Here is a 115343-nt window from a genome sequence, read left to right on the forward strand (position 1 = left end):
CTGCGGAAAGATCGGGGCGTTCGGACGAGGCTGTTTCGTTTCGCTGCGTACCGATGCTGTAGGACATACGAGCACCGCACGCCAGGCAGCAAGCTGCTCTTCCGGCGTGGCGGGCTGCCGGGCGAAGATACTCTTGTCGTTTCGTTCGACAATCAGCCCAGGCGCGACGTGACGCGATGCACCACAATTGATGCACGCTGTGTCGATGTACCACTCCCCTGGGACGGAGTCGGTATTGCGTGTGGGCTTCATTTGATGCTCCAGGTCCGAGATAACGCCGTATTGATGTCCTATCGGCCGCGACCCGCGATACGGCTAACGGTCCGACCCGCATGCGCACGTCGCCGGTGCTGACGTGCGCGTCCGCCGTCTCGACGATCGTTGGCGTCTCGCGGTCCCAGCAGCGATTGTCACGCAACCATTAAAGTACAGTTGCTCGCATGGTCTAGCTCGTGTTCCGCGGGTCTTTCAGTAAATATAGCGCTAACAAAGTGAGTCGAGGGGCTATTAATGCGTGGGACGGGTTGCGCTTCTGCTGATCATGCAAAGCCGGCGTCGATTGCTCAAGTGCATAACTCACCAAGGCCACCCGGGGAACAATCAAATGCCTCAAGTCCTTACCACCGGTCGGCACAAGCTTGACCGGTCGTGTCTCTGACATGAGCGTGCGATGACCTGTTCGGCGGTGAATCGACTCTTACGCTTCGTCCGCCCTGGGTAAGGTGACGAACTTATCGGCTGGAATGGCTTTGTGAGGGGTTTGTCATCGCTTTGTCCAGTTTCTCCAAAAGAAACTCGGCGAAGACCGCTACTGCGGGCGGCACCGGTGGGCGGCTCGTGTAGACGAGCTGCAGGCCTAGGCCGGTGCTGGCGCGTCGATAGGTCGGCAGCACGCGTACCAGTTTCCCCTGCGCGATGATTGACTCAACTATTAACTGCGGCAGCAGCGCAATACCGAGTCCAGCTATGCAAGCCTGCGCCAGCACTCGCATGTCGTTGACGGCGAACCGGCTGTTGATCGACACTTCCTGACTACCGCGTGGCCCCTGCAGACGCCACGTGTTGCGACCCTGGCGATTGGAAATCGTCAGACAGTCGTGTTCGGCCAGTTCACGCAGCGTGCGTGGTGCAGCGCGCCGTTCCAGATAGGCCGGACTCGCCGCGAGAATCATTGCACCCGGCGCCAGCCGACGCACCGTGAGGCCGCTACGGGTCTCGATGCCCATACGCAAGGCCAGATCGATGCGCTCGGCGATCAGATCGGTAGGCGTATCGTCCAGCAGGAAGTCGACGCTGATGTGTGGATAGCGCGCGTAGAACTCGACCAACCATTCCATGCGGAAGAATTCGAACAGGCCGGCCATGGCGGTCACGCGAACCGAGCCGGACGGTGCCTGCTCATCTGCATGAAATCGCCCGATCTCGAGGATCTGGTCAAGCGCCGGCGCATAGCGCTCGAACAGCGCCTGACCTTCCGTGCTCGTCGCCAGTTTGCGAGTCGAGCGATGCAACAGACGTGTGCCGAGTTGCCCTTCGAGTTGATCGATGCGTCGGCTCAGCGTATTTGCCGGCATGTGCAGACGCCGCGCCGCCTCGGAGAAGCTGCCGGCGCGGACGACCTGGACGAACATCGCCAGATCATTCAGATCAAGCATGATATTTCTCCATAAATGGATTAATCAAATCCTATTTTACCGTCTAGTGTGAAGCAACCTTAGTCCCCATACTTGAGGTGTCACATAGGAGGCGGCCGTAAAAAGTCATTTTCCCGCTCCAGGGTGGCGTTGCGTCACCTGATACCGCACGCTGGCGCGGCCACTTAACGATCCAAGGAAATTGATTTGAAGAAGCATCTGATGATTGCGGCTGGTGCACTCGCCGCCTCACTGTCGTTTTCGGCATTCGCGGACGTGCCGACGTACCAGCTTGATCCGGCCCACACGTACCCGAGTTTCGAGGCGGACCACATCGGCGGCCTGTCGGTCTGGCGTGGCAAGTTCGACAAGTCGCAGGGCACGGTGACGCTCGATCGCGCCGCAAAGACCGGCACCGTTGAAGTGACGACCGACATTGCGTCGGTCCACACGGGTAGCACGAAACTCGACCAGAACCTGCAGTCGGATCAGTTCTTCGACGCGTCGAAGTTCCCGGAAGCGACCTACAAGGGCACGATCAAGTTCAAGGGCGACAAGCCGGCCTCTATCGTCGGCAATCTGACGATGCACGGCGTGACCAAGCCGCTGACCCTGAAAATCGACTCGTTCAAGTGCATGCCGCATCCGATGTTCAAGCGCGAAGTGTGCGGCGTCGACGCGGTGGGCGAATTCGATCGCAGCGACTTCGGCGTCGATTTTGGCAAGGCGTACGGCTTCAGTATGAAGACCAGGCTGCTCATCTCGGCCGAAGCACTGAAGCAATAATCCCGTTTGGAGGTAAGTCTCATGAAACTGTTACACGTAGATTCCAGCATCCTCGGGCAAGGCTCCGTCAGCCGTGATCTGTCAGCGGATGTCGTTGCGACCTTCCGGGGCCGCCATCCCGACCTTGCGGTCACTCGTCTCGACCTTGCCGTCACACCGATCGGCCATCTGACGGCTGCACACTTCGCGGCCGCGCAAGGCGCTCCCGTCGACGATGCATTGAAGGCCGACGTGGCCATGGGCCAGGTTGCGCTTGAGGAGTTCCTGGCAGCCGATATCGTGGTCATCGGCGCGCCGATGTACAACCTTGGCGTGCCCTCTCAACTGAAGGCCTGGATCGACCGCATCTCCGTCGCCGGGAAGACGTTCCGCTACGGGGAGCACGGCCCGGTCGGACTGTGCGGAGGCAAGAAGCTGGTCATCGCTTCGTCGCGCGGCGGCGTTTACAGCGAAGGCTCGCCGGCCGCCGTCTTCGATCATCAGGAAACCTATCTGAAGGCGGCCTTCGGCCTTCTGGGCATCATGGATATCACCTTCATTCGCGCGGAAGGTGTGGCGATGGGTCCGGAGGCACGCAGCGAGGCCATGGCCTCGGCGAAGAAAGAGACCGCCGCGCTCGCTGCGTGAGGTAGCACCGCCCTGACAAAATACTCCCTGGAGAACAACCATGTCGAACACCCAGAAGCTCATCGCCGTCGTGGGCGCAACCGGCCAGCAAGGCGGCGCCGTTGTGCGCGCGCTGCAGGCGAGCGGTCAATTCAAAGTGCGCGCGTTGACGCGCAATCCGGCCAGGCATCCGAAGCTGGGTGACGAAGTCGTTCTGGCGGATTTCAGTCATCCGGAAACGCTTGAAGCCGCATTTGCCGGAGCACACGGAGCTTTCGTGGTGACCAATTCCTGGGAAGCGGGTACGGACGAACCCAGGCAGGCACGCGCCGCCGTCAACGCGGCGAAAGACGCCGGCGTGCAGCACTTCATCTGGTCGACGCTCCCGGATGTGGAGGCGATCAGCCGCGGCAAGATCAATGTCCCGCATTTCACCGGCAAGGCGAAGGTGGAGCGCATTGTGAGCGAAGCCGGATTTGCCCACCACACGTTTGTGATCGCTCCGTTTTACTATCAAAACCTGCTCGGCGTAATGGCCCCGCAGAAACAGGCGGATGGCACCGCGGCTTGGGCGCTGCCGCTTGATCCCGAGCGGCGGGTCATCCACATGGGCGACATCACTGAACTCGGCCGCATCGTGGCTGGTGCGTTCGCGCAGCCGGAACTCGCGGGGCACGGTGAACATTTGCCGCTTGTCGGCGATTTCTTGAGCTTCAACGAGATCATCGCCACCCTGAATCGTCAAGGAAACAAGTTCTCGTTCAAGCAAGTCCCGCGTGAGGTTTTTGCTGGCTGGTTCCCGGGCGCCGAGGGCATCGCGGCGATGCTCGCCTACTTCGAAGCGCACACGTATCTCGGCTCGGATTCGCGCAACGCGATCGCGTTCGCCAACAAAGTCGCCGGCCAGCAGCCGACGACGTTTGCCGCATGGGCCAAAACGAACTTCGCGATCCCGGCAGCCACCTGAAAGCACACCTCTCCGAACGAAAAGGCTCCTTGATGCCTTGACTCAAGGGGGCGGCCAAATACTTGCACGGCAAGTATTTGGCCGACATTGTGAGGATTCGTGGCCTCCACGGGAAATCGAAAACTCGAAGCTGTTCAGACCTTCCCCGGGGAAAGAACACGTCGAAGGAGGTCGCGTATGAAACCTGACCCTGCTCCTCCCCATTTTGCTGGCAGCGTTCGGTCTCACCGGATCGCTCGCGGCATTCGCCGGCGAAACCTGGCGCAAGGAAAATGCGCCGCTGCCGGGGATCGCCAGGAGAAGTGCGCAAAAAGTCAGGATGCTTTCCTGATCGCAGTCGCGGCCTCGAAGCTGTCCACCAGGAGCCCGTAGGGAAGATAGTGTTCGTGGAAGAGTTTCACCATCTCCTGTCCGGTCGGCAGAGTCCAGTTCCGCTGCAACTCGGCCGCAATCGTCGTCCAGTTGATGGGGACGATCCCATGGTCCCGCATCCCGATCGCGGCCGGACGCCTTGTCCGGATCCTTCCTGAAAGTCGCATGGACCAGCTTGAGGTGACGGCACTGCAGGCGCGTTCGGCGGCACCGTCGATTGCCGTCAAGGCGCTCCTGAAGCACCTTGCCCAGGGATGGCGTGAAACACCTTGGAAGCAGATGTTGCGGGCGCGTTAGGTTGCCTGGGACCCGTATTCTCCGACGCCTCGAAAAATGCGAAACGTCGGGCGAATTGCACAACTGCCTGATATCCGCTCCCACTGCAGCAAAGCTCACTCATCCGAGTTCGAATGAGGTAATCCCGAACACCCGCGCAATCGGAATCGCCGGGGGCTCTTTCGTATACATCCTTGCCGTTTCGAAGGTGCTCACCAAACCGTGTCGTTCAGCCATGGCGATGGCCGCAGCGTTGCTCTCCGGCACATCGATCGAGACCATCTCGTCCGGACAGCAGGAAAGCAGTGCGTCGAACAGTCCCTCGCCAGTGAGTTCGTCGTCGGCAAAGAGCGGGCCGATCTTGCGGCCCTGGCGACATTTGCGCAGCACACCGTAGCCACGAATCCGTCCTTCGCGCATCGCGGCGAGCGCGACAACATCAGGCTGGGCAATCCATGCAGTCAGGAAGTCTGATCGGGGCGCGGGGAACAATTGCCGGTCGTACTCGGCCAATTGATTGAATCGCTCGCCAGAGAGACTGCATGTTGCCGCGCTTCCCGCACCGCGTGCGACGCCGCGAAAGCGGATATTGCGATGTGCAAGCCGAAACCCGGACTTTCTATAATTCGCCTGCTGCGCGACGACTCCGTCAAGGCCGATGTTGCGCTCGCCCAGGTAGGCCATTGCGTGTTGCCAGATTCGAAGCCCCAGTCCTTTGCCTCGAAAATCCGGTCTGACGATGTACAGGCCGACGAAGCCGAAATGCTCGTCATAGGCGACAGCGGAGATCGAGCCGATCGGCTCGCCGTGCAATTCGCCAATGAAAAATCCGTGCGGGTCGGCGGCCTGGAAGCAGGCCGCGTCGTGGCAACCGGGATTCCAGCCTTCCTGTGCCGCCCACTCGATCGCCAGCGCGACCTCTTCGGCCTTCATGGGGCGAACGATGTATTCCCCTTCTCCATCCGTGACTCTGTTCACGACGCCTCCGTGACCGGCTTCTGCCGCGTGTCAGGTCTGCACCAATGTCGGTTCCACGGCCATCGGGCGCGCATCGCGCACCGGTGCGCAGGTGGCGACGCGCAACTTATCGCGTTAGCCGCTGGTTCGCACCGTCCGGCCAGAGAGCCATGCCGTCGACTCAGAAGTAATCCAGCTGTCAGCGGGCATTATGAACCGGACGTGCGGCCTTCAGGTGAAAGGCAGAGGTGGCGGCGATAACAACCGTCATCGTTGGCCTTCCCGGAAGGCCATTCGAAACACGGAAATGCCCTCCATAGGATCCAGTGTTTCGCGCCAGGGTGCCAGCTTCAACAAGCGCGCCGTATCTTCGTAACCTGCTAGCCAGCGTCGCTTGATGCCACTCGACGAAAAGTCGATATCCCTGTTCAGGTCGTCGTTATCAAATGCCGGCGCGTCGAGTTCCAGAACCTGCATCGTCGTGCCACATCCCCACGCGAGGAGCTCCTGAACCTCCGGATCATCTCGTTTCTCTTCAGGGACGTACCGGCCGAGTTCACGAATCACATGACGAAGTCGGTGAATCTGCTTCTGTCGATCAAGATGGCTTTCGGCACGACTCGAATACTGAATGTCGCGTTGCCGGCTCATCACCTGCAAGATTGATTCGGGTTCTGGACCGCTCGAAGGCCACAACTGCACCGAGAAAATGACCGAGTCGCGCCGCGGCCGGTCGTCGAGCACAGCTTCGAGCGGTGTATTCGAATAGATGCCGCCGTCCCAATACGATTCGCCTTCCAGTCGCACCGAAGGAAAGCCGGGTGGAAAAGCGGCGGATGCCATCACGTGCTCGACGCCCATCGGCGCGTCGCGATTGGTGAAATACCGCATACGTCCGCTTTGGACATTGACTGTGCCGACGGTCAACCGCGTTGCTTTCTCATTCAAGTAATCAAAATCGACCAGCGACGACAGGGTTTCGCGCAGTGGTCCCGTCGAATAGAACGCCGCCAGGTCGGGACGAACATGCGCCTGAATGCCGGCCCAGGACTCTAAACGTGGGGTGAAGAACGACGGCACGCCCCGAGTGACCGTGGCGAGGTCGCGCAGCCAGTTCGCGAGTCCCGGCAGCCAGCTTGCCGCCTCGACGCCATGACATGCCACACCGTTCCAGAACTGGGTCAATCGCGCGATTCGGTTTTCGGGCTTATTGCCTGCGATGATCGCGCCATTGATCGCGCCGATCGACGTGCCGATCACCCAGTGAGGTTCGACCTTGCCGTCATGGAGTGCCTGATACACACCGGCCTGGTAGGCGCCGAGCGCACCGCCTCCCTGAAAAACCAGGACGATCTGGCCGGGAATATCCGGCGCGCCGTCCGGCCGGCAGGCTCGGTTGGTGTGGCGCTCGCCGTGCGTGTTGTCGCCCATGGTGGCCCTCTCAGACTAACGCTGCAGTGGTGGTGATTTTGCCACGGGACGTTCGGCGTAACGGGAAAGCTGGATTGTGGGCAGAGACGCGGCCTTGCTTGAATGGTGCGGCTGGGCGAGAACGGCCACAGGCGACACTCGCTACCGCTCGGGTTTGAACATTCGTACGCCCGGCCCGCCCCTCAAACCTGCCATTCTGATTTCGCGGTTTGGCACGCTCGAACGAGTCTTTGCGCCACGCCTGCTCAGCTTCTGTTTCTTCCAAGGCGTGACATGGGGTAAATGAAGCTGAAGAGTCCAGTACTGCCGGGCAGGTGATCGGTATATTGAAGCAGCGTGGCTTAAGCGTTCGCTTCGAATGCTACGCGGTCGTGATGTTAGTCAGCGAGCAGGCCTACGAGGTTGCCCGCAGGCGACGAGGGAGTTTCGAATGAAAATTGAAAGAGTCCTGTACCGCGCTCATGCGCACGTCACCGGCGGGCGCGATGGACGTGCGACGGTCCCCGAGAGCAACCTTGATCTCAAGCTGACCCTGCCGAAGGAACTCGGTGGCGCTGGCGGCGATGGCACGAACCCCGAGCAACTCTTCGCCGCGGGATATAGCGGTTGCGCGAACGCTAGAACCGGTATCCAATCCCGACAAAGGTGATCCACGGATTAGCCGTGATGTGCGTCTTGTTGGTCAGCACGGGCTGACCATTGGCGGCAATGGCCGAGACCGTTGCGTTCGTCTTGAGAGGCAGATAGGTCACGGATGCGGTTGCATACCAGTTCTTGCTGATGTTGTAGGAAGCCCCTGCATTGAACGCCGGATTCCATGATGGACTCAGTGAAGCTTTCGCCTGGACACCCGGTCCCGCGACCTGCTGCAACGCTGCGCTGAAAGTCGGATTGAGCTCGCTGTGCGAATACCATGTGTAGTTGACACCGATACCGACAAAGGGACGCAGCCGCGTCTGCGCCGCGCCAAAGTAGTATTTGAGGAAGAGAATGGGTGGCCACGCTCTGGTGCCGGCGAGGGGTTGCAGACTGCCGAAGTCGAGCGGCGGCCCTTTGGGCCGAACGGAGCGGCCGTCCCCTGCGCGTACAGTTTAAGCTTGGGTGGCACACCCGTAGCCAGGTCCAGCGCGATATTGTCCGTGATGAAATACGTAAATGCGAGTTCAACGGTGAACGTATTGTGTATACGACCACCGGTTCCCGGCGACGTAAAGGTGCCTGCCGCCGAAGTACTCTGCAACGCCGTTGCAGACGACGGACCAAAGTCCATCCAGGTGCCTCCCGCACTCGTTATCAAACTCCCCGCGCTTTGCGCCATCGCGCCACTACATATCCCCCCCGCTATGAGCGCGAGACACGTAATCCGTTTCACTTTCTCCTCCACTATTTTATTAGTTATCGAAAGTGAATGGCAAAGTCGTTTAACCTGTCATAGGAGTTCCTTCCGGCACGTTCGATTCAGAACTGCTCGATCGCAATGTCGATTGCGCCGGACGCGCCACGCAGGATCGTCGCTTGAAGAGCGTGAGCCTTCGGCAAGATCTTTTCCGCATAGAATCGCGCGGTGGCGAGCTTCGTCCGGTGAAATTCCTGATCTTCACCCGCTGCATCCTGTCTCGATGCCACCAGTGCAGCGCGCGCCATCTGCCATCCACCGCAGACGTATCCCGTCATCATCAGATAGTCGACAGAGCTCGCGAGCGCTTCATCGATGTCGGTCGCCAACGCGCGCAGCATCCACTCCGTGGCGTCTTCAAGCGCCTGAATACTCGCCGCGAAGGCTGTGCAAACCGGCGCAAGCCGCGCGTCAGCGCTTTGCTCGAGATCGAGCGCGACGGCGCGCATCTGCGCAACCAGTCCGGACATCGCGGCTCCGCCGTCCGACCCAAGCTTTCGTGCCACCAGGTCGGCCGCCTGAATGCCTGTCGTGCCCTCGTAGATCGTCGCGATGCGTGAATCGCGGAGAAACTGGCACGCGCCCGTTTCTTCGATATAGCCCATCCCGCCATGCACCTGCACGCCCAGCGATGCGATCTCGACGCCCAGTTCGGTACACCATCCCTTCAGCACCGGGATCAACAGGTCGACACGCGCCTGGTGTCGTGCACGTTCGCTGTCCTCCGGGTGCCTGTGCGTGCGATCCATGTCGGCCGCCATGACGTAGGCAAACGCGCGCATCGCTTCGATCTGTGACTTCATCGTCAGCAACATGCGCCGCACATCCGGGTGATGAATGATCGCAACCGCCTGGCCCGAGCGGCTTGCCGCAAGGCGTCCCTGCACGCGCTCCTTCGCATACTCGCGGGCTTGCTGGTACGCGCGCTCCGCTATCGCAAGCCCCTGAATACCCACCTTCTGGCGCGCTTCGTTCATCATCGTGAACATATGCGCGAGGCCTTTGTTTTCGTGTCCGACGAGATAACCCATCGCGCCGTCCTTGTCGCCGAAGCTCATCACACAGGTTGGACTCGCATGGATACCTAGCTTGTGCTCAAGGGATACGCAGTGGACATCGTTGCGCTGCCCCGGCGAGCCGTCCGTGTTCAGCAGGAACTTGGGCACGAGGAACAGCGAAATCCCACGCACGCCTTCGGGCGCATCGGGCGTGCGAGCGAGGACGAGATGAATTACGTTGTCCGTCATGTCGTGGTCGCCCCACGTGATGAAGATTTTCTGACCGTAAAGGCGATAGTGATTGCCCTCCGGCACGGCCTTCGTACGCACGGCGGCGAGATCCGATCCCGCTTGCGGTTCGGTCAGATTCATCGTGCCTGTCCACGCGCCGCTGATGAGATGAGGCAGGTAGCGTTGCTTGAGATCCTCCGAACCATGCTGCCGCAATGCCTCGGTGGCGCCGGCCGTCAATAGCGGGCACAGCGCGAATGCCATATTGGAGGAATTCCACATCTCCACGGCCGCCGCGTGCAGCAGTTCGGGCAGGCCCTGCCCGCCGAACGCGGGGTCGCCACTGAGGCCGCCCCACCCTGCCGCCGAAAATTGCCTGTACGCTTGCGCGAAACCGTCCGCGGCAACGACACCGTCTCGAGTCAGACGTGCGCCCTGTTCATCGCCAGTCTTGTTGAGCGGTGCAAGGACTTCAGCCGCGAGCTTTGCGGCTTCTTCGAGCACCGCGTCAGCCAGTTCCGGCGTGACCTCCTCGAGGCCCGGCAACGAAGACAACCCGCCGAGATCCGCAAGTTCCGTCATCACGAAGCGCATGTCGCGCAGTGGTGCAATATAAGTGCTCATCGTTAGCCTCAACTCAGTTCTGTTGCAGTTTGTCCAGTTCGCCGGACAATTCCGGCAACACCTTGAAGAGGTCTCCGACGATCCAGTAATCGGCGACCTGGAAGATCGGCGCCTCTTCGTCCTTGTTGATGGCGACAATCACCTTCGAGTCCTTCATCCCGGCCAGATGCTGGATCGCGCCGGAAATGCCCACGGCGATATACAACTGCGGAGCGATCACCTTGCCGGTCTGGCCGACCTGGTAGTCATTGGGTGCGAATCCGGCGTCCACCGCCGCGCGCGACGCGCCGACGGCTGCGCCGAGCTTGTCGGCGATGTCGTCCAGCAGCGCGAAGTTCTCGCCGGAACCCATGCCCCGGCCGCCTGAAATCACCCGTTGCGCGGACGTCAGGTCCGGGCGCTCCGAGCGCGTCAATTGCTGGCTCACGAAGCGCGATCCTTGCACTTCAGGAGCGGGCTCCAACTCTTCGATCGCGGCTGCCCCACCTTCAGCCGGCGCCGCCGCAAAGGCTGTCGTTCGAACGGTGATGACCTTGATGGCGTCCGCGCTTCGCACCGTCGCGAGCACATTGCCTGCATAGATGGGACGCACGAACGTATCCGCGGACTCGACGGCAATGACGTCGGAAATCTGTGCAACGTCGAGCAGCGCGGCCACGCGCGGCATCACGTTCTTCGCGGTCGTGGTGGCCGGCGCCACGATGTGGCTGTATTGCCCGGCAACTTTCACGATGAGTGCGGCGAGATTCTCGGCCAACGCGTGGCCATAGTGCGCGGCATCCGCAGCAAGCACGCGGGTCACGCCGGCAACCCGGGCAGCCTGCTCGGACACCTTTGCGCATTGCTCTCCGGCCACGAGAACATGGATATCGTCGCCAACACGCGCGGCGGCCGTGATGGCGTTCAGCGTGGCATTCCTGAGCGTCTGATTGTCGTGCTCTGCAATAACGAGTACGGGCATTTCTCTCCCCTTCGATCAGATAACGTGTGCAACGTTTTTCAACTTGCTCACCAGTTCCGCAGCATCGGCCACGCGCACACCCGCTTCGTGCTTCGCGGGCTCCGCCAGCTTCAGCGTCGTCAGCCTCGGTGTGACGTCGACACCGAGCGCAGCCGGCGTCACGACATCTAGCGGCTTCTTCTTCGCCTTCATGATGTTGGGCAGCGTGGCGTAGCGCGGCGTGTTCAACCGCAAATCGGCGGTGACGATGGCGGGCAGATCGACTTCGATTGTTTCCAGACCGCCGTCGACCTCGCGCGTTACCGTGGCTGTTCCCGCTTCGACCGTCACTTGCGACGCGAACGTCGCCTGCGGCCAGCCGAGCAGCGCCGCCAGCATCTGGCCGACCTGGTTGGCGTCGTCGTCGATGGCCTGCTTGCCGAGCAGCACCAGCTGCGGCTGTTCCTTGTCAACCAGCGCCTTGAGCAGCCGGGCCACTGCGAGCGGCTGCAATTCGGCGTCCGTCTCGACCAGAACGCCGCGGTCGGCGCCGATCGCCATCGCCGTGCGCAGCGTTTCCTGACATGCCGGGACGCCGCAGGACACCGCGACCACCTCGTTCACGACACCCGCTTCCTTCATGCGCACAGCCTCTTCCACGCTGATTTCGTCGAACGGGTTCATCGACATCTTCACGTTCGCGATATCGACGGCGCTGCCGTCGGCCTTGACGCGAACCCTCACGTTCGCATCTGCGACGCGCTTGACAGGTACAAGTACTTTCATCGCCTACTCCGTTGGTACAAAAGCGCTGCATCCGGCCGGCCACGCGAGCGGCCGAAGAGATGCTGCATCGTTCGGTGGATTGCGTCGTGACAAGCGTCACGACCGCTCGGCAAAGACGCTGCCGGACTCGCCCTCGAACATGTCGACGAGATAGCGTTCCAGCGGCTTTTCCGACGCGGTCTTCGGTATTTCCGGCACCACCTGCACCCAGGAAATGACGGAGCTCGCTTCCAGCTTCGCGCGGCACGCGCGGAACACCTGCTGCGGGTCGAAGTCATCGGTGCGCTTGGGCACGACGGCAGCCACCACGTCTTTCTCACCTGGCGCACCGGACGCAGCCTTCACGCCATAGACATAGACGTCCTCGACTGTCCCTGACTCGGCGATCACTTTCTCGATCGGTGCCGGATTGATGAACTCGCCGTTGTGGCGAATCCCCCCGCCCTTGCGGTATTCGAAGAACAGCCAGCCGTTCTCGTCCTCACGCACGACGTCGCCCATGTGCAGCCAGCCGTTCCGGCACTTCTTCGCCGAGGCCTCCGAACTGCCGAAGTATTCGACGTTGAACGGCGACCCATCCGCCGGCCTGAAGAGTAGTTCGCCCGGCTCGCCTTGCACGCAGTCGTTGCCGTCGTCGTCGACGATTCGATGCTGGAGGATGGGCACCGGCTTGCCGATGCTGCCGACCGGACCGACGCCGCGCGGCTTCACGGTGATTCCCCCTTCCGCCGCGCCGTAGAACTCGACGATCCCAACCCCGAAGCGCTCCTCGAACGCATGCCAGATCGCGGCCGGCATGCCTGCGGAAATCACGAAGCGCACGGGGTTGTCCGCGTCATCAGGCCTCGCGGGTTCGCTGTAAATTGCCGTCGTCATGCCGCCGAGCAGCGTGAAGGTGGTGCATCGATATCGACGGGCGATGTCCCACAGCCGCGATTTCGTGAAGCGGCGCGACAGCACCGCGCGCATGCCCGCCATCAGCGATGCGCCCAGTGTCACGATCTGCGCGTTGGCATGCGTGAGCGACAGTCCGGAGTATGGGCGGTCATCGGGTGCGTAACCGAATAGCGCCGAAACCGCTGCCGACGTTGCGCAGTAGCGCTGATGTGTCATGACGATGCCCTTCGGCTCACCCGTCGTGCCGGACGTGAAGATCAGCTGCATGGCGTCTGCCGGGCCGCGAGCCATGACGGGCAAATCAGGAACGAGCACCGGCAGCAACGCGCGCAATGGCGCGACGCCGCGGCAATCCGACAACGGCTTGCCGCCCTCGTCCGTTTCGAGCGCGATGACCCAGGACAGACGCGCAAGCGAATCCCGCACGGCCATGAGGTTCTCGAGCGTATAGTCCGCAGCGATCACGCCCCGGCATTGCGAGTGTTCGAGCATGAACGTGAGCTTGTCGCCCTTCGCGCGTGGATCGATTGGCACGAAGACCGTGCCCGAAATCGACGCGGCGACCATCGCGTCGACAAATTCCGCATGATTGGCCATCAGCAACGCGAAATGATCGCCGGGCCGCAAGCCCTGATCGATCAGCACCTGCGCGAGCCGCTGGCCGTTCTCCCAGAGTTGCCGGTAGGTGCGCACCTCGTCCGGGCGGACGCCGGCTCCTTCGACGGTGAGCACGTCGAGATCCGGCATGGTCTCGACGCGATTGGCGATCAACGCCGCCAACGTGGCTTCAGGTCTCGTGCTCATGGCACCCAATCTCCTTTGTCGACCAGAGTTAGCGCTTTAGCGCTTACTCTGGTCCCATGCATCGCTGTCGACCAGAGTTGGCGCTTTAGCTGTCGGCCGGAGCTAATGCTTCAGCACCTACTCCGAGCCCATGCAAAGCTCTTACTCCGATCCCATGCACCGCTGTCGACCAGGATTAGCGCTTTAGCTGTCGGCCGGAGTTAATGCTTCAACACTTACTCCGGGCCCACGCAAAGCTCTTACTCCGATCCCATGCAACACAGTCGCTTTGATTCCTTGCTGATGCTGTCCCGCCTGAAGCCGTCACAGTCCGTACGTTGCGCGAACCTTCGAGCCTCATCGACCCAGAATCGTGATGCACGCAACGGCCTCCTCCACCCCGCACAGACCGCCGCCGTTTTCGGCGATCGCGATGCGCGCGCCTTCCACCTGGCGAGCTCCCGCGTCGCCCCGCAGCTGCGTGACGAGTTCATGAATCTGGCCCAACCCGGTGGCACCTATCGGATGTCCTTTCGATTCGAGGCCGCCGGACGGATTGATCGGAATCCGTCCTCCGATCGAGGTATCGCCCCGTTCGGCGCAGATGCCGCCCATCCCCGGCTCGCATAAGCCGAGCACCTCGGACTGGATGATTTCGCCGATCGCCGTCGCATCGTGTACCTCGGCCACCGACACGTCCCGCGGTGCCACGCCAGCCTGCTCATAGGCGCTCGATGAACCCAGCCGGACCAGATGCTGGTCGAGCGCCGCGGCCGGCCGATCGGTTCCCGTCTGAAGCACGGATGCGAGAACACGAATCGCCCGCGAGCGCCGTCCCTTGAGCATGTCGAGCCCGGCCTCGCTGCACACGATCGCCGCCGCCGCCCCGTCGCTGACAGGTGAGCACATCGGCAGCGTGAGCGGATAGGTGATCGGCGGCGCGCCGAGGATCTCGTCGATCGAGTAAGCCTGCCGATATTGCGCGAGCGGATTGTGGACCGAGTGCTGGTGGTTCTTGGCCGACACGGCGGCGAACTGCCGCTGGGTAGTGCCGAACTCGCGCATGTGCATGCGGCCCATCGATGCGTAGATATCCATGAATACGCTGTAGGGCTTCGCCGAGACGCTGCCATCGGGCGGCTCGATGCCGTAGCCCATTTCCATCAGCCTGCGCTTGCCGTTCTCCGTGTCGTGCACGTCCCACGCACCGTCGAATGCGCTGAACGTGCGCGCCTTGTCCGGTGAGAACATCTTCTCCGCGCCCACCGCCAGTACGATGTCGGCGGCACCGGCCCTGACGTAGTTCACCGCGAGGTGAAACGCGGTACTCGCACTCGCGCACGCATTCTCGACGTTGATCACCGGTATCCTGTCGATGCCCATCGCACGCAACGCGAGCTGGCCGCGGATCATCTGCTGACCCTCCATATGCCCCTGCGTGGAATTGCCGAAAAACGCTCCCTGCAGTTGCCTGCTGTCACAGCCCGCGTCCGCGAGCGCGCCGTTGACCGCCGCGCGCGTGAGCTGCTTCACGCTCGTATCCAGATGCTTGCCGAATGGCGTCATGCCGACGCCCGCGATGTACACTTCGCCGCTCATTTCATGTCTCCACCATCGAGTTCCCGGTGCCGCGAGCGCGCAGCGCCCGCCGCCGCTGTCAGACGCTTTTCACCTCGTAGGCCAGATAGCCTTCTTCCGCCAGTGCGGCGACGAGGCTGCGTGCGCCGAACGCTTGTGCCGGCGAAGCAAAGCCGGCTGCACGCAGTTGCCCTCGCAACACGCGGCGCACGGCTTCCGCGCCCAGCACACCCGTCTGCGCATACGGCGAATTGCCGCGCAGAATGACGCTGACCGAATTCGTATTGCCCCGCCCCTGACACGAGAGCGTGCAGCGGTTGACGTCGGGGTTCTCGCGCGCGGGCTCGACCTGGGTCACGGCCTTGCCCCACTCGTTGGTGACCTCTTCCTGTCTGGTGGCGTCGAGCGGGCGACACTCGGCCTCGAACTTCTTCAGCAGGCCGACCACGGCGTTAAAGCGCTCCTGGTTCCTGAACGACACGAGCGTCTGGCAATTGCGCACGCGCGGATCGTCTGCGTACCAGATCGGCTCGCCACCGCCGCCCCACGGCAAGGCATTCAGCAGCATGTGTTCTCCCGGCACGTGAACCTGATACGGTGTCGCCCACGGCCATTGCATCAGTTCGTTGTTGCGCAGGAAAAACTGCGGCTTCGTGCACATCCGCAGAAACGACATCGTCGAGGCGACGCTCACTTCGGAATCGCCGAGATAGACCAGGTCGAGCGTGTCGATGCCCGGCGTCTCCAATGCAATCTCAGCGGCCAGGTTGCCTTCGGCCCACATGTACGAGTTGCCCGGACACAGCGCCAGACCTTTCGCCGCAAATGCCTCGCCGTAGGAGTGCTTGAGCAGCGACATCCAGTCGGTTTCGCCCGTCGTGTCGAAGTAGTGGCAACCCGCCGCGAGGCTCGCTTCGACCACTGGCCGTCCCAACTGCATGAACGGCCCAACGATGTTGACGACCGCCTTTTTGCCCTTGAAAAGTTCAGTGAGTGCAGCCGTTTCATGCTGCACCCCGACGCACTTGTAGTCATGTCCGGCCAGTTCGGGCACCTTCGCCATCTCCTCTTCCAGCCGCTCCTTGCTGCGCCCCGCGGCGATGAAGGGAATGCCACGCTCGGCGAGCTTCCACGCCGTCAACTTGCCCGTGTATCCACTTGCGCCATAAAGCACCACGTCGTATGCCGTTGCCATTTCATCGTCTCCTTCCAGTTCCATTGGAATGTGCGAGCGCCGCGTCCCGTTCAAAGCAGTTCCGGGTCGATCAGGTAGTAGCCGCCCTTGATCGCAAGGACCTCGTTGCAGCCGTCTTCGATCAGCGACGCGCGGGCATCGCGCCAGATCTTCTCGATCGGGTATTCGCGTGTCAGGCCGTTGCCGCAGAAGATCTGCAGCGCATCATTGGCAACTTCGAAGGCGGTCTGGGTCGCCGTGATCTTCGCCGTCATCGCCGCATGCAGCGACGGCTTCGGCGCGGTGAAGTTGTAGTGCACGACGCGCTGCGCGAGCGCACGCGCCGCCTCCACTTTGCGGAACATGTGAAAGAGCCGCGACGCGACCGACTGATGCCGGATGATCGGCAAGCCGCCCTGCTTGCGTTCATGTGCGTAGGCGAGCGCCAGCTCGAACGCGGCGCGTGCCGTGCCCGTGAACACCGTGGCCATGATTGCGTTGGCAAACGTGTGAATGGCGTAGACGGCATCGAGGTACTGGTCGGGTCCGGCAAGGATGTGGTCCCTGGACAGCCTGACGTCTTCGAAGAAGAGTTCACCCTGGTTGAGCGAGCGCTGGCCGACCTTGTCGAGCGGCTTGCCGCGCGACACGCCTTTGGCATCGAGCGGAACGATCACCACCGCGCCGCGTTTCGTCTCGACGCCGGCGCCGCTGTCCGCGGCGCAGTAGAGAATGCACACGTCCGCGACGACGCCATTGGACACCCACGCCGCCTTTTGTCCGTTGATGATCACTTCATCGCCACGCAACGTCGCTACGCAGTTGGGTCGACCGTACGCGCCTTGCGGGTGAAGGATCATGCCGTTCGCGTCGAGCATGTCGGAACCGTGATCGGGCTCCGTAATCGCCCAGCAACCCAGCTTTTCATCCGGCGCGAGCGACCGGCAGAACGCATTGCCGTATGCGGCGGTCATCAGCGCGGGCAGCAGCCCTGCGCCGTGCGTGATCGCGAGCCCGGCATCGCCCCAGCCCAATTCTTCGAAGAGGATGCTCATCGTCTTCGCCCGCTCGGCGGGTTCGAGTTCGAGCAGCCCGTCGACGCCGAAGCCGAGCCCGATGAATTTTTCGCGAGCCTCCCAGTACGGCGAGCCCGACGCGATCACCTCGTCAGGCGTCATGCGGTCCAGCTTGATACCCACGGGACGCATCACTTCCTGCGCGTACCGATGGACCGTCCGCTGGACCATCTGGCTCATCTCGGACATCTCCGGCTCCGCGCCGAGCGGGCCGAGCTTGTGCGTCGCAACATGATTCGGTGCGGTAGACATGTCTCCTCCTTGGAGGCGGTTGGCGTATCATCGGGTGAACAGTGCGCCGCACGGGCACGCGCCCAGCCAGCTGCCATGAGCGGCGACCCGCGCACTGGACCGTTTTCCGGCTGCACTTTGATCTCCTCTATGGAATCCATGGTGACTCCGCGCGGCACTGCGCAATATCCCCCGTATAGGGGAGCGCGATCGCCCGGACGGGGGAGGGCAGCCAGAGTCGCCCCGAGTGTCCGGAGCCGCCGATGCAACTGACCGATGTGATCGCGCCATGCATACCCCCGCCGCTTCTGGCCACGAAGCTGCTTCCGCCACGCTTGCCGAGCGGGTTGATCGATCGCCCGCGGCTGATCGAGCTGGCGGCGTATGCAGAAGACAAGCGGCTCACCGTCATCAAGGCGCCCGCGGGCTTCGGAAAGACGTCGCTGGCGCTCGCGTGGCTCAAGCACTTACGGACGAGCGGCGCGCACGTTGCATGGCTCTCGCTCGACACGGACGACGACGAACCCGCCCGCTTTCTCAACCATCTCGCGCAGGCATTGCGACAGGCTTGCGGCAACGTCGGTGCGTCGGCGATCGGCCTGACCGCCGAAGCCTCCCTTGTCCCCGCGCAATGCATCGTGGCGACGCTGATCAACGAGCTGGTCGAAGTCGACGACGAGGTCTATCTCTTCCTCGACGACTATCACCTGATCAGCCTTTCCGTCATTCACGATGTCGTGGCGTACTTCATCGAGCACGCGCCGTCGCACGTGCATGTGGTGGTGTGCACCCGTGTCGATTCCACGCTTCCGCTCGCGCGCTTGCGGGCGAGGAACGAACTGCTGGAGATCGACGCAACGGCGCTGCGCTTCAACTTCGAAGAGACCCGTTGCTTCATCGAACGCGAGTGTCCGGGCAAGCTGGGTGCCGGCACGATCAAGTCGCTGTTCGCGAGCACCGAGGGCTGGGCCGCGGCGCTACGCATTTCGGCCTCGGTGCTGGTACGGGAAGAGCACAAACCGGGTTCGGAAGCAGGCACGCCATCCGGCGCGTCCCGGCCGTTCGCCGCCTACCTCGAAGACATGCTGAAACATCTGCCCGCGACAATGGTCGAGTTCATGCTGCGCACGGCGATGCTCGACCGGCTGACCGCCTCGCTGTGCGAGGCGGTGACGGGCGTCGAGCGCAGCCAGAGCATGCTGGAAGCGATCACCGCGCGCCAGCTTCTGCTGGAGCCGATGGACGTCGAAGGGCACTGGTTCCGCTATCACCATCTGATGCGCGACTACCTGTGCCAACGGTTTGAAACACAGTACCGCGACGAGGTGGCGGACGTGCACCGCCGCGCGTGTCAGTGGTACGCGCAACAGGAGCAATGGACGGACGCTGTCAGACACGCCATCGCAGCAGGCGCGACCGACGAAGCCATCTCGCTGATGGCCCGCTGCGCGATGTCGCTCGTCACGAAAGGCGATCTGCTCACGCTGCTGGGCTGGCAGCGCCAGTTCCCGGCGCACCTGATGCGACAACAGGTGCAGGTCAGGCTGGCGATCGCCTGGGGCATGGCGCTGGCATTACGCTTTGACGATGCGCTTGCGATGCTCGATGCGCTGGAGCGCGACGCCGCCGCCAGCACAGGCGCCGAAACCGAACGCATGCGCTGGGAATGTCAGGCGATCCGCGCGGTCGTGGCTGCCTTGCAAGACGATTCGCAACGTGCGCTCGCGATGGCGCAGGCTTGTCTCGACCGGCCGTCGGCCGATGTCTGGACCACCAACGTCGTGTCCAACGTCGTGCGGTTCGGACACTGGAAAGCGGGCAACCTCGAAGCGCTTTATGCGACGCCCTGGGTTCCCTATTCGATCGAGGAAGACCAACGCAATGTGTTCTCTTCGGTGTATCGGCTGTGCGTGCTCGGCCACGCGGAAATGCAGCAGATGCACTTTGTGCTCGCCGAGCGGTATTTCATGGAGTCAATGGATCTGGCCGAGCGTTACTCCGGGCCGCAGTCCATCTCCGCCGCCTTATGCGCGCCAATGATCGCGCAGCTCCGGTATGAGCAGGGCCGTCTGGATGAGGCCGAGGCACTCCTCCTCGATCTGATGCCAATTGTCGATCTGGCCGTCATGCTGGATAGCGTGCTGATCGCGTATCGTCTGCTCATCCGGATTGCGGTGGCTCGCTCGAACGCCGCGCAGGCATACACGTTGCTCGAACGCGCGCGAGCCCTCGGCCACAGGCGCGGTTGGCATCGCCTGATTGCGGCGGTGCTCGTCGAACGCACGCGGCTGCATATCACCGAAGGAAGAATGGCGGAAGCCTCGGCGTGCGTTTCCGAACTCGATGAACTCGCGGCCCGAGGCCCGCAATCGTCCCCTCCTGTCTCAGCGGAGATCGACAACTATCGCTCGCTCGCCGGGGCCTGTGTGGCGATAGCGCAGAACCGGACGCACGAAGCCGTCCAATCGTTGAGCGTTGCACGGCGCAGCGCCGAAAGCCGTCACGGCGACTACCTCGCATTACGCCTGCGCACCACGCTCGCACTCGCCTGGATGGGCGGGGGCCAAACTCGCGAGGCGATCGAGGTGTTTGGCGAGGTCGTGAAAGTGGCCGCACACGCAGGCATTTACCAGTCCATCCTCGACCAGGGTCCTGAAATCGGGACGCTATTGCAGGCGGTGCGCGACGATACACGTAACACAGCGCAGACCAAGGAGGTGGCGAATCACACCGATCGTCTGTTCGATGGCTGGCGCGCGCTCTATCAGCCCGACAGCCAACCTCAGCGCGACGCCGAACGCGAATCGCTGAGCGCGCGGGAACGCGAGATCGTCGGGTTGATCGCGCAAGGGCTGTCGAACAAGGAAATCGCACGCAGTCTCGGGATCGCACCTGAAACGGTCAAATCCCACGTGAAGAGCATTTTCGTGAAGCTGGCGGTCGACAAACGCGCGCATGCCGTGTCACGCGCGCAAGCGTTGGGGCTGCTGTGCAATAGCTAGCAGACCGCGCGTTGCGCGGCGCACGGGTTCACCTCGCTACGATAAACGCGGCAGCATGAAGCAGCACACCTGCCATGCCGCCAACCAGCGTGCCGTTGATACGGACGTATTGCAAGTCACGACCGATTTCCGCTTCGATCTTCCGGCTGACCTCCTGTGCGTTCCAGCTTTTCACGACCTCGGTGATCAGCGCCGGCAGTTGTCCCCGATAGCGCACGACCAGCGAGTGGGCGAGCTCCAGCCACCATGCATTCAGCTTGTGCTGCATCGCGGGCGCGCTCGCAATTGCCTTGCCCAGCGAGACGAGCAAAACGGTCGCGATGCCGCGCGCGGCCGGTCGTCTGGGGTCGCGGTCGTCAACGATGCATGTTCGGACGTGGTCCAGCAGCACGCGGTAATAGTCTCCATTCCTGAAATGCCGGATGCAGTCCCGCATCAGCGACTTGCCGAAGCGCCGGTATTCGCCAGAGGTCCGCAACTGCGCGACGAGATCCTGCAACGCGCCGTCGAACTGCCGACGCAGCGCATGATCCGGGTTGTCGACCACTTCATGCACGAGCGTGACGATGCCCTCGACGAATCGCTCGACGATGTAAGCATCTAATCTGGCGGGCGTGTATCGCGAAGCCTCGCTGAACTTCGCCTTCAACAAGCCCGAGTTGTCGGTGAGCCACTGCTCCAACGCATGAAGTCCACGATCGACCAGTGGCTGGTGGCGATCGCCTTCCGCGAGAATCTGCAGCACGTGGGCGGCGGCGCGAGATACATCGAGCGTTCGCAGCCGTGGTATCACGATTCGATCGAAGAGTCGCGCCCCCTCCTCGTCGTCGATTGCGTTCAGCAATCCGGGCAGGGACTCGACAATGGCATCCGCGACGGCCTCGCTATTTGCCCTCTCAGCCAGCAATTGCGACAGCGCCTTGGCGGCGTTGTGATTCTTCAGTCTTCCGGTGATCAGCTCCGGGGCCAGAAAATTCTCTTCGACGAAATGGCCAAGGCTGTCGGCGATGCGTTGCTGATTCCGCGGGATGATCGCCGTATGCGGGATCGGCAGACCAAAGGGATGCCGAAAAAGGGCAACCACCGCATACCAGTCCGCGATCGCGCCGACCGTGCCCGCCTCGGCAAACGATCGCAGCCAGGCAAGCCACGGATATTCCGACTGATAAAGGACGCACACGAGCAACAGCGCGATCGTGCCGGCGAGCAGACACGTCGCGGCCCACCGCATACGGGTCAAACGAAGTGCCTTGTGATTCTCGCCGGTGGCGGGCGAGGCGCGGCTCACGCTTCGATCGTCGCGAGTCCGGCAGTTCAATTCCCCTCCTGACGGAGAAACTTGCGGACGACGGGCGCGACATCTTTCGCTCGCGTGATGAGAAACAGATGACCGTCGTCAATCACATACAGCACCGCATTGCGGATGCGCGCCGCAAGAATTTTTGCGTTGGACAGCGGCACGATGGGATCGTCGTTGCCGTGCATGACGAGCGTCGGCTGGCGCAACGTGCAGAGCCAATGCAGACTGGTCCAACCCCACGCCGCCATCAACTGATAAAGGTATCCGCGACCGCGCGGCGGCTGAATATGGCGGCTGTGCTCCCTGAGCAAGCCGGGATCGCGCCGGTAGGCGCCGCCGTAGATCTCCGGCCCGACCCGTTGCAGGTAGGACGGATCGGTATAACGCCTCGGCCCCATCAGCTTCGACAGAACGGAGATTTTGGCCGGCATCATCAGGACACCCGGCGAAGTCGCGGCGAGGATCAGTCTGCGGCAGCGATCGGGATATTGCCGCGCGAACTGCTGCGCAAGCGCGCCGCCCCACGATACGCCGAGCACATCGACAGGTCCGTCATGTCCAAGCCGCCGCAACAGCTTGTCGGTCAGCACGGAGAGTGTCGAAAAACGATAAGGCGCGAGAGGCGCCGGTGAGCCGCCCACGCCGGGAATGTCGAAAATGATGACGCTGACATCCTCCAGTGCTTCGACGAACGGCTCGACCAGTTCCAGATTGGCGCCAATGCCATTGAAGATGACAAGCGGCGGCGAGGCGTCACTGCCATGCCGGATGCCGGCGCGCACAATCTGGCCGTCCAGATCGATCATCTGGATTTCCATGCTGCTGACAGACTCGGTACTGTTATTCATTTCTCTCATCCGGACACCCCTCCTCGCAACGCACTTCGTCATGGTATCGGCATCGGGCGACGCCGTTGCGTCACCTGGCGGGTTGCAGGAGCGCCTTCAACTCCTCGACGTTCTCGGCGACGCGCTTCGAGATCACCGCGTAGCTGTCGGCCTGGGCGCGGTACGCCGTTTCGGCGAGTTCCTGCATGTCCGCCAGCGCCTTGTGCAACGCCTGTTGCATCGCTTCGCCCGCGGCCGGCTTGCTCTGCGCTCCGCTCTGCTGCGCGACCAGCGATTGCAGCCGCGTCATCGTCGCGCTGAGAATCTCCATCTGTTTCTGTCCGAGCGACTGCATGCCTGTCAACGCCGTCGTGTTGGCGGCAGCGAGCGCCTCGATGTCCTTGCGGCGCGATTCCAGAACGGTGCTCACGTCGATGCCTGGCAGCTTGAACTGCTTGATGAGCTTGATGTATTCAGCAAAAAGGCTGTTGGGATCGGTTGATTCCATAGTTGATTCTCCAGACAAGGCAGGTTGAGTTAATGACGGCCACGATGCCGTCGGCATTTCGTGCGTCAGGCTTGCATGACGTAGGTTCCGGGCGCCCCCGCTAGCGATGGATGCCGCTCGTTGCCGAGCACTGCCGGCGCGCCGCGCCGTTCGCCAGAACGCGCGGACAGCCAGTCTCGCCAGTCGCTCCACCACGAATCCTTCTCGGCCTGTGCGCTCGCGAGCCATGCGTCGGCATGGGTGGCCAGTTCAGGATTGAGGTAGAACTTCGCCTTCGGATTGCCCGGCGGGTTGATCAGACTCTGGATGTGGCCGCTCGAACTCAGCACGAACCGCGTATCGCCGCCGAACAGCCGAGCCGTGTTGTAGACACCCTTCCAGGGCGTGATGTGATCGGTGATGCCGGCCACCACGTACTTGTCGCACGTCACCTCGGACAGGTCGATCGGCGTGCCGAGGATGCTCAGCGCGCGGGGCTTCGTGAACAGGTTGCCCGTGAAAATGTCGAGCAACTGGCCGTGCAGCCTGGCGGGCAAGCGCGTCGTGTCGTTGTTCCAGTACAGGATGTCGAACGCGGGCGGCGTCTTGCCCATCAGGTAGTTGTTGACCCAGTAGTTCCACACCAGATCGTTGGGTCTCATCCATGCGAACACGCGGCCCATCTCTTCACCGGCGAGCACGCCCCGTGACGTGCTGGCTTGCTTGGCCGCCGCGATTGCCTCGGGGGTCGCGAAAAGACCGAGTTGCGAATCCGCCGTATTGTCCAGTACGGCCACCATCAGCGTGGCAGCGTTGACGGATTTTTCGCCGCGGCTCGCCAGATGTCCAAGCAATGCCGAGATGGTCATCGCGCCGGAGCATGCGCCGTGCAGATTGACATCGTCACTGCCCGTGATGTCGCGTACCGCCGCGATCGCTTCGAGCAGTGCCGTGACATAGGTATCGAGATCCCAGTGAGATTGCGCCGCGGTGGGATTGCGCCAGCTCACCACGAAGACCTGGAACTCGCTCTTCACCAGATAGTCGACGATGCTCTTGCCCTCGGAAAGATCGAACACATAGAACTTGTTGATCTGAGGCGGCACAATCAGTTGCGGGCGACCGTAGACGTGCGTGGTCGTCGGTGCGTACTGGATCAGTTCCAGCACCTCATTGCGAAACACCACGGCACCGCGCGACGTGCCAAGATTCTTGCCCACCTCGAAGGCCGTCTTGTCGACCTGCGCCGGCATGCCCTGATTCTTTAGCAGGTCCGTCACGGCGTTCCTGATCCCGCCAAGCAGGCTCGCGCCACCGGAATCGACAATCTTCTTGATGGCCGCGGGGTTGCCGAGCAGCGTGTTGGTCGGCGACAGCGCGTCGGTGAACAGCGACAGCACGAACTGCGCACGTTCCTTGGACTTCGGGTCGAGCGCGGAGCGATCGACAAACCCGGCAAGCGCGTCGCGCCACGCGAAATAGCCTTGCAGTGTCATGCGGTACAGCGAATTGTCCTGCCAGGCCGCGTCGCCGAAGCGCTTGTCTCCTTGCGGCGGCGTGCATTGCCCATTGCCGCTCAGCACGGCGATCAACTCGCGGGCCAGCTTCGCTTCCTGCTCGACGACCAGAGCGGGTTGCCGCAAAGCCTGCGCGCCGATCTGTTGCGCGGTGGCGAGAACGTCACACGGACGCAGCCCGACAAACGGGTTGGGGCCCAACATGCCTTCCGTGGCAGACGCCGCGAGATCGTCCGACTGTTCGCTTCGCGACAGGTTTTCAGTACTTACCGCCATCTTGCTGCTCCTCAAACGTCTTATTCAGCCTGGTCAAACGCGTTCGGTTACGCGACTAGCATCGCCAGCGTCTCCGCGATCAGCGCCGGTTTATCCTCGCCGTCGATCTGCAACTCGTTCATCGTCTTGACGATGGCCTTGCCTGCGCCCTTTCTCTCCACCGCCAACAGCGTCACGCGGTTTCGCACACGCGCTCCGGCTTTCACAGGCGTCATGAAGCGCACCTTGTCCAGCCCGTAGTTGAGGCCAGCGGAAGCGTCCTTGGGAATGATGCCGATCTCGATTGCCAGCGCCGCCAGCAGCGAAAGCGTCAGATAGCCGTGTGCAATGGTCCCGCCGAATGGGCTCTGGTGTCTCGCGCGCTCGACATCCACGTGGATCCACTGCGTGTCGCCCGTGCATTGCGCGAAGGCGTCGATACGCGCCTGGTCGACGACGACCCAATTCGACACACCCAATTCACGGCCGACGAATTCCTCGATCGTGGTAATGCTGTATTCACTGATGCTCATCGTGTTTGCTCCTCGTAACCGGTCAGGCGAACTGCGCGCGCAACCACTTCTTGTTCATCTTGCCGACGCTCGTCTTCTCCAGCCCGTCGACGAACTTGACGATTTGCGGCACCGCGTACTTCGAGATCCGTCCCGACGCACTGAAGCTCAGCACATGACGCTTGATGTCGTCCTCGGTGGCCACGACGCCCTCACTGAGCACCACCAACGCCACCGGCCGTTCCCCCCATTTCTCATCGCTGATTCCGATGACGGCGACTTCGGCCACGCCTGGAAACAGCGAAATCAGACTTTCGATTTCGAGCGATGAGATCCATTCGCCTCCCGACTTGATCACGTCCTTGAGACGGTCCGTGATCTGGATGCTTCCTGTCGGGCCGATGTTCGCAATGTCCTGCGTGTGCAGGTAGCCGCCGCTCCAAAGGTGAGCGGTAGCCTCGGGATTGTTCAGGTAGCCCTGAGTCAGCCAGGGCGCGCGCACGACGACTTCTCCATACGCTTTGCCGTCGTGGATGGCCTCCTCCATGTTTTCATTAACGATGCGCAGATCGACAAGCGGTATCGGCAGGCCCGTCGTGCAGCGCAGGCGCAACTGCTCATCCTCGTCGAGCGACTCGGCGCCGGGCGGCAATTGCGCCAGACTCAGCACGGGACACGTTTCGGACATGCCGTAGCCGCCGAAGATGTCGATGCCGCGATCGAGCGCGGCACGCGCGAGCCCGTGCGTCAGCGCCCCGCCTCCAATGACGATCTTCCACTTGCTGAAGTCGGCGGACTTCGCTTCGGGACAACTGAGCATCATGTGCAAAATCGTGCTGACGCAATGCGAGAACGTCACGCGCTCGTCGCGCACGAGCTGCACCAGCCGATCCGGCAGATAGCGGCCCGGATAGACCTGCTTCACACCCAGCACGGTGGCGATGTAGGGCATGCCCCATGCGTGGACGTGGAACATGGGTGTGAGCGGCATATAGACATCGCCGCGGTGAAGGCGCTGTCCGGATTCGGGGCTCGACAACGCCGCCATGACGGTAATGGTGTGCAGGACCAGTTGACGATGCGAAAAATAGACGCCCTTGGGCAGGCCCGTTGTCCCCGTCGTGTAAAACGTCGTTGCGCGCGTATTCTCGTCAAAGTCCGGGAATTCGTAATGGTCCGAACTCGCGGCAAGCATGGCTTCATATTCGGCGGAGAACGGAATCGAGTGCTCAACGACCTCGCTGCCCTCCTCGTCGATCCAGACGAAGGTGCGCACCGTTTCGAGCTGGTCCTTGATCGCCTCGACGAGGGGCAGAAAATCGGTGTGAACGAACAGTATCTCCGCTACGGCGTGATTGATCGTGTAGGCGATCTCATCCGGTGACAGGCGCACATTGACCGTCTGCAGGACGGCACCCATCATTGGAACCGCGAAATAGCACTCAAGATAACGGTGACTGTCCCAGTCCATCACGGCGACGGTGCTGCCGTGCCGCGCGCCGAGGTGGCTCAACCCGTTAGCGAGCCGCGCGATGCGCTCGCGCAGTGTCGTATAGGTCATCCGCACCTGTCCGCGGTACACGATCTCCTGATTCGGCGCCTGAACGAATGGCGTGTGCAGCAGTTGCTTGATCAGCAATGGATAAGCGTAGGCCGTGGGCGCGGAGGCCTTGACATCGTCCCGCATCTGAATCTCCTTGAGTTCTGAACTGGATGGCGGGCAAACACGGCTTCATCGCTGCGTCGGCTTACAGTGTTGTCCCGATACGTCAATGATCGGGGCGAACGCGCTCTGGAAATATCCCCTGAACGGGGGAGCGGGAGGGGGGATGCGGGAGGGACCCGATTTTTATCTTTGCCGGCGGTCCATGACGCTTTCCGGGCCCTGAACAAGGCCCGAGCGTGGGTGCGCAGCGCTGGGGCGCGTTCATATCAGGAAAAATACACGCACGGGCGCTAATATGGACGACCGTGACTAGCCTTGAGAGCATGCTCCATGAACGCATCGGTTGTTTCCGCGCTGGCTGCACTGGTCGGCGCCGCCATCGGCGGCCTGACCTCGGTTCTTGCCTCCTGGCTGACCCAACGCACCCAGGTTCGTGCGGAGTGGCTCGCGCATGACCTCACCTGGCGGCAGGAGCTGTACAAGGCGTTCATCGAGGAAGCGACGAACTGCTACGTGCACGCGCTGCAACACACCGAGCCCGATCTCGCCGCACTCGGCGATCTCTACGCGAAAATCAGCCGCATGCGCGTCCAGTCGTCGCACGAAGTCGTGGCAGAGGCCGACATGATCGGACGCAAGATCGTGGACACCTACCTCGCGCAAGACAAGACTTTCATCCAGATTCGCGAGATGCTCGCGGATGGCTCGATCGATATTCTCGGCACGTTCGGCGACGTGTGCCGCGCGGAAATCAAATCGCTGCGTGCGCAGCAATTCTGAACGCTGTACCCGCGCCGTTCAACGCGGCTTCAGTTCGACGGGTGCGTCGGCGCGATAGCCGCCGCCGAGCGCCTTCGTCAACGCAATCTCCTGGCTGAGCACCTGACCGTTGAGCGTGAGCAGCGCCACCTGTTCGGCGATCACGGGCTGGCGTGCTTCGAGCGCCGCGAGCCGGTTCGTCAGTCCGCGTTGATAATGGGCTTCGACGCTGTCCCTCGCGAACGCAACCGATTCGATCCGTTGCTTCTGCAATGCGGTCTCCGCATCGAGGTCCTGCAAGCGGCTGCCGGTCTGCGCGACATCGCGTACCGCGTTGAGAACGGCCTGGTTGTACTGCTCGATCAGCAGGTTGCTGCCCTCGCGCGCGCCGCTCAGGTTCGCGTTGAGCCTGCCGCCGTCGAAGATCGGCAAGGTCAGACCCGGAATCAGATTGATCTGCTGGCTTGCATGCGTGAAGAGGTCCGCGAGATGCAGTGCGTTGAAGCCGAAGAACGCCTTGATGTCGAAGCTTGGGTAGAACGCCGCCTTTGCCGCGTCGATCCGGCTGAACGATGCCTCCACGTACCAACGCATCGCCTGCAGGTCGGGCCGCCGGGCAAGCAGTTCGTACGAGAGCGTCGCCGGCAGGGCCGCCTGCGAGCGCGGTAGCGCGATCGGTTCGATGGCGGGCAGGCCGTCGGGACCCGCGCCGACCAGCGCCCGTATCGACTCGCGGAGCTGCCTGATCTGCCCTTGCGCCGACACGATCTGCCGTTCGATGGCCAGTTGCTGCGCCCGTGCCTCTTCGAGCTGCGTGCGGGCTTCCAGACCGCGAGCCCCACGCGCTTCGTGTGCCTGCACCGCGAACACCGCTACCTCATGCGATTCGTTCAGCAGATCGATCAGCTGATAAGTGGTTTGAATGCCGTAGTAGAGCTGCGCGACATCCGTCGAGATTTCGAGTTCGACAGCGGACGCCTCGGCAAGCCGCGCATTGCTCACGCCGAGCGACGCGGCAATCTGCGCGCGCTGCTTGCCCCAGAGATCGACGTCCAGGCTTGCGCCGAGGCCGACGATGCCCTCGGTGTACCACGGCCCCGTCAGCCCCAATTCCGGTTGGTTCATCGCGAACGGGCCGAGAAAGCCGTTCGCGGAAACATGCTCGCGATCCAGCGACGCCAGCGCCGCCACCTGGAGATTCGACCCCGCTGCGACAAGCGCCACATCCGACTTGGCCTGCGCGACGCGCGTGCGCGCAATCACCATCGTCGGCGCGTTGGCGAGCGCCTGATCGATCAGCGCGTCTAGCTGCGCATCGCGATAGCGCGTCCACCAGTGCGCGGCGGGCCAGCCGTCGCGCGCGAGATGGATATCGTTCGCGAGGTTGATCTGCTCGGGCGCGATCTCCGAGTAGGGCGTGCCGTTATGATGGATCAGCGCACAACCCGGCAGTACGGACGACACCCACGCGACGCATAGAAAGCATCGACGCCATCGCCAGTCGCGTACGCCCGTTCGCACACTCATGTTCGTATGGCCGGTGATGCGATCGCCGCGACGGGTGTATCGACCCGCCAGTCCGGCAATCCCGCGATCTGCCGCGACAGTTCGTCCGCTGCGGCGATGAGCCCGCCGTCGACCGGTTCCACAGTTCGCGCAGTGATCCCGATACGTCGCGGCGTGCGGGCGTCGGGCGGGTTGGCCGCAAGTTCGTCCGCATACCGCTTGAGTTCGACGCAGGCCTGTTCCTGTGTCGCTAGCGCTGCATCGACCGCTTGCGGGCTCGACGACCCCGCAAGCGCCGTCAGCCTGCTGCGCAACGCATCGCCAGCGAGCATGACCTCGCGCCCCTGCGCGAGGACGGTTTGCGCGCGCAGGGTCAGCTGGGCCTGTTCCACTTCCTGCCAGTCGGGCTCGAGCGCGACGCGCGACAGCGTCGCTTCGCAATCGGCCAGCGCGGCCCACGCCTGCAACTGCCGCTGCGCGTAGGGCAATTCGTCCCGTGGGACGGCGCCCGCTTGTGGAGGACCCAACTGTGCAGCAATGGCGCGCAGCATCGTGGCAAGCTTCTGCCGCAGCACGTCGCCCTCGCCTTCGCGCCACAACGACATCTGCACGAAGGTCGCCACGCCGATGCCCAGCACAATGCCCACCATCCGGTCGCGGATTTCGGTCAGATTCGAGCTTGGGCCGAACTCTCCGAGCACCGCAAGCGAGAAAGTGAACATCACCTGAAGACCGGCGTAGCCGATCCTCTCCGAACCCGCCGATATCCACGCCCCGAGCGCGACGACAGGCACCGTCATCAGCAGCAGGCCGACGATGTCGTCTAGATGCGGAACGACGAACACGACCATGAACAGCGCCAGCACGCTGCCGACGGCGGCCCCGCCCACGCGCAACAACGCACGCTGCGTCGATGCGCCGAGGCTCGGCAGCGCGACGATCAGGCAGGTCAGCATGATCGTGTGGACGCCCTGCCAGTCAGCGGCGTTGTAGAACACGTAGCAAACCAGAACGGCAAGCAGCGTCTTGAGCGAAAAGCGCGCATACGCCGGATTGGTCCACGCGTCCGTCGCGACCATTGGCTCGCTTGCGGGCGGTTTGCCGGGTTCGGCACCGCCTGAGGCCAGGTCGGCGAATGCATGCAGCGCCCGTTGCAATTCGCCTGCAGCGGGAATCGTGTCGGCGGCAGCGCGCTCTTCAGGTGTCGCCGTGCTGGCGTAGCGATACGGCTCGCCGGACATCACCGATTCATCGAGCGCGCGGCAGTTCACGCGCAACTCGCGCAACATCGCCAGATGCGCTGACGTCGCTCCCGGCCGCGCGGGCGGCAGTTCACGCGCGGCGCGATAGAGGCGCGACACGGTCGCAATGCACGCCAGTTCCAGCGCCTGATGCTCGCGATAGAAGGCGTCGCGCATGGTGGCAAAGCGCAGCAGCTTTTGCAGCGTCAGCGCGCCTTGCTGGACGGCCGCCAGCGTGATCGGCTCGGTGTGCGTCGTGTCGTCGATCAGTTGCGTAAGACGCGTTTCCAGCGCCGTCAGTTGCCGATGGATTTCCGCCTTGAGCTGCAACTGCGGCTCAGCGGGCAGCAACAACGTATTGACCACGAGCGTCAACGCGATCGGATAGTTGACGGCAATCCACACCCACAACACCGCCCGGATCAGCAGGTCAGCCTGGTCGGTCTGGTCGACAAAGCTCTGCACGTAGATCACGACGATCGCGACGATGAAGAACACGACGCCGATCTTCAGCACCCGCATGAGGTACACGCTGCCGAAGAACAGCAGACTCGCGATCACGATGCGCAGCAACGGATAGTCGAAGGTGAATTTCAGCAGCAGGATCGACAGGCCGATGGCAAACGTCGATCCGACGATGAACAGTATGCCGACCAGGCGCGTCAACACGACGTTCGACTGCGTCACGAAAAACACCACCAGCAACGACAGCGCGAGCTCCGGCACTTCAAGCGTCATCGACGCGACGATCACGATGGCGCTCGTCAGGATGCAACGCAACATCACGTTGAGCCGCCCAGGATATGGCGCAAGCTCGCGCTTCAGGAAGTCGCCTGCATCGCGCAGCGTTTCGGGCAGGTAGTCGGCGGCGGTCATGGGCTCCTCACTGGCGCTCGCCATGGTTGCCGCGCCCGGGCTCCAGCACGGCCACCGCCGAGGTTCCGACGCGAAACAACTCCGGGTTCGGATTGTCGACCCGGATCTTCACTGGGAAGCGCTGCGATACATGAACCCAGTTAAGCGTGCGTTGAATGCGCGGCAATCCACCGGGCAATGCAAGGCCGGCTTCATCAGGCGCGACGCCATAACTGATCGAATCGACCGTGCCCTGGAAGCGCTGGCCGGTATCGCTCATCAGGTAGACCGTGGCGGGCGTGCCCGTGCGGATGCCCTTGAGTTCGGTCTCGCGAAAGTTCGCAACCACGTACCAGTGGCGTGTGTCGATCAGCGTGAAGACAGGTTTGAGCGCCGTTGCGAACTGGCCTGTCGATGTCTTCAAGGACGCAATGCGCCCGTCGAACGGCGCACGCACCGTCGCATATTCCAGGTTCAGTTCGGCAAGCGCGATCTCCGCCATGATGACGGCACGTTGCGCGACCAGCGCATCGACGCCGCTCACAGCCGCGGCCGCCTGTTGCGCCTGCAGTTGCGCGGCGCTGAGTTCGGCCTGCGTGGCGCGTTGCGCGGTGCGCGCGCGGTCGACGTCTTCCGCCGACACATAATCGTGTGACAGCAGCGGCTCCATGCGGTGCAGCGTATCGGACGCCTGGCTGGCCGCGGCTCGCGCGCGCTCGACGGCCGCGCGCACCGACTGCGCGTTGTACTGCTGCGCATTGACCGTGCGCTGGGTCAGCTCGATCTGACGGTCGAGCGCGACGAGGGACGCGTTGCCTCGCGTCAGTGCATCCTGATAGGGACGCGGATCGATGCGGAACAGCAGATCGCCCTGCTTCACCGCCTGATTGTCGCGCACGGCGAGTTCAACGATGCGTCCGTTGACCTCGGGCACGACGTCGATCGTATCCGCATAGACATAGGCATCGTCGGTACGCGGCGCGCGGTCCAACAGTCGGATGACGTAGACAAGCAGCAACAGCGTCACCACGACCAGGATGATGGCCGGCCACTTTTTCTTCGATGTTTTGCTGGCTACGCTCGCCATTCACCCACCCGATGGAGATTCAATGTTGGAAGAACATCAACCAGACAGCGAGGGCAAGGAAAGTGACCAGCGTGGGATACACCACGGCGGCAGGCCCTATCAGATGGCTGGCCTGCGACCGCCTGACAATCAGATGGATGACGACCGCGAGCACGACGCCCGCGACGATACAGAACAGCCAGTCGGGAAAGTACGCGCCAAGCACGCCAATCGACGGTGAGTTCACGCACCCCGACATCAGGGTTGCCGCAATCACGGCCATGCCGATTGCACGCTTCGAACACCTGCCTCTGGCAGGTGACATGTGTCGTTTCAAAGTCGTCCCTGTGGCTCGGATCAATGTCACACCTTGCAAATACGGCGACGTGCCTGCCTGGGGTTTCAGGCGTCGGGGGTAGCGAGGCAAACAGCTTCAGAAGCACCGTTCCTGCCTATACCAGTCAGCGGGATCAAGTGATTGTACGCATAGCAGTTTGTCACATTAATGCCAAAAGAGGCATTCCGCATCACATGAATATGCAATGTCGCCGCAAGAAACAAGGACGTAAAATTGCGTGCCAGGCTCGTGGTCGTTCCGTACACGGCTCGACGGATTGCCGGGCTGCGCAGCTGGGCAGAAGTCGTTTTCCGTATTCTCACTCGGGTCGCCTGTGACCTTGGCACTCACCAATGGCCGCATTCAGGCGCCACGCTATCGGCCATCCCTTGCAGCGTTTGAGCTCTGGATCGGAAGGCTGAAGCTGAACGTGACACCGCGGATCTCATTGCGCGCGGCCCAAATGCGACCAGCGTGTGCTTCGACGATCGTTCGGCAGATCGCCAGCCCGATGCCCATGCCTGTTTGTTTCGTGGTGAAAAATGGTTCAAATATCTTCTCGAAGTCGGCAAACCCGGTACCGCGATCCTCGACATCGATCACCACGCTTTGCCCGTCGCGACGCGAGCGGATCAATAGCAGCTTCGGCCGTTCCGTCGTTGCCGCCAATGCCTCGATGGCGTTGCGAACGAGATTGACGAGCACCTGCTGGATCTGCACCGCGTCGGCCCGGATTTTCGGCACGTCTTCGGCTAGCGTTGTTTCGAGCGAAACCGCGTTTCGCTGAATATCATCAGCCATCAGCGTGCATGCCTGAAGTATCAGTTTGTTGATATCGAGATCGATCATTTCAGGAGCCGTATGCTTGAAAAGTGCTCGAATGCGGCTTACCACGTCCGCCGCGGCATTGCCGTCGCGCACGACGTGCTCGGCGGAGAGTCTGGCTTGTTCAATGTTTGGCGGCTCCGCGGAGAGCCATCGCAGGCATGCGCGCCCATGCGCGACAACCGCCTGCAGCGGCTGATTGATCTCATGGGCGATTGAAGCGGACAATTCGGCGACCGCTGCGATCCGCGACGCCTGCGCAAGCTTCTCCTGGGCACCGCGCAACGCCTCCGCCAGTTTCGCGCCGTCGTCAATGTCGACTTCGAGGCCAAAGAACTGCATCACGCGCGCGTCGGCTGGCTCGTTGCGGCGTTGCTCGCGAGCGCGATCAATCTCGAACCTGGACAACAAGTGTCGCTCGCGCGACAACTGGTCGAGTAGCTTCAGAAGTTCGCGCCGGCCGCGTTCAGACCGACGTGCGCCTTCTTCGAGTGCGATGACGCAATCGGGCAACCGGAGCTGGCGATCGTCGTCGGCCAGATAAGTGCGGACAATGATCTGAGCAATGAGATCGAAATAGTCGAAAAGATATAGCGAGACGTCGAACAGCAGCTCTTTGGTGAGCCTTCCGTCCAGCTCACCCAGTGCGATGTAGGTGCTCCAGATTTCTCGCAGGCCGTAGCGCAACGCCTGCAGCAAGCTGCTTAGCGGTACACGCTGATGCTCGCCTCTTTGTCCGATTTCGCGGAAGACGGCCATATCCCGAGCCGACGGAGGTTCGCCCGACAAAAGCGTCTCGAACCACACTTTGGCTGACAGCGCGACCGAATCCTCGAGGTCCCGCATTGCAGAGGGAGAAAGCAGCTTGTATCCATCGAGCGACTTCAGTATCCCAAGTGCACGTTCGACCACAAGAGATAGATCGGCTGCGAGCGAAACGGTCTTTTCCCGCAGATCACTGCTAATTCTCGGTACGTTGGCTAACACGGCAATAGGTCTAAAAATATCGGGCGGACAGATTCGATGAACGAACGTGCTGGCGCTGTGACTGCGACTGCAGCTCCTGGTTGGACTCCGGCACATGCAGTGCAATGCGGGTCCATGCGGCTGTCGAGTCTCTGAGCGAGAGGGCGTATCCGGTGCCGGGGAATGTGGCGGTTCCGGAGAAGTCTCCGGTGGCCACGCCGCAGCGATGGGCCTGCGCACTGCCCGTCGTCCGGTCCGTGCTTCAATGCCCATCCGTTGTGTGCATGGTCTCCCGCGACGACGCGGCGCAACATCCCCCTTTCGGGGGAGACGCGCCTGCGGCGATGGGGGATGGGGGATGGGCAGCAGCCACACTCAAGCGGCAGTCCGCGGCATTCTCAATGTGTGTCTGAATAGTGCGTGCGATCGCTATCAGCCCGGCAGGTCGCCGCAGCATCGGGAATCGCCAGGTGCAAGGGAGCGCACGATCGTGAGCCTGATCGCTCAAGGACAGCCGAACGAGGAGATCACGCGAGACCTCGCGATCGGAGTTCCTCTTCCTGGTCAAATCCGGAAGCACTCCACATTCATGTAATGGCAGCCCGCAAACCGGTTACCTATCATCAAGCCAAGGCCGAGCGTTGGCTCGTTTGTCTAACGAAAATCGAGGAACCTCGCCATGCAAGCTCCCACTAAAGCAGACGGAACCTGGCAGTCGACGATGACGCTCCTCTCGAGCAAAGGCGAAACGCGGCTGCCCATCGGGTCCAGTCGCATCCGCCCGGTGTACGGTGAAGGCGGCTCTTCGACATGTGCCATCCGGATTCTGGAGCGCAATGGTCAGACCTCGGCGACTGTCGCGTGGAGCGATCCGACCTCCTGCTGCTACGGCGAACAGATCTGGCGGCGTTGCATCGCGAAGAAAGCCGGCGTTTGCGCCCTGAGTGGCCAGGCCATCGCAACAGGCGACGCCGTGTATCGGCCCAGGCGTCGTAATCCCGCACCACGAAACATCGAAGCGATGATTCTGGCCACAGTCATGCAGGACTTCCCTTTGGAGGAAGCTCTTTGACGGTTCAAATCCGGCTCTTCGTCAACGTCGCCGTATTTGCCACCATGGCCCGCGGAGCCAAGGCCGATCGAAGACACGCTCACCACCCGAACTTCGCTTCGACACCCACGTAATCCGCGTTGCGTGCCCCTAGTGCACGAATCGAATCGCCGACTTCGAAGTGCACCGCTTCGAGCGCGAGCGCAACGTGCGAGCTGACGAGCCAGTCGGCGCGAATCTGCGCATACATGCCTGTCCAGCGTGTTCCCTTCCCTGCCGTGCCGGGCACCACAGCCATCCCCTGACCGTAGATCGCGTCGGCCGTCGTCGCGCGCCACTGGAAACCGAGCGCCGTCAGTAGCGTGACCTTGGACGATACCTTGAACGTTATCGACGGCTTTACGTGAAGCAGGTTGCTATAGCCCGTGTACCCCGCCAGCGTGAAGTAGTAGCCGTTGGGAAATAGCGGATTGAACGTTTCGACGCGTCCGTCGCCGGGATGCCGGTCGCCCGATGCGCCATCCACCTGCACGCCGAGACGCGGCGAGCCCGCCACCGACGCGAATGTATAACCGCCCAGCAGCCCGAACGCCCACGCACCGATAGTGTCGTTGCCGACGTGCCCCGTCTGCACCATCGTTTCCGCGTCCCAGTCGAACGGGGCGACCTTGCCCGCATAATGCACATCGAACACATCGCGATGCTCGGTGCCTGTCGCGTCGAGAAAGTGCGCGTTATCGCGGTTGTAGAGCGACCAGTACGCGGACAGATCGCCCGGCCCCACGTTCGCGCGTTCCACGCGCACACCACTGAACGTGAGATGCCGGTTCGACACATCGTCGAAGACCGTGACGTCGCGGTACTGCACCGGTTGCGTCATATAGCCGATGAAACGCCACCTGTCGATTTCATAGTCGGCCCACAGCGCGTCGAACGCCTGGCGAACGTTCGGCCCGTCGCGCACGGAGACGAACCGCTGCAAGTCGAACGCCATCTCCTGGCGGCCGATCCGCGCCTTGAACGTGCCACCGCCTACGCCATAGACGAATGCGACGAACGCCTGCTCGATATCGAGCGGATTCTTGTCGACGGGCGAGACGGAGTCCTTGCCGAAGGGCCGCGCATCTATGAGCTGAAAGAACGCTTGCACATGCTGTCCGATGCGCGCATCGGCATGCACTTCGGCCCGTTGGATAACATAGCTGTCCGGCCCTGCACTGCCCAGCCCGAAGAGCGGCGTGTTGTTCAACTCGAAGCGCTCGCGCAGATTCGCGCCGAGCGAAAGATACGTCGACGGATCGCCGGCGAGCGGCATGTACTTGAGCGCATCGAACCGCTGGCGCGGCACGCATGGATTCGCGAGAGCCGACCAGTCTTCCTGCCAGCGATTGAACGACAGCGACGACGGCCGCTTCGCCGTGCATTGAGGCGCGACGGCGGTTGCCGCATTCGCTGTGCTATCAGCGGCGAATGCGTTCGTGCCCTCCGTCAATCCGCATACGGCGAACGCAGCGCTGGCAGCCGCCTTCGACATCGCGCGTCGCATCGATCGGCACACCGTCACTTCGTCAATTCGTGAATCTCGGCAAGATAGCCGCCGGGAAACTCGACCATAGCGGTGCGCCCTTCGACCATGCGATTCGCGGGCGCCAGCACTTTGACACCGACGCCCTGCGCTTTCGCGAGCGTCGCGTCGAGATCGGCGACCTGATAACCCGTCATCTCGCGGCCGAACGGGTAAGGCAGCTTGCCGTCGGTCACGAACACGAGCATATTGCCGAAGCCGGAAGTGATGCGCACGCGCCGGATCGTCTCCCCGGGCCGGCCGATTTCGCTGCCATCCGCATGGCGGTTGTCGGACACGACCTTGCCGCGCGAGAAGTGCACAAAGCGCTTGATGAAGTTGTCCGCGGATTGCGCGGACACGTAGACGCGATTGTCCGGCACCGTTGCGAGCGGACCGTACGACGGCGCCTTCGTATGCCAGTACAACTGCATGTTCAGCCCGCCTGGCCACTGAATGATCGCGTCCTTGCCGATCGGGTCATCGAATGTATCGACGATCACGTCCGCACCCGCTGCACGCGCCGCGCGAACGGCTTTGTCCATGTCGGTGACGAGATAGCCCGTGCGCTCGCTGCCGAACGGATAGGGTATCGGCGTCTGGAACGCGAACACCGACAACATGCCGACAGGCGTCTGCACGTATTGCGAAGCCGTCTTGCTCGGCGTCGGCGTGACCGTGAACACGGCGCGTGGCGAAGCCTTGCCTCCAAACGTCGCGACAAAGCTGTCGACGAACGCGTCGATGTCCTGGCTCGCGACATACACATGCGTCGTGTCGTATTGCGGACCGACGGACACGACGGGGATGCTCTTACCCGCGTTCTGATGGTCGGCCTCGGCGAGAGCCGGCGTACCCGCCAGAGCCGCGCCGAGCACAGTCAACGACACGACGGTGGCCCGCAACAATCGATACATCTCGACGGTACTCATGAAACACTCCTTGCTGGTGATGGACGCTGGCGCCTCCCGTGGCGCAATCAGATTTCAACTTGCGGCACGCCCGACTTTCGCGACAGCACCGCGAGCATGCATAGTGCGACGAGCGGCACGAGCAGCGCCCAGAACGACGCGAGCAGATAACCCGCCGCGCCTGCGCCTGCTCCTGTTGCAAAACCCGCGACGGCAGGCAGTGTGCGTAACAGACGAGCGCGCGCCGTGTCCCGCGTCTTCTGGTCGCCGGACGAAAACAGCAGATCGAACACGTCGATCACCGCCTGCGTGACATTGCCGGTCATCACGGTGTTCGCGACGACGGAGCGCGCGGTCAGACGTCCATGCGCGTTCTGAACGCCCATCGCCGCTGCGCCAAGCAGGCCGCAGACGATGGCTGTCGGCGCGTCGGCGTCGGTGATGGGCGCGGCCAATATGCCCGCCACCATGAAGCCCACCAGCAGCACCGTTTGCAGCAAGTACAGAGCGCACGCCCGTTCTCGGGCTGCACGGTCAAGCAGTTGGTTGTCGAGCACGCGCGCACACACGATTCCCGCGACGAACGCCGGAAACGCGAGCCACTTGATCAGCAGCCCATGCCCCGCGCCCGCGAGTTCCGAACCGATCATGATGAAGTTGCCCGTGACGTGCGCGGTGAAGAGGCCGAACAGCGCCACGAAACCGAGCGTATCGACATAGCCCGCGATCGCCGCCAACCACGTGTCCTCGCCTGGCACATGGTCGAACTGCGCCGCGGGCCGTGCATTCGCGCCTATTGATCTTTGCTGCATGACGAAGTCGGCTTGCCGCTCGCGACAGGCGGCACGCTCTGCGTTTGCGCATCGGGCGCACGTATTTGCGCGTGGACAAACGGAATCGCGTGCTCGCCGATGACGATGCCGAGCAGGCCCGCGAGCGCGATCAACGGCGGCGCGGGTGATTGCACGCGCACGAGGTAATACAGCAGGCCGACCACGAGGCCCGCGCCCAATGAAATCAGATATGGCATGGTTCACCCCTCATGCGCCGTTCCGGACGTGCCGTGTGCGAGTGCTCAGACCTGCCGTTGCCCGGACGCGCCCGGTCGCAATGCGATCCGGTAGCGCCCTGCGCCGCCAATCACAATCGTTCCGAACATGATCAGCAGCATCCATGCGAATTGCCCCTGGTCCAGCGTCCATTCGCGATGCACGAGACCCAGCGCGATCACGCTGACCAGCATGATCGGCAACGCGGCAAGCCGCGCCGCGATACCCGCGATCATCAGCAGCGGACACACGACCTCCGCGAAGATCGCAAAGCCCAGCGTCAGCGTTTTGCCGAAATGCAGTGGGTCTTCGATCGCATCGAGCTGGCTCGCGTAGTGGATCGCCTTAGGCAGTCCATGCACGAGCAGCACGAGCACGCTCGCTGTCACGCGCAGGAACAGCAGCGCGGCGTCGGGGGCGGAAAAACGGTTCATCGTTTGCGCTGGCCTAGAACGCGAAGCAGCTGCAACCGAGCGCGCCCCAGAACGTGTTCGCGTCGCTGGCGGGCACGTTGCTGCGCCATGCCCACGCATGCGCATGACGATGCACGCCGCACAGGTTTACGCATGCGTCGTTGCACGACTGTTGCAACGACGCTGCCGGACGATAACGCGCATAGCCGCCGTACTCCGTAACGGGCGACCACGTCGGGCTGACGGGCAGTGCGGGCGGCCCGAAGGTTTCGAACTCGTCGGCGGCATAGACGACGCGGCCGTTGACCACCGTCATCACCGACGTGAGATGCTTGATATCGCCTTCGCCGATCGTGAAGTAGTCGTCCGAGAGCACGGCGAAGTCGGCAAGCTGGCCAGGCACGAGCGCGCCCTTCTTCGTCTCGTCGTTTGAAAACCATGCGCTGCCGACTGTATAACGGCGCAATGCCTCCATCCTGTCCAGCCGGTCCCGCGCCGCGTACATCCGCGTGCCGCCTACCGTGCGTCCGGACACCAGCCAATACAGCGAGACGAACGGATTGAAGCTCGCCACGCGCGTCGCGTCCGTCCCCGCGCCGACGGGCAGACCGGCTGCCAGCATGTGTCGAATGGGCGGCGTGCGCGCAGCGGCTTCGGCGCCATAGCGCGCGATGAAATACTCGCCCTGATACGCCATCCGGTGCTGAACCGCGATACCGCCGCCAAGCGCCGCAATGCGTTCGATGTTGCGCTGCGAGATGGTTTCGCAATGATCGAAGAACCAGCGCAGGCCGTCGAACGGCGTGTCTACGTTAACGCGCTCGAACACGTTGAGAAAGCGCTCGATCGATTCGTCGTAAGTTGCGTGCAGCCGGAACGGCCAGCGGTTTTGCACGAGCAGCCGCACGACAGCTTCGAGTTCGCTTTCCATTGCGTCCGGCAGGTCGGGACGCGGCTCCAGAAAGTCCTCGAAGTCGGCGGCGGAGAACACGAGCATTTCGCCTGCGCCGTTCATCTTCAGAAAGTCGTCGCCGTCGCCGGGTTTCGTGACCTTGACCCACTTCGCGAAGTCTTCGATTTCCTTCTTCGCGTTCTGCGTGAACAGGTTGTAGGCGATGCGCACCGTCAGTTCGTTGCGCTTCGCGAGTTCCATGATGACCGCGTAGTCGTCGGGATAGGCCTGATAACCGCCGCCCGCATCGATCGCGCTCGTCACGCCAAGGCGATTCAGTTCGCGCATGAACTGGCGCGACGAGTTCACCTGATCGTCGAACGGCAGCTTCGGTCCTTTGGCAAGCGTCGCGTACAGCAGACCCGCGTTCGGACGCGCGATCAGCATGCCAGTCGGATTGCCTTGGCGGTCGCGCTGGATTTCGCCGCCCGGCGGATTCGGCGTGTCGCGGTCATAGCCGACGGCACGCAGCGCCGCTGCATTCAACAGCGCGCTGTCGTAGAGATGCAGGATGAAGACGGGCGTATCGGGCGCGATTGCGTTGATCTCCTGGAGCGTCGGCCCGCGCTTCTCCGCGAACTGGAATTCGTTCCACCCGCCGACCACGCGCACCCATTGCGGAGCCGGCGTGCGCGCCACCTGCGCGCGCAGCATCTGGAGCGCGTCGTGCAGCGAGGGCACGCCATCCCAGCGCAGTTCCAGATTGAAGTTCAGGCCCCCGCGAATAACGTGGAGATGCGAATCGTTGAGACCGGGAATGACCGTGCGCCCCTTCAGGTCGATGCGGCGCGTCGAATCGTTTGTCCACTGCATCATGTCGTGGTCGTTGCCGCTCGCGATGATCTCGCCTTGCGCGATGGCAAGCGCCGACACGAACGAACGTTTGTCGTCCTGAGTCGCGATCTTGCCGTTGTAAATCACCAACTCCGCAATGGGGGCGACCTGAATGGGTACGCTCATCGTTGCTCTCCGTGATGTTTGGACAACCGCGTCTCACGCCCGACGACAGCCGCGCCGCGCGTGACACATAGCAGGAAATGCATCGACTCAGCGCCGATCAGCCCGCCTCGCGCGCGTGCCCGCCGAGAATCTGCTTTGCGTACCGCACGCCGATGCCATACGCGGTGTGCGCCTTGAAGATCTCCATGACGCCGTCGTACGTTTCGCCGCGTGCCCAGTCGCGTTGCAGTTCGCACATGAACTGCACCGACGTCACCGGCACTGCGCCCGCCTGAACGACGCGCTGCACGGCACGCTCATGCGCTTCCTCGGTGATGTCCCCGCAGGCGTCGGTCGGCACGTAGATTTCGAAGCCTTCGGCCAGCATCTGCACGGTCGGGAATGCGACGCACACTTCCGTCCACAGGCCCGCGATCACGATCTTCCTGCGGCCCGTCGCCTTGATTGCGTCGCGAAAATTTTTGTCTTCCCACGAGTTCATCGAGGTGCGATCAATCGGCTTCGTCTCCGGAAACACCGACTGCACTTCCGGTAGCAACTGGCCGCTAAAAGAATCGGCGGCTACCGTCGTCAGAACGGTCGGCACCTTGAATAGCTTCGCGCTCTTCGCAAGGATCTGAACGTTGTGCAAGATAGTCGTGCGCTCGTGCGACTGCGTGCCGAAGAACATCTGCGGCTGATGGTCGATAAGGGCGAGCGCGCACGTGTCGGGTGTCAACAATTCATAGGCCATGAGTAGCTCCATTTCGCGAGAATGCGAGGGACCCGCGCGTTTGCATGAGGGCACCCGCGGCAGCGTCCGGTTAGTGGAAGAATCCAAGCGACGTTGCTTCGGCAACGCGAATGCGAACGGCTTCCCCGCTCCGCCTAGGCGCAAGATTCACGCTGCCGCATGGGCAGTACGATCTGGGGTAAATCGTCCACGGCGACAACATATAACGTTATGCTCAGCCAGGATATTGCATGTTTATGTAATCTGAGCCACGTCCATGTGCCTCGTCTCGCCTCGCTGCTCAACAAGCGTCGAGCGCCAATAGCCTCGTCAGGCTAATTCCAGATTCATGTAATAGCCGTCCTTCGCATCGCCCACTACCATCAAAAAACATGACATAGCGAAACGTTCGACTCAGTCACTGCGGCTTGGTGAATCCGGACTGTAGTAATTTTTCTTATCCAGGGAGATGTGAAATGGCAACCATAGCTGCCGACTACATGGTGGGTGCACTAGTCAATGCGGGAGTCAAGCGTGTGTATGGCGTGGTGGGGGATTCGCTCAATGGATTCACGGACTCTCTGCGCCGGGATGGTTCGATTGAATGGGTTCACATGCGGCATGAGGAAAGCGCGGCGTTCGCGGCGGGTGCCGAAGCTCATCTGACCGGGCAACTCGCGGTCTGCTGTGGGAGTTGCGGTCCGGGGAATCTGCATCTTATCAATGGCCTGTTCGACTGCCATCGGAGCGGCGTTCCAGTTCTCGCTATCGCCGCACATGTCCCAAGTACGGAAATCGGCATCGACTATTTTCAGGCTACCCACCCCGAAGTGCTGTTCAAGGAATGTAGTCATTACGTCGAACTCGTCCACAGTCCCGACCAGCTTCCGCAAATTCTGGGCCGCGCCATCCGGACGGCGGTAGCGCGAAAAGGCGTCGCCGTGGTCGTCGTACCAGGAAATGTGGCACTCGGGCCTCTCACCAAACCCGTGCCGCAGTGGAGCGCGCCTTCCGCTCCGGTGATGCACCCATCGAACGATGAAGTCGCGGAACTTGCACGCCTGTTGAACCGGTCGTCGCGAGTAACGTTGCTGTGCGGCGCAGGTTGCAAGGACTCCCACTCGGAAGTCGTAGAACTTGCCCGTAAACTGCAGGCGCCAATAGTGCACACGCTGCGAGGCAAGGAGTACATCGAATACGATAACCCGTTCGATGTGGGAATGACGGGTCTTGTTGGGTTCGCATCCGGTTACTCCGCGATGAAGAGTTGCGACATGCTCCTGATGTTGGGCACCGACTTCCCTTATCGACAGTTCTACCCGGAGAATGTGACCGTCGCGCAAGTCGATACCCGGGCGGAAGCACTCGGCAATCGATGCCCGCTAGAGCTCGGCGTATTGGGAACGGTCAAGGATACGCTCAATGAACTGCTTCCAATCATTCAGGAGAAAACGGACAGCGACTTCCTGAATCGCGCGATCGACGACTATCGCAAGGCTCGCCAGAGTCTGAATGCGCTGGCGGAGCCGGAAGCGGGCAGCAACACCATCCATCCGCAGTACGTGACCAGGCTCATCAGCGAACTGGCGGACGAGGATGCCATCTTCTCCTGCGACGTCGGCACCCCCATCGCGTGGACGGCCAGATACCTCAAGATGAACGGCAAACGGCGATTGGTTGGTTCGTTCAATCACGGCTCGATGGCCAACTCACTGTTGCACTCGATCGGCGCGCAGGCCGCGTTCAGGGATCGACAGGTGATTTCGATGTCGGGTGACGGCGGCTTCGCCATGATGATGGGTGAATTCCTCACGCTGATTCAGACAGGGTTGCCGGTCAAGGTCGTCGTGCTCAACAACGGAACGCTGGGCTTCGTGGAAATGGAGATGAAGGCCAGTGGGTTCCTTGATACGGGATGTGACCTGAAAAATCCGAACTTCGCCGCGATGGCCAATGCGATCGGAATTAAAGGCGTGCGCGTCGAGCACCCCGCAGAGCTGGAACAAGCGCTAAGCGAAGCATTCGCCCATCCGGGTCCGGCTCTCGTCGACGTGGTGAGCGCACGCCAGGAGCTCGTGATGCCTCCTGCGACTTCCGGTGACCAGGCTTATCACTTTGGACTGTTTATGCTTCGTGCCGTCATGGACGGTCGAGGCCAGCAGCTCATCGACCTTGCAAAGGTCAATCTGTTCCGGTAATGCGGTCCACCTGACTTGTTTCTCCGCCGCGCGTTGGCCCGTACCCGGTTGATCGGCAATTCAAGGGAAATCGAACCATGTCCAGCAAGGCCGCAAGCACTGCGAGTATTTCTTCAGACCGCGAGCACGTACACATCGGCTTCGTCATCGCGTGGCTTTTCTGTGCCGCGTTCTATTTCATGCAGTACATGCTGCGTTCCGCGCCGGGCGTGATGGTCCCCGAGTTGAGTACGGCGTTCGCCCGCGATGCGCTGGGCGTGGGCACGCTCGTCGGCCTGTACTACTACACCTATGCGCTGTTCTCGATTGTTTGTGGTGCGTTGCTCGACCGGCTCGGCGGCAAGGCCGTCATTCCGGCCGGCATCGTTCTGGTTGCCGTCGGCGCGGGACTGTTCGGGCTGGGCAGCGTCGAGGCCGCGCAAATCGGTCGCCTGCTGCAAGGCGCGGGCTCGGCATGCGGGTTCATCGGCGCGGTGTATCTGGCCACCCATGGCTTTCCCCCGCGCTCCCTTGCGACTGCCGTAGGTTTCACTCAATGCTTCGGCATGCTGGGCGGCTCCGCGGGTCAGTTCGCCGTTGCGCCTCTCATTCACGGCCTGATCACGTGGCAACAGTTCTGGTGGCTATCCGGCCTCGTGATCTTGTTGATCGCCGTGCTGGTGCTGATCGCGACACCGGCGGCGCACGACGACAGCCCAGCCGGCCAGGGTTCGTGGATGAAGATGTTCGCGCCGTACAAGCAAGTGCTGTCCAATCCGCAGTCGTATCTTTGCGGTTTCTGCGCCGGTCTGCTGTTCTTGCCGACTACGGTTGGCGACATGATCTGGGGCATTCCCTTCCTGCGCAACGGTCTCGACGTCAGCTATGCGGAGGCCGTCAATCGCGCGAGCATGGTGCCGCTCGGCTGGGTGATCGGTTGCCCGCTGTTGGGCTACCTGTCCGACCGTCTGGGCCGTCGCAAGCCGGTGTTGATCGCAGGCGCACTGCTGATGCTGGCGTCGGCCGCAGGCATTTTCTATCTGCCGGCCGGTGTGGCGCCGCCTTACGTGCTGGGCCTGCTGCTCGGCATCGGCTCCGGTGCAGCTATGCTGCCCTACACAGTGATCAAGGAAGTCAATCCGGACAACGTGAAGGGCAGCGCCAGCGGCGCGATCAATTTCCTGGTGTTCACCTTCAGCGCGTTGCTCACGCCCGCGTACGGCAAGCTGCTCGGCCACCTTGCGAACGGCGGTGTAATGAACCTGCCGGTGTTCCGCGCAGCCGGTTCCTGGCTGCTCGGTGGCATCGTGCTCGCAATGGTGCTTGCGATGTTCATGCGCGAGACCGGACCACGCGGGCGCGCGAACACATGAGGCTGTACATTCAGGCAAGCGGGTTCGCAAGAGACGTCAAAACGCGTCGGTCATCGTTAATGACGGCAACGGTTCGAACCGGAGGAATGAGCGTACCTTTCCTCCGGGTCATCGAGACTCGTAAAGGCTTAATGTTGGCGTCAAGCTTCGAACGTGATCGTCGACGAGGTGTCGAGTTGCAGTTTGCTTGCCTGCCTGACGAGAGTGGCAAATGAATCCGCCCGCATTTTCCTCATTATATGGCCGCGATGTATCTGGACCGTATATTCAGTGATGCCAAGGATTGCCGCCACCTGCTTATTGAGCCGGCCGCTTGCGAGCAATGGCATAAGCTCCTGCTCACGAGGCGTCAGCGATTGATAGAGCGCCTGGAGGGTCGCCGCAGCTTCCGCTTCCTTGTGAAGAACGTGCGCCCTGGCAAGAGCCGCATCGACCGTGCGCATCAACGCGTCTTCGTCGACGGGCTTTGTGAGGAAGTCTACAGCCCCACCCTTCATTGCCAGAATAGCGGACGGCACATCTGCTCTTCCAGTAATGAAAATGACGGGGATCCGGGAGTCCATACTGACCAGCTTCTGGACTTCCAGGCCGTTCATGCCTGGCATGCTCATATCCAGGATCAGACACGCAACGACATTTCGACGCCGGGTGTCCAGAAACTCTCCACCTGAATCGAAGGTCTGGACGTCTCTCCCATTTGCGCGCAGCAGCGCCGACAGAGCCTCTCGTACCCGACTGTCGTCGTCAACCAAATACACCAGTTCGTTTGCGGATTCCATCGAACCCCTCCGTGGTTAGGTAAAAACCGCTCCTAACGGTCGGTAAGCCGGTCTCTGATAGACCCGCTGAATGTGGCTCTCATGTGGGCGCGCCGACGAGAAATTATAGCCATCCGAAACGTCTTCCGGAACCCACGAATAGCGTGTTGAGCATTACATGATTATGTAGTGTCACCACCGCCTATGAAGTTGTAGGGTAATTGTTTCGCCTCATTGGCCTGACCGCAAATTGCTGGCGCGCGCGCGCAGAGACGTCACTTCCAGCGGCTGTGGGCAGCCATTCGCTTTGGTATGACATATCCACTTGGCCCATCTATTCGATTCGTACGCTCCGCGGCGCGCGCTAGCAGACCTCTTAAGTACTACAGGAAATAACCGGCGACACTCCCCGACCAGATTTGCGAGCAAGGAACCCTTGCGCTCGAAAAATCCCGCCATCGGCGATGGAATTCAGAGTCCTACAACTATGCGCCGACGAACTCCGAGGTTGACATGCTTACCGTGTTGATACCACGCCCGTCTCGGAACGTTGCTCTCAGCGTCGCCATATCAGGTGCGTCAGGCGTGGCGGGGATCCTTGAACCAATTACGGGCTGCCCTAGCCTCCTCCTGGTTGCCCTGTCCGCGCATTTTTTCGGCCGGAGCCTCGGGCGTCTGGCCGCCGGATTCGGCTCGCTTGGGATAATCGCCGTGGCGATCGCTTCCAATCAACCTCCTTTTGCCTCCAGTTCTATCGCCCGTTTCGCTGTCGCAATTGCCGCGGCCTGGCTTTGCGCGGAGGTCGTCTCCCGGCGCTCCCAGGTGCCAGACTCAATAGACGGATTGAAAAATGAGCCTTTTGACGAACAACTCCGCCAACGATACCAGACACTGCAAGGTGTCAGCAGTCTCGTTCCCGGCCATATGTGGATCGCGCTGCCCAATGGATCCATTGAATACCTGAGTCCCAGCCTTTGCGAATACACAGGCATAAAAGCGGCGGTTTCCTGCGACTTTTTCCGAGCCGCAATCCACCCGGAAGACCTGCAGGCAAACGACCGATATTGGAACACACTCAGGGCAGGAAATGATCCGGGAGAGCTTGAGTTTCGGCTCAGATGTATCGACGGCGAGTATCGGTGGTTTCTCTGCCGTGTCAAAGCAATAAGAAACGACAACGGAAGGCTACTACGATGGGTCGGCGTGAACTGGGACATACACGACCGGAAGATTTCGGAATCGCTTCGTCGAACCGAAGAGGAAATCTATCGGCGCATTGTGGATAGCGTGCCGGCATGTGTATGTGTCGGTGGGCCCGCCGGCGAGATTCTCTACGTGAATAGAGTTGGTGTTGCCGCGCTGGGAAGACCAATGGAGGAAATAGTCGGTGACCGATGGATGGACTACATTCACCCCGATGACGTGCAGGCTGCACGGCGGCAATGGAGCGCGCACATTGCCGCGCGTGAACCGGTCGATATGGCAGTGAGGATGTTGCAGCACGACGGCGTATACCGCTGGCAGCGTCTTCTCGCGGAGCCGTCACGCTGCGCAAACGGGGACGTCATCAACTGGTACCTCATCGGAATGGAAATCGAAGAGACCATCAAGGCTCAACAGGCATTGACAGCAAGTGAGAGAGAAGCCAGAGAACTCCTCGACCGACTACCGGGCCGCTTCGCTACCCGGACAGAGCAAGATTTCGACTTCATCAATCAGCAGATTCTTGAGGAAGCGGGGACAACCCTTGAGGGCATGCAGGGTCTCGGCTTTTTGCGATTCATTCACCCCGATGACCGCGACAGGGTAAAGGAGGGCTATCTTCGCTCTGTTCAAGATAAGAGCGCCTACGATACAACCTACCGATGGGCAGACCATGACGGTGATTATCGGTGGCGTCACTCGCGCTCGGTTCCTTACTTTAACGATGACGGGACTGTCTACAAGTGGTATGCCGTGAACATGGACATTGATGACCTGTACAAGTCGAAAGAGGTCATCCGTGAACGGGAAGTTCAACTGAACTGGCTGGCGGAGAACGTTCCCAGCCTCCTCTGGCGCACGGATTCCCATGGCCGCCTGGAACATGTGAACAAGCGCGCTGTAGTCTACACTGGACTTCGGCTAGATGAATTGATATCGCACGGCTGGCGTCACCTGGTGCATCCCGAGGACCTTGCGTCAACCATGGAAGCCTGGCAAGTTTCTCTCGAAAGCGGGAGACCTTACGACTGGGAATATCGGTTCCGCGCGGCCGACAATACGTATCGCTGGTTTCAGTCCAAAGGCATCCCCATGCGGGATGCCAACGGTGATATCGTGAATTGGTATGGCCTTTTGACAGATATCCACGAGCGGAAGTTGGCGCAAGAAGCCCTTCGCACAGAAGAGCTTAATTTGCGAAGGCTCGTAGACGCATTGCCCGCGATGATCTGGAGGGCCACACCGCAAGGAGACGTCGACAGATGGAATCGGCAAATGCTGACGTTCATGGGAAAGAGCGGCGAAGAATTCGACGGGGAAATGTTGCTTAGACTCATTCCGGAAGCTGACCGTCTTCGTGTCCGCTCGCACTGGAGGCGCGCTGTCGAGGAAGGTGCGTCGTACCAGGACACGTATCCGGTTACTGGCGCCGATGGAAAACTGCACTGGTATCTCGCTCGCGGCGAACCGTTTCGAGACGAAAGCGGACAGGTTCTGCACTGGTACGGCGTATGTACGGACATCAACGATCTCAAACAAACGGAAGCGGCGCTCGAACGGCGGGAGCACCAGTTAAGAGAGCTTATCGAGACCATCCCCGCCATGCTCTGGTGCAATGATCCACGAGGGGGACTCACCTACATCAATCGGAAAACCGCCGAATTTGTCGGCCTGAGTATTTCGCAGGTCACGGACCTCGGCTTTAAGAAGACCATCCACTCTGACGACCTGGACAGCCTGCTTCAAGCGTGGAGACACTCGGTCGAGACTGGCGAACCCTACAGCCACGTTGCGAGGCTTCGCCGAAAGGACGGGGTTTACCGGTGGCACCAGCACACGGCTGAAGCAATGAGAGACTGCGATGGCAACATTGTCCAATGGTACGGCCTCAGTCTTGATATCGACGAGCCGAAGCGGGCAGAAGACCGGCTCAGGCAGGCCCATGCTGAACTCGCCCGGGCAACCCAGATTGCCACGGTCGCGGAACTCTCGGCGTCCATCGCACACGAACTCAATCAACCTCTCACGTCCGTTATTGCTAATGCGCAGGCATGCAAGCGGTGGCTCGCAGCGTATCCGCCAAACTTGACGGAAGCCAGAGCCTCCGTGGAAAGCGTAGTTCGAGATGCCCGTTCCGCTGACGAGACCATGCAGAGCATCCGCGCGCTGTTCAAGCGGCAGACATGCCAGAAGCTGCAACGGAATGTGAAAGACATGGTCCTCGAGGCCGTACGACTCCTACGGGAAGACGAAACCAGGTATGCCGCCGACATCGAGTTCGACTTGCCTGCTAGCCTGCCGCCGGTGTACGTCGACCAGATACAGATTCAGCAGGTTCTTCTTAACCTCATCACGAATGGGATAGAGGCCACGGAGAACTCGGGACGCACACCCAGGATTCTAATTACCGCATGCTCCCTTGATGACAGGTCCGTCCTGCTCGAGGTCATCGATAATGGGTCGGGCATTGTCGGTGGCGACAGCATATTCGACTCATTCGTCACGACCAAGAGCAAAGGAATGGGCATCGGGCTGGCGGTGTCTCGCTCGATTATCGAAGCTCATGAGGGTCGTCTCACTGCCGCCAATAACGAGGGCTTCGGAGCAACTTTCAGCGTCGTCCTGCCTGTCTTGCCTGCGCAAATTTCCTTGAATATGGGCGCCAAATAGTGCACCCGGGGCGATGTTGCGCCGCTCCTCCTGGCGTGGACCGACCAAACAATATCTTCAAACAATTCTATCCAACAGGTCCAACAATGCGTCCCCGTCGATGGGCTTTCTGAAGAACCCTAATGCGCCTCTCTGCAGATAGTAGCTTTCAGTATGTTCGCCCGGCTTTCCTGTGATAATGATGACGGGCGTTGCCGAATCAGAATGAACCGCACTCTCGAGCACTTGCATGCCGTCGATTGGCCGCATTCCCAGATCAGTAATAACGCATACCAGCCCCGCGTAGCCGTCGGAAAAAAAATCCAGCGCAGATTCGTAGACCCGTGCTCCATACCCGCCAGAGGCAAGCAGGTTTGCAAGCGACGTCAAAACGCGTCGGTCATCGTCAATCACGGCAACGGTTCGAAGCGGAGGCGCGAGCATTTCTTTCCTCCGGGTCATGGAGTCTCACAAAGCTTTAACGTTGGCGTGGAGCTTCGAACGTGATCGTCGACGAGGTGTCGAGTTGCAGTTTGCTTGCCTGCCTGACGAGAGTGGTAAATGAATCCGCCCGCATTTTCCTCATTATATGGCTGCAATGTATCTGCGCCTTATATTGAGTGATATCAAGGATTGCCGCCACCTGCTTATTGAGCCGGCCGCTTGCGAGCAATGGCATAAGCTCCTGCTCACGAGGCGTCAGCGATTGATAGAGCGCCTGGAGGGTCGCCGCAGCTTCCGCTTCCTTGTGAAGAACGTGCGCCCTGGCAAGAGCCGCATCGACCGTGCGCATCAACGCGTCTTCGTCGACGGGCTTTGTGAGGAAGCCTACAGCCCCACCCTTCATTGCCAGAATAGCGGACGGCACATCTGCTCTTCCAGTAATGAAAATGACGGGGATCCGGGAGTCCATACTGACCAGCTTCTGGACTTCCAGGCCGTTCATGCCTGGCATGCTCATATCCAGGATCAGACACGCAACGACATTTCGACGCCGGGTGTCCAGAAACTCTCCACCTGAATCGAAGGTCTGGACGTCTCTCCCATTTGCGCGCAGCAGCGTCGACAGAGCCTCTCGTACCCGACTGTCGTCGTCGACCACATACACCAGTTCGTTTTCGGATTCCATGGAACCCCTTTGTGGTTAGGTAAAAACCGCTCCTAACGTCGGTGCCGTCGGTCTCCCACAGACCCGCTGAATGTGCCTCTCATGTGGGCGTACCGACAACAAATTATAGCCATCCGAAACGTCTTCCGGAACCACGGATAGCATGTTGAGCATTACATGATTATGTAATGTCGCCACCCCAGATGAAGTTGTAGGCGACTAAGAAGCTGTTGCGAACAATTGACTAAACAATCGCCTGAGACGAGTCCAGCAAATCAAAGAGCGAGTGAGCGCTCGACTGGCCAACGCGTTTTGCCAAGGCCACTGCCATGAGTCGAGCCGATCTTTGCGAGCACCCGCGTAATGCACTGATTGTTGCTGCGACGCCAGGCGAAGAACCCGCCTTCGGCTCGACTACGCGAAGTAGCTGATCCCCGAGACGATCATTAGCAGGTTCACCGCACGAGCGAAATGATTGTCTGACAGCCGCTTGTAGAGCGCCATGCCAACAGCGGTTCCGAGAAGCGCAGCGGGTATGCAGAACAAGTCCGCCGGCTCAAACCCGACCTTGCCGGAGGAATGTCGCAACAGACTGATCGTTGCGAGGGCGGCGACCTGCATGATCAAAATGAACGGCTGGAACATGGCGCGCTGGCGCTCCTTGCTCCATCCCTTGAAGCCGCACCAGATGGTGACGAATGCACCGGGAAACCCGGCGGCACCACCGGTAATTCCCCCAAGAACTCCGGCGAGGATATCGAAAGCCATCTTCTGACGACGAATAACCAGAGGCTTACGGACAAGCATGTAACAGCCGTAAACGACAAGAAGCACCCCAAGCGCATGGGTGTAAACATGACGATCCAGCTTCAACAATACGGTTATGCCAACCGGCAGGCCGAATGCGCCGCCAACCAGGAAAGGAGCAAGTTCTCGCCAGCGGATCACCCGTCTTAGTGAGCAGACCATCGCTGTCTGGTTGGCAATGCTGCAGACGATCATGATCTGGACGATCTGCACGGGGTCGTTGGCCAGATGGAACAGGATCGACCCGCAGACGGCGGAGAAGGCGAATCCCGCGATGCTGGAAACTGCGGACGCGAGAAAAATGGCGCCAATGACAACTGGCTTGAGTCCGCCCTGACCGGAGAAGCCGAGGCAGATCGCGGTGGCAACAAGGAGTATCGACCACTGAACCTTACTCCGCCAGGCACGCCAGTCGAGTGTCGTGCTCGACGAAAGCGCCGATCCAGCGGCGCTTTCCGGTTCAAGCTGCGGTTCGACCTTCATCGCTCTGGCCCCCACTTCGGCACACGTTCGGAAGGACGTGGCCTTTCCAGCCCTGTTGGTGCTGAAAACTCCGGGCATCGCGGATGTGGTACGCGAAGCCTGCCCGCCGGGGACGAAATGTCTGCTCAAAGATAGAGCACGAGACTTTCAGCTTGATTCCTGAAGCGTGCGGTACCGCACACTTCAAGCGGATGTATGCATCCGCTAAATTTCGACACTGATCCTTGCTGACCGACTTGCCGGAGTTCGGCTGGCCGTTTGCTGATTTGGAACGGACGTCGGTATCCCTGAGTAACGGAACCGCTAAGCGCCGACTCCTGGCCGGATCCAGTCGGATGTGCACCCGGTCGCCGCGATCGGCCACGATCGATGCAGATTGAGCGTCTCGACCACAGCCGCTATTCCTTTTGCGTGAGTCTTCCTTTGCGCACATCCGTTGCCGTGTCAGCAAAGAGATCGACCACTACCCCGCGCAGCCAGCGATTGCCTTCGTCCTGCTGAACTCGTGCGTGCCAGAGCAGATGGATCGGCGCGGCGGGCAGCGTCATGGGCAATGCGCGCAGGCTGAGCGAGAAAGGGGTTGCCAGTTGCAGGGCAAGTCGCTCCGGCACCGTGGCGATCAGATTGGTGCGTTGCAGGATGTAGCCCACGCTCATGAAGTGCGGCACCGTCAATCTCACTTGACGCCGTACGCCGCGCCGTTTCAGCCATTCGTCCACCTGACCGTGGCCAGTGCCGGCCGACACGACGACCAGATGCTCGGCCTCGCGCCAGGCGGCGAGCGTGAGCGGTGCGTCCTCGAGCGGATGGCCGCACCTGAACAGACAGACATAGCGCTGATCAAACAGGCGGCGCTGATAGAAACCACCCTTGAGCTGCGGCAGTAAGCCGATGGCCAGATCGACTCGGCCGTCGGCCATCTCGTTGCTCAGATTGACGCTTGTATCGCGGACCGTATTGAGTGCGACGCCAGGCGCTACGCGCGATAGTCGTTCGATCAGCGCGGGCAGGAAGACGACTTCGCCGATATCGGTCATGCCGATCGTCATGGTGCGCATGGCGCGCAGCGGATCAAAGCCGGTCACGGGATTGAGCGCAGCGTGCAGGGTGGCGAGCGCCTGCGAGACCGGTTCCGCCAGACGCAGCGCGAACGGCGTGGGAACCACTCCGCCCGGCCCGCGCACGAACAGCGGATCGCCAAGCCGGCGGCGCAGTTTGGCGAGCGCATTGCTGACGCCAGGCTGGCTCATGTTCATCTGCTCGGCGACGGTCGCCACGCGGCGCTCCTGCATCAGCCGCTGGAAGAGCAGCAACAGATTAAGGTCGACGTCGCTCAGTTCCATGACTTTGGCATAACCCTGGTTCATTCAATCCAGTGATGAAGAAGATTCATTTCATCTTATTGAGGAATGAACGTCTAGTGCTGAAAATACTGACACGGCACACGCATTCGACGCGTCGCCGGCCCGTACCGTAGCAAGCCAAACCTATAAATCTGAATATCGGAGACACAGTCATGAAGCAGATGGATCTGAAGATTGCGATCGTCGGCGCCGGCGTCGGCGGCCTTACGCTTGCGCTCGCCCTGCGCGAGCACGGAATCGATGCGCAGCTCTACGAGCAGACCGAAGAGCTGCGCGAGGTGGGAGCAGCCGTGGCGCTTTCGGCTAACGCGACGCGCTTCTACGAGCGCATGGGACTACGTTCGGCCTTCGAACAGGTGTGCGCGGAGGTACCGGGCCTCATCTATCGCGACGGACGCAGCGGCGACGTCATTGGCCATCATCGCGGCCAACCTGGCTCTCGCGAGCAGTTCGGCGGCTCGTACTGGGGCGTTCATCGTGCCGATCTGCAGGCGGTGCTGTCCAACGCTGTCGGCCTCGAGCGCATCAAGCTCAGCCATCGGCTGGTCGATCTCGCGCAGCAACCCGATCGCGTGAGTTTGGCGTTCGATAACGGTCAGCGCGTCGACGCCGATCTTGTGATCGGCGCCGACGGGGCGCGCTCGATCACGCGGCGCTGGATGCTTGGCTATGACGACGCCTTGTATTCGGGTTGCTCGGGCTTTCGCGGCGTGGTGCCCGCCGAGCGCATGGACCTGTTGCCCGATCCCGAGACCATCCAATTCTGGGTCGGGCCCAGTGGCCATCTGCTGCACTATCCGATCGGCGACAAAGGCGACCAGAATTTCCTCCTGGTTGAGCGTCATCCGTCGCCGTGGCCGTCGCGCGAGTGGGTCATGCCCGCCAGCGAGGGCGAACAGCTGCGTCTGTTCAAGGACTGGCATCCGGCAGTCGTGCAGATGATCACGGCTGTGCCGATCAGTCAGCGCTGGGGCCTGTTCCACCGTCCCCCGCTCGGCCGCTGGAACAAAGGCCGCGTGACGCTGATCGGCGATGCCGCGCATGCGCTTGTGCCACATCACGGCCAGGGCGCCAACCAGTCGATCGAGGATGCCGTGGTGCTGGCCGCGCAGTTGGCCAAGGCGGGCCCAGGCAATTGGCGCGAGGCGCAGGAAGCCTACGAGCGCCTGCGGCGGGGCCGCACGCGCAAGGTGCAGTACGCGTCGATAACCACTGCGGACGTGCTGCATCTGCCCGACGGGCCGGCCGCGCAGGCGCGCAACGCCCGCCTCGGCGCGCGCGACCGCGTGCTTCATCATCTGGAGTGGATCCACGATTTCGACGCCCTCGCGGAAGAGCCGAGCGAACGACAGGGTGGCACCTGGCTTTGAGCCAGCCGTGCTTGAGCCATTTCTCCACGTATCAAAGCCTCTGCGTGGCGCACTCGCTGGTGTCCGGCAACGTCACAACTGCCGGCCGCGGAAGGTTGTGCACAGGTGATCGCGCTCGGTCGAGGACTACGTGAAATCTATCAGCGCCTAAACGCCGCCTTTATCACATGGCCCGCAATACCTGGATTTCCTGCAATAGCGACTTTCAGGAAGTAGGGAGACTTATCACGTGTATTGCCGATTTGCGTTTGTCAGCCAGTCAGCGCTAAGGTAATTGCCACAAGAGAAAGCCTATCCACGCGTTTCCTTTGAGAAATATGGGATGCTGCATCGGCACAAGATGACCTTTCCTCTTTTCGGCACGACTCAGAAAACTTGAGAGCCTCGGTAAAGTTTTGTTCGCGCGGTCCAATACGCATTGATCACCACAAGAACCCGGTTCGAGAAGCAGGCCGAAGTTGATGCCGATTTTCCGCGAGACGCAAATGCCACAGACGGTGCAAGTGCGTGTAGATTAGGATCTTGTAGTTTGCGACCCGCCACTGTGTCTTCGAATCGGTCGCATCCGAGTCAGTCCTGAAGTTGCACAGGAGCCGGCATGAACACGAAGCACACCAAGAAAGGTCATCTCGAAGCCGCGGCGTCACACCACGAGCAGGCTGCGCGGCATCACCGCGAGGCGTCACGGCATTTCGAGGACGGTCGAGACTTTGCCCACGCCGCACACCAGGCAATGATGGCCCATGGCCATACGTTGCACGCGATCGATGAGGCACACGACGCTGGCGCGCACAGCGCCAATACGCCGTCGACAACGCTTCCATCGACTGGCTCAGGCGTAACCGCCGCGGACGTCGCAAAACATCATACGGCGGCCGTGGAACTTCACACGCAGGCGGCTCAGCATATGCGCCACGCCGTCAAGCTCTTCGATCAGGATCGTAGCGCGGTCTCTCACGACGCACAGCTGGCGCTCTCCCTTGCACTGCGCGCTTTGTCTCATGGCAACGAAGCAGCCAGACTATTTGTCAAGCTCGCTGCCAGTGGTGCTTCGTGAGTTAAGGTCGGTTGAATTCAAGCTAGTCACGTCGTGTCTGGTGGGTTAGTCGGAGTGATGCGGTATCCGTTTACACCGCCTATTGAGCGCACCGAAAGCTGAATCGCTTTCTACACGGCATGCGCACCGTAGAGCACCAGGTTGTCGCGCGGATCTACGGTCGTGGGCCGGCCGTAAAGATCCGCACATTGATACGTAGCGCGCAATCCAGCGTGCCACTCGAGACTAGGCCTTTCGCTCCAGCAAGTCTGTTGCCATAGACTTCGCATGCGCTACGGCCTCTTGCGCGTCGAAGAATACACCGAGCTGTTCCCAGTGCTCTTCGACCGCGTAAGTTCCTTTCATACCGAGTGCCCTTTGAACGCGCAATTGCGCTGCGTACCTGCCGTCCTCCAATGGTCGAGCGGTTGCTATTATTTTGTGCGGAAGGTCGGATCTTTCCGGCTGAACCAACTCGACTGGACCGCCAGGTCCGGCGATATCTTTCAACTCGTTCCTGGCTTTGCAGTCCGGGCAGTAGAAGCACCACCCCCCGTCCTCATGATTGGGTCTGACCTGTCCGCGAGCCAGCACGGCACGGCATTCAACGTTTTCGCAGATGAACGGCATAGCAGTTTCCGGAGTTGTTTGAAAGAAATCCTAGCATGTCCGCCGGCGGCCAACCATCGGCATTGTTGCCGTGCCTGAGACTAAGGAAAACCCTCAAACGCGAGTCGGCGCCGTCGCGTTATGCGGCCGCAGAGTCGCCAGAAAACGTTCGTCTTTGCGTTGTTCGATTGAGAAGTATCGCACGGTCATTTCCACCTTATGCTCGATCGTAGAAGTCACGTGAGATACCTTCGGCGGCCACGCGTGCTCCTCTCGTCGCGCTGACGCGGCCGGCATCGTCGTCCTGAATACGCAGTGTTTAACGGAAGAGCCGCGAAGCCAGTTCGGCGACGTGTTTGCCTTGATACCGGGCAATATCGAGTTCGTTAGGCGAGGGTTGCCGGCTGCCGTCCGTGCCCGCAAGTGTGGTTGCGCCATAAGGCGTACCGCCCGTAATTTCGTTCATATTGACGAGCCCGCTGCACGCGTACGGCACGCCGACGATCACCATGCCCTGGTGCAGGAGCGTGGAATGAAACGAGGTGATCGTGGTTTCCTGGCCGCCATGTTGCGTGCCCGTCGACGCAAATACGCTGCCGATCTTGCCGACGAGAGCGCCTTTCATCCATAGACCACCGGTCTGGTCGAGAAAGGTGCGCATCTGACCTGCCATGTTGCCGAATCGCGTAGGCGTTCCGAAGATGATCGCGTCGTACTCCGCGAGTTCGTCCGGTGTGGCGACTTCCGCTGGCTGGTTCAGCTTGACCCCGTATGCTTTTGCCTGCTCGTCGGGGATCGTTTCAGGCACCCGCTTGAGCGTCACCTCGATGCCGGGCACGGCGCGAGCGCCCTCGGCCACCGCGTTAGCCATCGTCTCGATATGTCCGTACATCGAGTAGTACAAAACCAATACCTTCGCCATCTCTTCCTCCTGTTGCATTGCCATTGAGCGATCATCAGCGAGAAATAGCGTCGAGATCACCTCATCGGTAACATTGACGGTTCGTGATTCCGCAGGCCGGGTCCAGAAACATGCAATCAGACGCACGTGCCCAAGAGACAGAATAGGAGGCCCATGCGGATGCGGATATTGGACCTTGGTCTCATTCAGCGCCGCGGGGCGCGTCACTTTCCGTGGATAGCTGTTGAAGCGTTCACTTATCGAAGGAATCGTTGCGTTTCATCCGCCGTTCGCCCGAACTGCCCATAAGCTGTCCGCTGAACGGGCCTATACCAGACGTTCAATTGTTAATGGGCCAGCCACTACAATTGTCGGCAAGCCTTTTGACCCGGCGCCAGCGCGAAGGGCTGCTATTTGAGGGGAGCGGCTGGATGAATGGCCGCCTGTGGACGAACGTGAATTGCCGTAGTTGGCCCGATCTCTGTCCGACGCAGTCGGCTCAGTTCGACTCTTTTGATCCACCCAGTTGCTGTCCCTCATCGTCCGTTCCTGGGTCGACCCGAGACGATGGCACCGACATATGCGTACGAGACCGGGTCTCTGCCGCACTCCTGGATTATGGGCGCTGGCCGTCAATCTCAACCTCCGCTTCGCATTCGATGGGCAAATTGAGAGGGAGCGCGACGCCGACTGCTGATCGGGCATGCATTCCAATGTCCGGCCCGAACAGTTCGAGGATCAGATCCGAGAAGCCATTTGCGATCCGTGGCATATGGTCGAAACCGGGCGCTACGTTGACCATTGCAAAGACGCGTACCCAGGCAGTGATGCGATCCAGGTCCCCCAGCGCCTTCTGAAGACTTGCCAACTGTGCAAGCGCCACAAGACGTGCTGCTGCGTAGCCTTCATCTGGCGAAACGTCCGCGCCGACTTTACCTACTGGTTGCGCAATCGTCCCGTCGAGGTTGAGCGGCACGTGCCCTGAGACAAAAACTCGTGTGCCGCTCACGCGCACCCATGCGAATGGCAGTGACATGCTTACGTTTGCAGGCATCTGTAGCGCCGACGGTAACGTCAAACCCATTTCCGCCAGCTTTGCCTCGATTCTTGCCATGGCCATCTCCCGGAATCCTCGGGTGAACGTTAGATGCTGACAGTCTGTTTTTCAAGGCCTAACGCGCGATCGCGAAAACCAGGTATGGACGCTGTGCCAACGTTACCTATGCTCAGTGACGTTGGCACAGCGGTGCTTGCAGGATTTTCGACGGGAGGAATGGGTGAACAGTTCCATCCTCCTGGACGGTGAGACACGCTTACGCGTGAATTGCCTCGACGACATCTTTGACGTCATCATCGACTACGCGCAGCGATTCACGCCAGGCATCCCCAGGCACGTAGTTCTATTAGTCGCGCCGATTGCCCTTCGAAAACCCGAACCCGGCTTACATCGCGGGCGAAAAGCGGCTCGTCGCCTATCACGTCACTCGACCACAAGAGTCGATTTCAAGGCGACTGCATTCGCCAGGTTATAGACGTTGGGAGAAGTGGCCATAACCGCGTCATGGATTTCGGCGAATTGTTGCCTGGTCCCGCTGCCCTTGATACGAACGGTGTATCGCAGGTTCTCGTAGCCATTTGCCACGCGCGGGTCGATCCCAAGGACCCTCAGGTCGATGTCACCCTCGGTCTCAACTTCGAGAGATTGCAGCGTAATCCCGCGAACGGCGCATTGCGCCACGTAACCCACCGTGATGCAAGCGTTCAGCGCCGCGATCAGATGCTCCTGGGGGTTGGCAAACTGATTCGAACCACCAAGTTCACAAGGCTCATCGATATCGATCGTGAACCGGCGCGACACCTCCTGTCCTCCGATCGAGAACCCCTCGACCTCCGCGCGAGTCCGGGTCTGGCCTTGCCAGCTCGTAGCAACGCGCCAACTGGTGGCGGCTTTCGATGTGTCGCGCCTCACGCCCTCAATCAGCGCGAACAGGTCGTCGACGTTGAGGCCGTTGACGATGTTAGGTTCGTTGGTCTGTGCATTGGCATTCATGTTTCATCTCCTTTACCTACGTGGGGTGCTCAGTTTCGGTCAAGCTCATTGCAGCGTGGCGAGCGCAGCGCGGATGCGCATGCTTTGGTCTTCGGAGATGAGCCTGTGAAGCACCTCTCCGAAATGGGGATGACGTACACCCGAATGGATGTATTGCCACCGGTAAGCCTCCAGGAAATTCGCTTCGACCGACTGGGCTTCCACCTCGTCGACTGTGCGGCCGCAGTTCGCGACGAAATAGCGCGCGTCGGCTGCGGCCTGCGCCTGCAGAATGCCGTCGATCGCGGCGACCAGTTCGATGAACTCGTCGACAGCCTTGTCGCGCTCTCCGGCTGTCACCGTGGCGTCGTGACGCTCCCATTCCAGTTCGTCGAGGATGGCGTGCTGGCTCTCCTCTTTCCAGTGGTAGAGGAATACGTTCTTGAACAGTTGGGATAGCTGATCGTCCGGATTGATGCTCTGACGATAGTGGAGCTGTGTGAAGAGTTCTATATGCAGCGTCAGTGCCAGTACGGCCCAGGTGCTCTTTCCGAGGATCACAGCGGCAATGGCATCAGGGTCGACGTCGAAGCGATAGCCAGCGGGCAGCGTTTCACCGATCATTTTGTCGATGCGGCGAAACAGCGCCTGATGCTTGAGCTCCTCGTCGCTGAATCGGACCAGCGCCTCAAGCGCCACCTGGTCGCCGAGCCAGTAGTCGCGGCTGACTTCAAGCACCTTTGCGTTGATGAAGCGTTCGACCAGTCCGAACACGTTGGCGTAGGTGCGTCCCTGAATCTGACTGACAAACCGCTTCTCGCTCCCAGAGAGAGTGAAGAAATTCGGCGCCAGCGAGAGCCCGTCGGGCAGATACTTCTGGGACGTGTCGAAAGTGCGCCCTCCAATCACGTCACGGTCGATATCCCAACTGACCATCTTTGAAGCACGAATGCACCGGGCGTAACGATCGCGGTCGGAAAGTCGCGGTACTGCGTTCATAGCCTTTCTCCCAATATGGACCGCCGCGCGGTCGAGCTGTGAGTGTTCATCTACCGGTCAGAACCAGATGGCTGATCTGGCATTCCGGTGCGCTCAATGTACGATTGGGAGACGCGAGGTTCTATGATCGGGCCGCCGGACGATATGACCGAAACGCCGAGTTAGCTTTGACGTGTGTGAATGAGCGCTGCGTCGCGCATCCCAGGAGGCACGCTAGCGATTTGATTTGGCCAATTGGCGCAATGAGCCACCGATCGGTTCAGGTGCCTGCTAATGTTATCCAGGCACCGTTGGGCTTGAGAGCCGATGTCACTGAACCAGTGATGACGTGATGCCACTGGCGCTGCGCGAAGCCAGTTCAGATGCGGGAGCGCCGTCCATCTTTCCTTCGCTCCTGCGCCAGCTTGCCGGCGGCATTCCAAATTCCCGTCTGAAGGCTCGACTGAACGCCGCCTCCGACTCGTAACCGATCTGCTCCGCTACGGCCGCCAGTGATTTACTGCCGATCAGCAGTTCGTGCGCCGCGATCTGCATGCGCCAACGTGCCAGATACTGCATTGGCGGTTGACCAAGAATATCGGTGAAGCGTTGCGCCAACGCGGAACGCGATAATCCCACCTTGCGCGCAAGCTCATCGACGGTCCAGGGGTGGACCGATTGAGCATGGAGCAACGAAAGCGCACGCCCCACATAGCGGTCGCGCACGCCGGCCAGCCATCCTGTCTGGTCCGCAGGTAACGCTTCAATACAGCTACGCACCGCCTCGACGAACAGGAGTTCGGACAGTCTGGCGAGCACGATGGTACCGCCCGCACGCGAATCCGCCGCCTCGGCCGCAGCAAACTTGAGCGAGGACTCAAGCCATGCCGCACGCGGATCGTGACGCATATCGATTTTGAAGAGTCGCGGCAGCGATGAGAGCAGCGGGTTGCTCAGCGTATCGTCGCAGGCGAGAAAGCCACATACGATGCGAGTCGCCGCTCCTCCGCCTCCGTAGGACAGCGTCATCACCTCACCAGGTGATTCCGCCATCGGACCGGCTAATAGCAACTCCGTCGGCGCGGGCGGAAGATCCATGGCGCTGCCCATCACATGCGCTTCACCTTGCGGCACCACCAGCAGTTCGCCGGCATTAAGTTGAATAGCCGAACGGGGGTCGTCTGCCAATTTCGCCCAACAACTCCCTTCTATGATCAGATGATATGAGACTACGCGCTCTGAACGCGGCAAATAGGCTCCACAGAGCGCAGCATCTGTGCGGCTTATCAAGCACCACGGTGCCGTGAAGGTCCCGTTCAGAAACACCGCGCCGCTCAAGCGCACGGCGCGCAGTACGTCAGAAACTGCATCCATGACTAGCTCGCGTGAAATGCGACTTCCCGGACAAGGAACCGCGATGGCGGTCATTCGTCACATGGCCGAGCGGTACATGTTATACCCGCTGCCGCAGTTGATGACAAATACCTTACCGATGATTTTCATCCCGCTTCATGATGGGCGAGCCGACCCACGGATAGGCGTTTGCGAACGTGTCTTGCCCGATTGGTTCCGCCGTCGGGCGGACCTGAGTTCGCTCATTCTTCTGTCGATTCCGATCTCCGCGGCGATCGCGATTCGGATTCACCGTCTGTCGACGCGGTGACGTCTTGCTTCGTCACTACCGTCCCTTTGGGTTTGCCTCGATACATTTGAGTACGTACGCGCCGCTGCGCGATACGGCTGCGTGCAAACACGTCGTGCGGTTCTGCAGGAGTGCCGGGCAATCTTTCTGGACGCCCGGCAATGGCCAGGCGATCCATCGGCAAGACTTGGAGGATCGGGCAAAAAACGTCGACGCGCGGGTAGGACGACAACCGGTTGCAAGAGGCAAAGTTGGGCACAGGACGGGACGTGACGGATCAACGTCAGCCGTTCTTCGCGGCGAAATCTTTCATGGTTTTCGGAAGCGCGCTGCGCCACCTGATTTGCACAGATCGGTTCGCGTCTAGTGACCTACCGATTCGGGCAAACGACATAGCGCGAGATGTCTATGAAACGCCTGATAAGCCATGCGATGTATCACCCGCTCATCGCGCTGTCCATGTTCTATTTGACGGACCTGATGTACAACGTCGACTACAACGTCTCCGGCGCTCTGCTCGTTCTGGCAGCGAAATCCATGTCCCGTATCTTGAGCCTGTTCAACAAGGGCTAGTGTCGTACGTCGGCACCCCAAGCCAGGCGGGTTACGCGGACGCAAGATGAAAGCAAGCGTACAGACAAGCGAGAGCAGTCATCCCAATGGTTAGCTACGGCAGTACGGCTTCAGGTCGATGGCTGGCGTAAAAAACAGCAATTAGCCCCAATTAAGCAAAGAGCGAGATATGCGGTTCACTCTTTCGACTGCAAGGTTTGCGGATAGTCGCGAGCAACGGAAACGCAGGTGGGCGGCTGTTAATCGTCACCCACCGCCGGCAAGGCGGCAGAGCGCCGCCTCCTTTTGCTGCGCCGCTGTCCCACTGGTTCGGGACCTTTTACCAGCGCTGGTGGACCTGCGGCGCTATATGGCGCTCATAGACTTCACGCACGCGTTGCATTGCCTCATCGGACAGCGGCGCGAGGCTCGCAGCCGAGACGTTTGACGCCGCCTGGGCCGCGTTTTTACTGCCCGGGATGATGACGGAGACGGCATCCTCCATGAGAATCCACCGAAGAGCCAGTTGTGCCATGGAGGCGTCCACCGGTACAAGGCCGCGCAGTTCGTCGACCGCTTTCAACGCGATGTCATAAGGCACCCCGGAGAATGTTTCGCCGACGTCGAACGCCTCGCCATGGCGATTGAAAGCACGATGGTCGTCTGACGGGAAAACCGAATCCGCGGACATCTTGCCCGTCAGCATGCCGCTCGCCAAGGGCACTCGCGCAATGACCGCAACGTTTTTCTTTTGCGCCTGCCTGAAGAACAGGTCGGCAGGGCGTTGACGGAACATGTTGTAGATAATCTGCACCGAAACCACATTGGGATACTCGATCGCCTTCAGCGCTTCCTCGACCTTCTCGACCGACACACCGTAGAAGCGGATCTTGCCGGCAGCGACAAAATCGTCCATCGCGTCGAACACCTCGGGATGGTAATAAACCTCCGTCGGCGGGCAATGCAATTGCACCAGGTCGAGCGTATCGACGCCCAGGTTCGAAAGGCTCCGGTCGATGAAACCTGCGAGTTCACGCCTGTTCGTATAGCCACTGACCACATGCGGATCGAGTCGTCGCCCGAGCTTGGTGGCCACCATCGGACGCTCGCCGCCTCGTTGCCGCAAGACGTCCCGGATGATCCGTTCCGACCGACCGTCGCCGTAGACGTCGGCCGTGTCAATGAACGTAACACCGCTATCGAGCGCGGCGTTTAGCGCGGCCTTGGCGTCGTCTTCGGCGACACCACCCCACGAACCGCCGATCGCCCATGCCCCAAAACCGATTTCCGACACATTCCAGCCGGTACGACCAAATCTTCTCTTCGAGAGTGTCATTTGAGTGCTCGTCCTGTATTTTGCGAAGTTACGTCGTTAGCGCTTCAATGAGCCGCACTGCATCAGCGCCGGCGGCCTTTGTTCATAGTGTAACAAGCAGGCGCAGGCTGTAGACGTGGTGTGCTTGCCCGAATCCATGCCGCTCTGACAGCTATCGCTTTTGTGTGTCGAAGACGTCGAGGAAGACTGGGGCCGCCGAGCGCTTATTGGGACTCGTCAAATGAACGGAAGTGGCCTCGTGGCGAACTTTCGTCGTCGACCTTGCGCAGTCGTTGAAGTCATTCAAGTCACATGTCTTCTTTCGGCACATCGTCGGTCACGCCGTCGCGGCGATGTAGCGCGGCGAGCGCCTTGATTCGCTGGGCGACGTCACTGTCGAGCGGCGTATAGACGATCAAGCCCAGGTCCGGTCGACCATCAACGGAAAATGCCGAGTACTCCAGTTCAACCGGACCCAACTCCGGATGCTGAAGTCGCTTGATGCTGTCGCCGTCGCCGTGACCAAGTACCTCGTTGTCCTGCCACAGTGCGTCGAACTCCGCGCTGAAACCGCGCAATTCGGCGACAAGTTCGCCGGCCTCGGACACAATGCCCGCGCGAGCCACATCCGCTCTGAATGCGCCCACCACGAACCGGGCGACGCTTTCCCAGTCGTGCTGCTTTGCACGAACAGCAGGATTGCGGAACAGGAACTGGAGAATATTGCGCTGACCGGCGGGCAGCGTCCCATAGTCGGTCAACACAACGGCAGCGGCACGGTTCCAGGCAACGACGTCCCAGGTGGCGGTCTTGATGATCGCCGGGCTGGCGTCGAACGAGTCGAGCAGCCGCTGCAGACGGGGATTGACGCCGTCGACCGGCTCATAGCGGACTTCGGGCGGCCGCCCGAGCCCCAGCATGAAAAGGTGCTCGCGCTCTGCATTGGTCAGCATCAGGGCGCTGGCAATCCGGTCCAGCACTTCCGCCGAAGGCGCGCCGCCACGCCCCTGTTCAAGCCAGGTGTACCAGGTCGGGCTGATATTGGCGCGCTGGGCAACCTCTTCGCGGCGCAGCCCGGGCGTTCGCCTGCGCCCGGCAAATCCGAAGCTTGCAGGGTCAAGGCGCGTCCGGCGGCTTCTCAGAAAATCTCCAAGCGATCGGGCCGTATTGACTGACATCGTGAACCTGTTAGTCGCTTTACTATGATGAGATCACTACTTTAACGGGATAACAAATGATCGGATAGTGAACGCTTGACGACCAAGGAGGCTTCACCATGCGTATTTTTCTTACAGGTGCGACAGGCTTCATCGGTTCGGCACTCGTTCCCGAACTCATTAAGGCCGGTCATCAGGTGATCGGTTTGACGCGCTCGGACGCGGGAGCGCGGGCACTCATCGACGCGGGCGCCGAGCCGCATCGAGGCACGCTGGAGGATCCGGAGAGCTTGCGCAGCGGTGCCGCGAAAGCAGACGGCGTTATCCACACGGCGTTCGACCACGATTTCTCCAGATTCGTCGAGAATTGCGAGAAGGACAGGCGCGCGATCGCCGCACTCGGCTCCGCACTCGTTGGCTCCGATCGGCCCCTGATCATCACCTCGGGGACCGGCATGGGCAGCGGTCAGCATGGCGGCCCAGCGACTGAAGACGTCTTCAATACCGGTCATCCCAATCCGCGCATCGCGTCCGAACTCGCGGGGAATGCACTACTGGACGACGGTATCAACGTGTCCGTGGTGCGACTGCCGCAGGTTCACAATCCGTTCAGGCAGGGTCTCATTACGCCACTCATCGACATCGCTCGTGAAAAAGGCGTGGTTGGCTATGTAGGCGACGGGCGCAACCGTTGGCCGGCTGGCCACCTCTCCGATGTCGCGCGTCTCTACCGGCTCGCCGTGGAAGCGCGCGAGCAGGGTGCACGCTATCACGCTGTCGGCGAGGAAGGAGTCAGCAGTCGTGAAATCGCCGAGGCGCTTGGTCGGGGCCTCAATTTGCCAGCCGTTTCGATTGCCCCGGAGGACGCTGCAGCCCATTTCGGATGGATGGCGATGTTCGTCGGCCTGGATATGCCTGCTTCCAGCGCCTTGACGCAGGCGCGATTGGGCTGGCACCCGACAGGACCGACTCTGATCGCGGACCTCAACGAAGCGCGGTACAGCAAATAATCGTCGTTCTTCAGGCTACATTGCACGACGTTTTCCGCCTTCGTGCTCGCCGCCAGAATCCGGGTTAATGAGCGTAGCCGCTCAGCGCTTTCGACGATCTCGGCTTCAGAAAAATGTCGGCCGTTCGGACGTTCGATTTGTTATGCGCACCAGCGTCCGGAATGGGCCGTCCCCTGTCAGATACGTGCCCCGGCATCGAGGTTGACGACGCGCTCGAGATCTCTGAACAGACTGGGATCTAGCATAGCCGGTGCCTGCCGCACGAAACGATGCTACGTCCAGCAAAGCTCGTGCGGCCGCTTTCTTGCGCGGCCCTATTCGTGTGAAATCGGGCCGAAGCGGCTGATCGAAGCATAACTACCAAAGCCGGCTTGCAGCCAGGTAACAGACGTTCTACCCGTCAATCGGATGCGCGGACGAACCTGGAGCAGCGCTGCCTCTCGAACTGCCGCGTGCTGGACCGCAGATTTAAGTTCGGCTCGCCACAGTCGACGTCAACATCGTTCTGGATTCGCACGAAATCCCGGCAACTGACCTATTTCGACGCGCTAACTCGTACTCGTCAAAGCGACGATAAAGTCAAGAAACACCCTTGTCTTGGCCGGCACGTGGTGCCGCGATGGATGGTATGCATAGAGCGGGAAGCGCTCATCCGGCCAGTCTGGGAACAGGTTGACGAGCCGTCCCTCCCGGATCAGGTGCTCGGCTCCGAGCAGAAGCATCTGCGCGACGCCGGAGCCGGCCAGACACGCGTTGAGGAGTGCGCTCGGATCATTCACCGTAAGCCGTCCATTCGTTTCGACAACAAGCTTTTTGCGCTTGCGATGAAACTCCCACGGATACGGCTTTCCGGTATCCGGGTTCCGGAATTCGAGACACCTGTGCGGACCGCGACCCAACGCTTGAGGCTCCGCCGGCCGCCCCAGGCGAGCGAGGTACAAAGGCGATGCGACAGTGACAACCGCGGTGTCAAGGAGCTTTCGCGCAATCAGACTGGATGAGCGAGGTTCGCCAAATCGCAACGCCAGATCGAAGCCATCCATGATGAGGTCACCGAGCTGGTCTCTCGCAATGAACTCGAGTTCAAGTTCAGGATGCGCATCCATGAATTCGTCGAGCTTCGGGCTCAGAACCGTTCGCAAAAAAGCGGGATCAAGATTGATTCGCAGCTTCCCGCGCACTGTCGCGGCGCCCCCTGCCGCGGCTGCGGCCGCTTCCTCCATGCCCCTTAGGTGTGGCATGACCTGCTCGTAGAAACGCCGGCCCTCTTCAGTAAGGGAAACGGCGCGGGTCGTCCGATTGAAGAGCCGTATTTTCAGCCGCTTTTCGAGTCGGGCGATTGCCCGGCTAACCCCAGGTGGCGACATACCCATCACTTCGGAGGCGGCTGCGAACGTCCCCGCATCGACGACGGCAGCAAATACGCTGATACCACTAGAGAGATTCTCGCTGGACGATCTCATAGGCGCTGCATTCCGGTCATTTGATGGTCGGAAGACGTTCAGTTGAACGCCGACATAGTAAGCAGGACGACTCCGACTCCCGGCCGCGAAGTCCATGCCGCCGGTGCCGGACACTCGATTCGGAACCGTGACAGGACCGTTCCTGGCTGGCCCTGCACAGTGCATCAAAAGCCGCACTATGACTCATTAGTAACTATCCGTCATCTCACAAGTGTCATTCGTGTCATTTAGTTTCTCGTCGAGTTTACCCACAATGCATCCCAACAGTACGTTTTAAGTCAGCGAACCAAAGGAGCATTGCCATGAATACCCGTCAACTCGCACTTACCATCGCGGCCGCTATCGCCTTCCCTGTCGCTGGATACGCTCAGGAATCCAGCTCCACTGTCACTCGCGCGGAGGTGCGCGCAGAGCTCGTACAACTGGAAGGCGTGGGCTACCGACCCGGCCAGGCCAATGACCCACATTACCCCGCCGATATTCAGGCAGCCGAAGCAGCTGTGGCCTCGCAGAAGGCCGCCGGGTCGAACGTCAGCAGCAGCGTGGGCGGTGCGCGCAGCGGTTCGTCCGCTTCGGGCAACCGCGTCGCCGCGAAAGCGCCGTTCGACTCGCTTTATGCACATCGCTGATTGACGCGTCACACCAATCATTGTTCATTCCAATTTCCACGGAGTAGAGATGACCGTTCAACTCACCCGCCGCGACCTGTTGAAGCGGGCATCCGGCCTTGCGGCCGTCGCCGCAGTGGGCGGATTGACTAGCATCGAAACAGAGGCCGCCGAGGTACATCAGGAGCGTAATCGCGCGCTCGTCCGCAACGCTGCCTTTGCCACGATTGACCTTTCCCTGCGGCGGGCCATCGACAACGGCGACGTAGCCGGTGTGGTGGCGATGGGCGCTACGCAGCGCGGGCTCGTCTACGAGGGTGCATTCGGCCAAGCCAATCCCCAGACCGGCACGGCGATGACGCCCGACACGGTGTTCTGGCTGCTATCGATGACCAAGGCGATCACTGCAACAGCCTGTATGCAACTCATCGAACAGGGCAGGCTCCGGCTCGACCAGCCCGCAGGCGACATTCTTCCGGAACTGAAATCGCCGCACGTGCTGGATGGCTTCGATGCATCCGGACAGCCAAAACTGCGTCCTGCACGAAACACGATTACCGTTCGTCACCTGCTGACGCACACATCCGGCTTCACGTACAGCATCTGGAGCGAAAACATGAGCCGGTACGAAAAAGTGACCGGCATGCCGGATATTGGCTACTCGACGAACGGCGCGTTCAAGGCACCGCTGGAGTTCGAACCCGGCGAGCGCTGGCAGTACGGCATCGGGATGGACTGGGTGGGCAAGCTTGTCGAGGCAGTGACCGATCAGTCGCTGGAGGTCTACTTCCGTGAGCATATTTTCACACCGCTCGGCATGAGCAATTCGGGATTTCTGATCAGCGGCGCGCAGAAGCAGCGAGTGGCGACGATGCACAACCGGCAAGCCGACGGATCGCTCAAGCCAGCTCCGTTCGAAATCAACCAGCGGCCCGAGTTCTTTATGGGCGGCGGCGGTGCATTCAGCACGCCGCGCGATTACATGGCGCTCCTGCAGATGCTTATGAACGGTGGGACCTATCGCGGAGAGCGGGTCCTACGTGCCGACACAGTTGCGACGATGTTGCGGAATCACATCGGAGATCTTCAGGTAAGCGAAATGAAGACGGCGCAACCGGCGTGGTCGAAGAGCTTCGACCAGTTTCCCGGGACGCCTCACAAGTGGGGGCTATCCTTTGACATCAATACACAGCCGGGGCCGCACGGGCGCAGCGCGGGCAGCATCAGCTGGGCGGGACTGCTCAACAGCTATTTCTGGGTCGATCCAGTCAGGAAGGTGGCCGGCACGCTGTTCACGCAGATCCTGCCGTTCTATGACGCTCGTGTGGTGGATCTGTACGGACAGTTCGAGCAGGGGCTGTATCACGGCCTGCAGCACACCTGAACGCCGATCAGCGATCGGACACATCTATCTACGCAAGGAGAAACTGCAATGTATGCAATCACAGGGATAACAGGAAAGGTCGGCGGTACAGTGGCGCGCACGTTGCTCGCAGCGGGCCAGCCGGTACGCGCGGTTGTACGCGATGCCGCTCGGGCACGTTCGTGGGCTGAGCGAGGGTGTGAAGTGGCGACAGCCGACATGGACGACGCGGCGTCCCTTACCGCCGCTTTCGAGGGCACGCAAGGCGTCTTCATTCTGCCGCCGTCCGAGTTCGATCCGTCGCCGGGCTTTCCCGAGGCACGAACCGTCATTGACGCCGTGCGCGGGGCGCTCCAGTCGGCGGCGCCTGGCAAGGTTGTCTGCCTGTCGACGATCGGCGCGCAGGCCACCGAGACCAATCTGCTTACGCAACGCACGCTGATGGAGCAGGCGCTTCGCGAGTTATCGATGCCGGTGACCTTCCTGCGTCCCGGCTGGTTCATGGAGAACGCCGAATGGGACGTCGCGCCGGCCCGGGACAAGGGAGTCATCCCCAGCTTTCTGCAGCCGCTCGACAAGGCCGTGCCGATGGTCGCGACCGCGGACGTCGGTCGCGTCGCTGCACAACTTCTTCAGCAGACCTGGAGCGGCGTGCGTGTCGTCGAGCTAGAAGGGCCGCGTCGCATAGCCCCGATCGACATCGCAGCCGCGTTTGCCAAAATCCTTCACCGTCAGGTACTGGCCGAGGTCGTCGGGCGCGACACCTGGGAGGCGCTGTTCCGGTCCCAGGGTATGAAAGAACCGATGCCGCGGATGCGCATGCTCGATGGGTTCAATCAAGGCTGGATCGCCTTTGAAGGCAAGGAAGCCGACATCGTGAAGGGCGAAGTGGAACTGGAAACTGTTCTGCGAGCGCTCGTCTCGCAGGCGGAGTAACGCCAGCGCACCTGGCGACGCGTCAGGCTGTCGCGTTGCCAGGTTGTTATCCGGTCACGTTCATCAAGAAATTCACATCAAGGGCATATTGCGCGACATCGCTACGGAATTGAACGCGTCGCCGGCTCAGGTGGCATTGGCGTGGATTCTGAAGCGCCCTGAAGTCTGTTCCGTCATCGTAGGCGCGCGCACGCCCGACCAACTGACCGCGAATCTCGACGCTCAGCAAATCGCGTTGAACGCAGCGCAGACCGAACGTCTGAACCAGGTTTCGCAGCCACACCTGCCCTATCCGTACTGGATGCAGCAGTTCCACGACAAGGATCGAGTAGTGGTCTGATTGCTTGACGAGCGATAATCCCGTCGCTTGATCATGGGCGACGCACCGACGTCGGCGATCCGCCAGTAGGAACGCATCCGAGCGCGCGTCTGGCGGTCTGGCACTGGCTGTTTTCTGACCCGGTTAAGACACTGCGTAGCAATTGTGGAGGAACTCGATTGGTATCCGGAAAATTAACCAGATAGCTCCCAAGTCCGCAGACTTTCAAACATAGATCTTCCGTCCTCGTAGACGGCCGCCAAACGCGGGAGCGGCCGGCGGCCGTGGGCGCCCGTGAACGACCTCGCTCGACAACATTCAATCCGAGCGTCGAGAAAACGGGGCGGACTCAGCCGTTCCACGCCGTACACGGCCGTGCGATGCCCGGTGCCTCACTGCCGCTGTTGCAGCGGCCACCATCGAGCGGTACCGGCATCCCGCGCACCGCGGTCCCCGCCACTGGTCGAGCGCAATACCGGCAACGGCCCCCCTTTAATTAGCTTTACGAAACGTTATCCGCCGCTTTTTTCAGTCTGACTCGATGCCGACATTCAACCAGGCTTCGAGGTCACCGGTCGCCTTCCCAAAGCGCTCTACCAGGAAGTCGAGAAGTGCCCGAACGCGCGGCGCCATATACCGGCTACGCTGATACAAGGCATGCACGGGGACATCCGGAGACCGCCAATCCGGCATCAGGATAGTCAATTTTCCCTCGCGCAGATCAGATCCAATGTCCCATATCGATTTCATGGCGATGCCGTGACCCGCCACCGCCCACTCCCGAGCAAGCGCACCGTCGTTGGTCTCTCGGGCGTTTGACAGCGGTACGGTATAAGTCCCGACCTCCCCATTGCGTGTGAACCGCCATTCGTTCGCAAGACCGGATGCCGACGCCAGGACGATGCAGTCGAAGCGATCCAGATCCTGTGGGCGCTCAGGCACACCATGCCTCGCCACATACTCAGGCGACGCACACAGCACGCGACGATTGGGCGCGAGGCGCCGCGCGACAAACGAACTGTCCGGTGGCACGCCGAAGCGGATGGCAAGATCGATGTCATCGTGCAGCAGATTCAACAGCGAATCCGATAACACAACCGCGAAACTGACCTCCGGATACTGCACGTTGAAATCATCGAGCCAGCCCTTGAGGACATGACGGCCAAAGTCCGATGTCGCCGAGATCCTGATCTTTCCACGAACGATGCTGCGACCGGCCTGTAGCGCCGCACGAGCGTCGTCGAGGGACTGAAGCGCCTGCTGACAATGAAGTAGATACATCCTGCCCTCCTCAGTCAGCCGTAACTGGCGTGTGGTGCGCTCAAAGAGCCGTGTATGCAGGGTCGTCTCAAGTTTGACAAGGCGCGCGCTCGCGGCTGCAGGAGAGAGTCCGAGCTTGCGCCCCGCTGCCGACAGCCCGCCAAGGCTTGCAGCTTCAACAAAAAGCCGGATGTCGCCGAGATTGTCCACGATATTTCCGCTTTTTTTGAAAATGATTCAAATGGTATCCCAATTATCAAACGGCACCGGGCTCCGCATAATCCGCCACATCCTCAACGGAGTCCGGAGACCAGCATCATGCCGAACACTGCCTCGCCGCTTTTCACGCCCGTAGTCGTTGCCGGCCGCACGCTCGCTCATCGCATCGTCATGGCACCCATGACACGCGCACGCAGTACCCAGCCCGGCGACGTGCCCAATGCGATGAACGCCCGCTACTATGCGCAGCGCGCCTCGGCCGCCCTGATCGTGACCGAGGCGACCCAGATCTCGCCACAGGGCAAAGGGTATTCGTTCACGCCGGGCATCTACGGCCCCGAGCAGGTCGCCGGATGGCGGCTGGTGACCAAAGCGGTCCACGCCGCAGGCGGCCGGATCTTCCTGCAACTCTGGCATGTGGGCCGCATGTCTCACCCCGACTTCCACAACGGCGAGTTGCCGGTGGCACCTTCCGCCGTTCCGTTCGATGGTGAGATCTGGAAAGTCGACCCCGCCACGGGCATGGGCGCCATGGTCGCCTCCCCGACGCCGCGCGCACTTACCCGCGACGAGATCGACGATGTCGTCGCGGATTTCCGCCAGGGGGCTCGCAATGCAATCGACGCGGGCTTCGACGGGGTCGAGATCCACGGCGCCAATGGCTACCTCATCGATCAGTTCCTGCGTACCACGTCCAACCTGCGCACCGACGAATATGGTGGCTCACGTGAGAACCGTCTGCGCTTCCTCAAGGACGTCGTCAACGCCGTGGCGGACGAAGTGGGTGCGCAGCGCACCGCCATTCGCCTCGCGCCGTTTCTGACCGCGCGTGGTATGGCGTGTCCCGACATCCTGCCGACCATCCTCGAAGCCGCCGAATTTTTGCAGGCACGCGGTATCGGCTATCTGCACCTCGTCGAAGCGGATTGGGACGATGCACCGCAATTCACTGAAGAGTTCCGCCAGGCCATTCGCGCCAGGTTCAAGCGGCCCATCATCGTGGCCGGCAACTACGACAAGGCGCGTGCTGATTGGGTTCTGTCCAGCGGGTACGCCGACCTGATCGCTTTCGGCCGGCCGTTCGTGGCCAACCCGGACTTCCCACGCAGGCTCGCCGAAGATCTCCCGCTGGCTGGCTTCGACGGCAGCACGCTATTCGGTGGTGGTGAACGCGGTTACACCGACTATCCCGTTTCCCCGGAAGCGGCGGCATCCGACAAGGTCAGTGAAGCGCTCGGCCTCTCCTGAAGTCCGATCTCGTGCGCAACGCCAATAGCGGTTCAACCCGCAGTAAGGAGCAGAAGATGTTTGTTTATCGCGGTTCGACCGCCTTGATTACCGGTGCATCCAAAGGGCTCGGAAAAGTCTTTGCCCAGACCCTTGCCGCGCGCGGCATGAACCTGGTGTTAGTTGCCCGATCCGGCGACGCATTGCAGGCCCTGGCAACCGACCTTGCTAGCCGGTACGGCGTGAAATCCATCGCGCTCGACGCGGACCTCAGCGAGCCCAACGCAGCTACGCAGATCGCTGAGGAACTCGTGCGCCGTGGTGTTCAGGTAGACCTGCTGATCAACAATGCAGGGCTTGGTCTGACCGGCAGCTTTCTCTCGCACGATCTCAGGAAAAAACAGTCCGAGATCCTGGTCAACGTACACGCGCTCGCCGCACTGAGCCACGTGTTCGGCAGCGGTATGGCAAAACGTGGCAGCGGCGGCATCATCAACCTCGCGTCCAACGCGAGCTTTCAGCCGATCCCTTTTATGGCCACCTACGCCGCGACCAAGGCTTTCGTTCTTCACTTCAGCGAGGCGCTGCAATTCGAACTCGCCGGAACGGGGGTTCACGTGATGGCTGCTTGCCCAGGGCCCACGGCAACGAGCTTCTTTGATGGGGTGTCGACCAATGTGTCGCCCAAAGACATGGACAGTTCGGAATCGGTCGTTGAAAAAACACTGAAGGCGTTCGACCAGGGGAAAGCCGTCGCTTACCCCGGGCGGACGAGCGTGAGAGCCGCTACGTGGTTGTCACGGTTGCTTCCGCGAGCGCTCGTTGTTCGCGCCGCCGCCATGGCCAGCGGCAAGATGGGGCTCCACGGCTGAACGAACTCAAATACGTCGAGCGACTGAAGCCGCGTTCGCACAGGTATCACGAATCCATCAGCTCGCGCGCCTACCGCGTTGGTGGCGGTCCGACGACAGGCTCGCTATTGCCATAAACAAACCTGCAGTTTTCCGTCACGAAGCTAGCGAACCGCTGCTCATTCCTCGAATCAACCGCCTTGAGTTTCCACACCGGAACGGACTCTGACAATTGCATGCCGAGAGAGAGCGGATCATGCGGCATCGTGAACACCGTGTTCTCCCCGTCGATGGTCTTCAGCACCAGTTTCGTCGGACCGCCCACGGGAATGTCGGGACCCACCTTGGCATACTCCACGTCCCGCGCGACGTTGACCATTCCCGTAGGCGCCTGAGGCGAAAGCACAGGAGGCTCTCCGCCTTTTGTCTGATCACTCATTTGTCACTCTCCTCGCTTGTAGAACGCTCAACGTCGGCGTGGCCCATGGAGCGTCCAGGCACGCGTCGAGCACGCCACGGCCTGTAGAACAATTAGTTCTGACTTTGCAGCAGTTTGTTGCTGACAAACGCTTTGTTTGCCTGTGCTCATGTATCTTGCAGACAAACGGACAACGCTGGTTTCGATCTCCAAACACCCATATAGCTTTATATCGAATCCTCTTCCACAGAACGATTTATGCCAAGAAGTTCGAGACATCCGCCGGCAACGTCGCGGCGTCGAGAACGAAAGGGTGGTCCGGAAAATCAAGGCTGGGCGAGAAACGTGCGCATCCGCAGCAAGAGGAACCAGCAAGTTTTGCCTAAGGGGATTCCCTGGAATTCCTTGACATTGTTCACCCCAAAACACATGATTCGTCATGTCCTCATCCTTTGTAGCATCATCCTATATCGCATTATATGGCACCGGCGCGATACGCACTACGCCAGGGTGGTGCGACTGATTTTCAGGACGCGCGCGCACGCTGATTTTCGAATACATCTGCCAGAAACTCTTGAAGACAGGACAAACGCCATGGGCACCGCAACGCCGGAGAACTGGGACCGCGAGGTCGACGTCATCATCATGGGTGCGGGCGCCGCCGGCATGACGGCGGCGATCGTGTCGAAGAACGAGGGGCTCGTCCCACTCGTTCTCGAGAAGACCGATCAGGTCGGCGGAACGTCCGCGTGGTCGGTGGGAATGATGTGGTTCGTCGACAGCGCGCCAATGCAGGCCGCCGGCTTCAAAGATTCATTTGATAAAGCGCGGAAATATTTTGCCAGGACAGTCGGTACGAGTGTCGAGCGTTCACTGCAGGAAGCCTACATCCAGGACGGCCGAGCCGCCCTCGACTATATGTTGCGCAATTCCGCGCTGGAGGTCGTGGCGGTTGACTACCCGGACTACCATCCTGAGCTGGAGGGAGGCATGTTCGGTCGCGCTCATGCACCCCTAGAATTCGACGCTCGCAAGCTTGGTGAGCACTTCAAGAACTTACGTGCCCCACTACCGGCGTTTGCACCATTCGGTGGGATGATGCTTGACCTCGTTGACCTGCTCCACTTCCTGTCCTTCACAAAGTCGGCCCGGTCCTTCTTCCACGTGCTGAAACGCTTTTTGCGCTATGGCGTCGATCGGCTGAACTATCACCGTGGCACGCGGCTCGTTGGCGGAAATGCGCTTATCGCTCGGCTTTACAAGACCATACTGGATCGTCAAATCGAAATCTGGTTGAGGTCGTCCGCCACCCGGCTGATCATCGAGGACGGTACCGTCATAGGTGCCGAAGTGCTTCGGGAAGGCCGCACACTTCGAATCCGCGCTCGCCACGGCGTGGTCATTGCGACCGGGGGGTACCCGGGCAACCAGGAAATGCGCCAGGAACACTCACGCAAGCCCACGGTCGAGTTGGGACTAGGACTGCCTAGCAATGTTGGCGAGGGAATTCGTCTAGGCCAATCGGCCGGGGGGCGACTTGACCACAACTCCGAAGACACCGGTTACTACGTGCCGATGTCAGTGTTTTCGAACGAGACGGGCGAAAAGACGTTCTGGGGGCACTTCATGCTTGACCGTCCCAAGCCTGGGTTCATTGCAGTGGGCAAAGACGGGAACCGCTTCACCAACGAGGCGGCGTCGTACCACGCTTTCACCCTCGGAATGTTCGATGCTGGGGCCATCCCCGCATATCTTATTGCCGACGCGGCGACAGTAAAAAAGTACGGTATTGGCGTCATCCTTCCCGGCAGTATGTCGCTGCGACGCTATGAGAAGGCGGGATACCTCTTTAGCGGCCAGACGCTGGCTGAACTTGCTGGCAAGATCGGCGTCGACCCCAGCGGACTGGAACGCAGCGTCGCGCGCAACAACCGGTTTGCAGCCACTGGCGTGGACACAGATTTCGGCAAGGGATCGTCCGCCTATAACATTTACAAGGGCGACCCGACACACTCACCCAACCCCTGCCTTGGTCCCATTGAGCGAGGGCCCTTTTACGCTGTCATGCTGATGCCGGGCGACTTCGGTACGAGCCGTGGTCTCGTGACCGGAAGTCACGGCGAAGTTCTTGATCAAGACAACCATCCAATTCCGGGGCTTTACGCTTGCGGCAACGATATGAACTCGCCGGTGGGCGGACACTACATTGGTGCGGGGATTACACTCGGGCCCGCGTTGACGTTCGGATATCTGGCCGCGATGGCGATTGCCGGAAATGGTCAGGCGAAGGTCGGCAGCAAGGCAAACACCTCAGGTTCTTCTAGCGCTGAAGTTCGTATTGCTTAATCGATATTGCTCGCTGCCCGACAGAAAACGTGTTGTTCGATCAATCACTTCGCGATTGGCCAGCCGGCCTGTTCGAGATACCACGAACAGTTAATCTTGCTGCGGGGCGGCCGCAGCCAAAGGCGGCCCCGCCACTATTGGGGGGCGGCGAGGTTTGCGGCACGGCTGTCTGGCCCGCAGGCGTCATCGCTGTCTTTTGTTCCGTTGCCGCACATCGGCATCGTTAAAGTCAACGGTCGTGTTCCTGACGGCAGCGATGTTGGCGAAGCGCACGTTCCACCATGTCGCGCAAAACACGGCGGCTCCGATTGTGTATGAACCGCCAATGCCCAGCAGCTGCAGGAGTTCGCACTCGCGTATTCCCTGAACACGGGAACCCCGTAAGACCATTGGACGTCGCTGTATCACTCGGATTACTACCGAAGAGCGACGCCGCTGGACTTCTCACGTTGAGATAGACCGCGCCCAAAACGACAGGCCATTCTTATAACTTGCTCCCAGTGAGTAGCACCGTCGTCGATGGCGAGGCGTCGGAATCAACGGCCGTACTGGGCGCCATGTCGGCCATACGGGACGCATCTTCGACCGCAACCCTGGCTTCAGCGGCCTGGATATCCGCTGAATAACTGCCGTCGTCGCCAGTCGACGGGTTCTAACCGGCCTGATCGAGTCGCACGAGTTCCGCGATGACCTGTGCGCGAGTGCGGCCGGTTGACGATTGCGCGAAGGAAAGCGCCGGCGTGGCCGCGACGCTTATGACGAGTGGGATTGCAACAAGCTTGTTCACGAGATTAATCTCCCCGGTTAAAGGAGCGCCGCGCTGACGCGACGACGCACGAAATGTCGGACATTCAACTGCCGAAATACGGGTTGCAGAATCCAGGCGGCCCGACACAGTCATCCTTGGCGTGACTGTTCTCCATTGGGACCTGGCTCTTATGGCCTGCGTCACTGCTACCTGCGGTCACGGGACCGCTGCCGCTGTGCTGCATCTTCAGGCGCTCGACCTGCTGTTGAAAGACCGGGCTTACGTCCGGGTACGAGGCGTCGGTCACGAAGTTCAAGCCATTGTTTTGCGCATCGATGAGTTCCTGACGAACCTCGGCACGCGTTTTCCCCTGAGCCGCCGCGTTAGTGCCCAATGCGGCGGACGAAATGACCAGGGCAAGCGCGAGAAGAAGATTTCTTGCTTCCATTTTGTACTCCTTATAATAAACAATTGATCTGAAGCAGATTCCTGTGAGCTTCAGTGTGGCGAACACCTATGCGCGGAATTAATTCCACGATTCCGCACAACTCAAAATTTCGCTGCTATGTCGACGCCCGATGACCTAACGCGGTCCGCTGGTCGCTGACATGCCGAAGGCCGACGGCACCCGTGCCTTGCGCCATGGAAGCAGACCGTCCACTGCAAACGGCCCGGCACCACCAAACACGAGCGCGACGAGACACGCAAGGTAGAGCAGATCGGTTTCGTAACCCGGTGGTCCAAATTGTGGACCCGCGGACGTGACGGCCATCAGCTTGATCGACGTAAAGCCGAACTGCAGATGTACGGTAAAGGTTGCGACAAGCAGTACCGCGATCATGGGTACGGTGACTAAGGGGACGAAAGCACCGATAAAAATCGCAAAGCCACCTAGCAATTCAATCGCAATCGTCGCCCACGCCATGAAGTGTGGAGCTGGCACGTTGAGCGCATGGAGAATGGCCGCGAAGCTTTCAGGATGCTTGACAATCTTTGCGTAGCCATGTGCCATGAAGCCGTAGCCCACGATGAGGCGCAACGGTAGCGGCGACCAACGCCCAAGACGGTTGGCGAGCACCGCAGGGTTCAAGCGGCTGGAGACGAAACGGACGATATTCATGGTGAAAGACCTTCCCGAAAGCGATAAAGGGACGGCAAGGCCGGTTGCCACTTCGGGCCCTTACCGATCGCATGCCGTTATCCAGTAAGTCGGGAGAAAGCGTGGTCCGGTTACAGCGGTTAAGGAAAGCACTTGATTTTCGGGGGTGGCAAGAGATTTTTGACGTGAGGTGTAACCATCGAGTAGTTTTCAACGACCTAATGTTTAAGGGCGCGTCGGGCACAGCGCCAGGTGCGCGTTATTTTCGAAAGAGATGGTGTCAATGGATAGTGACAGTAATCGTGCCCGATAAGCCGGCCGACCGCGCGGCTGCCAGCGCGGTGGAAACGCGGCTGAAAGGTTTGCTGCAGCTTGCTCTCGAAGGCAATGCGGCAGCCTACGCGTCGTTCCTGGAAATGTTCTCGGGTTATCTGCGCGGCATGCTGAGACGACGCTTACGTTCTTACGAGGACGACGTCGAGGACGTGCTTCAGGAGGTCCTTTTTGCGCTTCACAATGGCCTTCACACTTATCGGAACCAGGTTCCTCTGACCGCGTGGGCGGCGGCCATCGTCCGCCACAAGGTGGCCGATTTTTTGCGCGCTCACGCACACCGTGAGGCGCTGCATGATCCGATTGAGGACGAAATGGAACTGTTTGCAACGTCCGAGACTGAGTCGCTCGACGCGCAGCGTGACATTGACACGCTTCTCGAGCAGTTGCCCGAGCGCCAACGCGTTCCGATCGAGTACATCAGACTGCGCGGGATGTCCGTGTCCGAGACGGCGAAGTTGACGGGGCTTTCCGAGTCAGCCGTCAAGGTTGCCGTTCATCGTGGTATCAAGGCGTTGTCGCGCCTGATTCGGGGCTAGGTGAAATGAGAACTGACCAATTGATTCCCCTTCTGGCGGCTGGCCTGTTGCCACAAGATCGACGCGCGGTTCTGCGCCGCTTCTGCATTGCGCTGTCAGTCGGCGCCGTGGCGGCGGTCGTCGCCCTTGTGTCCAGCCTTGGCATCCGTCCCGATCTTCCTGAACTTCTTGCCACGCCGTTCTTCTGGGGCAAACTGGCCTTCCCGCTACTCATGGCGGTCGCCGCGACTCTCGTCGCCGCGCGACTGGCAATTCCGGGCGCTTCAACGCGGCTTGCGTGGCTGCCGCTTATTGCGGTCTATGCAGTCATTTGGGTGGTCGCGCTTGCAGTGCTCGTGACGGCACCGCCAGATGCCCGGTTCGCGCTCCTGTTTGGCCATACCTGGAGTTCTTGCCCAGTCTATATTGCACTGCTGTCCGTACCTAGCTACCTTGCACTTACCTGGGCGATGCGTGGACTCGCACCTACGCGACTGCCGCTTGCGGGCATGGCCGTCGGTCTGCTGTCGGGCGCCATCGGCACGCTGGTCTATGTTTTGCGATGTCCTGAGATGAGCGTTCCCTTTTGGGCCTTGTGGTATTCGATCGGCATGGTAATCCCCGTGCTGACAGGTGGGCTGTTGGCGCGCGTCTCCTTTCGCTGGTGGTGAGGTCGGCTCCAGCCGGGTGGGGATGCAATTCGCCCAGGTGCTGACCGACATCCGCCTATTGCACATCCTGCGGAGGCAACCGGCCAGGTGCATCCGCAATTGCCGGTTGGCTGCCGGTGCGATGGGCCATCACACTCGCGAACGGCGTTTTTTCGATGCCGCAGCGTTCATACCCGCTACATACCCCACCTCAGCGCCGGCGTATGCACTGGGCTATCCCAATGTCGCGTCATGTCGTCGTCCATTACACACAAGGTGATCGACGCACCGGCCATTTCCAGCGAGGTCGTCAGCGAACCGACCTGCACGCGCGCGATCTTCAGATCACGTTGTTGCAGCCATAAGCGCGTGGAATTGAACAACAGATACAGTTCGCCGAGCGGCGTGCCGCCCAGTCCATTGATCAGGACCAGCAATTCCGAGCCAGTCCCGGGTTTCAGATCGGCGACGATCGCCGTCAGTAGTTCTCCCGCAATCGCATCGGCCGCGGCAAAGCGCGCGCGCCGCCGCCCCGGCTCGCCATGAATTCCGACGCCGACTTCGATTTCATCGTCGCCGATCTTGAAGGTCAGTGTGCCCGCTGCGGGCACGGTGCAACTCGAAAACGCAACGCCCATCGACGCCGTATGCTTGTTGATCCGGTCACCAAACGCCTTGCATTGTTCAAGGTCGGCGCCGCTTTCGGCAAGGCTGCCCACCAGTTTCTCAACGATCACGGCACCTGCCACGCCGCGCCGGCCCGTCGTGTAACTGGAATTTTCGACTGCGACATCATCGTTGATCAATACCATCGCATTCGGCAACTCCGACATCTCCGACGCCATTTCGAAGTTCATCAGATCGCCGGAATAGTTCTTCACGATGAAGAGCGTCCCCGCGCCCGTATCGACGGCCTTCGCGGCGGCCATCATCTGATCGGGCGTTGGCGACGTGAAAATCTGGCCCGGGCACGCCGCATCGAGCATCCCGTAGCCGACAAAGCCGCTATGCAAAGGCTCGTGTCCGGAGCCGCCGCCCGAGACCAGTGCAACCTTGCCAGGTTTCAGTGTCTTGCGCCGCACGAATACCGGTTCCTGATTGAGCGCGACAAGATCGCTATGCGCGGCGGCGAATCCGGCGAGGCTCTCGGCCAGAAAGTCGTCGACGTGATTGATAAATTTCTTCATGGCCTACGCTCCTTTCATTCTCTGTCTTGCGCGAGCCGCGCGCACACTGCGTCGATCATCAACTGGCTCGACCGCGCGCCCGGATCGATGTGACCACGCGAGCGCTCCCCGAGAAAAGACGCGCGCCCCTTGGTCGCGAGCATCTCTCGCGTGGCGAGCATGCTCGTTTCGGCGACCTGCGGCAATGCATCGAACACGGCTTCCGGCGTCGCGTTGCTGTCAGCCAGTTCCGCAAAGCGCGACGCTACAGGAATGAGCACGTCCATCATCGTCTTGCTGCCGATGCCAGCCTTACCGCGCTGCGCAACGGCATCGACACCTGAGGCGAAGATCCGCGCCGCGTCCTCGACGCTTACCGGGTTCGCGCTTTCAGCGGAGGCCTTCGCCATGCCGTGCAGCAACGAAAAGAACAGCGGTCCCGACGAACCGCCGACGGTCGACAGTAGTTTGGACGCGGCGAGCTCCAACGCGGGTGCAAACGCCTCGGCCTCGATATCGTCGCGCATGGCGAGCAGCGCGTCGACGCCCCGAAGCAGGTTGAAGATATGATCGCCGTCGCCAATCTGCTGATCAAGCGCTGCGATCTCGTCAGTGTGTTCCTTCAGCGTGGCATGCGCAGCCTCGATGCACGCCATGACCGTTTTGCCGTTCATGCCGGAATCCTCCTGCCGTCGGAGCGGAAATAGAGAAGGCTGCGCGGCGGCAGCGATACGCCGACCGTTTGCCCTGGCGAAAAATTGCGCTCGGTCATCGTCGTCGCGACGATTGCGGTGCCGTCACGGTCCAGAATCAGCAGATGCCGAAGCGGTGAATACTCGAGCACGCGAAGGTTGAGCACGTCGCGCGTATCAGGGACATGCAGCACAATGTCTTCAGGACGGATCGCGACCGTCGACGTACCCGCCGGCATGGCGGCCGGATCGAACAGGGCGGCCGGCAGCAAGTTGATGGGTGGCGAGCCGAGACGTTGCGCCGCGCTCAGCGAAGCCGGATTGCCATACACTTCGCGCGGCGCGCCCATCTGCACGATGCGGCCATGTTCGAGTATGCCGATGCGGTCGGCGAGCGTCGTCGCTTCGACCTGATCGTGCGTCACGTAAATGATTGTCGCGCCAATCGTGCGATGCAGCCGCTTCAGTTCGATCCGCAGTTCCTCGCGCAGCTTCGCGTCAAGCGACGACAGCGGCTCGTCCATCAAAAAGACCTTGGGCTGCCGCACGAGCGCGCGGCCAATCGCGACGCGCTGCATTTCGCCGCCCGACAGATGCGTCGCCATGTTGTCGAGCTTGGATTCCATGTGCAGCATCTGCGCCACTTCCCGCACGCGTGCCGTAACTTCCGCCTCGCTAACCCGCCGCCGCGGCGAACGCAATGGAAACGCGAGATTGCCGAATACGGTCAGATGGGGATACAGCGAATACTGCTGAAAGATGAACGCGACGTCGCGATCCGCTGGATGCGTATCCGTCGCCGCTTCGCCGTCGATGAATATCTCGCCTTCGTCGGGCCGCTCGAGCCCGGCAATGAGCCGCAGTGTCGTCGTCTTGCCCGCCCCGCTCGGCCCGAGCAATATGAAGAATTCGCCCTCCTTCACGTCGATCGACACCTCATCCACCGCGACAATATCGCCAAAGCGTTTCGTCACATTATGCAAGCGGATCTCAGACATAAGCGCCCCCGTTGCCGTTCCCATTGACCGCCATCTGAAGCGCAGCGCCGGGGAGCATCTTGCCGCTGGCTGCGTCGTACAGCAGCGTGCGTTCCTTGCGAAACGACAGCCCGACCTGCGAGCCGGCCGCCCGCCCTTCGTCCTTGCCGACCCTCACGCGCACGATGCCGAGCGACGTTTCGACGACCAGGATCTGATGTGAGCCGAGATACTCGTCGGCGATCACGCGACCACGCAAAGCACCGCGCTCGTCGATCAGGACGTGCTCGGGCCGGACGCCCAGCAGCGCCTTCGCGGCGGACGCGTTAGTGCGCGGCACCCGCACCGACACACCGCTCAGCGAGACCTGTTCCGCGCCCGCTTCGACGCCGGCGTCCACGGCCAGAAAGTTCATCGGCGGACTGCCGATGAACTTGCCGACGAAAACGGTTGCGGGAAAGTGATAGATCTCATGCGGCGACGCGGACTGCAGTACTTCGCCCTGATTCATCACCACGATGTCGTCGGCCATCGCCATCGCTTCGCTTTGATCGTGCGTCACGTAGACGGTAGTGGCGTTGAGCGTGTTATGCAGTTTGCGCAACTCAAGGCACATCAGTTCGCGGAAATCGGCATCGAGCGTGCCAAGTGGCTCGTCCATCAGAAACGCCTTCGGATGCCGCACGATCGCACGCCCCAATGCGACACGTTGACGGTCGCCGCCCGACAACCCACCCGTTTTACGGTCGAGTATGGCTTCGATGCGCAGCATACGGGCGGCAGATTCAACGCGCGCTGCTAGTTCCCGGCGCGAGATGCCCTCGTTTTTCAGCGGAAACGCGATGTTGTTGCGCACGCTCATATGCGGATAGAGCGCGAACATCTGGAACACGAACGCGATGTCTCGCTGGCGCGCACGCAGCGCCGTGACATCTTCGCCGTCAATATGGATCTGCCCCGACGTCGGTAGCTCGAGCCCGGCGATCATGCGCAAAGTCGTCGTCTTGCCGCAACCAGAAGGTCCCAGCAGCACTACGAAGCGGCCGGCGCTCACCGTCAGATTCGTATTGCGCACGGCCGTAAAATCACCGAAGCGTTTGTGGAGATTCGAAAGAACGATCGTCGACATGGCTCAGTCCGGAAAGTGGCTTGTCACGACAAAAGACAGCGCGCCCACCAGAATCACGGGAAACGACCACGTGTAGAGGGCGACGGTGAACGGTTGAACGAGCATCGCGATGCCGACGCCGATGAGCACCGTCGAAGCACCTTCGCAGTAGCGCCGGCGCAAGAAACGCCGACGTGGCACGGCGGGTTGGACTTTCATTTGCGCACCGCTCCGAAAGTAATGCCGCGCAACAGATGTTTGCGCAGCACGACGGTGAAAATCAGGATCGGCAGCACGAACAAGGTCGTAGCGGCCGCGACGGCTGGCCAGTCCTGGCCGCCCTCGCCAATGATGAACGGGATGAACGGCGGCATCGTCTGCGCATCGCCGCTTGTCAGCAACAATGCAAACGCGTACTCGTTCCACGCGAAGATCAGACAGAAAATCGCGGTGGCGGCAATGCCGGTGATCGCCTGCGGCAGAACCACCTTGATAAACGCCTGCAGACGCGTGTAACCGTCGACCAGCGCGGCCTCTTCATATTCGCGCGGAATCTCGTCGATGAAGCCCTTGAGCAACCACACTGCGAGCGACACATTCACGGCCGTGTACAACACGATCATGCCCAGGTAGCTGTCGGCCAGCCCGAGCGCGCGGTACATCAGATAGATTGGAATCGCGACGGCAATGGGTGGCATCATCCGGGTCGACAGAATGAAGAACAGCAGATCATCGGCTAACGGCACCTTGAAGCGCGAGAACGCATAGGCCGCAAGCGTGCCGAGAAATACCGCGAGAAACGTCGAGCCGAAGCCGATTACGAGCGAATTGACGAAACGCGGCACGACCTTCGACGGCCCCGCAATCACCATATTGCGCTTGCGCACATCGCGGTCGTACCAGGTCTGCGCGGGCGGCAGGCTCGCGATGAACTCCGGCGTCTGTCGCGAGCGGATCGTGAAGAGATTCACGTAGCCTTCCATCGATGGCTGGAACATCACGACGGGTGGGTACGCGATTGCGTCCTCCTGCGTCTTGAAGCTCGTCAGGATGATCCACACAATCGGCAACGTCGCAATCAGCGCATACGCGATCACGACGACGGCGGCGAATGTCTTGCCGCGCGGCGACGCGGCCACCACTGATCGTTGAAGGGCAAGGTCTGTCATCGCTGTTTCACCTTGTTGAGTGCCTTCACATAGATATTCGCGGCGCCGAACACGACGACAAACAGAATGATCGCCAGCGCGGACGAATAACCCGTTTGCCACTTCTCGAACGCGGCGCGTTTAAGCGTGATCGACACGGTTTCCGTCACCGAACCCGGACCGCCCGACGTCAGCAGATTCACCATGTCGAACATCTTGAAGTTCTCGATGCCCCGAAACAGAATCGCGAGCATCAGAAACGGCAGAGTCATCGGCAGCGTGATCGACCAGAACTGGCGCCAAGGTGAAGCACGGTCCACTTCAGCCGCCTCGTAGATGTAGTCGGGAATCGAGCGCAGGCCGGCAAGACAGATCAGCATCACATAGGGTGTCCACATCCAGGTGTCGACCATTACGATGGTCCACGGAGCGAGCGAAACGTCGCCGATCATCTGGAACGAGTTGGGCGGAATGCCCGTGAAGAAACTGACAATGTCGTTGAAGAGACCCGTCTGCGGTTGTAGCAGGAAAGTCCAGAAGTTGCCGACCACGGCGGGAGACAACATCATCGGCAGCAGGATCAGTGTCGTCCAGAAACTATGGCCGCGAAACTGCCGGTTGATCAGAAGTGCAAGCCCGAAGCCGAGCAATACTTCGAGCCCGACCGACCAGAACACGAAGCGCGCCGTGACCTGCATCGCGTACCAGATGTCTTCGTCCGTCAGGATGTCCGTGTAGTTGCCGATGCCGACAGAACGCGCCGGCACGCTCGGCATGTTCGATTTGAAGTTCGTGAACGACAGTCGCAATGCCCAGACCAACGGAAAGATGTTAATCGCGAGCAGCAGCACGACGGTCGGAAGAATGAACAGCCACGCGATCGTCCGGTCGGACAGGCCGCGCAGGCGCGCCGCCGCGCGCGTCTGCGTTTTCGCCTGCAACCCTTCCGGAGGAAAAGGCTTGTTTGCCGACATGCCTGACTCCTTTACGCGGGACCGCCCATGCTAGTCAGCCCAGAGTTCCGCGCGTTGAGGTCCCTTGAGCCTTAGTTCTTCCCTTCCGCCTTGAAGACCTTGTTCCAGTCCTTGACCAGCAGATCAAGCGCTTCTTTCGAGGTGCCCTTGTCGGCCACCACATAGTCGTGCACGCGCTTTTGCATGTCGAGCAGCAACTCAGCGTAGGCTGGCTCTGCCCAGAAGTCCTTCACGATCGACATCGACTTCAGGAAGGCGGGCGCGAACGGTGCGCTCTTCGGAAAGTCCGGTGCATCCACAACCGACTTCGCCGCCGAATAACCACCGAGTTGCCACCACTTCTTCTGCACATCACCTTGAGCAAACCACTTGATGTATTCGAGCGCGTCCGCTTTGTGATCCGAATACGAAACGACTGATATGCCTTGGCCGCCAAGCTGCGTGAACTGCTTGACGTCCTTTGGATTGACGAAGAATCCGATCTTGTCGCCACCGACATTCGGATCCTTATAGAGCCCCGGGAAAAAAGCGAACCAGTTCATCTGCATCGCGACCTGACCGGACTTGAACGCGTCGAGTCCTTCCTGCATGTAGGCGTTCGTCATGCCCGGCGCGGTGCAGCACTTGTAAAGGGCCTTATAGAACTCAAGGCCCTTGATTGCACCGGGCGAGTTCACAAACCCATCGAGGTGATATGGCTTCTTTGGATCCTGATATTCAAAGCCAAAGTTGTAGAGCATGTTGGTCGCGCCCATCGTGATGCCTTCCGAGCCGCGCTCCGTGAAAATATACACACCGTATACCGTCTTTCCGTCGATCTTGCGCCCCTGGAAGAATTCGGCGGTTTGCTTGAGTTCATCCATTGTGGTTGGCGGTTCGAGTTCGCGTTTGTATTTCTGCTTGAACTCGGCACGCAGTTCAGGTCTTGCAAACCAGTCTTTCCGATACGTCCATCCCACCGCGTCCGCCATCGCCGGCAAAGCCCAGTAGTTCGGGGTGTTCTTCGGCCATTCCGCGTAGCCGACGACCGTTGCGGGCACGAAATCGTCCATCGATATCTTGTTCTTCGCGAAGAAATCGTTGAGCTTCACGTAGTGCCCATTGACGGCCGCACCGCCGATCCACTGGCTATCGCCGATGATCAGGTCGCACAACTTGCCATGCGAATTGAGCTCGTTTATGAAGCGGTCCGCGTAGCTCGTCCATGGCACGAACTCGAACTTCATCGCAATGCCGGTCTTGGCTGTGAAGTCTTTAGACAATTCGACGAGTGCGTTGGCGGGATCCCACGCGGCCCAACAGAGCGTCAACTGCTTGCCTTGCGCGTGCGCCGCCGATCCGAAGCAAAGCCCCATCGACGCTAGGACCGCCGCGATTACCCTTGCTGACGTATGACGTAACATTTGTTTTCTCCTTGTCTCTCTCGGGTCTCCAACCTGATGACAGACAGCACCCATGCGCCAGGCGCTGTATTTGGGCTCTGGCGGATTCAGAACGCGGTCCGCGTGTCGCGAGCGTCAGGCATGCGCATTCTCACGAAGATAAATTCGGGTTTCGGGCGTCGGGATGCCTAGCACCCCACGCACGTCGTTCAGGAAATTGATGGCCGCAAGGCCCGCCCAATGGACGATGCCGCGCACGTCCTGATCGAGGATCACGTCGATCGCTCGCTCGGACAATTGCACGCGCGTGTCGGTGGTGCATTCGTGGCCGATCAGAATGACGTGCGCCTTGTCGCCCGACTCCTGCAACGCAGACGCAATGCCGGAAATGCCGCCACCCGTCACATACACGCCGACCAGATCGCGGTGCCCGGCAATCAGCCCTTGCACAGCGAGGCCCGCGCTATCGTCGTCTTCGGCGAAATCGGGTTCGGTGACCCAGCGCAGATTGCGGAAGTCCTCTTCGAGAACCTGAGAGAAACCGGTGCGACGCTCGAGTTGATCGTGCAGCCGCGACGACGCGGACAACACTGCAACCGTACCGATGCGTGATCCGACAAAACGCCCCATGAGCAGGCCGGCAGTTCGTCCCGCAATGCGGTTGTCGACGCCGACGTACGCGGCGCGAGCACTCGACGGCAAGTCAGAGAACACCGTGACGACGGGCACGTTCCCATCGGTCATGTCCTGAATCATCCGCTCGACCCACGGGTAATCGAGCGGCACGAGTACAAGCGCATCGTAGTCGATCAGTTGCTGGGCGAATAACGAAGCGTCTCGCTGGTTGGACAGGTCGCAACGATAAAACGACGGGACGATACGGTGCTCGCGAAAGAAACTGGCCGACAGCGCGATATCGCGCTCGACCTGATCGAGAAAGCGGGAGTTGATTTGCGGCAAGACGAAAGCGACCCGGAACGAAGTGGTTTTCGCGGGCCGCCCGCGGCTTGCGCGCTCGTCACGCAGCGTAGCAAGCGCGAGATGGACGCGTTCGGCTGTTTCGGGGCGAACCCCCTGGTCGTCGCGTAACACACGGTCTACCGTGGCAACGCTAACTCCGGCGCGACGCGCAATCATCATACGTGTAGCCGGCATGGGTCTCCTCCTGTGCCGAGCCAAGAGTCATTTTGTTCACTCAAGATAGTTTTCTGCTCGCAGAATGCAAGCTTTTTATTGCCTTAAATGCGTCATTCTTGATGAAGCAGCTGCGCTGGGTGAATTCTCTGTATGCGCTTACTGTCGCTGTGACCCGGCGGCTCCGATAGCGGCAGACCCAAATTCAATTGACGTGCCTGCTGAAAAATCGGCGCGGCCGCAAGGTCGATACCCGCATTTGACTATGACTCTTGAAGTCCCAGGAATCGCGAGAAGTCGTGACGCGTTCACGCCCGTGTCCAGGTGACGAGATGCGGCAGATACTCTCCTGAGGGTGCATCAATACCAATGTCGGCATCGCGCGCCGACAAGGAGAGCAATCGCGATGACCACAAAAGTACAGCGGCCTGGGCGCTATGGACGCGCTGATGCGTTTGAGCGGAAGATCCGTTCGAGTGGCCAAATAACGACGATGGCAAACGACGGCTTGCGGCCGCCTGCTGCGGGCCGTTGCCACTGATTACTCCAATGTAAGAACATCGATATCACGGCTCTCACGGTTGCAATGGAGCTACACTGAAAGCAACGGAAGCAGGAGAGAGTCATGACAAATTCCGACCCTGAAAGCACCTTCCGAGGGCTGCCGCTTACCGCGGAGCAGGACGCGGAAGTAAGGCACTACATAAAGGTGCGGACGCAGCGGGGCCTGCCGTGGGACACGCCGGAACTGAGCGCGATGCTCGAGGACATGCTGCAGCCACCACGTAACGGCAGCGACGAATTCGATGTACTGGCAGACGAAACGAAAGCGGCCGCCGAGCGTGCAATAGCGTCAGTTGATGAAGCGATGGAACCCATCGAAGCGAGCGAGGAACGGAACGCGGCCATGGAATCGGAAAGCATGAAAGGGCCCCGGCGATAGAACCGCGAGCAAGGATGCATGCTTCCCTGTGCCCCGCATACCGGGGCGATTGCGACGCGAACCTCATAGGTGCGATGCGCATGGCTTCTACAGCTGGACGAGCGTTGTTGGCCGCCGTCGCAACAGGGCTCCACGACGTCTCCGTTGACAACAAGGAGGCCGAACATGCGGCTGATCGAACCGGATGACCACGACGAATTTCTAGCAGCCCTGGAGCGAAACGGTTTGGCAGAAGGCGATTTCGATCTTCTGGAAACGGATACGACTGATCCTAAGGGTGACGAGAACCTCGGTCTACAGGGCTATGTCATCATCACCAGGCTATCCACGCAGGTTGCGAAGGAATACGCGATCAGCGACGAAAGCGACTGGCTGGAGCACTTCAAGAAAGACCTCGTAGCGGGCGCCTTCAATAGACCGGATTGAAATCCCGAATGCATCCGGCTGCGGGTGAACGATGACCCGCTAGCCACGCGGTACTCCTACAAGAACCGGCATATTCAAGACCCACCGACGCAACGTGCGGACAAACGTCCGCCACTGGCCGAACTCAGCCCGATGTTGATTGGCGCAGTCCGACCCTCCATTCAGCGCGGCGACAGAGCAAGGGCCGCTCGCGATGTACAACAGCCAATCGTCAAATCGTCACCTTGGATTGCTGGCAAGCTCGGCGTTGAACATCGCATGCTTGCGTATGGGACGGACATGATCGAATCGCAGTAGCTGACCGTAATCGATCAAGGCGAATCTCTCATCGCCTAACGCCTTGAAAAGGGCAATGCTCGCGATGTTTGCGACGGTGTGCCGCAAGACCACCGCGCCAGTGCCGGCGCCCACCGACATCTCATCGATGTCTTCGAGATCGACCCGCTAGCGGTGGCCAATGTCCTCGCCACCTCCTGGTGGCGAACCGGTCGACACCGGGTTCACTTCATTCGTTGCCACACCACCTTGGCTGCTCCATAACCGAAGCTGCCCCGGGTGACATAGATCAACCGATCGCCGTCGACAGTGAAGGGACGCCTCTGCACATCCGCGTCCCAGTTAGGAAATGTGCTTCGCTGGATATGAAAGACGATGACGTGCGCGGCGGCGTCTACCGTGTATGTACCAAAGTGAGCCACATTTCCCTGAGCGATTCGAGCGTTCTCGTCGGCCGTTCCCTGCAACCGGTTGCCCGAAGCGAATTTCGGCAGGTCGGTGCGAACACCGACCAGTGCATAGCGGCCATCGTTCCCGAACACGAGGAGGCCTTCGGGATGCGCGCCCAGCAACTCCTCGTCGGTTCCGCTTCTGGTGACAGTCAGCGAGACCAGCGACCACGATCCGACCAGGCTGACTGATTGCGCGCGTGCCCCCGGCACCGAGATACAGATCGCGAGGACCACCATCGCGACGACAGACAAGGCTCCCAGCGTTGTTTTCATGGCTATCTCCAGCGTGTCGTTGTACCCGGCAGCCCACGGAATCCGACACCTACTACTTGGTTCGCTTCCATTCGTTGATCGGGATGGCGCGATGTCACTCGAAGGCGTCACCCATACGCCTGTCCGCCCGCGCAGCGACACGTGAAAGAATACTAGTGGTTCGTAACGCAAATGATAGCTTTACTGCTGCAAACGACTAGACAACTCGCCGGTCACCGTTTCGGAGAGCGGGAGCATCCGACTTTGCGACGAGAAAGTGAATAGGCTCTTTATCGCTACGCGGTTACAACATCCTGACAACCTTTACCAAACGCACATGACGTGCGACGGTAAATCAGCGACGCTTTGGTTCGACGCATGGTGTGCGTCCCGTATGCCGTATCGTCAAACCCGATTGACCCTCTCCAGCGATGCACCAGGCGGGCGTATTGATGCGTCGAAAGGTGCGGCGACCCGTGAATGCGACTCGGGAACCGAAAGTCGGAAGACGACAGTCTCGCTAACTTGATCCAGGCTCCCGCACGATCGCGGGTTAGCTCGGTGATTTCGAACTGAACCGGCCGTTGCGTCTTCTGCTGCATCACCATTGCCCGTGACGCGACGCGCTGACCAGGGCAGATATCACGCACTCGCAGTTTGGTCAAATCGCACCCCCTCAACTTGCTATCGATGGCCCAGGTTGAACATCGCAAGATCGCGCGTTCTTGCTGCCAGTTGCAGACGAATCCGGATCGCCCGGATCTCTTTCAGTTTTAGCGGCTGCTTCTGCCCCGTCAACTTGCCTTTATTCCAAGGCACACTCGCCGCGCTGACAGCGGTAGTCGCTTTCATGACGATCTCCTTTCAAGTGAAGGGGGTGCCAGTCTGCGCCGACCACCGGGGGCGATAACCGACCCGCATCAGCCGTTCGTGCTTGTCCAAATGCAATGACTGCTTGCAGACGTTGACGCCATAAAAAAACTTTGCAGCGAATGGATTGTTTACTCCGAGACTGTGTTTGCACCTTCGTACACCAGAATCCAGCATTCGCTTGCAGTCCGAAGCATCGACCGGATGATTGGCTGGGTATGGTTCGTCTATCGACTCGCCGCAGCGGCTGAGCGAAATCCGCAAATCTCATCCTTCACATATCTCGGAGAAGTCTCATGAAGTTGAATTCGTTTTTCCTCGCCAGTTTCGCCTGTGCCACGCTGCTGAGCGCAACGACGTCATTCGCGCAGGACAGCGCCACCGCCCCGTCCGCACCGATCAAGAACGTCGTGCTGGTTCACGGGCTGTTTGCAGATGGTTCGAGCTGGCAGAAAGTGATTCCGCTGCTGCAGGCGAAGGGCCTGCACGTGACGGCGGTGCAGAATCCGACGACCTCGCTCGACGCGGACGTGGACGCGGTCAAGCGCGCGCTTGCGCAACAGGATGGCCCCACAGTGCTGGTCGCGCACTCGTACGGCGGGATGGTGATCAGCCAGGCTGGCGATGATCCGAAGGTGGCCGGTCTCGTGTACATTGCCGCGCGTGCGCCGGACGCCGGCGAGGACTATCCGGCGTTGACGAAGAAATTCCCGGCCGCGCCCGCGTCGGCGGGGCTTCAGTGGTCAGCCGCCGGCTACGGCAAGCTATCCGAACAGGCATTTGTGAAAGACTTCGCCGGTGATCTACCGAGGGCTGAAGCGGAAACGTACTATGCGGTCCAGCAGCCGATTGGCAAGGCGATCACGATGGCGAAGACGACCGTTGCCGCGTGGCACGACAAGCCGACCTGGTATGCTGTGTCGACTGACGATCGGACCATCAACACCGATCTGGAGCGCTTCATGGCGAACCGGATGCACGCCCACACGATCGAGCTTAAGTCGAGCCACGTGTCGCTGCTGTCGCATCCGACTGAAGTGGCAGATCTGATCCTCGAAGCGACCGGCGAGAAGAAGTAAGGCGGTGCTCGCGTCGTCTCGCTTTGGCGCATCGAGCACGAGCGGTCAAGCTGCTGAACAGCTCGCAGGCCCTAGGCAACCGCGAGGCGGAGTTGGGTGAGCGATTGGTCAAGAACGTCCTTGACTGATCGCTTACGGTGAAACTGCTGAAGATTGATGTCAAGTCGATCGGACGCGATCGCCAATGAATGGCCGCTGCACCACTTCGAAGCGATGTTCGAGCGTCTGGGTTGCCGTGCAGGCGAACGACCGATTGCTGTCCGGCCGCCTGCCGCTCGGACTTCGGTCGGTTCGGCCATCTCGAACCGGTTGATGGAAGTTCGAACGCGTTCCCAGCTACGGCGTGGACGGCGTCATTGTGCCGATCATCGGATGGCGCCAATACGCCGATCTCGCTTCGGCTCCATCACGGCGATCATTGACACCCTCATACCGCTTTCCGGTCGCGGTCATCAACTGCGCAGCACGCTGGAATTTCCGGTTTCCGTGAAGTCTGCGAGACATTGAAGATTGGTAGTTTGCGCGCGGCGTGATCGTCAACTATCAAACGGTACGGCGCTGGTGCGACAAATTCGGGCGGCCTTCGCCAGTCGCGTCAAGGCTTCGCGCCGCACGCCCGGCGCCACGCGGCAGACCACCCGATGATGTTTCACTTGTAGCCTTCAAAAGCGCCCCAGACTACGCCCTCATGCAACGGCCACACCGTCGACTTCAGATGGTCGCGCGGGAACGAGGTGATATTCGCGGTACTCAGTCCCGTGTTATCCACCGTGATGATGTCCTGCACCAGGCCTTGAAACCCAGCTCTGAAATGGTTTGCGCCCTTCAGCGCTATGATTTTTCTTTTGCCAGCATCAATGCCGTGCAAGGCGAATGGCTCCATGTCATATATCTGCTCGGCGCGGGAGGCGACGATGATGTCAACACCCTTGATGACCAGGCGGCACATCGCACCCAGGTCGAAGCGGACGCCTTCGAACATCGAACCTGGGCGATTGACGAAACGGCCATCGGTGATCGCCTTCACATAAGCCTCCGCTTCGATCGGCGCTCCCTGGAATCTACCTAGCTTTCCTCCCAGCGAAACGCGTAGTGTCCCGCCAACGCCAACGGCGATCGCTTGCCGGACGACCTCTGCATCATTGATCGAAGCAAAACAGACCGTGTCGGGAGCCGGCGCCGCATCGAGCAAGGCGCGCAACAGATACGTGCCATCGCCTGGCGTGCCTCCGCCGGGGTTATCGGCATACTCGTTGATCACGACAGGACCGGCGCTTGCCGCGAGGGCGCGCGCTACGCCCTCTTCCGGCGACGGGAAGTGCGGGCGAAAATCTTCGCGATGATCCCAGATCCATTGGGCGACCTGCTCTGCGCAGCGCGTCGCCAGCGCCGGGTCGCCGTTGGTCGTGCAAATCGCCGCCGGGCACGGCGATGCGATATCCGCATAGGGAAAGCCATGAAACCACGAGCAATCGATCACGCCTGGCAGCGCTTCGAGCTGCGCACACAGTTCGTTGACTCTGGCCGGCACGAAGCCCTCGTTAGTGGTAACGATATAAGGCAGCATCGGCAACGAACAGACATGCGTGGCCGGCTTCACTTCGCCCTTGATCATCTTGACCATGAGGTCGACGCATTCGACACCACGGTCATAAAAATCGGTGTGCGGATAAAGAATGCAGGGCAGCGAAATATCGACGGCACGCTGCATTTGCTCGGTCATGTTGCCGTGAAGGTCGTACGCTACCGCGATCGGTACATGCGGGCCGACCAAGGCGCGCACGGCAGCGGCCAGATCGCCCTCGATGTCCTCGATGCCATCGGCAACTCCCGCGCCATGCAAGGCAAGCAACACGCCATCAACCGGTAACGCTTGCTCGATGCCTGCGAGAATCGCCTGCTTCATGTGAGCGTAAGCGTTGGCTTCGATAGTACCCGAAGGCGTGGCCTGCCCGAGGAACGTATGAATCAGGACAGCGCCGTGCTTTTGGGCGCCTTCGATATAACCGCCGACCTGATGATTGGAGCCGGTAAAAATGCCTGGAATTTCGTCGCCATAGTATTGCTCGAACGCCGCCAAGGGCGTCTGGCCCACGACATCCGCGGCGTAGGTATTGGTTTCGTGGATGATGCCACCCATGGCGAAACGCATCGGTTTGTCTGTCGTCGACATAATCTTCTCCGGGGATATGGTTTGGGGAGCGCGCACTCAGCGATTGACCAACTTGCGATCGAAGCTCAGCGCCATCAATGCCCCGAACGTCAAGCAGCCGGCGACGATATAGATGGCCGGGTCGGTCGTGTGGAATTCGTCCTTGACCCAGCCGATCAAGTAGGGGCTCACGAATCCGCCGATATTGATGGCGGAGTTAATCACGCCGATGCTGGCCGCCGCAGCGGCGCCGCCGAGAAAAGCCGTCGGCACCGACCACATGATCGGCGAATAGCTGATGATGCCGGCCGCGGCGACTGACATGGTGATCACCGTAAGCACCACGCTATGGCTTGTCCAGACACTGGCGGTGAGGCCTGCGGCGCCCAGCAGCAACACGATGGCCAAGTGCCAGCGGCGCTCGCGCATGCGATCGGAGCTGCGCCCGAAGGTCACCATCGCGACCACGGCCACCAGGTAGGGAATAGCGCTGAGAAAACCGACCGTAGTGCTCGTGGTCACGCCCGATGCCTTGATGAGCGTGGGCAGATAAAAGCCCAGGACATAGAGACCCATCATCGCAGGGAAACCTGTCAGGATAATTTTCCAGATGCGTCCGTCGGTGAAAACTTTGAGCAACGGCATGTGCTCACGCGTCTTCTCGTCCTTCCCGAGTTCATGGACGATCAATTGCTTTTCCTGCGGACTTAGCCAACGCGCGGCGCTAACCGAATTGTCGAGAATGAGCAGCGCGCCGATGGCCAAAGGAATCGTCGGCAGTGCTTCGAGACCAAACATCCATTGCCATCCCGAGTGGCCAGCAACATGATGAAACGTATCCATTAGCCAACCGGAAAGCGGATTTCCAATCAAGCCGGCAATTGGAATGCCCGCCTGAAAGCAAGCCGTCATCCTGGCGCGGCGATGGTTGGGAAACCAATAGGTCAGGTACAGAATCACGCTGGGGTAAAAACCGGCCTCGGCCACGCCCAACAGCAGACGGACGGTGTAGAACTGCCACTGGGTGGTCACGAAAGCCATCAGCCCCGAAAGCAGGCCCCAGGTGATCATGATCCGCGCGATCCAGAGCTTCGCGCCGATACGATGCATGAGCAGATTGCTCGGCACTTCGAAAATCAGATACCCAAGGAAAAAGAGCCCTGCGCCAAGACCGTAGGCCGTCTCGCTGAACCGTAGATCAGTCAGCATATTCAGCTTGGCAATGCCGATATTGATCCGATCCAGAAAGGCGACCACATAGCACAACATCAGGAAGGGAATAAACCTGAGCGCGACCTTGCGGTAAGTCGCCTCCTGAAAGGAGCTCGTATGGACGGCCTCGTCGACGATCGTCGACGTGTCGATTGAGGTTTCAATCATGGAACTGAGTTTCCTTGGCAGTGCATCTCGGTGCGCTAACGCAGGATGCTGTTATGGACGGTTCGCGGCGATGCCCTGCAGGGGTCTCAGGCGAGTTCATCCTGCGCCGCAAGCACTTGGCCTCTCGCCTGAAACTGCTCGTGTTCTTCGCGCGGCACTAACGAACCGCCTGTTGTCCAAACGATATGGGTGGCGCTAGCCATGTGACGCTCCAGCCCGTGCTGGCGAAGATAGGCTTGACCTTGGTCGCTGCGCGTCAGCCATCGCGGTCCGTCGAATCCGGCGGCGGCCGATGGCTCGAGCAGTACGCCTTCGGTTTGCGCCACGCGATGGAGGTGGACATACAGTTGCGCGTCCGTGACGGTAAACACGCCCGAGACCTGAGAGCGCATCAGCCGACTCACCAAAGGCGACGCCTGGCCGACGGCGAGGCCATCGGCTTCGGTGCGATTGTCCAGCCCAATGTCATAGACCGACGTGGACGCAGTCTCGCCCGCCGCCAATTGCACCAACATGCACGGCGACGCCACGGGTTCGGCGAAAAAGCAGTGTACGTGTTCAAAAAAAAGCGCTTTGAGGCCGAAGGTGATGCCGCCGGGCGCGCCACCGACACCGCACGGAATGTAGACAAACAAAGGATGCGTAGCATCTACGGGACGATTCAATGCCGCCAATTGGCTCGCTAGCCGCCGCGCGGCGACTGCATAGCCCAGAAACAGCATCAGGGAATTCTCGTCGTCGACGAAATAGCCTTTGGGGTCAGCGAGCGATTGCGCTCGCCCGGCCGCCACCGCTTGCGCGTAGTCGCCCGCGTGCTCGACCACCTGAACGCCACAACTTCTTAAACGATCCTTCTTCCAGCCCTTGGCTTCCGTCGACATATGCACCACCGATCGAAATCCCAAGGCGGCAGCCATGACGCCGATGCTCAAGCCCAGATTGCCGGTGCTGCCGACGCTCACGGTGTATTGAGCAAACAACTCCCGGGCTGCGTCGCCCGCGAGTGCTCGCCGGTCGCCATCATGGGCGAGCACGCCGTGTTCTAGCGCCAGCTTTTCCGCGAACGCCAGTACTTCGTGAAAGCCTCCACGTGCTTTGACCGACCCGGCGATGGGCAGCGCATGATCGCTTTTGATAAACCACGCAGCGTCAGGCTCAGTAGCGTTTCCCATCGCCTGCTGGAGTTGCTCGACACGCGTCAGCGGCGATTCGATCAGGCCCGCGCTTCTTTGCAATTCGGGAAAGAGATGCGCCATCAGGCCCGCGCAACGTCCTAAGCGGGCATCTGCCTCGTCGATGTCGGCGGCGCCCGGTGAATCTTCAGGCAACGCATTTCCTAGTGCGGCGTTGAGCCACAGCAAAGGAGTACGGTTCTGTAGTCTGACTAATAGATCTGGGGCAATTGCAGGAACGGTGGTAATCACGCCGGGTACCTATGCTTGGTGTTTTGAATGCGGCGAATATAGGGCATGGGCGCCGGCCAAAAAAGCTATAATTTCTATTCAACGCATTAGTCTGGCTAATACATATGCCCCTCGATTCCTCGCTGCTGGGCGGCTTGCGCTGCTTCGAAGTGGCGGCGCGCCTGCTCAGTTTTACCAAGGCGGCGGCTGAGCTGAGCTTGACGCAGGGGGCGGTTAGTCAGCACATTCGACATCTCGAAGACCGGCTGGGTTACTCTCTGTTCACGCGCAAGCACCGCTCCCTTGTCCTGACGCAGAAAGGTGCGACGTTGTTCGAATGCACGAGAAACGCGTTTCTCAGCATGGAGACAACGATCAATAATCTTGGGCGATCCAATGCACCCTTACAGATCAATTGCTCGCCATCATTTGCCTTACAGTGGTTGATGCCGCGTCTGGTCGAGTTTCATCGCCTGCACACGGACATACCGGTGCGCGTGAAGGCTGAATTTCAATTGCTGGATCGACAGACCATGTTGGCCAATGACATCGACGTGGCAATTCGCTTTGATCCCGGGCAGTACGAAACGATCCGCGCGATACCGATACTCGACGAATATCTGCTGCCGGTGGCAACACCGCAATATCTGGCGGAGCACCCCGAGTTTGCCGCGGGTCGATCGCTCAAGGGGATCGAACTATTGCATGACTTCTCGCCATGGGATGGAGCGCCTGAGTTCATCGAATGGCGCACCTGGTTGGAGACTGCTCGGCCCGAATGGCTCGGAGCGGTGGCGGGGCCGCAGTTCAATCTGGCGAGCCTCGCGATCAGTGCGGCCTTGAGTCATCAAGGCGTCGCCGTGGCGCGCACTGCGCTCGTCTACGAAGAGCTCGAGCATGGCCGCCTCGTCAACATCTTTAGCCGCCTCGTGCCTGCGCCGGCCCGCTACATGCTGCTCACCGAGCGGGAGGACGATGCCCGGGTGGCCGCTTTTTCGAACTGGCTGATGGATGAATGCAATCGCTTTAGCGACGCACGGGCCAAGCTGCTGCTATGACAAACATAATCTGAAATGTGCTGCCGCCGGCCGAAGAGTTGGGCCCGGAAATTCGGATGCTCGGGCGTGGGCGTATGCGCCGAAACGGCGGTTAGACGTCGGAATGCAAGGCAAAGTGCAGACCGACACGCGCTACGTGATGAGTTAGCTGGCGGCCAATGCCTGTCACATCCAGCACCTCGCTCGCACTCAATGGGCGGTTGAAAAAGGCCTGCATGGGCCCCTGAATATCACTTTCAATAGTGAGGGCGGCCAGACCCGACTACGCAACGCCGCGCTGAATTTCTCCTTCCTGCGCCGGCTCGCGATCAATCTGTTCGGCACCGATTCCTCACGCGCGCTCAGCTTGCCAAAGAAGCGTAACGCTATACGCACCGCGTGGAGATCTCGAATCAGCGCCTGGTCGCATTCGATGAACGCGGCGTCATTTTCCACCCGTAGGACTACCAGGCAAAGAGGCGAACCCGCTACAGCTGATTGATCCAATTAAAGATCATGCGTCGATCGGAACGCGCAGAGAAGCACTCATCGACCGGTTGAATCCGCAACCCACTCCGGCCATTGGACCCCGCGGCAGCTTACCGAATACCTGCGGACATTAAAGCGTGCGCGCTGGCCGGCACTCGGGACAATAGTTCGCGACTTACATGACGAAATGTCAGTGCGACGGGTGGTGCCAGGTATTGCCGCAGCAGCAGTTGCTACTGGACGTGTGGGGGCCATCCATATCAAGGGCTACGCACGAAGGTCGCGCTGCGCATGCGCCAATTAGCGACAGCGTTCAACAGACCTCCCGACGGACTGCTCAAAGTTGCCGGTTCCGAGCCGCGTTGACGGCATTTTTATGCGTCGAACCGGATCTTTTTCGGCGCCTTGATGCCTCATTTGCTGAAATGACAGCATGCAAACGATATCGAAGGGCAGTGACATGTTACGTTTGCTGATTCCGGTCGTTCATCACGAAGGCGCGCTGAAGGCCGCGCGCCATGCGGCTTTTCTCCTTGCCGAGCGCTGCGTGGCCGGGGGCGAGCTGATGGAAGTCCTCGAGCCGCCAGAACAAGGCCGAATGTCAGCATTCCATTCCCCCGGTGCCTTGCGCCTGCAGCAGAAGCGCGCGATGCTTCGCGCGTTGAAACAGACCTGTGCAATCCTTGACGACGAGGCCAGGGCTTTCGCATCGCAGTATTCACCCGACTTCCGGGAAGGCGCTATGACAGCGTGATCCTGAGCAAGCCAGAGGTTGCCAACCGTGCGCTTGCCAGGTGGTCACCGCGCCTCGAGTTGCGTCATCGCGATGCGGCTCGCGCGGCTCGAAGCGCGGAGGCATCGCAAGCCGCTATCGAAGCATGATTTTCGGCTATCCGCATCGATTTCATCGTAGCGCGTGAATCACGGTCCTGCAGCAAACAACTGACGACGGCGTGAATCGCCGATCAAGACCTGCCAGACAGGATATCTGTACAACATCATCAAACAGGACCAAGGTTCAATCGATCGCCGTACCGCCCCGGGTTGGAATTGACATTTACGTTGGATCCGCATCCTGTTTAACGGCATCCAGATGATCAAACGCATGATCGCCAACAGGCAGATGGGCGGCAGCGGCATCGGGCTGGCTGCGGCCTGATCGGCCAAAGCCAGCGGTTTTCTCCTTATGGTTGACAAGCAAAGGAAATCCATGAAGAAGGGTCTCAAAAAGCTGTTGCTGTGCAGTGTGTTGAGCACCGCGATGGTTGCGACGATGAGTACAGCCGTCAGTGCGGCTGCGGACACCAAACCGCCAATCAAGATTGGCTATGTCGAAGGTTGGGACGACAGCGTCGCAACATCGAACGTGGCCGCACGCATTATAGAGAAGCGACTGGGCTATCCGGTTCAACTCGTGCCTGTGGCAGCAGGTGTCATGTGGCAGGGCGTCGCGCGGGGCGATCTTGATGCGACGTTGTCAGCGTGGCTGCCGGCGACACATGGCGCGTACTGGGAACAGTTCAAAGGGAAGGTGACCGATCTTGGCACCAATTTCAAGGATGCGAAGATTGGTTTGGTCGTGCCGGCTAGCGTGCCCGAGAATAGCGTTGCCGATCTCGAAGCGCACAAAGCGGATTTCAATGACCGTATCGTGGGGATCGACGCAGGTGCGGGCGTGATGAAGAAAGCCGACGACGCCATCAAGGCTTATAACCTCAGCCTGACGTTGATGCCGAGCTCGGGCAGCGCGATGACGGCGGAACTCGCTCGGCGGATGAATGGGAGCAAGCCGGTTGTTGTGACTGGCTGGGCGCCGCACTGGATGTTTGCCAAGTGGAAGCTCAAATTTCTGGACGATCCCAAGAAGGTATTTGGCGGCGCCGAGCATGTTGATTGCGTGATCAACCCGCAGCTCGAGACGAAGGCCGCACCTGTGGTTGCGTTCCTTAAGAAATTCCAGTGGAAACCGGGTGAGATCGATAGCGTCATGCTGGCGACCGAGAATGGCAGCAAGCCTACGGCTGCGGCCGATGCGTGGATTGCGGCGCACGCGGATCGCGTGGATAGCTGGGTTACTGAGACGCAATGACTTCTTGGTTTCGTGGCGCCTACCTGATGTCGGTGGCGAGATCCACCTGCTCTTTTTGCGTGTTTCTCGCGTTCGCGCTGATAGGGGTAGACGTACGTCCCGTTCAAATCATGGTGGTTTGATCCAAAGAATCCCTATTGATCAATCGCTTGTGCAGTCACCGATTGCGCGAAAGCCCCCGAACGGCCGAGCCCTCTGAAAGCCGCTCTGCGCGCGACTACTGCCCTGATTTGCACGGCGGGTACGAAAAGCCACGGAGGCAACAATGTGCAGGCCGGCGCCTGCACCACAAGGACATGAATTCAATGGATTCCCCAAAAGTCGTGGTCAAAGGTCTGTGTAAGGTGTTCGGGAATAATCCCAGGGCGGCGGTCGATCTGCTTGCGCGCGGCGCCACCAAGGACGAGATCTTTTCGAAGACCGGCCAGATCGTCGGCGTTCACAATGTTTCCTTCGACGTTCAGGAAGGCGAGATCTTCGTGTTGATGGGCCTGTCGGGCTCGGGCAAATCCACGTTGATCCGTCTGATTAACCGGCTGGTCGAGCCGACCGCGGGCAAGGTGCTCGTCGACGGCCGCGATATCGCCGCCGTGCGGCGCTCCGAACTGACGTCGCTGCGTCGCACCGACATGAGCATGGTGTTCCAGTCATTCGCGTTGATGCCGCAGCGCACGGTGCTGTCGAATGCCGCGTTCGGCCTCGAAGTGGGCGGCGTGGGCCGCAAGGAGCGGGAAAAGCGCGCGCTGGACGTGCTCGAACAGGTTGGGCTTGCGCCGTTTGCGCAGAAGCTGCCCGCTGAACTGTCGGGCGGCATGCAGCAGCGCGTCGGCCTTGCGCGGGCGCTTGCGGTCAACCCTTCGCTGATGATCATGGACGAGGCGTTCTCCGCACTCGATCCGCTGAAGCGCAAGGAAATGCAGAACGTGCTGCTGGAACTGCAGAAGAACCAGCGGCGCACGATCATGTTCGTCTCGCACGATCTCGAAGAGGCGCTGCGCATCGGCAACCGGATCGCGATCATGGAAGGCGGCCGCGTGGTGCAGATCGGCACGCCGCAGGACATCATCAGCAATCCGGCCGACGATTATGTGCGCGCTTTTTTTGAAGGCGTCGACACGAGCCGCTATCTGACCGCGGGCGATCTGATGCAGACGAACGGCGTGCCGCTGCTGCGCAATCTCGATCAGTCGAGTGTCGCCGAATCGCTGAACGGCAGCGCCGAATTTGCGTTCGTGCTCGACGCTGGGGAACGCATTCAGGGCTTCGTCACACGCGATGCGATCGGCAACGCGTCGCCGCTGGTGAATAAGGTCGAGTGTCTGTCGCGCGGTGCGTCGCTCGATCATGTCGTGTTGCGCGTCTGTGCGAATCCGACCGCGCTGCCCGTCGTCGACGAAGAGGGCTGCTATTGCGGTTCGGTCGATCAGGCGGTGGTCCTGAAGGTTCTTACGCGTCATCGAGGTGCCCATGTCTGAGATCATTCCGCTCGGCCGCTGGGTCGACCAGTCCGTTCACTATCTGCTCGATCACGATGCCAGCACGTTCGATTCGATCGGCAAGGCAATCGAGAGCTTCGCCGCGCTGATCGAACACGGCCTGCAGGCGATCCCGATGTGGGCACTGATGGCGTTCTTCATCGGCATCGGCTTGTGGCGGGTCGGCTGGCGCTTCGCGCTATTCGCGACGCTATCGCTCCTGCTGATCTATGCAACCGGCTTCTGGGACCAGACGGTCATCACGCTGGGCCTCACGCTGTCGTCGACGTTGATCAGCCTGCTGTTCGGCATTCCGCTCGGCATCTGGACCGCGAAGAACAAACATGTCGCGATGGTCGTGCGGCCGATTCTCGATCTGATGCAGACGATGCCCGCATTCGTCTATCTGATTCCGGCGGCGATGCTGTTCGGCCTCGGCCGCGTGCCGGGCATTCTGTCGACGGTGATTTTCGCGATGCCGCCCGCGGTGCGTCTGACGAGCCTCGGTATCCGCCATGTGAATCGCGAGATCGTCGAAGCGGGGCAGGCGTTCGGCTGCACGTCGTGGCAACTGCTGTACAAGGTGCAGTTTCCCAACGCGTTGCCGTCGATCATGCAGGGCGTCAACCAGACGATCATGCTGGCGCTGTCGATGGTGATCATCGCGTCGATGGTCGGCGCGGGCGGTCTCGGCAACGATGTGCTCGCGAGCATCCAGCGTCTGGATATCGGCCTCGGCTTCCAAAGCGGCTTGTCGGTCGTGCTGCTCGCAATCATTCTGGACCGCATTACCGAGAGCTTCGGCCGCTCCCCCGGCACGGCCAGCGCGCCGCGCTTCGCAGGCCTGCGCAGTGTGACGCGCGTACGACGGGAGCGGCCGGTCGCACAGAGCTGAACAGGTAAAGAGCAGCATGCCGCCGCGAAAACCACCAACTTTCGCGACCGCCAGACCTACCGTAAGCATCATGGAGAGTGAAGTGACGTCAGCCACGAATGAATTGCCGTTGCCGAGCCTTGCGCATTTTGGCTTTCTCACGCTGCCCGGCTTTTCGATGATCGCGTGCACGAGCGCGGTTGAGGTGCTGCGCATGGCGAATTACGTCGACCGCGCGCAGCACTATCGATGGTCGATCCTTACGCCCGACGGCGTGCCAGTGCGCGCCAGCAACGGCATCACGCTCAAACCGGCGTGCACGCTTGAAGAAGCGGGCAGGCCGGATGTGCTGATCGTCTGCGGCGGCACGCAAATCCGCAGTGCGGTGGATAGCAGCGTCAGGAAGTTGCTCGGCGATGTCGCGCAGCAGGGCGTACCACTCGGCGGCATGTGCACCGGTGCGTATGCGCTGATGTCGGTGGGGTTGCTCGACAACTACCGCTGCACCGTGGATTGGGAAGACCTGTCCGTGCTGCGCAAGGAATTTCCGCGAGTGCATTTTGCAGACCAACTGTTCGTGATCGACCGCGATCGCCTGACGTGCGCCGGCGGTACCGCGCCGCTTGATTTGATGCTCAATCTCGTCTGCAGCCGGCTCGGGCAGAACGTTGCCGCGCAGATATCGCTCGAGTTGAAATCGTTCGGGCCGACGCCCCGGCCGCAGAGCTGGGTGTCACGCGGCCGATGGCTGCGTTGATGGAGCGAGTGGATGACACAGCCTACGGCGCGCGCAGTGGTGGACGGGCCAACTTCCGTCCGAGGGTTTGATTGGAAGCAGCCGTTCGGCGCCGTCTCGTGAAAACGCTAGCGAGGCCCTATCGATCGACCGTAATTTCCCAGTTTCAAACGGAACGATTTTGTGGGACAGGATCAGCGACGGCATCCCCCATCCGTGCCGCGCCTTTTCGTCTTCCCTTCTGGCTTGATGAGAGTATTGATAGAAATTGCGTCGCGTTCCAGCGCGAGCGGCAGCTCTGCCTTCAAAAGCTCGATCCACGCCCGCGTCTTCGCTTCAAGAAACTTTCTCGAAGGCATCAGCACATAGACACCGACATCAGGCGAGCGCCACTGAGGCAAGACACGCACGAGTTCACCTCTGCGCAACTCGTCCAGCACAGCAAATCCCGGCAACAGCGCAATGCCTAATCCGCTGCAAGCCGCGCGCCGAACCACCTCTGGATAATTGCCGACCAGCGGCCCCGCAGGCTGAATCGAATAAGCCGTCTTCCCATCCGTCAACTCCCAATCGAGCGTGGTCGACGGGTTGACGAGGCGCAGGCATGCATGGCCGGCCAGGTCGCTTATGGTCTTCGGCGCTCCGTAACGCGCAAGATAGTCCGGCGCGGCGCACAGCACCCCGTGAACCGAACCCAGCCGTTGCGCAACGATGCTCGAGTCCGACAGTCGTTGCGTGAGATAGACGCTTACATCCACGCCTTCCGCGAGCAGATCAGGCACGTATTGCGAGGCACTGTACTCCACGCTCACCGCGGGATACATCGAACAGTACTTCGCCACGAGCGGCGCCACGTACCGATCGCCGAAGCTCGCCATGCAGAGCACCCTCAGTCGCCCTGTCGGCTGGATGCGCGCTCCGCTCGCTTCGCTTTCCGCTTCCGTCACCAGTTCGAGGATCGTTCGGCACTGGCTCACGTAGAGCTCGCCGGCTGTCGTGACCGACATGCGTCGCGTCGTCCGCTGGAGCAGCTTCGTCTGCAAACGATTCTCCAGCTCGGAAACGAGCCGCGATACCTGCGCCGTCGTCAGCTCCATGTGCGTGCTCGCCGCCGTGAAGCTGCCAGCGTCCACTACCCGCACGAACGCCGTCATCGCGTGCAGCAATCCATAGTCGAGATTCTTGCGCATGACGTAACAATTTTTCGGATCAGACGGTATTTTCGCACAGAGAGCAAGTAGTTAGGATCAGCCCGTACGTCGATGCACGACGTCTGGGCCCCTGAAACAAGCATTGGGGGCAAAGCCTGATTGATTCGTTCGATATCGAGGTGATCCTATGAACGGCGCTGAAAGTCTGTTGCATTCGCTGATCGCGAGTGGTGTGAATGTTTGCTTCGGGAACCCGGGCACGTCCGAGATGCATTTTGTGGCGGCACTGGATGCAGTCGACGGCATGCGCCCTATTCTCGGCCTGTTCGAAGGCGTCGTCACCGGCGCCGCCGACGGCTACGGAAGAATGGCGGGCAAGCCCGCCGCCACCTTGCTCCATCTCGGCCCCGGCCTTGCAAACGGGCTGGCCAATCTTCACAACGCACGCCGCGCGTCGAGCCCGGTCGTTAATATCGTCGGCGATCATGCATCGACGCATGCCCGCTTCGAAGCACCGCTGACCTCCGATATCAAAGGCTTCGCGCGGCCCGTCTCGCACTGGATTCACTCGTCGAGCAGTGCGTTGACCGTCGGCGCCGATGCCGCCCGGGCGGTGCAGGCTTCCATGGAAGGCGCGGGCCAGGTTGCGACGCTCATCCTGCCTGCCGACACGGCCTGGTCGCAGGCCGACGCTGCTGCCGCGCCACTGCCCACGCCGGCGCCTGCGCTGGTGAGCGGCGAAACCATCGATCGTATTGCCGCGCTTGCCCGCACCGGCGTGCGGACCGCTTTCCTGCTGAGAGGCAAGGCCTTGCAGGAACAGGGGCTGCGCGCGGCTGGCCAGATCGCTGCAAAGACCGGCGCCCGCCTGCTCTGCGACACCTTCGCTCCGCGTTTGCAGCGTGGCGCCGGACGCGTGCCGGTCGAGCGCCTGCCCTACTTCGCTGAACAGGTAGTCGAGTTCCTCGCGGGCACGGAACTGCTCGTGCTGGTCGGTGCACAACCACCCGTCAGCTTCTTCGCCTACCCGGACAAGCCGAGCTGGCTGACGCCGCAAGGTTGCCGCATCGCGGTCCTGGCTCATCCGCATGAAGACGGCACGGCCGCACTCGAATCGCTGGTCGAAGCGCTCGGCGCGCAGCATGCCATCTCACGTGCAAGCGATCGTCAGGATATCGAATTTTCTCCGAATGGCCCACTCGACGGCGAATCGATCATGCGTAGCGTCGCGAGGCACCTCCCCGAGAACGCCATCATCACCGAAGAGGCGTCTCTGGCCATGGCGCACTACGGCCTGACCGAGTCGGCCGCTCCGCATGATTTCCTCACCCTCACTGGCGGCGCGATCGGCAGCATGATGCCCGTTTCGATCGGTGCCGGCGTTGCGTGCCCAGAGCGCAAGGTCGTCAACCTCGTGGGCGACGGTAGCGCGATGTACACGCTTCAATCTTTGTGGACGATGGCGCGCGAAAACATCGACGTCGTGACCGTCATCTACTCGAACGGCGGCTACAGGATTCTCGCGAACGAGCTCAAGCGCGTAGGCGCCCGCACGGATGGCGCTCATGCCGCCTCCATGTTCGATCTCGGCAATCCGTCGCTCGACTGGGTCGCCCTCGCACGGGGCATGGGCGTCGAGGCCATCCGTGCCGAATCGAGAGAAACCTTCGATAGCTCGCTCGCGCACGCGATGAAGCGTAGGGGCCCAATGCTGATCGAGGCGGTCATCTGAGCGGCGCCTTCGTGCCCAGTCGTTTGCTCGAGTCATTGAAAACCAAGGAGAAGTCAATCATGCCGATTAATTTCAGGCTGCCGGCCGAGCCGTCTGCCGCCCGGATCCACGCCCAACTCGATGCCATGAAAGCGGCGCAGCTCAGGGACGGAGCGCCTTCGGCCGCACTGCGCAAGGACCGCATCGATCGCGCAATCGCCCTGTTGCGCTCGAACAAGGGCGCACTCGTCGACGCGATCAGTGCCGACTATAGCTGCCGCGGCAAGCAGCAGACCTTGCTCGCCGATATCCTCGCGTCGATCGAGGGATTGCGCTTCAATCGCGAGCATCTCGATGCATGGATGGCGCAGCCGGCCACGACCGAGCCATTTCCCGGCGTCAAGGCAAAGGTCGAGTATCAGCCGCTTGGCGTCGTTGGCATCATCAGTCCGTGGAATTTCCCCATCGTGCTGGCATTCGGGCCGCTCGCGGGCGCGTTCGCGGCGGGCAACCGCGCCATCATCAAGCCGTCCGAGCTGACGCCCGTCACTTCGGAGCTGCTGGCCGAGCTGATCGCGCGTGCCTTCGACAGCGACGAGTTGACCACCGTGCTCGGCGGTGCAGAAACGGGCGCGGCGTTCAGCGCGCAGCCGTTCGACCATCTGGTGTTCACGGGCAGCACGCAAGTCGCGCACAGCGTCATGCGCGCGGCATCGGGCAACCTCGTGCCCGTGACGCTGGAGCTTGGCGGCAAGTCGCCCGTTCTCGTGAGCAAGGACGCCGACCTGCAACGCGCCGCGCAGCGCGTCATGACGGTGAAGACATTCAACGCCGGGCAGATCTGCCTCGCGCCGGACTATGTACTGATCCCCGCCGGGCGCATCGATGCGTTCGTCGAGCACGCGAAGGCGGCGGTCTCGCAGATGTATCCGTCCATTCGCGAGAATCCCGATTACACGGCGATGATCAACGTGCGTGGGTTCGAGCGCCAGCTCTCGCTCGTCGACGATGCGCGTCAGCAGGGCGCCAAGGTCGTGAGCCTCGCCCCTGCGGACGAAGACCTCTCTGATCCCGCAGTGCGCAAGATGGCGCCGACCCTTATCACCGGGACGGCCGATACGATGCGCGTGATGCAAGATGAGATTTTCGGTCCGGTACTGCCGGTAGTGACCTACGAAACGTTTGACGAAGCGCTGGCGTATGTCAACGCGCGCCCGCGCCCGCTCGCACTCTACTACTTCGGCGATGACGCGGCCGGGCACGAGCAGGTTTCGGCGCGGACCACGTCGGGGGCGCTCGTCGTGAATGATGCGATGACGCACGTGTTCTTCGACACGCTGCCGTTCGGTGGCGTAGGCGCATCCGGCATGGGCCACTATCACGGTGAGTACGGTTACCGCACGTTCAGCCACGCGAAGCCCGTCGTGGTTCAAAGCGCGGGCGGCGAATCGAATCTCCTGATGCGCGCGCCGTATCTGGCGGCTACCGAGGCCGCTGTCAACGGCATGATCGACGGCTGACGTCTGTCCGGCCGCCACGTTCGCGCAGCGAAGGGCAGGTCTCTGTCCGGACCGCCCTCGTTGAAGCCCTCATCCCGCATTGAGTCGCAACAAACCTCCCCTGATGGGGGGATCGTCGTGGCGACGCAAAAGCGCGGAAGATTGGAGTGCGAAGCGATCTGGCTTTCGCTCCCCGAAAGATTTAGAAATCTCATCGCAGCAATGCGGGGCGATTGTTGGACAAGCTCGGCGAGCCGCCTAAGATTTGCCGCAGCAATCTCTAAACGGAGTTTTCCATGCCAATGACACATGTCTCGATGCGCACCGGTCAGTCTGCGCAATTCCGCAACGCCGTCCTGAAGAGCATTCATGAGTCGCTTCACGAGGCCCTGGGTATCCACCCGGAAGCGTTCTTCATGACGATCACCGAACATGAGGAAGCCAACTTCCTCGCGAACATGACGTTCCCGTTCGAACGGAGTCCGAACCTGCTGCTGATCCAGATCACGCTGACCGCCGGCCGGGGCGCCGAAGACAAGAAGCGCTTCTACGAGCACCTCGTCGCGAAGCTTCAGACCAGTTCCGGCGTAGATCCGGCGGATGTCTTCATCAACATCATCGAGGTCGCCAGCGAGAACTGGTCGCCCGGTAAAGGGCTGGCGGGCCGCAACTCCGTCATTCCCGCCACCGGCGCGCCGGCAACGACGGCCGCCAGTTAATCCGCGGACGCCCTCCTCCTTTACGTCGTTCCTCATTCAATCCGGAGTCACCATGCCGAAGCAATATGCCGTTCCCCTTTCGCCCCGCGGTCTTTCGAGCATCGCGCCCCCGCCGCCCTGGCACTATGCCGGCGACTTCATCCTCGTCGAGTTCTGGGCCGATCCCGCCGCTGCGGCTGCGGTGCTCCCCGCAGGTCTCACCGCCGATCCGGCCTCGCCAGGCCATGCAACGGCCCTGTTCATCGACTGGCAATTCACGGCCGCTGACGATGAGATGGTCGATCCGGCGCGCTATCAGTACCGCGAGTTCTTCATCCTCATTGACGCCCTGTACGACGGCAAGCCGGTCTCGTATTGCCCGTACATCTTCGTGGACAACGATTCCGCGATGATGCGCGGCCTGATTCAAGGTTTCCCGAAGCGCTATGGTCAGGTGCATCAGACGCGGACGTTCGCTGTGCGAAGCCCGGCGGCAGCGCCGGTCGCTGCCGGTACGCGCTTTGCCGCCACCGCATCGGCCGCAGGCCAGCGTCTCGCGCGCGCCGAAGTGAAGCTGGAGTCGGCCGTGGAAGACGTGTCGAAGCTGAGCCTCGCCGGCCGCCCGGTTGTCAATCTGCGTTACTTTCCGCGTCTAGCCGCCGGCCAGCATGAAACGCCGGCCGTGAACGAACTCGTGCTTTCGGTCATGGACAATGCGCAAATTGCCGACGTGTGGACCGGAGAGGGCACGCTCTCGCTGCCGCTCGCAGAAGGCGAAGAGATTTCAGATCTGGCGCCAGTGCGCGTCGGCGCCGGCTTTCGCGGCTCGATGGCGTACAGCGTGACGGACCTCAAGACGCTTGTCGACAACTCGAAATAAGCCGCAAAGGCAATCCGAGGGCTGCGGCGCCCCCGTCGACGCGGGGGCGCCTTTTCGAGTTCTCTTGCAATGCCCCTCTCAATGTTGATGAACGTGCTGGACTCGTGCCGAAGCGGCGACAGCCAGAGACGCCGGGCGGCACGCGGCATGGCGAGACGCGAGCAGGACTTTTCACGGCGTTCGTCCGATAATATGCCCGTGGCGCGGACAATCAGCACCGCGCTCGAACATCGATACACCCTGATCGCCGCCAATGGCTCTCATGACCGACACGTCCGATTCAATGCGGACGAACCAGTGGTTCAGCGCCCTGCCAGCCGCGGAGCAGGAGGCTCTGATCCGACGAAGCGACCTGGTCACGCTGGGCCCAGGGGAATATCTGTTCCACCGGGGTGATGCGCCAACTGGCTTCTACGGGATCGTGAGCGGCCGGCTAAAGGCGTTCACACTCCGCGAAGACGGCAAGGAGGCGATCCTCTCCGTCATCGAAGCGGGTAACTGGTTTGGACAGACATCCCTGACGAGCAGGCAACCTCGGCCACGCGATGTCGTGGCGCTCGACCGTTCCACTATCTTCGTGGTGAGAACGACCGCCTTCGAAGAACTGATGCAGAGCACCGCATTTGTCCGCGCGATCGCCGAATTGCAGTCGATTCATATGAACTGGCTCTATCGCATTGTCGAAGACGCCACGCTCCATTCGACGCGCGCACGCATCGCCCGCCGCCTGCTGCTGTTAGCCTCAGGCGACGTCACGCTCTCGCCCCAGTGCCGACAGGACGTGAGCCTTTCGCGGGACACGCTGGCGATGATGCTCGGCATCACACGCCAGACGCTCTCTCTGGAACTCAAGGCCATGGCGGAAAAGGGCGCAATCACACTCCGTTACGGTCGAATTGAAATCCGCTCGAAAGACATACTCGCGTCCTTTCAGGACGATTGATGATTGCGCCTGGCAATCGCATCCAGCGCTCACAGCCAAGAAAGTTTGCCGGCCTAGAAGAGGTGCCGCAAGCCAGCCGTCACACCAAGCTGTGTCGACGTGAAGGCCGAGCTCACGGCGTTGATGCCCTGGAACTGCGCGCCGATCATGCCGCCCCGGTACTGCGAGTAGTCGACCTCCAGGTACGTATCCGTGCGTTTCGACCAGTTATAGTCGGCGAGAAGCTGGAATTGCGTTGCGTTGCCATCCGCAGACGGGGTCTTGCCGGTCTGGATCGTGCGCCAGACGTTGGCCGAAAGATGCGTCGCAAGGCCGATTTGCTGGGTCACGCCGCCAAAGAACATCTGCCGCACGCTGAAGGTGTTGAACTTCAGGGCGGTCAACGCGGGCTCGGTGAACGGGCCGTTCGGGAAGTTCCCGACAAAGCCCGCATCCTGCCGATTGACGGCCCAGCCGGCGGTCACCGTGGTCGAGTCGAAGGTGTATGACCCGCCGGCAGTCCAGGATTTGAAGTGCGCCGAGGCGTTCACGGCGTCGCGCGAGTCGAGATAAGCGACGGCGAGGTTCAGCGGCGCCCCAGGCAGATACAGGAGCGACGCGCCAATCTGACTGCCCGCGCCGAAGTGGCCCGCCGTGCCGCCAAACGCATAGGAAACTTCACCGGTCAGGTACTGCCAGCGCGCTGCGTACTTGACCATGTTGCTCGTCCATACGCCTTGGGCCATCGTGACTTCGGGACGGAACTGATAGAACGTGGGCAGCCAGCGGTTCGTCGCGAAGGCGCTGACCACAGCGTCGGACAGGGGATTGATCTGGCGTCCCATCGTCAGTTTGCCGTAGGTGTTCGACTGGAGCCCGACAAAGGCAGTGTTGAAGAACGGATAGGCCGGGTCGGTTTGGCCGGAATTCGGGAAGAACCGGTTCTCCATGGTGAACACAACCTTGGTGCCGCCCCCTATGTCTTCCGCGCCCTTGATGCCGAACGTGCTCTCGCTCGCGCCACTCACCATCTGAACCCTGGAATCGCCTGCCGGATTCGCATGCGTCGTATAGCGAATGCCCGCATCGACCAGTCCGTAGAGCGTCACAGACGTTTGTGCAGCCGCCGAAACGGAATACAGCGTCACGACCGAGATTGCGCCGGCCAGTGCGTGCAGGCGCAGCCCTGCTGTATCGCCACGATTTCTCCTCTTGCTGCGGTTACGCTTTCCCGAAACAGCATTGCCCAACAATCTCCTAGCCTGCCTCATGTGACAACTCCAACCTTATGTTTATATTGGACTACGAATCATTCAGAGCCGAACCTTCGCTCACGCACCTGGACTCGGTGTGAGGTGAGCTTCGCTAGTGCGCGTCGCTCCCATGTACACACCTTGCCCGGGAAGTCGCGCTCAAACCGTCAGAAAACTTACATTTCCCGACAGGCTTGCACTGCGGTCCGCGACGCAACGCTCGCAGTGGGATGGATTCGGACGGGATAACCCCGAAAAGGCAAGAAATCTGGCAGAGTTCGACGCAATCAGCGCGATACCCTTCGGCGCCGTTCGGTGCGCACCTCGAGGCAGGTGTGGCGCCACCGCGACAACGCGGTTCAAGCCGCGCTCTCTACGTGCCGCACGTCGCGAGAATGTCAGGGCCGACCGCAGCGATATCCGTGCATCCGCATAGCGCCATGGTCGTATCGAGTTCGGCCGCGATGATCTCGAGACTCTTGCGCACGCCGCCCTCTCCCGCTGCCGCGAGGACATACAGGAACGCCCGGCCGATCATCGTGCCGCGTGCGCCCAACGCCACGGCCTTCAGCACGTCCTGGCCGGTCCTGACGCCGCTGTCGAGCCACACTTCGACGCGCTCGCCCACGGCGGCCACGATAGCGGGCAACGCCTGAACGGAAGAAACCGCGCCGTCCAGCTGACGCCCGCCGTGATTCGACACGACGATGACATCGGCCCCGGCTTCGACGGCGCGCCGCGCATCGCGCGTATCCAGAATCCCTTTCAGGATCAGCTTCCCGTTCCAGAGCTTGCCAATCCATTCGATGTCCGCCCAGGTCATGGTCGGGTCGAACTGGTCTTTCACCCAGGAGGCCAGCGAAGACATGTCGTCGACACCCTTGACGTGGCCGACGATGTTGCCGAAATGGCGGCGCTTCGCCCGCGCGATGCCCCACGACCAGGCCGGCTTGGCCGCCATGTTCAGGAGATTGGCGAGCGTCATACGCGGCGGCGTGGAAAGGCCGTTCCTGACGTCCTTGTGGCGCTGACCGCCGACCTGCAGATCCATCGTGACGACGAGCGCGGTGCAGCCCGCGCCTGCGGCGCGCTGAATCAGCCGCTCGATGAACGCCCGGTCGCGCATGACATAGAGCTGGAACCAGAACGGCGCGGCAACGCTCTGCGCGACATCTTCGATCGAGCAAATGCTCATGGTCGACAGCGTGAACGGCACGCCAAAGCGCTGCGCGGCGCGCGCCGCAAGGATTTCGCCGTTCCCTCTGATCATCCCGGTAAGCCCTGTCGGCGCGAGCGCGACCGGCATCGCGACCTGGCGGCCGGCCATGACGGTCTCGAGTTTCCTCGCGTCGATGTTGAC

Annotated in this window: 102 protein-coding genes and 8 pseudogenes (2 of these 110 cut by a window edge); 40 read left to right on the top strand and 70 right to left on the bottom strand. The window is 60.8% G+C overall.

Features of this window, described 5'->3' with window-relative positions:
• On the bottom strand, positions 1-252 hold the start of the coding sequence (locus tag P0D89_RS08730) for an MBL fold metallo-hydrolase (RefSeq protein WP_408362129.1). 606 nt of this gene lie to the left of the window's left edge; 252 of the gene's 858 nt are visible here — the first part of the coding sequence; its start codon is at positions 250-252; the stop codon falls past the left edge of the window.
• A gap of 479 nt (positions 253-731) precedes the next feature.
• The gene (locus tag P0D89_RS08735; RefSeq protein WP_408362128.1) at positions 732-1655 is read right to left on the bottom strand and encodes a LysR family transcriptional regulator; all 924 of its coding nucleotides are present in this window, start codon (positions 1653-1655) and stop codon (positions 732-734) included.
• Between the two features lie 186 nt (positions 1656-1841).
• On the opposite strand from P0D89_RS08735, the gene P0D89_RS08740 reads away from it, so the two are divergent.
• Genes P0D89_RS08740 through P0D89_RS08750 form a run of 3 tightly spaced genes read left to right on the top strand, consistent with a single transcriptional unit; the run spans position 1842 to position 3993 of the window.
• Positions 1842-2420: a YceI family protein gene (locus P0D89_RS08740; protein ID WP_408362127.1), complete on the top strand. Its 579-nt coding sequence runs from the start codon at positions 1842-1844 to the stop codon at positions 2418-2420.
• 21 nt (positions 2421-2441) lie between these two features.
• Entirely contained in the window at positions 2442-3047 is a 606-nt protein-coding gene (locus P0D89_RS08745) for an FMN-dependent NADH-azoreductase (protein WP_408362126.1), read from the top strand.
• Between the two features lie 40 nt (positions 3048-3087).
• Entirely contained in the window at positions 3088-3993 is a 906-nt protein-coding gene (locus P0D89_RS08750) for an NmrA/HSCARG family protein (RefSeq protein ID WP_408362125.1), read from the top strand.
• Positions 3994-4307: 314 nt separating this feature from the next.
• On the opposite strand, the gene P0D89_RS08755 is transcribed toward P0D89_RS08750, so the two are convergent.
• The 3 genes from P0D89_RS08755 to P0D89_RS08765 all read right to left on the bottom strand — a co-directional run bounded on the left by P0D89_RS08755 (position 4308) and on the right by P0D89_RS08765 (position 7029).
• Positions 4308-4592 (bottom strand): hypothetical protein, encoded by a 285-nt coding sequence (locus tag P0D89_RS08755; protein ID WP_408362124.1) that lies wholly within the window; start codon positions 4590-4592, stop codon positions 4308-4310.
• Between the two features lie 169 nt (positions 4593-4761).
• Entirely contained in the window at positions 4762-5574 is an 813-nt protein-coding gene (locus P0D89_RS08760; protein ID WP_408362178.1) for a GNAT family N-acetyltransferase, read from the bottom strand.
• A 291-nt stretch (positions 5575-5865) separates the two neighbouring features.
• Positions 5866-7029 carry a patatin-like phospholipase family protein gene (locus P0D89_RS08765; protein WP_408362123.1) on the bottom strand — a complete coding sequence of 388 codons (1164 nt, stop codon included), beginning with the start codon at positions 7027-7029 and terminating at the stop codon, positions 5866-5868.
• Between the two features lie 430 nt (positions 7030-7459).
• Here P0D89_RS08765 and P0D89_RS08770 point away from each other — a divergent pair.
• Positions 7460-7639, top strand: a pseudogene (locus tag P0D89_RS08770) (OsmC family protein); the annotation flags it as partial.
• Between the two features lie 7 nt (positions 7640-7646).
• On the opposite strand, the gene P0D89_RS08775 reads toward P0D89_RS08770, so the two are convergent.
• From P0D89_RS08775 to P0D89_RS08810, 8 genes are all read right to left on the bottom strand, one after another.
• On the bottom strand, positions 7647-8057 hold the full coding sequence (locus P0D89_RS08775; RefSeq protein ID WP_408376430.1) for an OmpW/AlkL family protein: 411 nt from the start codon (positions 8055-8057) through the stop codon (positions 7647-7649).
• 430 nt (positions 8058-8487) lie between these two features.
• Positions 8488-10278: an acyl-CoA dehydrogenase C-terminal domain-containing protein gene (locus P0D89_RS08780; RefSeq protein WP_408362122.1), complete on the bottom strand. Its 1791-nt coding sequence runs from the start codon at positions 10276-10278 to the stop codon at positions 8488-8490.
• Positions 10279-10291: 13 nt separating this feature from the next.
• A complete protein-coding gene (locus tag P0D89_RS08785; RefSeq protein WP_408362121.1) occupies positions 10292-11239 on the bottom strand; it encodes an electron transfer flavoprotein subunit alpha/FixB family protein in 948 nt (315 codons plus the stop codon).
• A gap of 15 nt (positions 11240-11254) precedes the next feature.
• A complete protein-coding gene (locus P0D89_RS08790) occupies positions 11255-12004 on the bottom strand; it encodes an electron transfer flavoprotein subunit beta/FixA family protein (RefSeq protein ID WP_408362120.1) in 750 nt (249 codons plus the stop codon).
• 96 nt (positions 12005-12100) lie between these two features.
• Positions 12101-13705 carry an AMP-binding protein gene (locus tag P0D89_RS08795; protein ID WP_408362119.1) on the bottom strand — a complete coding sequence of 535 codons (1605 nt, stop codon included), beginning with the start codon at positions 13703-13705 and terminating at the stop codon, positions 12101-12103.
• A 336-nt stretch (positions 13706-14041) separates the two neighbouring features.
• Complete coding sequence (locus P0D89_RS08800) at positions 14042-15283, bottom strand: thiolase family protein (protein ID WP_408369952.1); 1242 nt, start codon at positions 15281-15283, stop codon at positions 14042-14044.
• A 58-nt stretch (positions 15284-15341) separates the two neighbouring features.
• Positions 15342-16457: a saccharopine dehydrogenase family protein gene (locus tag P0D89_RS08805; RefSeq protein ID WP_408369955.1), complete on the bottom strand. Its 1116-nt coding sequence runs from the start codon at positions 16455-16457 to the stop codon at positions 15342-15344.
• Positions 16458-16507: 50 nt separating this feature from the next.
• On the bottom strand, positions 16508-17764 hold the full coding sequence (locus P0D89_RS08810) for an acyl-CoA dehydrogenase family protein (RefSeq protein ID WP_408369958.1): 1257 nt from the start codon (positions 17762-17764) through the stop codon (positions 16508-16510).
• 242 nt (positions 17765-18006) lie between these two features.
• Between P0D89_RS08810 and P0D89_RS08815 the strand changes: the two genes are divergently transcribed.
• Entirely contained in the window at positions 18007-20745 is a 2739-nt protein-coding gene (locus P0D89_RS08815) for a winged helix-turn-helix domain-containing protein (RefSeq protein ID WP_408369960.1), read from the top strand.
• A gap of 28 nt (positions 20746-20773) precedes the next feature.
• Here P0D89_RS08815 and P0D89_RS08820 read toward each other — a convergent pair whose 3' ends face one another.
• The 6 genes from P0D89_RS08820 to P0D89_RS08845 all read right to left on the bottom strand — a co-directional run bounded on the left by P0D89_RS08820 (position 20774) and on the right by P0D89_RS08845 (position 27330).
• Positions 20774-22033 carry a DUF445 domain-containing protein gene (locus P0D89_RS08820; protein WP_408369963.1) on the bottom strand — a complete coding sequence of 420 codons (1260 nt, stop codon included), beginning with the start codon at positions 22031-22033 and terminating at the stop codon, positions 20774-20776.
• A 26-nt stretch (positions 22034-22059) separates the two neighbouring features.
• Positions 22060-22893 carry a poly(3-hydroxyalkanoate) depolymerase gene (phaZ, locus tag P0D89_RS08825; protein WP_408376423.1) on the bottom strand — a complete coding sequence of 278 codons (834 nt, stop codon included), beginning with the start codon at positions 22891-22893 and terminating at the stop codon, positions 22060-22062.
• A gap of 70 nt (positions 22894-22963) precedes the next feature.
• Complete coding sequence (locus tag P0D89_RS08830; RefSeq protein ID WP_408370810.1) at positions 22964-23380, bottom strand: phasin family protein; 417 nt, start codon at positions 23378-23380, stop codon at positions 22964-22966.
• A gap of 65 nt (positions 23381-23445) precedes the next feature.
• Positions 23446-25152, bottom strand: a complete 1707-nt coding sequence (locus P0D89_RS08835; RefSeq protein WP_408370812.1) for an alpha/beta fold hydrolase — start codon at positions 25150-25152, stop codon at positions 23446-23448.
• 47 nt (positions 25153-25199) lie between these two features.
• Positions 25200-25664 carry a MaoC family dehydratase gene (locus P0D89_RS08840; RefSeq protein WP_408370814.1) on the bottom strand — a complete coding sequence of 155 codons (465 nt, stop codon included), beginning with the start codon at positions 25662-25664 and terminating at the stop codon, positions 25200-25202.
• 22 nt (positions 25665-25686) lie between these two features.
• Positions 25687-27330, bottom strand: a complete 1644-nt coding sequence (locus P0D89_RS08845; protein ID WP_408376424.1) for a fatty acid--CoA ligase — start codon at positions 27328-27330, stop codon at positions 25687-25689.
• Positions 27331-27639: 309 nt separating this feature from the next.
• Here P0D89_RS08845 and P0D89_RS08850 point away from each other — a divergent pair, with 309 nt between their 5' ends.
• Complete coding sequence (locus P0D89_RS08850; protein WP_408359867.1) at positions 27640-28089, top strand: hypothetical protein; 450 nt, start codon at positions 27640-27642, stop codon at positions 28087-28089.
• An 18-nt stretch (positions 28090-28107) separates the two neighbouring features.
• Here P0D89_RS08850 and P0D89_RS08855 read toward each other — a convergent pair whose 3' ends face one another.
• The 5 genes from P0D89_RS08855 to P0D89_RS08875 all read right to left on the bottom strand — a co-directional run bounded on the left by P0D89_RS08855 (position 28108) and on the right by P0D89_RS08875 (position 34885).
• A complete protein-coding gene (locus tag P0D89_RS08855; protein ID WP_408359869.1) occupies positions 28108-29595 on the bottom strand; it encodes an MdtP family multidrug efflux transporter outer membrane subunit in 1488 nt (495 codons plus the stop codon).
• Positions 29592-31691, bottom strand: coding sequence for an FUSC family protein (locus tag P0D89_RS08860; RefSeq protein ID WP_408359871.1), 2100 nt, complete (start codon positions 31689-31691; stop codon positions 29592-29594). Before P0D89_RS08860 ends, P0D89_RS08855 begins: the two co-directional genes overlap by 4 nt.
• 7 nt (positions 31692-31698) lie before the next feature.
• Positions 31699-32757, bottom strand: a complete 1059-nt coding sequence (gene mdtN, locus P0D89_RS08865; protein ID WP_408359873.1) for a multidrug transporter subunit MdtN — start codon at positions 32755-32757, stop codon at positions 31699-31701.
• A 19-nt stretch (positions 32758-32776) separates the two neighbouring features.
• Entirely contained in the window at positions 32777-33061 is a 285-nt protein-coding gene (locus P0D89_RS08870; protein ID WP_408359875.1) for a YtcA family lipoprotein, read from the bottom strand.
• A gap of 387 nt (positions 33062-33448) precedes the next feature.
• Positions 33449-34885, bottom strand: a complete 1437-nt coding sequence (locus P0D89_RS08875; RefSeq protein WP_494478161.1) for an ATP-binding protein — start codon at positions 34883-34885, stop codon at positions 33449-33451.
• A gap of 658 nt (positions 34886-35543) precedes the next feature.
• On the opposite strand from P0D89_RS08875, the gene P0D89_RS08880 reads away from it, so the two are divergent.
• Positions 35544-35936, top strand: coding sequence for a DUF3331 domain-containing protein (locus P0D89_RS08880; RefSeq protein WP_408359879.1), 393 nt, complete (start codon positions 35544-35546; stop codon positions 35934-35936).
• A 79-nt stretch (positions 35937-36015) separates the two neighbouring features.
• Here P0D89_RS08880 and P0D89_RS08885 read toward each other — a convergent pair whose 3' ends face one another.
• From P0D89_RS08885 to P0D89_RS08915, 7 genes are all read right to left on the bottom strand, one after another.
• Entirely contained in the window at positions 36016-37461 is a 1446-nt protein-coding gene (locus P0D89_RS08885; protein WP_408376425.1) for an alginate export family protein, read from the bottom strand.
• A gap of 14 nt (positions 37462-37475) precedes the next feature.
• Positions 37476-38411: a VOC family protein gene (locus P0D89_RS08890; protein ID WP_408359883.1), complete on the bottom strand. Its 936-nt coding sequence runs from the start codon at positions 38409-38411 to the stop codon at positions 37476-37478.
• A gap of 47 nt (positions 38412-38458) precedes the next feature.
• On the bottom strand, positions 38459-39202 hold the full coding sequence (locus tag P0D89_RS08895; protein ID WP_408359885.1) for a YoaK family protein: 744 nt from the start codon (positions 39200-39202) through the stop codon (positions 38459-38461).
• Complete coding sequence (locus P0D89_RS08900; RefSeq protein ID WP_408359887.1) at positions 39184-39420, bottom strand: DUF1427 family protein; 237 nt, start codon at positions 39418-39420, stop codon at positions 39184-39186. The genes P0D89_RS08895 and P0D89_RS08900 overlap by 19 nt, the downstream gene beginning before the upstream one ends.
• Positions 39421-39465: 45 nt before the next feature.
• A complete protein-coding gene (locus P0D89_RS08905; RefSeq protein ID WP_408359889.1) occupies positions 39466-39873 on the bottom strand; it encodes a DoxX family protein in 408 nt (135 codons plus the stop codon).
• 13 nt (positions 39874-39886) lie between these two features.
• Entirely contained in the window at positions 39887-41764 is a 1878-nt protein-coding gene (locus P0D89_RS08910; protein ID WP_408359891.1) for an amidohydrolase, read from the bottom strand.
• 97 nt (positions 41765-41861) lie between these two features.
• Positions 41862-42497: a hydrolase gene (locus P0D89_RS08915; protein WP_408359893.1), complete on the bottom strand. Its 636-nt coding sequence runs from the start codon at positions 42495-42497 to the stop codon at positions 41862-41864.
• Between the two features lie 455 nt (positions 42498-42952).
• Here P0D89_RS08915 and poxB point away from each other — a divergent pair, with 455 nt between their 5' ends.
• Both poxB and P0D89_RS08925 read left to right on the top strand, forming a co-directional pair.
• A complete protein-coding gene (gene poxB, locus P0D89_RS08920) occupies positions 42953-44674 on the top strand; it encodes a ubiquinone-dependent pyruvate dehydrogenase (RefSeq protein ID WP_408359895.1) in 1722 nt (573 codons plus the stop codon).
• 77 nt (positions 44675-44751) lie between these two features.
• Positions 44752-46026: an MFS transporter gene (locus P0D89_RS08925; protein ID WP_408359897.1), complete on the top strand. Its 1275-nt coding sequence runs from the start codon at positions 44752-44754 to the stop codon at positions 46024-46026.
• Positions 46027-46166: 140 nt separating this feature from the next.
• On the opposite strand, the gene P0D89_RS08930 is transcribed toward P0D89_RS08925, so the two are convergent.
• Positions 46167-46805, bottom strand: a complete 639-nt coding sequence (locus tag P0D89_RS08930; protein ID WP_408359899.1) for a response regulator transcription factor — start codon at positions 46803-46805, stop codon at positions 46167-46169.
• 690 nt (positions 46806-47495) lie between these two features.
• On the opposite strand from P0D89_RS08930, the gene P0D89_RS08935 reads away from it, so the two are divergent.
• Complete coding sequence (locus P0D89_RS08935; protein WP_408359901.1) at positions 47496-50657, top strand: PAS domain-containing protein; 3162 nt, start codon at positions 47496-47498, stop codon at positions 50655-50657.
• Between the two features lie 57 nt (positions 50658-50714).
• Here P0D89_RS08935 and P0D89_RS08940 read toward each other — a convergent pair whose 3' ends face one another.
• From P0D89_RS08940 to P0D89_RS08960, 5 genes and pseudogenes are all read right to left on the bottom strand, one after another.
• Complete coding sequence (locus P0D89_RS08940) at positions 50715-51080, bottom strand: response regulator (protein WP_408359903.1); 366 nt, start codon at positions 51078-51080, stop codon at positions 50715-50717.
• Positions 51081-51114: 34 nt separating this feature from the next.
• Complete coding sequence (locus P0D89_RS08945; protein ID WP_408359905.1) at positions 51115-51765, bottom strand: response regulator transcription factor; 651 nt, start codon at positions 51763-51765, stop codon at positions 51115-51117.
• 260 nt (positions 51766-52025) lie between these two features.
• A pseudogene (locus P0D89_RS08950) lies at positions 52026-52106 on the bottom strand (IS5/IS1182 family transposase); the annotation flags it as partial.
• 52 nt (positions 52107-52158) lie between these two features.
• Positions 52159-53034: a sulfite exporter TauE/SafE family protein gene (locus P0D89_RS08955; protein WP_408376426.1), complete on the bottom strand. Its 876-nt coding sequence runs from the start codon at positions 53032-53034 to the stop codon at positions 52159-52161.
• A gap of 398 nt (positions 53035-53432) precedes the next feature.
• Positions 53433-54377: a LysR family transcriptional regulator gene (locus tag P0D89_RS08960; protein WP_408360028.1), complete on the bottom strand. Its 945-nt coding sequence runs from the start codon at positions 54375-54377 to the stop codon at positions 53433-53435.
• Between the two features lie 173 nt (positions 54378-54550).
• On the opposite strand from P0D89_RS08960, the gene P0D89_RS08965 reads away from it, so the two are divergent.
• Both P0D89_RS08965 and P0D89_RS08970 read left to right on the top strand, forming a co-directional pair.
• Positions 54551-55768 (top strand): FAD-dependent monooxygenase, encoded by a 1218-nt coding sequence (locus P0D89_RS08965; RefSeq protein WP_408359909.1) that lies wholly within the window; start codon positions 54551-54553, stop codon positions 55766-55768.
• A gap of 598 nt (positions 55769-56366) precedes the next feature.
• Positions 56367-56825, top strand: coding sequence for a hypothetical protein (locus P0D89_RS08970; RefSeq protein WP_408359911.1), 459 nt, complete (start codon positions 56367-56369; stop codon positions 56823-56825).
• Positions 56826-57050: 225 nt separating this feature from the next.
• Here P0D89_RS08970 and P0D89_RS08975 read toward each other — a convergent pair whose 3' ends face one another.
• The 6 genes from P0D89_RS08975 to P0D89_RS09000 all read right to left on the bottom strand — a co-directional run bounded on the left by P0D89_RS08975 (position 57051) and on the right by P0D89_RS09000 (position 62695).
• Positions 57051-57434: a hypothetical protein gene (locus tag P0D89_RS08975; RefSeq protein WP_408359913.1), complete on the bottom strand. Its 384-nt coding sequence runs from the start codon at positions 57432-57434 to the stop codon at positions 57051-57053.
• 298 nt (positions 57435-57732) lie between these two features.
• Entirely contained in the window at positions 57733-58335 is a 603-nt protein-coding gene (gene wrbA, locus P0D89_RS08980) for an NAD(P)H:quinone oxidoreductase (protein WP_408360030.1), read from the bottom strand.
• A gap of 595 nt (positions 58336-58930) precedes the next feature.
• On the bottom strand, positions 58931-59428 hold the full coding sequence (locus P0D89_RS08985) for a RidA family protein (RefSeq protein WP_408376427.1): 498 nt from the start codon (positions 59426-59428) through the stop codon (positions 58931-58933).
• Positions 59429-59794: 366 nt separating this feature from the next.
• The gene (locus tag P0D89_RS08990) at positions 59795-60364 is read right to left on the bottom strand and encodes an OsmC family protein (RefSeq protein WP_408359917.1); all 570 of its coding nucleotides are present in this window, start codon (positions 60362-60364) and stop codon (positions 59795-59797) included.
• A 45-nt stretch (positions 60365-60409) separates the two neighbouring features.
• The gene (locus P0D89_RS08995; protein ID WP_408359919.1) at positions 60410-61342 is read right to left on the bottom strand and encodes a hypothetical protein; all 933 of its coding nucleotides are present in this window, start codon (positions 61340-61342) and stop codon (positions 60410-60412) included.
• Positions 61343-61651: 309 nt separating this feature from the next.
• Positions 61652-62695: an AraC family transcriptional regulator gene (locus P0D89_RS09000; protein ID WP_408359921.1), complete on the bottom strand. Its 1044-nt coding sequence runs from the start codon at positions 62693-62695 to the stop codon at positions 61652-61654.
• 43 nt (positions 62696-62738) lie between these two features.
• Between P0D89_RS09000 and P0D89_RS09005 the strand changes: the two genes are divergently transcribed.
• Positions 62739-62984 carry a hypothetical protein gene (locus P0D89_RS09005; protein WP_408359923.1) on the top strand — a complete coding sequence of 82 codons (246 nt, stop codon included), beginning with the start codon at positions 62739-62741 and terminating at the stop codon, positions 62982-62984.
• A 387-nt stretch (positions 62985-63371) separates the two neighbouring features.
• The gene (locus P0D89_RS09010) at positions 63372-63536 is read left to right on the top strand and encodes a hypothetical protein (protein ID WP_408359925.1); all 165 of its coding nucleotides are present in this window, start codon (positions 63372-63374) and stop codon (positions 63534-63536) included.
• A 319-nt stretch (positions 63537-63855) separates the two neighbouring features.
• On the opposite strand, the gene P0D89_RS09015 is transcribed toward P0D89_RS09010, so the two are convergent.
• The gene (locus P0D89_RS09015) at positions 63856-64851 is read right to left on the bottom strand and encodes an aldo/keto reductase (protein ID WP_408359927.1); all 996 of its coding nucleotides are present in this window, start codon (positions 64849-64851) and stop codon (positions 63856-63858) included.
• 287 nt (positions 64852-65138) lie between these two features.
• A complete protein-coding gene (locus P0D89_RS09020; RefSeq protein WP_408359929.1) occupies positions 65139-66008 on the bottom strand; it encodes a helix-turn-helix transcriptional regulator in 870 nt (289 codons plus the stop codon).
• Positions 66009-66106: 98 nt separating this feature from the next.
• On the opposite strand from P0D89_RS09020, the gene P0D89_RS09025 reads away from it, so the two are divergent.
• A complete protein-coding gene (locus P0D89_RS09025) occupies positions 66107-66997 on the top strand; it encodes an SDR family oxidoreductase (RefSeq protein ID WP_408359931.1) in 891 nt (296 codons plus the stop codon).
• A 548-nt stretch (positions 66998-67545) separates the two neighbouring features.
• Here the strand turns inward: P0D89_RS09025 and P0D89_RS09030 are convergent.
• Complete coding sequence (locus tag P0D89_RS09030) at positions 67546-68460, bottom strand: LysR family transcriptional regulator (RefSeq protein WP_408360032.1); 915 nt, start codon at positions 68458-68460, stop codon at positions 67546-67548.
• Positions 68461-68762: 302 nt separating this feature from the next.
• Here P0D89_RS09030 and P0D89_RS09035 point away from each other — a divergent pair, with 302 nt between their 5' ends.
• The 4 genes from P0D89_RS09035 to P0D89_RS09050 are packed head-to-tail and all read left to right on the top strand — an operon-like array spanning position 68763 to position 71707.
• Complete coding sequence (locus P0D89_RS09035; RefSeq protein ID WP_408359933.1) at positions 68763-69089, top strand: DUF4148 domain-containing protein; 327 nt, start codon at positions 68763-68765, stop codon at positions 69087-69089.
• A 49-nt stretch (positions 69090-69138) separates the two neighbouring features.
• Positions 69139-70452 carry a serine hydrolase domain-containing protein gene (locus P0D89_RS09040; protein WP_408359935.1) on the top strand — a complete coding sequence of 438 codons (1314 nt, stop codon included), beginning with the start codon at positions 69139-69141 and terminating at the stop codon, positions 70450-70452.
• A gap of 48 nt (positions 70453-70500) precedes the next feature.
• Positions 70501-71367, top strand: a complete 867-nt coding sequence (locus tag P0D89_RS09045; RefSeq protein WP_408359937.1) for an NmrA family NAD(P)-binding protein — start codon at positions 70501-70503, stop codon at positions 71365-71367.
• Positions 71368-71410: 43 nt separating this feature from the next.
• Positions 71411-71707 carry an aldo/keto reductase gene (locus P0D89_RS09050; RefSeq protein WP_408359939.1) on the top strand — a complete coding sequence of 99 codons (297 nt, stop codon included), beginning with the start codon at positions 71411-71413 and terminating at the stop codon, positions 71705-71707.
• A 507-nt stretch (positions 71708-72214) separates the two neighbouring features.
• On the opposite strand, the gene P0D89_RS09055 is transcribed toward P0D89_RS09050, so the two are convergent.
• Positions 72215-73156 (bottom strand): LysR family transcriptional regulator, encoded by a 942-nt coding sequence (locus P0D89_RS09055; protein WP_408359941.1) that lies wholly within the window; start codon positions 73154-73156, stop codon positions 72215-72217.
• A gap of 108 nt (positions 73157-73264) precedes the next feature.
• On the opposite strand from P0D89_RS09055, the gene P0D89_RS09060 reads away from it, so the two are divergent.
• Together P0D89_RS09060 and P0D89_RS09065 are read left to right on the top strand one after the other, a co-directional pair.
• Positions 73265-74413 (top strand): alkene reductase, encoded by a 1149-nt coding sequence (locus tag P0D89_RS09060; RefSeq protein WP_408359943.1) that lies wholly within the window; start codon positions 73265-73267, stop codon positions 74411-74413.
• Positions 74414-74424: 11 nt separating this feature from the next.
• Positions 74425-75264: an SDR family NAD(P)-dependent oxidoreductase gene (locus P0D89_RS09065; RefSeq protein WP_408359945.1), complete on the top strand. Its 840-nt coding sequence runs from the start codon at positions 74425-74427 to the stop codon at positions 75262-75264.
• 70 nt (positions 75265-75334) lie between these two features.
• Here the strand turns inward: P0D89_RS09065 and P0D89_RS09070 are convergent, their stop codons facing one another.
• Positions 75335-75682 carry a hypothetical protein gene (locus P0D89_RS09070; protein WP_408359947.1) on the bottom strand — a complete coding sequence of 116 codons (348 nt, stop codon included), beginning with the start codon at positions 75680-75682 and terminating at the stop codon, positions 75335-75337.
• 573 nt (positions 75683-76255) lie between these two features.
• Between P0D89_RS09070 and P0D89_RS09075 the strand changes: the two genes are divergently transcribed.
• Positions 76256-78007: an FAD-binding protein gene (locus P0D89_RS09075; RefSeq protein ID WP_408359949.1), complete on the top strand. Its 1752-nt coding sequence runs from the start codon at positions 76256-76258 to the stop codon at positions 78005-78007.
• 484 nt (positions 78008-78491) lie between these two features.
• On the opposite strand, the pseudogene P0D89_RS09080 reads toward P0D89_RS09075, so the two are convergent.
• From P0D89_RS09080 to P0D89_RS09090, 3 genes and pseudogenes are all read right to left on the bottom strand, one after another.
• Positions 78492-78764, bottom strand: a pseudogene (locus tag P0D89_RS09080) (DUF4148 domain-containing protein).
• 94 nt (positions 78765-78858) lie between these two features.
• Positions 78859-79203, bottom strand: a complete 345-nt coding sequence (locus P0D89_RS09085) for a DUF4148 domain-containing protein (protein WP_408359951.1) — start codon at positions 79201-79203, stop codon at positions 78859-78861.
• A 135-nt stretch (positions 79204-79338) separates the two neighbouring features.
• The gene (locus P0D89_RS09090) at positions 79339-79875 is read right to left on the bottom strand and encodes a DoxX family protein (protein ID WP_408359953.1); all 537 of its coding nucleotides are present in this window, start codon (positions 79873-79875) and stop codon (positions 79339-79341) included.
• A gap of 101 nt (positions 79876-79976) precedes the next feature.
• Between P0D89_RS09090 and P0D89_RS09095 the strand changes: the two genes are divergently transcribed.
• Both P0D89_RS09095 and P0D89_RS09100 read left to right on the top strand, forming a co-directional pair.
• Positions 79977-80726, top strand: coding sequence for a sigma-70 family RNA polymerase sigma factor (locus P0D89_RS09095; RefSeq protein ID WP_408359955.1), 750 nt, complete (start codon positions 79977-79979; stop codon positions 80724-80726).
• A 20-nt stretch (positions 80727-80746) separates the two neighbouring features.
• Positions 80747-81376, top strand: coding sequence for a DUF1109 domain-containing protein (locus P0D89_RS09100; protein ID WP_408359957.1), 630 nt, complete (start codon positions 80747-80749; stop codon positions 81374-81376).
• A gap of 176 nt (positions 81377-81552) precedes the next feature.
• Here the strand turns inward: P0D89_RS09100 and dhaK are convergent, their stop codons facing one another.
• From dhaK to P0D89_RS09145, 9 genes are all read right to left on the bottom strand, one after another.
• On the bottom strand, positions 81553-82542 hold the full coding sequence (gene dhaK, locus P0D89_RS09105; RefSeq protein ID WP_408359959.1) for a dihydroxyacetone kinase subunit DhaK: 990 nt from the start codon (positions 82540-82542) through the stop codon (positions 81553-81555).
• Between the two features lie 14 nt (positions 82543-82556).
• Entirely contained in the window at positions 82557-83195 is a 639-nt protein-coding gene (dhaL, locus tag P0D89_RS09110) for a dihydroxyacetone kinase subunit DhaL (RefSeq protein WP_408359961.1), read from the bottom strand.
• Positions 83192-84211, bottom strand: a complete 1020-nt coding sequence (locus P0D89_RS09115) for an ABC transporter ATP-binding protein (protein WP_408359963.1) — start codon at positions 84209-84211, stop codon at positions 83192-83194. The genes dhaL and P0D89_RS09115 overlap by 4 nt, the downstream gene beginning before the upstream one ends.
• Positions 84204-85319: an ABC transporter ATP-binding protein gene (locus P0D89_RS09120; protein ID WP_408359965.1), complete on the bottom strand. Its 1116-nt coding sequence runs from the start codon at positions 85317-85319 to the stop codon at positions 84204-84206. The genes P0D89_RS09115 and P0D89_RS09120 overlap by 8 nt, the downstream gene beginning before the upstream one ends.
• A 3-nt stretch (positions 85320-85322) precedes the next feature.
• A complete protein-coding gene (locus P0D89_RS09125) occupies positions 85323-85517 on the bottom strand; it encodes a hypothetical protein (RefSeq protein ID WP_408359967.1) in 195 nt (64 codons plus the stop codon).
• On the bottom strand, positions 85514-86467 hold the full coding sequence (locus tag P0D89_RS09130; protein WP_408359969.1) for a carbohydrate ABC transporter permease: 954 nt from the start codon (positions 86465-86467) through the stop codon (positions 85514-85516). Before P0D89_RS09130 ends, P0D89_RS09125 begins: the two co-directional genes overlap by 4 nt.
• Positions 86464-87420, bottom strand: a complete 957-nt coding sequence (locus tag P0D89_RS09135; RefSeq protein ID WP_408359970.1) for a carbohydrate ABC transporter permease — start codon at positions 87418-87420, stop codon at positions 86464-86466. Before P0D89_RS09135 ends, P0D89_RS09130 begins: the two co-directional genes overlap by 4 nt.
• 71 nt (positions 87421-87491) lie before the next feature.
• Positions 87492-88823, bottom strand: coding sequence for an ABC transporter substrate-binding protein (locus P0D89_RS09140; protein ID WP_408359972.1), 1332 nt, complete (start codon positions 88821-88823; stop codon positions 87492-87494).
• Between the two features lie 114 nt (positions 88824-88937).
• Positions 88938-89957, bottom strand: a complete 1020-nt coding sequence (locus P0D89_RS09145) for a LacI family DNA-binding transcriptional regulator (RefSeq protein ID WP_408359974.1) — start codon at positions 89955-89957, stop codon at positions 88938-88940.
• A 604-nt stretch (positions 89958-90561) separates the two neighbouring features.
• Here P0D89_RS09145 and P0D89_RS09150 point away from each other — a divergent pair.
• Entirely contained in the window at positions 90562-90879 is a 318-nt protein-coding gene (locus P0D89_RS09150; RefSeq protein WP_408359976.1) for a hypothetical protein, read from the top strand.
• Between the two features lie 165 nt (positions 90880-91044).
• On the top strand, positions 91045-91305 hold the full coding sequence (locus P0D89_RS09155; protein ID WP_408359978.1) for a transcriptional regulator: 261 nt from the start codon (positions 91045-91047) through the stop codon (positions 91303-91305).
• Positions 91306-91524: 219 nt separating this feature from the next.
• On the opposite strand, the gene P0D89_RS09160 is transcribed toward P0D89_RS09155, so the two are convergent.
• The 3 genes and pseudogenes from P0D89_RS09160 to P0D89_RS09170 form a co-directional block, all read right to left on the bottom strand.
• A complete protein-coding gene (locus tag P0D89_RS09160) occupies positions 91525-91716 on the bottom strand; it encodes a hypothetical protein (RefSeq protein ID WP_408359980.1) in 192 nt (63 codons plus the stop codon).
• 89 nt (positions 91717-91805) lie between these two features.
• On the bottom strand, positions 91806-92306 hold the full coding sequence (locus P0D89_RS09165; RefSeq protein ID WP_408359982.1) for a lipocalin-like domain-containing protein: 501 nt from the start codon (positions 92304-92306) through the stop codon (positions 91806-91808).
• A gap of 320 nt (positions 92307-92626) precedes the next feature.
• A pseudogene (locus P0D89_RS09170) lies at positions 92627-93137 on the bottom strand (tyrosine-type recombinase/integrase); the annotation flags it as partial.
• 314 nt (positions 93138-93451) lie between these two features.
• Here P0D89_RS09170 and P0D89_RS09175 point away from each other — a divergent pair.
• Both P0D89_RS09175 and P0D89_RS09180 read left to right on the top strand, forming a co-directional pair.
• On the top strand, positions 93452-94234 hold the full coding sequence (locus P0D89_RS09175; protein WP_408359984.1) for an alpha/beta hydrolase: 783 nt from the start codon (positions 93452-93454) through the stop codon (positions 94232-94234).
• Between the two features lie 418 nt (positions 94235-94652).
• Positions 94653-94861: pseudogene (locus tag P0D89_RS09180) on the top strand (IS6 family transposase); the annotation flags it as partial.
• Between the two features lie 22 nt (positions 94862-94883).
• Here the strand turns inward: P0D89_RS09180 and P0D89_RS09185 are convergent.
• From P0D89_RS09185 to dsdA, 3 genes are all read right to left on the bottom strand, one after another.
• Positions 94884-96443 carry a M81 family metallopeptidase gene (locus P0D89_RS09185; RefSeq protein WP_408359986.1) on the bottom strand — a complete coding sequence of 520 codons (1560 nt, stop codon included), beginning with the start codon at positions 96441-96443 and terminating at the stop codon, positions 94884-94886.
• Positions 96444-97766 carry an MFS transporter gene (locus tag P0D89_RS09190; RefSeq protein WP_408359988.1) on the bottom strand — a complete coding sequence of 441 codons (1323 nt, stop codon included), beginning with the start codon at positions 97764-97766 and terminating at the stop codon, positions 96444-96446.
• Between the two features lie 86 nt (positions 97767-97852).
• The gene (gene dsdA, locus P0D89_RS09195) at positions 97853-99187 is read right to left on the bottom strand and encodes a D-serine ammonia-lyase (protein ID WP_408360034.1); all 1335 of its coding nucleotides are present in this window, start codon (positions 99185-99187) and stop codon (positions 97853-97855) included.
• Between the two features lie 101 nt (positions 99188-99288).
• Between dsdA and P0D89_RS09200 the strand changes: the two genes are divergently transcribed.
• From P0D89_RS09200 to P0D89_RS09210, 3 genes and pseudogenes are all read left to right on the top strand, one after another.
• On the top strand, positions 99289-100227 hold the full coding sequence (locus P0D89_RS09200) for a LysR substrate-binding domain-containing protein (protein WP_408360036.1): 939 nt from the start codon (positions 99289-99291) through the stop codon (positions 100225-100227).
• 363 nt (positions 100228-100590) lie between these two features.
• A pseudogene (locus tag P0D89_RS09205) lies at positions 100591-100665 on the top strand (transposase); the annotation flags it as partial.
• A 463-nt stretch (positions 100666-101128) separates the two neighbouring features.
• Positions 101129-101449: a hypothetical protein gene (locus P0D89_RS09210; protein ID WP_408359990.1), complete on the top strand. Its 321-nt coding sequence runs from the start codon at positions 101129-101131 to the stop codon at positions 101447-101449.
• Positions 101450-101752: 303 nt separating this feature from the next.
• Here P0D89_RS09210 and P0D89_RS09215 read toward each other — a convergent pair whose 3' ends face one another.
• Positions 101753-101896, bottom strand: a complete 144-nt coding sequence (locus P0D89_RS09215; protein ID WP_408376428.1) for a hypothetical protein — start codon at positions 101894-101896, stop codon at positions 101753-101755.
• Positions 101897-101956: 60 nt separating this feature from the next.
• Here P0D89_RS09215 and P0D89_RS09220 point away from each other — a divergent pair, with 60 nt between their 5' ends.
• The 4 genes and pseudogenes from P0D89_RS09220 to P0D89_RS09235 form a co-directional block, all read left to right on the top strand.
• The gene (locus P0D89_RS09220) at positions 101957-102784 is read left to right on the top strand and encodes a glycine betaine ABC transporter substrate-binding protein (RefSeq protein ID WP_408360038.1); all 828 of its coding nucleotides are present in this window, start codon (positions 101957-101959) and stop codon (positions 102782-102784) included.
• 302 nt (positions 102785-103086) lie between these two features.
• Positions 103087-104259, top strand: a pseudogene (locus P0D89_RS09225) (quaternary amine ABC transporter ATP-binding protein); the annotation flags it as partial.
• Complete coding sequence (gene choW / locus P0D89_RS09230) at positions 104252-105154, top strand: choline ABC transporter permease subunit (protein ID WP_408359992.1); 903 nt, start codon at positions 104252-104254, stop codon at positions 105152-105154. The pseudogene P0D89_RS09225 and the gene choW, both read left to right, overlap by 8 nt.
• A 70-nt stretch (positions 105155-105224) precedes the next feature.
• Positions 105225-105818 (top strand): annotated as a pseudogene (locus P0D89_RS09235) (AraC family transcriptional regulator); the annotation flags it as partial.
• A 245-nt stretch (positions 105819-106063) separates the two neighbouring features.
• Here the strand turns inward: P0D89_RS09235 and P0D89_RS09240 are convergent.
• Positions 106064-107059 carry a LysR family transcriptional regulator gene (locus P0D89_RS09240; protein WP_408376429.1) on the bottom strand — a complete coding sequence of 332 codons (996 nt, stop codon included), beginning with the start codon at positions 107057-107059 and terminating at the stop codon, positions 106064-106066.
• A 148-nt stretch (positions 107060-107207) separates the two neighbouring features.
• Between P0D89_RS09240 and P0D89_RS09245 the strand changes: the two genes are divergently transcribed.
• From P0D89_RS09245 to P0D89_RS09265, 5 genes are all read left to right on the top strand, one after another.
• Complete coding sequence (locus tag P0D89_RS09245; protein WP_408359996.1) at positions 107208-108752, top strand: acetolactate synthase large subunit; 1545 nt, start codon at positions 107208-107210, stop codon at positions 108750-108752.
• Positions 108753-108811: 59 nt separating this feature from the next.
• Entirely contained in the window at positions 108812-110251 is a 1440-nt protein-coding gene (locus P0D89_RS09250) for a coniferyl aldehyde dehydrogenase (RefSeq protein WP_408359998.1), read from the top strand.
• 281 nt (positions 110252-110532) lie between these two features.
• A complete protein-coding gene (locus P0D89_RS09255; RefSeq protein WP_408360040.1) occupies positions 110533-110949 on the top strand; it encodes a tautomerase family protein in 417 nt (138 codons plus the stop codon).
• Positions 110950-111001: 52 nt separating this feature from the next.
• Entirely contained in the window at positions 111002-111808 is an 807-nt protein-coding gene (locus P0D89_RS09260) for an acetoacetate decarboxylase family protein (RefSeq protein ID WP_408360000.1), read from the top strand.
• Between the two features lie 262 nt (positions 111809-112070).
• Positions 112071-112751 (top strand): Crp/Fnr family transcriptional regulator, encoded by a 681-nt coding sequence (locus P0D89_RS09265; RefSeq protein ID WP_408360002.1) that lies wholly within the window; start codon positions 112071-112073, stop codon positions 112749-112751.
• A 53-nt stretch (positions 112752-112804) separates the two neighbouring features.
• Here the strand turns inward: P0D89_RS09265 and P0D89_RS09270 are convergent, their stop codons facing one another.
• Both P0D89_RS09270 and P0D89_RS09275 read right to left on the bottom strand, forming a co-directional pair.
• Positions 112805-113914 carry a porin gene (locus P0D89_RS09270; RefSeq protein ID WP_408360042.1) on the bottom strand — a complete coding sequence of 370 codons (1110 nt, stop codon included), beginning with the start codon at positions 113912-113914 and terminating at the stop codon, positions 112805-112807.
• Positions 113915-114356: 442 nt separating this feature from the next.
• Positions 114357-115343, bottom strand: the 3' portion of a protein-coding gene (locus P0D89_RS09275) for an alpha-hydroxy acid oxidase (RefSeq protein ID WP_408360004.1). The gene runs 162 nt beyond the window's last position; 987 of the gene's 1149 nt are visible here — the last part of the coding sequence; the start codon falls outside the window, past its right edge; its stop codon occupies positions 114357-114359.

It is taken from the genome of Paraburkholderia sp. RL18-085-BIA-A (assembly GCF_046027075.1).
Lineage (GTDB): Bacteria > Pseudomonadota > Gammaproteobacteria > Burkholderiales > Burkholderiaceae > Paraburkholderia.

What these genes read in the sequence shown, in the direction of transcription:
- P0D89_RS08735 (WP_408362128.1), bottom strand. Translation starts at nt 1,655, where the DNA reads ATGCTTGATCTGAATGATCTGGCGATGTTCGTCCAGGTCGTCCGCGCC.
- P0D89_RS08745 (WP_408362126.1), top strand. Translation starts at nt 2,442, where the DNA reads ATGAAACTGTTACACGTAGATTCCAGCATCCTCGGGCAAGGCTCCGTC.
- P0D89_RS08750 (WP_408362125.1), top strand. Translation starts at nt 3,088, where the DNA reads ATGTCGAACACCCAGAAGCTCATCGCCGTCGTGGGCGCAACCGGCCAG.
- P0D89_RS08760 (WP_408362178.1), bottom strand. Translation starts at nt 5,574, where the DNA reads ATGAAGGCCGAAGAGGTCGCGCTGGCGATCGAGTGGGCGGCACAGGAA.
- P0D89_RS08765 (WP_408362123.1), bottom strand. Translation starts at nt 7,029, where the DNA reads ATGGGCGACAACACGCACGGCGAGCGCCACACCAACCGAGCCTGCCGG.
- P0D89_RS08780 (WP_408362122.1), bottom strand. Translation starts at nt 10,278, where the DNA reads ATGAGCACTTATATTGCACCACTGCGCGACATGCGCTTCGTGATGACG.
- P0D89_RS08785 (WP_408362121.1), bottom strand. Translation starts at nt 11,239, where the DNA reads ATGCCCGTACTCGTTATTGCAGAGCACGACAATCAGACGCTCAGGAAT.
- P0D89_RS08790 (WP_408362120.1), bottom strand. Translation starts at nt 12,004, where the DNA reads ATGAAAGTACTTGTACCTGTCAAGCGCGTCGCAGATGCGAACGTGAGG.
- P0D89_RS08795 (WP_408362119.1), bottom strand. Translation starts at nt 13,705, where the DNA reads ATGAGCACGAGACCTGAAGCCACGTTGGCGGCGTTGATCGCCAATCGC.
- P0D89_RS08800 (WP_408369952.1), bottom strand. Translation starts at nt 15,283, where the DNA reads ATGAGCGGCGAAGTGTACATCGCGGGCGTCGGCATGACGCCATTCGGC.
- P0D89_RS08805 (WP_408369955.1), bottom strand. Translation starts at nt 16,457, where the DNA reads ATGGCAACGGCATACGACGTGGTGCTTTATGGCGCAAGTGGATACACG.
- P0D89_RS08810 (WP_408369958.1), bottom strand. Translation starts at nt 17,764, where the DNA reads ATGTCTACCGCACCGAATCATGTTGCGACGCACAAGCTCGGCCCGCTC.
- P0D89_RS08815 (WP_408369960.1), top strand. Translation starts at nt 18,007, where the DNA reads ATGCAACTGACCGATGTGATCGCGCCATGCATACCCCCGCCGCTTCTG.
- phaZ (WP_408376423.1), bottom strand. Translation starts at nt 22,893, where the DNA reads ATGAATAACAGTACCGAGTCTGTCAGCAGCATGGAAATCCAGATGATC.
- P0D89_RS08830 (WP_408370810.1), bottom strand. Translation starts at nt 23,380, where the DNA reads ATGGAATCAACCGATCCCAACAGCCTTTTTGCTGAATACATCAAGCTC.
- P0D89_RS08835 (WP_408370812.1), bottom strand. Translation starts at nt 25,152, where the DNA reads ATGGCGGTAAGTACTGAAAACCTGTCGCGAAGCGAACAGTCGGACGAT.
- P0D89_RS08840 (WP_408370814.1), bottom strand. Translation starts at nt 25,664, where the DNA reads ATGAGCATCAGTGAATACAGCATTACCACGATCGAGGAATTCGTCGGC.
- P0D89_RS08845 (WP_408376424.1), bottom strand. Translation starts at nt 27,330, where the DNA reads ATGCGGGACGATGTCAAGGCCTCCGCGCCCACGGCCTACGCTTATCCA.
- P0D89_RS08850 (WP_408359867.1), top strand. Translation starts at nt 27,640, where the DNA reads ATGAACGCATCGGTTGTTTCCGCGCTGGCTGCACTGGTCGGCGCCGCC.
- P0D89_RS08855 (WP_408359869.1), bottom strand. Translation starts at nt 29,595, where the DNA reads ATGAGTGTGCGAACGGGCGTACGCGACTGGCGATGGCGTCGATGCTTT.
- P0D89_RS08860 (WP_408359871.1), bottom strand. Translation starts at nt 31,691, where the DNA reads ATGACCGCCGCCGACTACCTGCCCGAAACGCTGCGCGATGCAGGCGAC.
- mdtN (WP_408359873.1), bottom strand. Translation starts at nt 32,757, where the DNA reads ATGGCGAGCGTAGCCAGCAAAACATCGAAGAAAAAGTGGCCGGCCATC.
- P0D89_RS08870 (WP_408359875.1), bottom strand. Translation starts at nt 33,061, where the DNA reads ATGTCACCTGCCAGAGGCAGGTGTTCGAAGCGTGCAATCGGCATGGCC.
- P0D89_RS08880 (WP_408359879.1), top strand. Translation starts at nt 35,544, where the DNA reads ATGCAAGCTCCCACTAAAGCAGACGGAACCTGGCAGTCGACGATGACG.
- P0D89_RS08885 (WP_408376425.1), bottom strand. Translation starts at nt 37,461, where the DNA reads ATGCGACGCGCGATGTCGAAGGCGGCTGCCAGCGCTGCGTTCGCCGTA.
- P0D89_RS08890 (WP_408359883.1), bottom strand. Translation starts at nt 38,411, where the DNA reads ATGAGTACCGTCGAGATGTATCGATTGTTGCGGGCCACCGTCGTGTCG.
- P0D89_RS08895 (WP_408359885.1), bottom strand. Translation starts at nt 39,202, where the DNA reads ATGCAGCAAAGATCAATAGGCGCGAATGCACGGCCCGCGGCGCAGTTC.
- P0D89_RS08900 (WP_408359887.1), bottom strand. Translation starts at nt 39,420, where the DNA reads ATGCCATATCTGATTTCATTGGGCGCGGGCCTCGTGGTCGGCCTGCTG.
- P0D89_RS08905 (WP_408359889.1), bottom strand. Translation starts at nt 39,873, where the DNA reads ATGAACCGTTTTTCCGCCCCCGACGCCGCGCTGCTGTTCCTGCGCGTG.
- P0D89_RS08910 (WP_408359891.1), bottom strand. Translation starts at nt 41,764, where the DNA reads ATGAGCGTACCCATTCAGGTCGCCCCCATTGCGGAGTTGGTGATTTAC.
- P0D89_RS08915 (WP_408359893.1), bottom strand. Translation starts at nt 42,497, where the DNA reads ATGGCCTATGAATTGTTGACACCCGACACGTGCGCGCTCGCCCTTATC.
- poxB (WP_408359895.1), top strand. Translation starts at nt 42,953, where the DNA reads ATGGCAACCATAGCTGCCGACTACATGGTGGGTGCACTAGTCAATGCG.
- P0D89_RS08925 (WP_408359897.1), top strand. Translation starts at nt 44,752, where the DNA reads ATGTCCAGCAAGGCCGCAAGCACTGCGAGTATTTCTTCAGACCGCGAG.
- P0D89_RS08930 (WP_408359899.1), bottom strand. Translation starts at nt 46,805, where the DNA reads ATGGAATCCGCAAACGAACTGGTGTATTTGGTTGACGACGACAGTCGG.
- P0D89_RS08940 (WP_408359903.1), bottom strand. Translation starts at nt 51,080, where the DNA reads ATGCTCGCGCCTCCGCTTCGAACCGTTGCCGTGATTGACGATGACCGA.
- P0D89_RS08945 (WP_408359905.1), bottom strand. Translation starts at nt 51,765, where the DNA reads ATGGAATCCGAAAACGAACTGGTGTATGTGGTCGACGACGACAGTCGG.
- P0D89_RS08955 (WP_408376426.1), bottom strand. Translation starts at nt 53,034, where the DNA reads ATGAAGGTCGAACCGCAGCTTGAACCGGAAAGCGCCGCTGGATCGGCG.
- P0D89_RS08960 (WP_408360028.1), bottom strand. Translation starts at nt 54,377, where the DNA reads ATGGAACTGAGCGACGTCGACCTTAATCTGTTGCTGCTCTTCCAGCGG.
- P0D89_RS08965 (WP_408359909.1), top strand. Translation starts at nt 54,551, where the DNA reads ATGAAGCAGATGGATCTGAAGATTGCGATCGTCGGCGCCGGCGTCGGC.
- P0D89_RS08970 (WP_408359911.1), top strand. Translation starts at nt 56,367, where the DNA reads ATGAACACGAAGCACACCAAGAAAGGTCATCTCGAAGCCGCGGCGTCA.
- P0D89_RS08975 (WP_408359913.1), bottom strand. Translation starts at nt 57,434, where the DNA reads ATGCCGTTCATCTGCGAAAACGTTGAATGCCGTGCCGTGCTGGCTCGC.
- wrbA (WP_408360030.1), bottom strand. Translation starts at nt 58,335, where the DNA reads ATGGCGAAGGTATTGGTTTTGTACTACTCGATGTACGGACATATCGAG.
- P0D89_RS08985 (WP_408376427.1), bottom strand. Translation starts at nt 59,428, where the DNA reads ATGGCAAGAATCGAGGCAAAGCTGGCGGAAATGGGTTTGACGTTACCG.
- P0D89_RS08990 (WP_408359917.1), bottom strand. Translation starts at nt 60,364, where the DNA reads ATGAATGCCAATGCACAGACCAACGAACCTAACATCGTCAACGGCCTC.
- P0D89_RS08995 (WP_408359919.1), bottom strand. Translation starts at nt 61,342, where the DNA reads ATGAACGCAGTACCGCGACTTTCCGACCGCGATCGTTACGCCCGGTGC.
- P0D89_RS09000 (WP_408359921.1), bottom strand. Translation starts at nt 62,695, where the DNA reads ATGGATGCAGTTTCTGACGTACTGCGCGCCGTGCGCTTGAGCGGCGCG.
- P0D89_RS09005 (WP_408359923.1), top strand. Translation starts at nt 62,739, where the DNA reads ATGGCGGTCATTCGTCACATGGCCGAGCGGTACATGTTATACCCGCTG.
- P0D89_RS09010 (WP_408359925.1), top strand. Translation starts at nt 63,372, where the DNA reads ATGAAACGCCTGATAAGCCATGCGATGTATCACCCGCTCATCGCGCTG.
- P0D89_RS09015 (WP_408359927.1), bottom strand. Translation starts at nt 64,851, where the DNA reads ATGACACTCTCGAAGAGAAGATTTGGTCGTACCGGCTGGAATGTGTCG.
- P0D89_RS09020 (WP_408359929.1), bottom strand. Translation starts at nt 66,008, where the DNA reads ATGTCAGTCAATACGGCCCGATCGCTTGGAGATTTTCTGAGAAGCCGC.
- P0D89_RS09025 (WP_408359931.1), top strand. Translation starts at nt 66,107, where the DNA reads ATGCGTATTTTTCTTACAGGTGCGACAGGCTTCATCGGTTCGGCACTC.
- P0D89_RS09030 (WP_408360032.1), bottom strand. Translation starts at nt 68,460, where the DNA reads ATGAGATCGTCCAGCGAGAATCTCTCTAGTGGTATCAGCGTATTTGCT.
- P0D89_RS09035 (WP_408359933.1), top strand. Translation starts at nt 68,763, where the DNA reads ATGAATACCCGTCAACTCGCACTTACCATCGCGGCCGCTATCGCCTTC.
- P0D89_RS09040 (WP_408359935.1), top strand. Translation starts at nt 69,139, where the DNA reads ATGACCGTTCAACTCACCCGCCGCGACCTGTTGAAGCGGGCATCCGGC.
- P0D89_RS09045 (WP_408359937.1), top strand. Translation starts at nt 70,501, where the DNA reads ATGTATGCAATCACAGGGATAACAGGAAAGGTCGGCGGTACAGTGGCG.
- P0D89_RS09060 (WP_408359943.1), top strand. Translation starts at nt 73,265, where the DNA reads ATGCCGAACACTGCCTCGCCGCTTTTCACGCCCGTAGTCGTTGCCGGC.
- P0D89_RS09070 (WP_408359947.1), bottom strand. Translation starts at nt 75,682, where the DNA reads ATGAGTGATCAGACAAAAGGCGGAGAGCCTCCTGTGCTTTCGCCTCAG.
- P0D89_RS09075 (WP_408359949.1), top strand. Translation starts at nt 76,256, where the DNA reads ATGGGCACCGCAACGCCGGAGAACTGGGACCGCGAGGTCGACGTCATC.
- P0D89_RS09085 (WP_408359951.1), bottom strand. Translation starts at nt 79,203, where the DNA reads ATGGAAGCAAGAAATCTTCTTCTCGCGCTTGCCCTGGTCATTTCGTCC.
- P0D89_RS09090 (WP_408359953.1), bottom strand. Translation starts at nt 79,875, where the DNA reads ATGAATATCGTCCGTTTCGTCTCCAGCCGCTTGAACCCTGCGGTGCTC.
- dhaK (WP_408359959.1), bottom strand. Translation starts at nt 82,542, where the DNA reads ATGAAGAAATTTATCAATCACGTCGACGACTTTCTGGCCGAGAGCCTC.
- dhaL (WP_408359961.1), bottom strand. Translation starts at nt 83,195, where the DNA reads ATGAACGGCAAAACGGTCATGGCGTGCATCGAGGCTGCGCATGCCACG.
- P0D89_RS09115 (WP_408359963.1), bottom strand. Translation starts at nt 84,211, where the DNA reads ATGTCTGAGATCCGCTTGCATAATGTGACGAAACGCTTTGGCGATATT.
- P0D89_RS09120 (WP_408359965.1), bottom strand. Translation starts at nt 85,319, where the DNA reads ATGTCGACGATCGTTCTTTCGAATCTCCACAAACGCTTCGGTGATTTT.
- P0D89_RS09125 (WP_408359967.1), bottom strand. Translation starts at nt 85,517, where the DNA reads ATGAAAGTCCAACCCGCCGTGCCACGTCGGCGTTTCTTGCGCCGGCGC.
- P0D89_RS09130 (WP_408359969.1), bottom strand. Translation starts at nt 86,467, where the DNA reads ATGACAGACCTTGCCCTTCAACGATCAGTGGTGGCCGCGTCGCCGCGC.
- P0D89_RS09135 (WP_408359970.1), bottom strand. Translation starts at nt 87,420, where the DNA reads ATGTCGGCAAACAAGCCTTTTCCTCCGGAAGGGTTGCAGGCGAAAACG.
- P0D89_RS09140 (WP_408359972.1), bottom strand. Translation starts at nt 88,823, where the DNA reads ATGTTACGTCATACGTCAGCAAGGGTAATCGCGGCGGTCCTAGCGTCG.
- P0D89_RS09145 (WP_408359974.1), bottom strand. Translation starts at nt 89,957, where the DNA reads ATGCCGGCTACACGTATGATGATTGCGCGTCGCGCCGGAGTTAGCGTT.
- P0D89_RS09150 (WP_408359976.1), top strand. Translation starts at nt 90,562, where the DNA reads ATGACAAATTCCGACCCTGAAAGCACCTTCCGAGGGCTGCCGCTTACC.
- P0D89_RS09155 (WP_408359978.1), top strand. Translation starts at nt 91,045, where the DNA reads ATGCGGCTGATCGAACCGGATGACCACGACGAATTTCTAGCAGCCCTG.
- P0D89_RS09165 (WP_408359982.1), bottom strand. Translation starts at nt 92,306, where the DNA reads ATGAAAACAACGCTGGGAGCCTTGTCTGTCGTCGCGATGGTGGTCCTC.
- P0D89_RS09175 (WP_408359984.1), top strand. Translation starts at nt 93,452, where the DNA reads ATGAAGTTGAATTCGTTTTTCCTCGCCAGTTTCGCCTGTGCCACGCTG.
- P0D89_RS09190 (WP_408359988.1), bottom strand. Translation starts at nt 97,766, where the DNA reads ATGATTGAAACCTCAATCGACACGTCGACGATCGTCGACGAGGCCGTC.
- P0D89_RS09210 (WP_408359990.1), top strand. Translation starts at nt 101,129, where the DNA reads ATGCAAACGATATCGAAGGGCAGTGACATGTTACGTTTGCTGATTCCG.
- P0D89_RS09220 (WP_408360038.1), top strand. Translation starts at nt 101,957, where the DNA reads ATGGTTGCGACGATGAGTACAGCCGTCAGTGCGGCTGCGGACACCAAA.
- choW (WP_408359992.1), top strand. Translation starts at nt 104,252, where the DNA reads ATGTCTGAGATCATTCCGCTCGGCCGCTGGGTCGACCAGTCCGTTCAC.
- P0D89_RS09240 (WP_408376429.1), bottom strand. Translation starts at nt 107,059, where the DNA reads ATGCGCAAGAATCTCGACTATGGATTGCTGCACGCGATGACGGCGTTC.
- P0D89_RS09245 (WP_408359996.1), top strand. Translation starts at nt 107,208, where the DNA reads ATGAACGGCGCTGAAAGTCTGTTGCATTCGCTGATCGCGAGTGGTGTG.
- P0D89_RS09250 (WP_408359998.1), top strand. Translation starts at nt 108,812, where the DNA reads ATGCCGATTAATTTCAGGCTGCCGGCCGAGCCGTCTGCCGCCCGGATC.
- P0D89_RS09255 (WP_408360040.1), top strand. Translation starts at nt 110,533, where the DNA reads ATGACACATGTCTCGATGCGCACCGGTCAGTCTGCGCAATTCCGCAAC.
- P0D89_RS09260 (WP_408360000.1), top strand. Translation starts at nt 111,002, where the DNA reads ATGCCGAAGCAATATGCCGTTCCCCTTTCGCCCCGCGGTCTTTCGAGC.
- P0D89_RS09265 (WP_408360002.1), top strand. Translation starts at nt 112,071, where the DNA reads ATGACCGACACGTCCGATTCAATGCGGACGAACCAGTGGTTCAGCGCC.